The sequence below is a fragment of the Pseudomonas sp. SDO5215_S409 genome (assembly GCF_054071325.1).
This window is the reverse complement of the sequence record NZ_JBSVWN010000004.1, coordinates 57,305-172,647: the sequence shown is the minus strand read 5'-3', so window position 1 is coordinate 172,647 and position 115,343 is coordinate 57,305. Positions and strand designations below refer to the sequence as shown.

Sequence of the window (115,343 nt, the reverse complement as noted above, 5' to 3'; positions counted from 1 at the left end):
GGTGACGCCGCCGCGGCGGCGCCGTTCATGGGCGGCGACTTCGCCACTATTTATCTTTCGCCCAAGGACTACCACCGCGTGCACATGCCATTGGCTGGCACGCTGCGGGAAATGGTCTACGTGCCAGGCCGAATTTTCTCGGTCAACCAGACCACCGCCGAAAACGTGCCAGAGTTGTTCGCCCGCAACGAGCGCGTGGTGTGCCTGTTCGACACCGAGCGCGGCCCGATGGCCGTGGTGTTGGTGGGCGCGATGATCGTGGCGTCGGTTGAAACCGTGTGGGCCGGGCTGGTGACGCCGCCCAAGCGCGAGCTGAAAACCTTCCGTTACGACGAAGCGGCGCGTGCGCCGATCCACCTGGAAAAAGGTGCGGAACTGGGCCGCTTCAAGCTGGGTTCGACCGCCATCGTGCTGTTCGGGCCAGGTCAGGTGAAATGGGCTGAAGAACTGGCGGCAGGCTCGCCGGTGCAGATGGGCCAAGGCATCGGCTCACCCAACGCCTGAGGTGATGACCGTTCCCACGCAGGCGTGGGAACGGTCATTGGGTTACAGCTGACCGTCGCGGTCGCGCAAGCCCAGCAGATACAGCACCCCGTCCAGCCCCAAGGTCGAAATCGCCTGCTTGGCCGATTGTTTGACCAAAGGCTTGGCCCGAAACGCCACGCCCAGCCCGGCGATCGCCAGCATCGGCAAATCGTTGGCGCCGTCGCCCACCGCAATGGTCTGCTCCAGACGCAAACCTTCCTTGTGGGCCAGCTCCTTGAGCAAATCCGCCTTGCGCTGCGCGTCCACAATCGGCTCGACCGCCACGCCGGTCACTTTGCCATCCACCACTTCCAGCTCGTTGGCGAACACATAGTCGATGCCCAGCTTGGCCTGCAACTGTTTGGCGAAGTAGGTGAAGCCGCCCGACAGGATGGCGGTCTTGTAACCCAGACGCTTGAGTTCGGCGAACAGCGTTTCAGCGCCCTCGGTCAGGCGCAGGGACGCGCCGATAGCGTCCAGCACGCCCACATCCAGCCCTTTGAGCAACGCCAGGCGCTCCTTGAAACTGGCGCGAAAATCCAGCTCACCGGCCATGGCACGTTCGGTAATCGCCGACACCTGCTCGCCCACACCGGCCGCCTTGGCCAGCTCATCGATGACTTCGGCTTCGATCAGTGTGGAGTCCATATCGAACACCGCCAAACGGCGGTTGCGGCGAAACAGCGAATCTTCCTGGAAGGCGATATCGACGTTCAGTTCCTGGGCCACGCTCAAGAATTCTGCACGCAGGGCCTGTGGATCTGCTGGCTCACCGCGCACAGAAAACTCGATGCAGCCCTTGCCCTTGTCGACCGGGGCGTCCAGCGGCATGCGACCCGACAAACGGTCAATGTGGTCGATGTTCAACCCATACTGAGCGGTGATCGAGCTCACGCGCTGCAACTGCTCGGCCGTGACCTTGCGCGTCAGCAGCGTGACGATGTGGCGTTGTTTGCCCTGGCCCGCCACCCACTGTTGGTAGTCCTCTTCGGACACCGGGGTGAAACGCACCTGCTGGTCCAGTTTATGGGCCGTAAACAGGATGTCCTTGAGCACGGACGAGGCGTGCTCGGTGCTTGGAATGTCCACCAGGATGCCAAACGACAGCGTGTCGTGGATCACCGCCTGGCCGATGTCGAGAATATTCACACCACCCTGCGCCAGAACACCGGTAATGGCCGCGGTAAGACCCGGACGGTCTTCCCCCGTGATGTTAATCAGGACAATTTCGCGCAAAGCGCACCCCCGAGCTGGAAAAAAACCGCATTCTACCCACTTTCAGTGACCATCGGCACAGGCAGCGCTTTGCCGGTCTAGGGCCTGTCGCTATACTGCGCGTCAACTTCACGGACTAAAGAGCCGAGCGCAAGTGAACCGGCCCACGCCAGTAAAAACCGATAACTTCTTCCTGCTGATCTTCCGCGCACTGCGTCACCGCCGCGTGCCGATCGCATTACGCATCGCCAGCCATAACGTGATCCTGGTCGCCCTGGCCCTGGTGATCTACGCCTGCGTGATGGGTTTGCAGTTCAAGCAGGCCATGCACGAGCAAGCCGACGCATTGGGCGCAAGCCTGACGACGCAGACCGCCACGTCGGCGACCGAGCTGTTGGTGTCCAACGACATCCTCAGCCTCAACGTGCTGCTCAACAACCTGACCAAAAACCCGCTGGTGGCCCACGCGGCGATCTACAGCGTGGACAACCGGATCATGGCCGAAGCCGGGCAGCGCCCGAAAAACGGCCTGCTGGGCGAAGCAGAAGGCCTGTATTCGAGCAATATTACGTTTCAGGATGTGAAGGCCGGCCAACTGCGCATCAGCCTGGACATGCAGCAGTTCCAGCAACCGATGACCATCAGCCTGCAAAGCATGGGCATCTTGAGCGCGATCCTGCTGGCATTGGCACTGGCCTTGAGCCTGCGCCTGGGCAGGCATATCTCCACGCCGCTGATGCAACTGCGCATCTGGCTGCGCGATATCGATGAACACACCCCCGGCACCGACCGCCAGGACGAAATCGGCGACCTCGCCCGCCAGTTGCACGCAAGCTTCGCACCGGAGCCAACGGTGCCCGAGGTTGAACCCGAGCCCGATTACGACGACACCGACTACGAAGACGACGAGCCCGCCTTTGAAGGCAAAAGCCACGACTTCGACGAAGCCCCGGCGCCCAAGCCCGCGCTGCGCAAGCCCCTGCACGCCGAAGAGGACGAGCTGGACGAGGAAGACCCGTTCGCCGACCTGCGGGACAACTCCGCCCCCGTAGCCACCGCGCCCAAGCCTGCGCCCGTGCAAAACACCCAGCCTCAGTACAGCGCCGTACTGGCGGTTCAACTGGGTGCACAGGACCAGTTGCGCCGCTTGCCTCGCACACGCCTCACCGAGTTGCTGGAACGCTACCGTGACTGCCTCGACCAGGCCGCTTCGCTGTACCAGAGCGAACTGCACACCCTGAACGATGGCAGCACCCTGATGCTGTTCCACAGCGAAGACAGCGGCGAAGACTACCTGACCAACGCCATTTGCTGCGGCGAGTTGCTACGGGCGCTGGGCCATGCGTTGCAGATCGAAGTGGCCGACAGCGGCATTACCTTGCAGCTGCAACTGGGCCTGACGCTGGGTGACGACTTGTACGGCATCAGCCAGATCGACCTGCTGCTGACCGAAACCGCGCAGGACGCACTGGCGTTGTCGCAACACAGCCGCAACCTGCTGCTGGTGGAGCGCAAGATCAGTGATGACTCGCTGATTCGCCAACGTGCACGGATCCGCCCGATTGCCAGCCCCGAAGGCGCAAGCTGCGTGGAACGGCTGATGGAGCCGTACCCGTCGATGCTGGAACGCCAGCTGGCGCGGATGCACGAGACGCGCAACAAGAGCTGACGCGAGGCGGGCCTGCCCCGCCCCGCCATAAATCCCGGACAAACAAAAAGGCCCGCTCAACAGAGCGGGCCTTTTTGCAGGTATTCAGATCAGAACCTGAACACTTCCATATCCGTGCGAATCGGCGCGGCAACCGGCATCTTCGGCTTTTCCGGTACTGCAGGCTTGGGGGCCGGGGCCGCCTTGCGCGGGGCTTCTGCCACGGAAGGCTGGTTGGCCAAAGGCTTGAGGGCCACCGACAATTGCTGCGCCAGGTGCTGCAACAACACACCCTGGGCCTGGACCTGGGAGGCCGTGGTGCCCGCGTGTTCTTCCTGCAAGTGCACGATGCGGTTATCCCGCACCTGGCCACGGCGGTCGATCAAGCGCCACTGCGCATCCAGGATCGCGGGCTGTGTGGCGCCGGAGTCCAGGCGGGTGATGGTCAACAACACCTGCACGTCCGGGGTAAACCCGGTGGGCGCCGGGGCCAGGACGACGCGCTGGCTGTCCAGGTGACCGGCCACCTGGCGCAGCACCAATTGGTTGATATCCGCCGAAAGGCTACCTGCCCAGCGTCCATCGACGGAACCTTGCAGGCTGCCGTCGTTCTGACGTTGCAGCAGGGTTTCACGTTGCAGGTAGTCGGCGACCACCACAGGGCCCAGCAATACAGCCATGCCCGCACTTTGTGCAGGTTGAGCCGGACTTCCGCTGTCCAGCTGGTACAGCGACACCGGTTGGTGTGTGCTGCAACCCGCCAGCCCCAGGAGGCCAGCGAGCAATAAAATCAAAGGAAGGCGCGGAGCAGTCATCATCCCATCCAAGTGGCGGCCGCATGGCCTGCCACACTGTAATACGCAAATAAACGTGTATACGCGCGGCTACGCCGGCGCTGAAGAGGCCATATCATCCGTGAATATGCGCCATGACTCCAGCGCGAAAGCGTCGATCTACGGGTTAAATCGTAGATCGGGCGCTCTAAATGACCTTAAGCGGGTGTTTCCACCAGCAATGCGTCCACTCGCTGGAAGCCACGCGGCAATTTGTTACCCCGCCGGCCCCGCTCGCTACTGATGTAGTGCTCAAGATCATTGGGTTTAAGTGAGAGCGTTCGCTTGCCCGCTTGCAATACCAAGGAGGCCCCATAAGGAAGAACAGCTATATCGGTCACATATTCCTCCCGGCTCGCAACCTTTTCACCCGGAACACTGATGATCTTGTTGCCCTTGCCTTTGCCCAGCTGGGGTAACAGGGAAACCTTGAAGATCAACAGACGCCCTTCGTTAGTGACCGCCACCAACAAGTCCTGCTCCAAATCCCCAATAGGCCGAGGCGCGATGACCCGCGAACTGCTAGGCAGGCTCAACAACGCCTTGCCCGCCTTGTTCTTGGCCTGCAGGTCTTCACCCTTGACCACAAAACCGTAACCGGCGTCGGAAGCGATCACGTACAAGGCGTCGTCATCCGGCAGCAACACACACTCAAAATTCGCCCCCGGCGGTGGCGCCAGGCGCCCGGTCAGCGGCTCGCCCTGCCCGCGTGCCGACGGCAACGTGTGGGCCGGCACCGAATAACTGCGCCCGGTGGAGTCGATAAACACCGCAAACTGGTTGGAACGCCCCGCCGCAGCGGTCTTGAACCCGTCACCAGCCTTGTACGACAAGCCGGTCGCGTCGATATCATGCCCCTTGGCTGAGCGAACCCAACCCTTTTCCGACAGAACGACGGTAATTTTCTCGTTAGGCAGCAGCTCCGTTTCCGTCAACGCCTTGGCTTCCGTGCGCTCCACGATTGGCGAGCGGCGGTCGTCGCCATAGGTTTCGGCGTCTTTGATCAGCTCGCTGCGCACCAGTTTCTTCAGCTTGGCTTCGCTGCCCAGCAGGGCTTGCAGCTTGGCTTGCTCCTTGAGCAGCGCGTCCTGTTCGTCGCGCAGCTTCATCTCTTCCAGGCGCGCCAGCTGGCGCAGGCGGGTGTCGAGGATGTAATCGGCCTGGATCTCGCTGAGTTCAAAACGCGCGATCAGCTCGGCCTTTGGGTGCTCGGCGGTCCGGATGATGTGAATCACTTCATCCAGGTTGAGATAGGCAATCAGCAAACCGTCCAACAGGTGCAAGCGGCGCTCGACCTTGTCCAGGCGAAATTGCAGGCGGCGGCGCACGGTCTGTACGCGGAACTCCAGCCACTCCACCAGCAGGTTGCGCAGGTTCTTCAGCTGCGGCTTGCCGTCCAGGCCGATGATGTTGACGTTGACCCGGTAGGTGGATTCCAGCTCAGTGCTGGCAAACAGGTGCTGCATCAGTACTTCATGATCAACCTTGCTGTTGGTCGGGATGATCACGATGCGGCACGGGTTCTCGTGGTCGGACTCGTCACGCAGGTCGGCCACTTGCGGCAGTTTCGACGGCTTGGCCTGCATCAGCGCGGCGATCTGCTCCAGCACCTTGGCGCCGGACACCTGATGCGGCAGCGCGGTGACGATGATGTCGCCGTCTTCGACGTGGTACACGGCACGCATGCGCACCGAGCCCTTGCCGGTTTCGTACATTTTCAGCAGGTCGGCGCGCGGCGTGATGATCTCCGCCTCGGTCGGGTAGTCCGGGCCCTTGATGTGTTCGCACAGCTGCTCGACCGTGGCCTTGGGCTCGTCGAGCAAATGCACGCACGCACTGGCGACTTCCCGCAGGTTGTGCGGCGGCACGTCAGTGGCCATGCCCACGGCGATACCGGTGGTGCCATTGAGCAGGATATTCGGCAAACGTGCCGGCAATACCAGGGGTTCTTCCAGGGTGCCGTCAAAGTTCGGCCCCCAGTTGGCGGTGCCCTGGCCCAACTCACTCAACAGTACTTCGGAATAACGGGAAAGCCGCGCTTCGGTATACCGCATGGCAGCGAACGACTTGGGATCATCCGGCGCCCCCCAGTTACCCTGGCCGTCCACCAGCGTGTAGCGGTAGCTGAACGGCTGCGCCATCAGCACCATGGCTTCGTAGCAGGCGGAATCACCGTGGGGGTGGAATTTACCCAGCACGTCGCCGACGGTACGCGCCGACTTCTTGTGCTTGGCGTCGGCGTCCAGGCCCAACTCACTCATGGCATAGACGATGCGCCGTTGCACGGGCTTCAGGCCGTCGCCGATATGCGGCAAGGCACGGTCCATGATCACGTACATGGAGTAGTTGAGGTAGGCACTTTCTGTGAAGTCAGCCAGCGATCGGCGCTCTACGCCCTCTAAGCTGTCTGCGAGGATGTCACTCATGCGGGCCTCATCATAGGGGTCAGGTGCAGCGGCAACAGGCCACTGCACTGGTTGAATTCATAAACAGGGTGGCTCATGGCTTGGCGCTCCAGCCACCGGGCGGGGCGGCAAAACGATAGACCATCGGGCGTTTTTCACCGTCGGCGCGGGGCTTCAGATTGTTGTCGATGCCGATCCAGGCGCCGTCAGCATCCACCACCAACGCTTCAGCCAAGCCATAAGGCTGGTTATAGCGGCGGTTGGGCGCCAAGGCTTCATCGGCAAACGACCAGCACAGCTCGACCTTGGCCGTGACCGCATCCCGGCGGCACACCTGGTACGCGTTACGCTCCAGCGTAAACAGCTTGCCGTTGAACAGCGAAAGGTCGGCAAAGTCCTTGGACACTGCCTTGGCACCTGGGAATTGCGCGGGCTGCATTTCCTGGCCCGCCTCGCTCAGCAACACGCAGGCCCCGTCGCAGTCCCACAGGCTTTGCGGGCGCTTGAGCACAATCAGCCCGCGCCGTTCGCGCTCGGCTGCCAGCCATAGCTGATTGCCCTGCGGGTTGATCGCGATGCCTTCAAATAACGCATTGAAGTGCAGCAACATGCCACTGGCCCGCGCTTCGCGCACCATGCCCGGGGCGATTTTCAGCCACTCGGGCTCGCCAGCGGCTGGCACTTGCAGGACCGCGGCATGGGCTTCGCTGACGATATAAAGATTGCCCGCCGCGTCGCAGGTGATGCCTTCAAAGTCCAGGTCACCGCCACGCACCAGCGACGCGGCCTTGGTGCGCGAGCGCAGCCCCCAGGGCAACCCGGAGTCCGGCACCGGCGGCACCTCGATCGTGACCGTTTCGGCCTGCCACGTGTCGGCGCGGGTATCGAGCCGGTAGATCTGATCGTCGTCGCGGTCGGACACCGTCCACAGCTCCTTGCCGCACAAGGCCAGGCCCGACAGGTTGCCGCCGCGCATGCCCTGCACCGGGTGTTCCGACAGCATCTTGAGCTCAACCGCAGGCGCTGCCACCACCGAGGTGGCAGCCAACCCGCTCAACAGCAGCATCGCCAGGGCGAAACGGCTGAGCATCAGCCCAGCACCTCGGCCAGGTTGCCTTTGGACTCCAGCCAGCTCTTGCGGTCTGACGCGCGCTTTTTGGCCAGCAGCATGTCCATGATCTCCGAAGCCGCGGCAAAATCGTCCAGGGTCAACTGCACCAGGCGCCGGGTGTTGGGGTCCATGGTGGTTTCGCGCAGTTGCGGCGGGTTCATTTCGCCAAGGCCTTTGAATCGGGTGACTTGCGGCTTGCCGCGTTTCTTCTCGGCCACCAGGCGGTCGAGGATGCCGTCACGCTCGGCTTCGTCCAGGGCGTAGAAAATGTCCTTGCCCAGGTCGATGCGGTACAGCGGCGGCATGGCGACGTACACGTGACCTGCGTCCACCAGCGGGCGGAAATGCTGCACGAACAGCGCGCAGAGCAAGGTGGCGATGTGCAGGCCGTCGGAGTCGGCGTCGGCGAGGATGCAGATCTTGCCGTAGCGCAGCTGGCTCATGTCTTCGGCGCCCGGGTCCACCCCGATGGCCACGGCGATGTTGTGCACCTCCTGGCTGGCCAACACTTCGCTGCCGTCGACTTCCCAGGTGTTGAGGATCTTGCCGCGCAGCGGCAGGATCGCCTGGAACTCTTTGTCCCGCGCCTGCTTGGCCGAACCGCCGGCGGAATCCCCTTCCACCAGAAACAGCTCGGAGCGCATCGGGTCCTGCCCGGCGCAGTCGGCCAGTTTGCCCGGCAGGGCCGGGCCCTGGGTGATGCGCTTGCGCTCGACTTTCTTGCTGGCCTTGAGACGACGCCCGGCGTTGCTGATCGCCAGCTCCGCCAGGGCCATGCCCAATTCCGGGTGCTCGTTGAGCCACAGGCTGAAGGCGTCCTTGACCACCCCGGACACAAACGCCGCCGCCTCACGGGACGACAAGCGCTCCTTGGTCTGGCCGGAGAATTGCGGCTCCTGCATTTTCATCGACAGCACGAACGCGATGCGCTCCCACACATCTTCCGGCGCCAGCTTCACGCCGCGCGGCAGCAGGCTGCGGTATTCGCAGAACTCGCGCATGGCGTCCAGCAACCCCTGGCGCAACCCGTTCACGTGGGTGCCGCCCTGGGCGGTGGGGATCAGGTTGACGTAGCTTTCCTGCACGCTGTCGCCGCCTTCGGGCAGCCACAAAAGGGCCCAGTCGACCGCTTCTTTATTACCGGCGAGGCTGCCGCAGAACGGCTCGTTGGGCAGGCGCTCGAATTCGACCACCGAGTCTTCCAGGTACGAACGCAGGCCGTCTTCGTAGTGCCACTCGACCTTTTCGCCCGTGCCTTTGTCTTCAAAGCTGACCAAAAGCCCCGGGCACAACACGGCCTTGGCCTTGAGCACATGCTTGAGGCGGCTGATGGAAAACTTGGCGGAATCGAAGTATTTCGGGTCCGGCGAGAAGTACACGCTGGTGCCGGTGTTGCGCTTGCCAACGGTGCCGATCACCTCGAGGTCGGTGGCTTTGTAGCCATCGGCGAAGGTCATCTGGTACTCGTTGCCGTCGCGCTTGACCTTGACCCGCACCAGCGTGGACAAGGCGTTGACCACCGAAATGCCCACGCCGTGCAGGCCACCGGAGAACTGGTAGTTCTTGTTGGAGAACTTGCCACCGGCGTGCAGCTTGGTGAGGATCAGCTCGACCCCCGGCACGCCCTCTTCGGGGTGGATGTCCACGGGCATGCCGCGGCCATCGTCGGACACTTCCAGGGAGTGGTCGGCGTGCAGGATGACTTGCACGGACTTGGCATGCCCGGCCAAGGCTTCGTCGACGCTGTTGTCGATGACTTCCTGGGCAAGGTGGTTCGGCCGACTGGTGTCGGTGTACATGCCGGGGCGTTTGCGCACCGGATCGAGGCCCGAGAGGACTTCGATGGCGTCGGCGTTATAAGAGCTAGCGCTGGGAGTGGCCATGGGGTCTCGTCGTGAGTCGTTCGATTAAAAAGTAACCTGCGATTTCAAAGTGCTGCGAAATCGAAGGATTGATACTGATCGGCGCCAATGCCGGCAAAACTCAACAGCGCCGGCAATTGCCGGGCGAAGCCTTGGTAACTGTGGTCGCCACCGGCCTGGATGCGCAAGGCACAGGCCCGGTAATACTGCTGGGCGAGGCGATAATCCAGTGTTTCGTCCCCGGTCTGCAACCACACCTGATACCGCCCGGCGTCCCGCGGCGCTGCCACCTCAAGCGCCGCCAGCGCCGTGACGTGGTCGTGAGTCAGCTCCCAGGTTTCGTCGGTGTAGTGGTTTTTCTGGGTGCCGAGGTAGCCGTCGAACATCGTGTGCGGGCTGACCGCCGGGTTGACCAACAGGGCCTTGAGGCCGTGGCGCTCGGCAAGATGGGTTGCATAGTAGCCGCCCAACGAGCTACCCACCAGCAGCGGGCGCCCCAGTTCGCCGATCGCCTGCTCCAGCTGGGCCATGGCCTGGCGCGGGTGATGATGCAGGGCCGGTACACGCAGGTGGTCGGCCAGGCCGAGGCTGCCCATCACAGTGATCAACTGGCTGGCCTTGGTGGAGGCCGGGGCGCTGTTGAAACCGTGGATGTAAAGGATGGAAGCGGGCATACCGAGCTCTCCGTGCACAGACAAAGAGGCGCAGTTTACAGGGAACTCAAGGGGTGTGAGTACCGGCGCGGGTCAGTAGCCGCTGGCGTCGTAATCCACCGTGAATTCGAAGTTTTCCAGGCGCTCGACGCCGGTGTCCAACCGTCCGTCGGCGTGCAGGCGCAGCCAGCGGTAACCGGGCGCTTCTTCGCTGACCTGGAAGTCTTCGCTGCCGGGGGCGAACTGGATGCAGGTGGACGGCGACGCCAACAGGCGCACGCCCTTGCGCTCGCGGTCGATCGGTTGATGCACATGGCCCCACAGCACCGCGCGCACCTGCGGGAAGCGGTCCAGCACGGCAAACAGCGCGTCGGGGTTGCGCAGGCCGATGGGCGCCATCCACGCGCATCCGATAGGCACCGGGTGGTGATGCAGGCACACCAGATGATGACGCTGGGGCGCCTCGCTCAAGGCTTGCGCCAGCAGTTGCAGCTGCTGATCCGCCAGATAACCCGGCACCGAGCCCGGCACGGCCGAGTCCAGCAGGGTGACGCGCCAGTTGCCCACGTCCACCACCGGCTCCAGCAATGCGCTGTGGACGGCGGCTTGCGCCATGACTTGAGGTTCGTCGTGATTACCCGGGATCCAGCGCGCTGGCGCCGGGATCTGCCCGCTCAGGTCGCGAAACACCTGGTAGGAGGCGAGCGTCCCATCCTGGGACAAGTCCCCCGTGGCCAGCACCAGGTCGATATCGGCCTGTTGAGCCCGCACCAGGTCGATGACTTTTTGCAGGCTGTCGCGCGTGTTCATGCCCAGCAGCCCGCCGTCCGCCTGGGCAAACAGGTGGCTGTCGGACAACTGCACCAGCAACGCGGTGTCAGGGTTCAAGGTGGATACGCTCGACAAGGCGGCCTCCCGGGGCATGGGCATATGCCGCGATTATGCTGGGGCAGGACACAAAGAGGAAACCCGTGAAGCAGACGAAGTTCACATCTAGCGAACCGCTTCAAACTCATGGCCAAGCGCCAGACAGTGGCTGAGCCATTCGCCGAGGAACACATTGAGCTGTGCTTTCTCATCCGGCTGGTGCATGAACACGTTGGGGTACGGGTAGATGCTGCGAAAGCGCCGCGCGTGTTCGGCGCTGATCACTTCGGCCATGCGTGCGTCGTGGTACACCTGCACTTCCAGCTGCGGCACCGGCAGCCAGGGCAGGCTGTGTTCCTGGCGCACGCGCAGGGTGGTGGTGTACGGGCAGTTCACCGCCACCTCCAGGGTGAGTACGCCGAGCATCTGGTCGCCATGGCTCACACCGATGCGCCGCGCCTCAAGGCTGTGGCGCATGTCGGGCAACAGGCGCATCAGCCGTGCATAGTTGGCCTCGCAGGCGGCTTGCAGCCCCACCAGGTCAACCCGATATCGTTCCCGTGCCTTTACTGCCATAACCCCCTCACTTCTGCGCGATTAAGCGCCAGCCATTGCAGGGCGATGATGCTGGCTGCATTGGAAATTTTACCGTCGCGCACCGCTTGCAGGGCGTCTTCAAAGGCCCAGGCGGTGACGCGGATGTCTTCGGCTTCTTCTTCCAATCCATGGACGCCACCGGCGCCGGAGCTGTCGCAACGCCCCAGGTACAAGTGGACAAACTCGGTACTGCCCCCCGGCGACGGGAAATATTGAGTGATGGGCCAGAGCGCGGAGAACGTCAGGCCAGCTTCCTCTTCGCCTTCGCGGTGTGCAACTTCCTCCGGTTGCTCATCCTTGTCAATCAGCCCGGCGACCATCTCCACCAGCCACGGGTTGTCGGTACGGCCCAGGGCGCCGACGCGAAACTGTTCGATCAGCACCACTTCATCGCGCTGCGGGTCGTAGGGCAGCACGCACACCGCGTCGTGTCGCACGAAGACTTCGCGGTTCAGCTCGCGGCTCATGCCGCCCTCAAACAGCTCATGGCGCAGCGTCAGCCGGTCGAGCTTGTAAAAACCCTTGTAGGCGTTGTCGCGCTGAACGATCTCGACCTTGGCCGGCTTCGATTTTGCGGTGTCCGTCATATCAACCTCGTTTAGTGCGGGACTCGACATCGCGCCATCCTAACGCGCCGACGCGCTACGATGCAGCCCCTTTCCGGTTGCCGGTCGGGACGGCGCAGGTCAAACTCCCCTCCATCAGCTTAGTGGCGAACTGACTGCTGCGTCGGTAGTCCAAGCGGCACACTCTTCGCTTTCTCTCGATTCATGAAGGACGCACATGTCGTTTTTGAAAATCGCCTCCGTGGCCTGTATCGCCCTGACCCTCGGCGCCTGCCAGAGCCTGTTCCAGCCCAGCGCCCAGAAACCCCTGGACACCACCGCCGACGCCTCCGAACAGATCAAACCCGGCTGCACCAGCCCCGACTGCCCGCTGGTGAACATCGACACCGTGCACTTCCCGAGCGAGCCGCAGTTGGACCAGCTCATCGAACAGCGCCTGCTGCAGATGGCCCGCACCTCGCCCGGCCAGAGCATGCCGAGCACCCTAAGCGCCTACCGCGAACAGTTTTTGCGCGAGTCACCCGACCGCCACAGCCTGTACCTGCAAGCCAAGGTACGCGAGCAACATGACGCGCTGGTGATCATCGAAGTGTCGAGCTACCTGGACACCGGCGGCGCCCATGGCGACCCGGGCCGGGGTTTCATCAATTATTCGCGCCTGCTGCACAAGGAGCTGAGCCTGGCCGACATGCTGCGGCCCGGCCAGGAGGACGCGTTCTGGAAAACCGCGAAAGTGGCCCACAACAACTGGCTGATCAACTCGCAGATGGACCGCGACCCTGCGTTCGTGAAGAACTGGCCGTTCCAGAAAACCCCCAACGTAGCCCTGACCACCAACGGCGTGGTGCTCAAGTACAACGTGACCACCATCGCGCCGTATGCACTGGGGCTGATCGAAATGACCATCCCCTATGCCCGCCTCACCGGCGTGATCAAGCCTGAGCTGGTGCCTGCGACCCGCTGAAGGCCCGCCCGAGAAGCCAGTGCATCACCCCTGCCAGCACCAGCGCAGGCAGGGTCGCGCCGACGTCCGGGTAGGCGTTGGCCAACAGGTGGTAGGTGCTGATGCCGCCGAGCCAGGCCAGCAGCGCCGGCCAGTGCAAGGCCTTGACCGCCACTGGGGCGCGGCGGCGCAAGATGAAGTGGTCCACCAGCACCACGCCAAACAGCGGCGCGAACACCGAGCCGATCAACAGCAAGAAGTTCTGGTATTGGGCCAACGGTGCAAGGCACGCGATCAGCGTGCACAGCACACCAATCGCCAATGCCAGGTGCTCAACGTTCAGGCGCGACAGCACCGCGCTGGACACGGCTGCCGAGTGAATATCGGCAAAGGCGTTTTCTGACTCGTCCAGCAGAATCAGCAACAGCGGGATCCCAAGGCCGGCACCGGCCAACGCCAACAGCAGCGCATTCACTTCCCCGCTCGGCGCGAACGCCAGCGTGTAGGCCACCCCCAGGCTCATCAGCCAGATATTGCCGATAAAAAAGCCTAGCGCGGTGCCGCCAAACACACTCCTGGCACGCTTGCCAAAGCGTGAGTAGTCGGCGATCAGCGGCAACCAGGACAGCGGCATCGCGATCGCAATATCAAAACCTGCGGCAAACGGCATAGATCCGTCACCGGCCTGCGTCCACAGGGCGGCCAGGTCGGCCTTGGCGAACAGGTTCCAGGTGAGCCACAGGCACGCGGCCAGCAGCAGCCAGATGCCCCATTTGCGCAAAACCTTACGCACAAAGGTCAGCGGGCCACTCACCGCCAGCAGGGTGGCAAGTGCGCCAAAAACCAAGGTCCAGAGCAGCGGGTTGGCCAACAGGCTGCCCTCGCTGAAGGCCCGCGTGCCCAACAGGCTCGCGGCGTCGCGCATCACAATCAGCTCAAACGAGCCCCAGCCAGCCAGTTGCAACAGGTTGAGCAGCGCCGGCAGGCTGGCGCCTTTTGCGCCCAGGCTGAGTTTGAGGGCGGCCATGGCGGACAGGCCGGTGTCACTACCGATCACGCCCACAGCGGCCAATAACAGCACGCCGACCAGCGTGCCGAGGAAAATAGCCAGCAACGACCCCGACAGGCCCAGGCCCGGCGCCAGGAGCGCACCGGTTTGCAGCACCATCAGGCCAATGCCCAGGGAGAACCATAGGGAAAAGAGGTCACGGGCGCCAAAGACGCGCTTGTCGCCGGGCACGGCCGTGTCGGGGGAATAGGTGCTGGGTTGATTGTTCAAGGAGGGTTATCTCGCAGGGATAGGTGTTGGTTGCCAGAGCGCTACGCGGGCAAGCCCGCCCCCCCTTGTTGCGGTGTGAACCGCGTCAAAAAAGAGGGGGCCGGGCGTGCCCGCGAGGGCGGATCAGACTTTTTTGTACAGCTGGCTGCCTTCCTGCTTGAACCGCTGCGCCTGCTCGGCCAAGCCCTGCGCCACGTCGATGTCCACTGCCTCGATGCGCTGGTTCGCTGCGTATTCGCGCACTTCCTGGGTGATCTTCATCGAGCAGAACTTGGGCCCGCACATCGAGCAAAAATGCGCGACCTTGGCCGAATCCTTGGGCAGCGTTTCATCGTGGTACGAACGCGCGGTGTCCGGGTCCAGGCCCAGGTTGAACTGGTCTTCCCAGCGGAACTCGAAGCGCGCCTTGCTCAATGCGTTGTCGCGGATCTGCGCCCCCGGGTGCCCCTTGGCCAGGTCCGCCGCATGGGCGGCGATCTTGTAGGTGATGATCCCGGTCTTCACGTCATCCTTGTTGGGCAAGCCCAGGTGTTCCTTGGGCGTGACGTAGCAGAGCATGGCGCAGCCGAACCAGCCGATCATCGCCGCACCGATGCCGGAGGTGATGTGGTCGTAGCCCGGCGCGATGTCGGTGGTCAACGGGCCCAGGGTGTAGAACGGCGCCTCGTCGCAGCATTCGAGCTGCTTGTCCATGTTCTCTTTGATCAACTGCATGGGCACGTGGCCCGGGCCTTCGATCATGGTTTGCACGTCGTGCTTCCAGGCGGTCTTGGTCAGCTCGCCGAGGGTTTCCAGCTCGCCGAACTGCGCGGCGTCGTTGGCGTCGGCAATCGAGCCCGGGCGCAGGCCGTCGCCGAGGGAGAAGCTGACGTCGTAGGCCTTCATGATTTCGCAGATTTCGTCGAAATGCGTGTAGGTGAAGTTCTCTTTGTGGTGCGCCAGGCACCACTTGGCCATGATCGAACCGCCACGGGACACGATGCCGGTGACGCGCTTGGCGGTCAGCGGCACGTAGCGCAGCAACACGCCCGCGTGGATGGTGAAGTAGTCGACGCCCTGCTCGGCCTGTTCGATCAGCGTGTCGCGAAACAGCTCCCAGGTCAGGTCTTCGGCGGCGCCGCCGACTTTTTCCAGGGCCTGGTAGATCGGCACGGTGCCGATCGGTACGGGCGAGTTGCGGATGATCCACTCGCGGGTTTCATGGATGTGCTTGCCGGTGGACAAGTCCATCACGGTGTCCGAGCCCCAACGGATGCCCCAGGTCAGTTTCGCCACTTCTTCTTCAATGGACGAACCCAGGGCACTGTTGCCGATGTTGCCGTTGATCTTCACCAGGAAGTTACGGCCAATGATCATCGGCTCCAGTTCGGTGTGGTTGATGTTGGCCGGGATGATCGCGCGGCCACGGGCGATTTCTTCGCGCACAAACTCGGGCGTGATGATTTTCGGCACGCTGGCGCCAAAGCTGTGACCGGCGTGTTGCTGGGTCAAAAGACCGGCATCGCGGGCTTCTTCCAGCTTCATGTTTTCGCGGATGGCCACGTATTCCATCTCGGCAGTGATGATGCCTTTGCGCGCGTAGTGCATCTGCGTGACATTGGCCCCGGCCTTGGCGCGGCGCGGGTTTTTCACGTGGGCAAACCGCAGGGCGGTGAGCTCGGCGTCGCTCAGGCGCTGCTGGCCGAAGTGCGAGCTCAGGCCCGCCAGGCGCTCGGTGTCGGCGCGGGACTCGATCCACGGCGAGCGCACGTCGGCCAGGCCTTGGCGCACGTCGATGATCACGTTGGGGTCGGTGTAGGGGCCGGAGGTGTCGTACACCGTGACCGGGGCATTGATTTCACCGCCGAAGTCGGTGGGGGTCACGTCCAGGCTGATCTCGCGCATCGGCACGCGAATGTCCGGCCGGGTGCCTTGTACGTAGACTTTCTGCGAACGGGTAAACGGCTGGACCGACTGCTCGTCGACCTTGGCCGACTCACTCAAATGCACGGTGTTTTTTAGTTTTGTACTCATCACGGGCTCTCCAACTCTCCAGGCGGTGGATGTTTGTCGGAGCGAACCTGTGACGGACGGACGCACTGAAACCAGTGCTGTGCTTGCTGCACGAGGGCTGTTCGATACACGAACAACGATCCCGGACGAAGCACAAGAGGACTCGCCGGGTGACGAGAAATCTTGTTCCCTACGCAGGCGCTAACCTGATCAGGTTCAACGGGATCCGGCATCAACCGATCTCAGCCTCGTAGCAAGGCACCCCGACAAGAACGCGGCCAGTCTAGACCAACCGACCGGCCAATTGCCAATGACGATGCAGTTGGCAGGATGAATGGCGTCATCACAGGATTGTTGCACCTTGATGGGGCCACTACACTCGACGACTGCCCGGGCGCTTGACGCACCGCCTGACTCGTCATAGCCTTGGGCGCAAAATTACAGCCATAATATTTTAATAGGGATCGCCTCATGCTGCGCAAACTCTCACTGGCGCTTGCCGTGTCTTGTGCGACCAACGGACTGGCCTGGGCAGCAGAAGCGCCCTTATCGACCAAAACCGACCTGGTCAGCGTCTACCAGGAAGCGGTCGACAACAACGCCGACCTGGCCGCCGCCCGCGCCCAATACGGCGCGCAAAAGGAAGTGGTGCCCCAGGCCCGCGCAGGCCTGTTGCCTAACCTCTCGGCCGGGGCCGATACCAACAACGTGCGCACACAGATCGCTCAACCGGCCGCCACGGCCAACCGCGACGCCCACTCCTGGCGGGCCACCTTGAGCCAGCCGCTGTTTCGCGCCGACCGCTGGTTCCACTTGCAAGCCGCCGAAGCGGTCAACGAACAAGCCGCGCTGCAGCTCTCGGCCACCGAGCAGAACCTGATCTTGCAAAGCGCCGAAAACTACTTCGCCGTGCTGCGCGCCCAAGACAACCTGGCCTCGACCAAGGCCGAAGAAGCGGCGTTCAAGCGCCAACTGGACCAGTCCAACGAGCGCTTTGACGTGGGCCTGTCGGACAAGACCGACGTGCTGCAATCCCAGGCCAGCTACGACACTGCCCGCGCCAACCGGATCGTGGCCCAGCGCCAGGTCGAGGACGCGTTTGAAGCGTTGATCACCCTGACCAACCGCCAATACAACTCGATCCAGGGCATCGTCCACACCCTGCCGGTGCTGGCCCCGCTGCCCAACGATGCCAAGGCCTGGGTGGAAACTGCCGGGCGTCAGAACCTGAACCTTTTGGCCAGCAACTACGCGGTGACCGCTGCCGAAGAAACCCTGAAACAACGCAAGGCCGGCCACGCACCGACCCTGGACGCGGTAGCGCAATACGAAAGAGGTGACAACGACGCGCTGGGCTTCAGCAACCCGAACGCGTTTGGCACGCCGTACCGGGGCGATGTGGAACAACGCACCATCGGCCTGCGCCTGAACATCCCGATCTACAGCGGCGGCCTCACCAGCTCGCAGGTGCGCGAGTCCTATTCACGCCTCGACCAAACCGAACAACAACGTGAAGGCCTGCGCCGCCAGGTCGTGGAAAACACCCGCAACCTGTACCGTGCGGTCAACACCGACGTGGAGCAGGTACAGGCCCGCCGCCAGTCGATCATCTCGAACCAGAGCGCGGTGGACGCCACGGAAATCGGCTATCAGGTGGGCACGCGCAACATCGTCGATGTGCTGGACGCCCAGCGCCAGCTGTATTCGTCGGTGCGCAACTACAACAACAGCCGGTACGACTACATCCTCGACAACCTGCGGTTGAAGCAGGCAGCGGGAACGCTGAACCCGGGAGACTTGCAGGCCCTGACGCAGTATTTGAAGGCCGACTACAACCCGGACAAAGACTTCTTGCCGCCGGACCTGGCCAAGGCCGCAGCGGACCAGCTCAAGGCCCGCCCGCAATAACCTGGCGTTTGCGGGCGCTGGCCAGTCAGCGGTTGATCAGCCGGCCCAGGCCGTCCAGCAACCGCTGCAACGCGCCCTGATTGGCCCGCATCACCGACAGCCCCGCTTCACCCATCTTTTGCGCGTCGCGCGGCAACTCGAACAGCCGCTGCACGGCCACCGCCAACCCTTGGGCGTCGTCGACTTCTTGCAACGCCTTGGCCTCGCGCATCATCGCGCTGATTTCCAGGAAGTTGAACACGTGCGGCCCGGTGATCACAGGCTTGGCCAGCGCCGCCGGTTCCAGCGGGTTGTGCCCGCCGGTCGGCACCAGGCTGCCGCCGACAAACGCGCTGTCGGCCAGCGCATACAAAAACAGCAGCTCGCCCATGGTGTCACCCAGCAACACCGACGTTTGCGCGGTGACAGGCTCGCTGCTGGAACGGCGCACCGTGGCAAAACCCTGCTGCTGGCACAGATCGAACATGGGGCCGAAGCGTTCTTGATGACGGGGCACCAGAATCAGCAGCGCATTGGGGTAACTGGCGAGCAATTGACGATGGGCGGCAAGCACCACTTCGTCCTCACCTTCGTGGGTACTGGCGGCGATCCACACGGGGCGCTCACTGGCGTGCCACTGCTGGCGCAGGGCTGACGCACGCGCCAGCAGCTGTGGGTCGACGGTCAAGTCGAACTTGATCGAGCCGGTGACCTGCACGGTTTCAGGCCGCGCGCCCAGGCTGCGAAAACGCTCGGCCTCGGTTTCGGTCTGTACGGCAAACAGGCTCATCTGCGCCAGCATGGGCGCGGTCAGCTTGGCAAACCGGGCGTACCCCTTGGCCGAGCGGGCCGACAACCGGGCGTTGGCCAAGGCCACCGGAATGCCACGCTGGGCGCAGGCGTGAATATGGTTGGGCCACAGCTCGGTTTCCATGATCACCGCCAGCTTGGGCTGGACACGGTCCAGAAAACGCCGCGCCGCGCAGGGCAAATCGTACGGCAGGTAGCAGTGCTGGATACGCGGCTCACCGGCGAACAGTGCCTGGATACGCTCGGAACCGGTGGGGGTCATGCACGTGACCGTGATCGGCAGCGCCGGATACCGCGCCAGCAAGCCGCGAATCATCGGCGCGGCGGCGATGCTTTCGCCCACCGACACCGCATGCACCCAGATACCACCGGGTTGCATCGCGGGCAGGTTCAAGGAAAACCGCTCGCCGATGCGCTGGGCATACGCCGGCGCCTTGCGCGCGCGCAGCCACAGACGTAAAGCCACCAACGGCAGCGCCAGGTAAAACAGACAGCTGTAGAGAGTTCTATTCATGGCGACGGAGTTTATCGGCTTTTTCAGTCGATCGCCTGCAAGCACTCCGCAAAACGTTCGGCCAAAAACCGCGCCGCCGGGCCCAGCGGTTCGTCGCGCCGCCAGACCATCTCCACCACCAGCGCGGGCGGCGTCCATTCGCTGTCCAGTTCCACCATGTGGCTCTGGTAGGTCGGGTACTGCACCACATGCCGGGGCAACCAGGCCCAGCCCAGGCCTCGCGCCAGCCATTCGGCGAGCACGTAAAAGCTGTCGGCACGCCACACCTGCGGGCTGGCGGCTTCGCTGCCGGGGTAGACGCTGGTCTGGGTGGACATGAGCAACTGACGAAACTGCGCCAGGCGCTGGCAATCCACATAACCCTCCTTGGCCAGTGGGTGCGTGACGCCGCACACGGTGACCATTTCCACACGGCCCACCACCCGCCGCTCCAAGGCCTCGGGGATCTGGTCGTGGTAGAACAACAGCCCGAGGTCGGCTTTGCGCTCCACCAGTTTGCGTGCGACATCGCCTTGGGCAACGCTGGAAAGCTGCACCTCCAGGTTGGGAAATTTCCCGGCCAGGGCCTCAAGGCTGTCGAGTACCGGCTGGTAGAGCATGGCTTCATCCTGGGCCAGGCGCAGGCTGGCTTCTTCGCCACGCATCAACGACAGCGCCCGGCCACTGAGGCGCTCGCACTGGCGCACGACTTCCTTCGCTTCTTCCAGCAAGACCGCACCGGCCTCGGTCAGGCGGGGCTGGCGGCCGCTGCTGCGGTCAAACAGGCTCACACCCAGGTCAGCCTCAAGCATGGCGATGCCGTTGCTCACCGCCGACTGCGCCTTGCGCTGATCGCGGGCCACCGCCGAAAACGAGCGATGCTCGGCAACGCGGACAAACAGGCGTAGCTGCTCCAGATTCCATTGCACGCTCATGGCTCAACCCATCTCAAATACGGATAGGTAATGACTTTACCCTATCTGGATGCCCGCTAGAATACCGACCTCATCCAGTACGTCACACCAAGGATTGCCCCCATGAACGCCGCCTACCTCTACCTGGCCATTGCCATTTGCTCGGAAGTGATCGCCACCGTCTCGCTCAAAGCGGTCAAGGGCCTGAGCACGCCGTTCCCACTGTTGCTGGTGGTGGTCGGCTACGGCGTAGGCTTCTGGATGCTGACGCTGGTGGTGCGTACGGTGCCGGTGGGCGTGGCGTATGCAGTGTGGGCCGGGCTGGGGATCGTGCTGGTCAGCATCGCCGCGTTGTTTATCTATGGGCAGAAACTCGATATCCCGGCCGTGCTGGGCATGGCCCTGATCGTATTGGGCGTGGCGGTGATACAGCTGTTCTCCAAAACGGCGGGGCACTGAGCCGGGGGCGAATCGGCCGTTAAGAGGGCTCAGCCTGCGACTTGAGGTTTTACGCTGCGAATTCAAACGGGCCCCTGCGCGCTATACTACCGGCCCTTTTCCAGCGTCGAGGTCCCGTGCGCATGCCATCCGTTATTTCCACCGACGTCCTGATTGTCGGCGCCGGGGTTGCTGGCCTCTGGCTCAATGCGCGCTTGCGTGCGCGGGGGTTTTCCACGGTGCTGGTGGAAAGCGCCACTTTGGGCGGCGGGCAGAGCGTGAAGTCTCAGGGGATCATTCACGGCGGTGCGAAATACGCCCTGCACGGCGCGCTGACCGGCGCGTCCGAAGCCATCGCCGACATGCCTCGGCGCTGGCGCGATGCCCTGGCGGGCAACGGCGAGCTGGACCTGTCCGGCGTGCGCCTGTTGTCCGAGGCGCATTACCTGTGGTCGCCGGGCACCCTGGCGGGCAACCTCACCAGTTTTTTTGCGAGCAAGGCGGTGCGCGGCCGGGTTGACCAGGTCAAGGGCGACGAACTGCCGCCAGCCCTGCAAGACCGCCGCTTCAAGGGCAAGGTGTACCGCCTGGCCGAGTTGGTGATCGATATTCCCAGCCTGATCGACCGCCTGGCACAGCTGGCCGGTGACGGCCTGCTCGCCGGGCAACACATCGAACCGCTGCGCGAAGACGGCGCGCTGGTCGGCCTGAAGGTCGATGGCCGCGAGATCCGCGCCCAGCGCATCGTGTTGAGCGCAGGCGGCGGCACCGCCGAGCTGTTGAAGGCCCTGGGCTTGAGCCAGCCGGCCATGCAGACCCGGCCGCTGCACATGATCATCGCCAAGGGCCCGGGCCTCAAACCGCTGTACGCCCACTGCCTGGGCGGCGGCACCAAGCCGCGCATCACCGTCACCACCCACCCGGCCGCCGACGGCAATTGGGTGTGGTACATGGGCGGCGACATCGCCGAAGCCGAAGGCGTGGCCCGCACGCCGGAGCAGCAGATCGCCACGGCACAAAAAGAAATCAGCCAGTTGCTGCCCTGGATCGACATGCACCAGACACGCTGGGCCACCCTGCGCGTGGACCGTGCCGAGCCGCTGCAATCGGGCCTCACCCGGCCAGACAACGCCTTTTTGGCCGAGCAGGACCGCCTGCTGGTGGGCTGGCCGACCAAACTGGCGCTGGCGCCAGACTTTTCCGACCGCGTAATCCACGCGCTGGAGCGTGACGGCATCCAGCCTGGCGCCGCCGACGCCCTGCCTGAGCTGCCCAAACCGGCCTTGGGCCAACCTGCCTGGGAGCAACTGTTGCCATGAGCCTGCCGACCCTGCACGACCTGCACCGCCCACTGGGCAGCACCGGCCTGCTGGTGTCGCCCCTGGGCCTTGGCACGGTCAAACTGGGCCGCGACCAGGGCGTGAAATACCCCAGCGGTTTTCAGATCCCCGGTGACGACGACGCCCGCCTGCTGCTGCGTCAGGCACGCGAATTGGGGATCAACCTGATCGACACAGCCCCCGCCTACGGGCGCAGCGAGGAACGCCTGGGCCCGTTGCTGCGCGGCCAGCGCAAGGACTGGGTGATTGTGAGCAAGGTCGGCGAAGAGTTCGAAGGCGGCGTGTCCCGTCACGATTTCAGCGCGGCCCACACCCGCCAGTCGGTGGAACGCAGCCTGCAACGCCTGGAAACCGATTTTATCGACCTGGTGCTGGTGCACTCCGACGGCAACGACCTGCACATCCTCAACGACTGCGAGGTGTACCAGACCCTGGCGGACCTCAAGCGCGAAGGCAAGCTGCGCGGTTTCGGGTTTTCCGGCAAGACCGTCGAAGGCGGTGTGAAGGCTCTGGAACAAGGCGATTGCGCGATGGTCACCTACAATCTGAACGAACAGAACGAGCAGGCCGTGATTGATTACGCCGCAGCCCACGGCAAAGGCATCCTGGTCAAAAAGGCGCTTGCCAGCGGGCACGTCTGCCTTGAGCCAGGAATGGATCCAATTCACGCCAGTTTCACGTTGTTGTTTGCGCAAACGGGAGTGGCCAGTGCTATTGTCGGGACCATCAACCCGCTGCACCTGGCCCATAACGTGGCCACCGCTGCCAAGGTCATTCGTCAACTCTGATGCCGCCCACGCGGCCGACCCCGACGCAAGAAGGAGCCGACATGCCGCGCACGCTGATAAGAAAAAACCCCAGCAACTTTAAAACACTGCCGCTCCACGTCGAAGCCACCCCCGAAGGCCTGAGCTATCAGAGCGTCGGCATGCCGCTCAATTTCGCCCAGACCCTGCAACGGCGCAAACCGGTGGAGGTGGCGGACGCCGAGCGCTTCGTGCTCGAACTGGCCAACCTGGGCGTGTCGGTACGCCTCACGCTGCACTGGCAGAACCGCGACTATTGGGTGCTGGTGCGTCAACGCCGCCAGGACCGGGGCGACGTGGTGCTCAAGCTGATCTCCGGCTACGTCCCGGCCCACGAACTGAACCTGCCGCTGCACACCGCCATCCAGGAAATCGCCGAGGAATGCCTGCTGGAAACCCCGGAAGGCTGGCTGGGCGGGCGCTTCAACGACACCTGGCTACCGGCGCCCTACTCCGCCGCCCTGCACTACCGCGAGGCGCTGCCGTTTCGCTTGTCGCCGCTGTCCGGCGCGGCCCGCCCGGTGCGCTGCGCCACCATGCAGTTGATCGAGCGGCCACGGGCCTATGTGCACCTGCCCACCGCGTCGCTGCAGCTGATTTATGACTTGCGCCTGGAAGTGCCCAAGGAAGCCAAGTCCCTGAGCCTGTTTCATGTGGATGAACGCCTGGAAGGCGACGAACTGGTGGCCCGCCTGGACCGTCAGCGGCCAGACCTGTACCTGATGCCGCTCAAGGACGGCCAGCCGTGCCCCGAGCTGTACACGGTGAAAAAAGACCAGTTGATCCCGGCCAGTACCCGGGGCCTGTACCTGGCGGAAAGCTTCGCGCAGCAGGAAGGCTGGCTGGTACGCGACGAGCGGATTCGCTGGAAGGACTGGCTGCGTCAGCAGGGCCTGAGCGAACCCGAGAAAGAATCCAAGTTCAAACGCCTGACCGGCAAGGCGCGGCAGATCCTGCGCAAGATCGTGCCCAAGAAAAAAGCGAGCCGTTGACGGCTCGCCTTCATTCACCCCTTGATCAGCCGCGCCAGGCCCACTTCCAGCGGCGTCGGCTCTGGCAGCGTGAAGCTGGCCAGCAGCCGCTGGTTATTGGCCCGCGAGTGACGAATGTCCCCCGAACGCGCTGGCCCGTAGGTGACGGCGGGCAGCTCGCCCACCACGTCGGCCAACGCCTGCAGCACGTGCTTGAGCGTGGTGGTGCGGTTCCAGCCGACGTTGATCGCACCTGACGGCGCCTGTGGCGCTTCGATGGCCTGCACCAGCACGTCCACCAGGTCTTGCACATACATGAAATCGCGGGTTTGCTCGCCGTCGCCAAACACGCTGATGGGCAGGCCTTTTTGCACGCGCTCGCTGAAGATGCTGATCACCCCGGAATAGGGCGAGGACGGGTCCTGGCGCGGCCCGAAGATGTTGAAGAAGCGGAAGATCACCGGCTCCAGACCATGCTGGCGGCGGTAGAAATCAAAGTATTGCTCCCCCGCCAGCTTGTCCGATGCATAAGGCGTGAGCGGCTGCTTGGAGGTCTGCTCGTCGATAGAGTCGCCCTCGCCGTTGTTGCCGTACACCGCCGCACTGGAGGCAAATACCACCCGCTTGACCCCGGCCTGACGCGTGGCCTCGCACACGTTCAGGGTGCCGATGAAGTTGCTCTGGTGCGTGCTCACCGGGTCATCCACCGACGCCTGCACCGAGGCCACCGCCGCCAGGTGCACGACCGCGCTGGCACCCACCGCTGCGCGGGCCACCAGTGCCGCGTCGGCCACATCGCCTTCGATCAGCGCCAGCCGTGGGTTGCCCATCGGCAGGTTGCTGCGCTTGCCGGTGGACAGGTCATCCAGCACCCGCACCGCATAGCCCTTGGCGAGCAACGCATCCACCAGGTGCGAGCCGATAAAGCCCGCGCCGCCGGTGATCAGAACGACAGAATCAGCCATGTCAGCTCGCTTCATTGCTGCGGATTTTTTCGACGATCGCCGTGGTCGAGCTGTTTTCTACCAGCCCCAGCACTTTGACGGTGCCACCGTAGCCCTTGACGATATCGGCGCCGACCACCTGGTCGACGGAGTAGTCGCCGCCCTTGACCAGCACGTCCGGCTTGACCTGCGCCAGCAGGTTTTCCGGGGTGCCCTCGGAGAAACTGATCACCCAGTCCACCGCGCCCAAACCGGCCAGCACCGCCATGCGGCGGTCGACGCTGTTGATCGGCCGGCCCGGCCCCTTGAGGCGGCTGACCGAGGCATCGTCGTTGACCGCGACAATCAGGCGATCGCCCTGGGCCCGCGCCTGCTCCAGGTACGTCACGTGACCGGCGTGCAGGATGTCGAAGCAGCCGTTGGTGAACACAATGCTTTCGTTGTGGGCGCGCGCGTCGTCGATCGCCAGCAACAGTTGCTCGATACCCAAGACGCCGCGCTCCGACCCTTCGGAGCGCTGGATGGCCCGGCGCAGTTCCGGGGCGCTGATGGCCGCCGTGCCCAGCTTGCCGACCACAATGCCCGCCGCCAGGTTGGCCAGGGCCACGGCGTGGGGCAGCTCTTCGCCAGCCGCGATGGCTGCGGCCAGGGTGGAGATCACGGTGTCACCGGCGCCGGTCACATCAAAGACTTCACGGGCACGTGCCGGCAGGTGCATGGCCGGGTGCCCCGGACGCAGCAGGGTCATGCCGTGCTCGCCACGGGTCACCAGCAGGGCGCCCAGGTCGAGGTCGGCCATGAGCGTGGCGCCCTTGGTCACCAGCTCGTGCTCGTCGGCGCAGCCGCCGACAATGGCTTCGAACTCGCTGAGGTTGGGCGTGATCAGGCTGGCGCCCCGATAAATCGAGAAGTCCTTGCCCTTGGGATCGGCCAACACGGGAATGCCGCGGGCCTTGGCGGCCTGGATCAGCATCTGGTGATTCTTCAGCGCGCCTTTGCCGTAGTCGGACAGCACCAGCACCTTGATGCCGTCGAGCAGGGCGTCCACCTGGCCGCTGAGGGCCAGCGCGTCGGTGGCGAAGGGTTCTTCAAAGTCGATACGCAGCAACTGCTGGTGACGGCTCATGACCCGCAGCTTGACGATGGTCGGCTGATGGGCAATGCGCTGGAACAGCGCCCGCACCCCCGCGCCACGCAGGCTGTTGGCCAGGCTGTCGGCGGCTTCATCGTCTCCGGTCACCCCGACCAGAGAGGCCGGCGCGCCGAGGGCGGCAATATTGAGGGCAACGTTGGCAGCGCCGCCTGGGCGGTCTTCGATTTGCTCGACCTTGACGACCGGCACCGGTGCCTCAGGGGAAATCCGTGAGGTACCGCCATGCCAGTAGCGGTCGAGCATGACATCGCCGACCACCAAGACAGGGGCTTGATCGAATCGCGGCATGGACAACTTCATGGAGCAACCCACATACAAAATGAACAGGGGCGCGATATTAGCACAGGGTGAGCGCTGGCTCGTTCCAGAGCGTTATACGGAATGCATCTGCCCGGCAGTCGCTCATTTTTTGAACAAGCACGCCAATATGTGCTGGACCGCGTCGGCCAACTCCACTTCATCGGTGTTGACTTCACAGTCGGCCGCCAGCGGCGCCTCGTAGGGGCTGTCCAGCCCGGTGAAGTCCTTGATACGCCCGGCCAGCGCGGCCTGGTACAGGCCTTTGGGGTCGCGGCGGGCACAGACATCGAACGGCGTACTCACGTAGACCTCAAAGAACTGCCGGGCCCCGAACAGCGCCTTGGCAGTGGCGCGATCAGCCCTAAAGGGCGAGATCGCCGACACAATCACGACCAGCCCCGCCTCGACCATCAGCCGCGCGACCTCTCCGATACGCCGGATATTTTCCTTGCGCGCCGCATCGCCCATGCCCAGGTCATTGCACAGGCCGGCGCGCAAGTTGTCGCCGTCGAGCACAAAGGTATGGCACCCCTGCTCGTGGAGCTGCATTTCCAGGGCGTTGGCCAGGGTCGACTTGCCAGCACCCGACAACCCGGTCAACCACAGGCAGCACGGTTGCTGGTGCTTGAGTGCCGCACGGGCGGCGGCGGGCAACGACAACGCGAAAGGGCGAATCGCCAGCGGGGCGATGGAGGCAGACGACTTATTCATAACCCAGTACCTCGTAGTCACGTTGATAGGCACGCCTGACCAAGCGGCGCGTACGCACGGAGCAAAACTCTCTGGCGGGCGCATTACGCCGCGTCAGGGAGCCGTTCAAGTGAGGCAGTGATGCGTTGATACCCAAGCGTTCGCACACGTGCTGGAAGTCCTGGAGCAGGTGTTCCTGGCGACCGAGAAAATCCATGGACATACGGCCCATGCCATCCACCAGAAAATCAGCCTGGGGCGCGAAGTGCAGTTGCCGGCAGAGGTTGTCCGGATGCAGCCAGCGCCGCACGAAATCATCAAAGTCCCGATAACCGCTGACCAATGCCTGGGCCTCGCGATCACGGGCATTGAGGTGATTACCGCGCAAAAAGGCGTAGGCCGAATAGGCACGCTCCAGCGGGTCACGGACAAAGGCAAACTTGAAGCTGTTCGCGCAGTGTTCGGGGAACTGTTGCTGGTACCAGTAGTACGGCAGGTGCCCCGCGCCCTTGTCGTCGAAAAGCGCCGAGCACAGGCTGCTACCGGCGCATTTGGGCACGTGGATAAAGACGCACGAATGACGAACGAAGGCCGGCGGGAGCGCAATGACTGCCGAGAGGGATTTGTTTACCGCCTGGCGGTCAACCACGGATAAGCGGCCCAGCAAAAAAGCCCGCTGGTCTTTGGGAAGCAGCTTCCAGAACAGACGTTGCAACATTCCATTACCCACGCGAGAAGGTTAACCCCCTCGTTCACGACTGAATCGGAGGGGGTCAACATAACAAACGCGGTGCGTGGAATTATTTGGTGATGGTCAAGTTTGTAAAGCCCTTGATACAAAGCGCGGGGCGCGTTGCACGCCCCGTCTCATCAGGCGATCCCGGCTGTCTCGGACTCGTCCAGCCCCATCGCGTGCAGGCGCGAGTAGTAGCCGCCCATGGCCAGCAATTCGACATGCGTCCCACGCTCGACAATCTCGCCGTGGTCCATTACCAGAATCAGGTCCGCCTTTTCGATGGTCGACAGCCGATGGGCGATGACCAGCGTGGTACGGCCCTTCATGACCTTGTCCAACGCCGCCTGGATATACCGCTCGGACTCAGTGTCGAGGGCCGAAGTCGCCTCGTCCAGAATCAGCAGCGGTGAGTTTTTCAACAGGGCACGCGCAATCGCCAGACGCTGGCGCTGGCCGCCCGAGAGGAGCACGCCGTTTTCACCCACCTCGGTGTCGAGGCCTTGGGGCAGCTCGGCAATGAAGTCCATGGCGTAAGCGTCCCGCGCCGCTTTTTCGATGTCCTCACGGGGAGCACCGGCCAGGTCGCCGTAAGCGATGTTGTTGGCCACCGTGTCGTTGAACAACGTCACGTGCTGGGTAACTTGGGCGACATGTCGGCGCAGGTTGCGCAGGCGGTAGTCTTCGATTTCGACGTCGTCGAGAAGAATTTCGCCGGTATCGTGGTGATAGAAGCGGGGGATGAGGTTGGCCAGCGTCGACTTGCCGCTGCCCGAACGCCCTACCAGGGCAATCATTTGGCCGGGGGAGGCGCTGAAGGTGATGTTTTTCAGCACTTCACGATCGGCGCCCGGGTATTTGAAGCTCAGGTTGCGCACATCGAGGCGCCCGCTGAGCTGTTCGCGCTCCACGGTGCCGGTGTCCACTTCAGGCGGGACGTCCAGCTGTTCAAAAATGCTTTCTGCACCGGCCACGCCCTTCTGGATGGTCGAGCTGACTTCCGACAGCTGGCGGATCGGCTTGGGCAGCAGGCCCGCTGCCGTGATATACGCCACCAGGTCACCCGCCGTCGAATCACCCCGCAGGTACAGCACCAGAAACATCAAGGCGGCCATGGCGGTGTAGATAACCAGTTGCAGCATGGGGGTGTAGACCGCGCCGGTCTTGTTCATGCGTAACTGTTTTTCGGTGTTGCCCTGGCTCGCGGCGGCAAAACGCCGTTCTTCATAGCTTTCGCCACCAAAGCTGCGGACCACGCGGTAACCCTGGATGGTTTCAGAGGCGACATGGGTCACATCGCCCATCGCAACCTGGATCTTCTTGCTCTGCTTGCGGAATTTCTTGCTGGTGCTGCTGACCATCAAGGCGATCACCGGCATGATCGCCAGCATGACCAAGGTCAGTGTCCAGTTCATCCACAAGAGGTAACCAAACAGAAAGACCACGGTCAGGCCTTCCCGGATCACGACCTTGATCGCATCCGTCGCCGCGCCAGTGACCATCGTCACGTTGAAGGTGATACGGGAAATGAGGTGACCGGAGTTGTGGGTATCGAAATAACGGTTGGGCAGTACCAACAACTTGTTGAACAGTTCGACCCGCAGGTCATGGACCAGGCCCAGGGAAACCTTGGCCAGATAATAATTGCCCAGAAACGACCCCAAGCCCTGCCAAGCGGCGATCAGGATGATCAGCAGCGGCACGGCCATCAACAATTTGAGGTCTTTCAAGTACGCGATATGGGGAAAGAGCACCGCATCGGGGTTGCTCAAACCGTCTACGAAGTACTTGAGGATCCCGGCGAGCATCGGCTGGGTGGAAGCGAAGATCACAAAACCCACGATACTGAGCAGGAACATGCCGATATACGGCTTCACATACCCCAACAGCCGGAAATAAATTTTCAGGCTGGATTCCTGTTCCGCTTTGGGCGGTGCGTCACTCATCGTAGAGCTCACTGATTAGGTAGGAAGGCGAACTTTATCACAAGCGCTCTGCCCCATCCGTGCCCAGACCAAAACGCTGGCCAACGCCACCGGCAGCCAGGTGATGAACCACTCGGCCCGTGGCGTGCCGGTGAGGTTCGCGGCATCTAGCTGCATGGCCAGGAACGAAAACACCCACATGCCCAGAACCCCTCTGCCGTACTGCGTGTCCCGGGCCTTCCAGGCTTGCCACAACACGCCGAACCACACGCCACACCACAACAACAGCCCTGGGATGCCCAACTCGATGGTGATATGCGTGAACAAATTATGGGAGTGGTCAAAGTAAAGGTTATCGGCAAATACCTTGTAATCACCGCCCAGTCCCAGGCCGGTCCAGGGGTGCTCGGCAATCATCTGCAGGCTGGCCATGAAAATCTGCGGCCGGAACGACATGCCGCGAGCCAGCATCAATGACTCCATGGACGCAAACACCGCCGCGGCCACAAGGATCGCCGTACCGGCAAGCACCACGCTGAGCCGATCACGGCACCACAGCGGCATGCCCACGACACTCACAAACAGCGCGGCGGCTGCGCCTCGGCTCTGGCTCATCACCACAAAAAGCCCAAGCAAGCCCAACGCCAACAACCAGACGCCCTGCATCGCCCGACCGCGTGGTATCCAATGCAGCATCCATACGGCGGCAACACCGATGACGTAGGCGCCAAGAATCGGGTGAGACAGTTGCCCCAACCCCTCAAGACGGCCAATCCAGGGGTTACCCTCAATGCCGTAAAACTTGATGATTGCAATTAATGAAGACAGCGCCAGGCCCAACCCGCCCCACTGCATGAAACGGATGACGCGCTCGGGCCGCGCGTCGGCAAACACCGGAAAAAACAGCAGGAACACCGCGATGTACAGCATGCGCTTGGCTTCGCGGGAAGGGTCTTGAACGTTGGTCCATGACAGGCTGATGCTACCCCACACCGCCAGCAACAGAATCATCAGGCAAATGAACCATTGCGCCCGCCACACTTGCTTGAGCCGCTCGCGGGCCGACCAGGCAAAGACCATTGCCGGCACCCATAGAAAAACAGTCAATCCCTGTTGATAGATCTTGTTGGTGGGCGCAAAGGCTATCGCCAATAAAAACCAGAGCAATCCAATCATCATCCAGACCTGCGCCCAACGTCTTGCCTGCATCCATCTGCTCCTTAAACGGGCCACCTGCCAAACCGGCATGGTTAAAACCCAAAACTTTCGGCATGATTGCCGACCACTGCGCCCGCGACTCCTACAAGGCTTTACGACGATGCGATGTTCAAGGCTTCCCCAAGCCACATTAACCACGATGACTGAAGGCGCCAGAATTCTGGAAGCCGACAGCTATGGCCCCAAAGTCTACCTGCTGGCGGATGGCAATATCCTCAAACTCTTCCGCCGCAAGCGCCTTTTTTCTTCCGCTTTGTTTCGCCCGTACTCCAGGCGCTTCATTGACAACGCGGCAGAGCTGCAAAAGCGTGGCATCCCGACACTCACCGTGCTTGAGTTTTTCCGGTTACCCACCCCAGGCATGACGGCGGTGCTCTACCAGCCGCTCGCGGGTGAAACGTTGCGCAAAATTGCGGACCAGGAAGGATTCGACTGGCACCAGAACCTGGGGCCGCTGGTTGCACTGATTCGTCGGCTACACCGTGCAGGCATCTACTTTCGCTCGCTGCACCTGGGCAACATCGTCGTGACGCCCGATAACGAAATGGGCCTGATTGACGTGGCCGATATGCGTTTTTTGCGGGCACCCTTGAGCCCCGCGATGGTCAAGCGCAACGTGCAACATTTCGCGCGGTATATCGCCCGGGAAAACCTCAACGAAGACTTTCCCTTGCAGGCCTTGCAACAGGCGCTACTGGCGAGCTGACAACAGCGCCTGCGCCGTGTCGGTAAAGTCTGCCCAGGCCTGCTCCGGCGCCAGCGCCTGCAACTGGCGGGCAGCGATGGCATCGGGAGAAGAGGCCAGGGCCTGCTCGATCACCTGGCTCCAGGCACAGGCATCGTCGGCAGGTGCATAGCACCCCGCCTCGGCCAACTGCTCGCGAAACACCGCCAGTTCGCTGGTCAACACAGGCACACCCGCCATCACGGCCTCTTGCAGAATCAAGCCCAAGCCCTCTTCGGACGATGGCACTGCCACCCAGTCAAAGGCGCGATAAAGCGTCGGCGCCTCCGTCAGGTGCCCGGTAAGCACGACTTTTGTGTGTAAACCAAGGTCTGCGATACGCGCTTCAAGGCGCTCTCGAGCCGTGCCCTCACCAATGATCACCAACCGTGCGTCGGGCCAGCGCGGCGAGATGTCAGCAAATGCATCCAGCAAGCAGAGAAACCCCTTGCTGTGCACCAATCGCCCCACGGCGCCCAATACCTGCACGCCCTCCACTGGCAGGCCGAGGCGACTGCGCGCCTGCTCTCGGCTCTGCATCGAGGTGCGGAAAGCGGCCGGGTCGAAAGCACTGCGCAACACCGTGACCGGTCGCTGCAGGTTATCTTCCAGGGATTGGGCCAGGGTCTGCGACACCGCCGCCACCGTGAGGCGGGCATAGGAAAACCGGTCGAACAGTTTGCGGTCCTTGCAGCGCAGGTTCGAGGCCCCGTGAAAGAGCACCACGGCCCGCACCTGCGGCAAATCCTTGAGTAGTGGCAAAATGACTCGCGCCACCCCCAGGCCGTCCAGCAGCACCACCTCAAGATCCGCCGGTAGCGCTTTTTTGAAGCGGGCGCGCATGCAGAAGGCCATTAGCTTCCACAGATACCGCCCCTTGAGCCGCTCGGACGACAAATTCCACTCAACGGCCTGGTCATCGACATGCTCGCCCTCGACACCCCCGCCGCGCAGCAGCCAGGTATGAAGTGGCATCCGGGCATCAGCCTGCAGCAGGATCTGATGATGAACCTTGTGCACCGAGGAGAACGCAGAACCACCGGCCCACATGATGTTGAGGATGCTCATTGAGGAATCATGACCTTCTACGCCGTTAGGGAGACTTGATGTAAATGACTCAGTGAACCCACCACCCGATGCAAACCCCCAGCACCAACATCAGGGCCAGCTTGACCCGCTCGCGCCGCTTGCGTCGCTGCTTGTTGAGGCGCTCAGCCGCCGTGTGCACATGCAGGCCAAAACCGGTATGCAACACAGCATCGCCTTCAAGCGTGACGGCCGTCAGGTTCAATTCGGCATAACGCCGCGACAGTCCTTTTTCTCCATCAAACCCTGCGTAGGGCGAGCACAACCGGTACTCCTTGATGCGGCGCAGCCCGGGGTTGAGCGAGAAGGCCTGCCACTCCGGTTTGTCGGATATCAGTGGGTAGCATGGCACTGTACCGATCAACTCCCGCGACCCCAAATGAATATAGGGACTGTGCACCTGTAAATCGTAAACAAAATTGCGCAACCAGACTTGAAGGATGTCGGGACGCAGCTCCAGAACCTGCCGGGAGTCTTCGACAAAGCCTGGGCGATAAAACTCCCAATCGTCTTCGCAGTGAAAGATATAGGGGGTCTTCACTGACTCGTAGGCCAGGTCGATCGACGCCAACTGCCCCAGTTTCGGACGGTTGACCATAAAGGTGCAGTGCTCTTTCCAATGTTCTGGAACAACGCTGCGCACGGCATCATCACCGGAGTCTTCCGTAATGAAGACCTCGCGAATGGGCGCGGTATTGAAACGGTCAAAGCTTTCCAGCGTACGTTTGAGCAAGTCAAAACGGCCGCAGCTCGTCACCACCAATGTAATGTCACTTTGATTAGAGAACTGCACTTGGCTCACTTCATCTTATGTAGCCATCATTGATGGCCGGTAAAAGGACGTCAAACACCCAGTTTTAAGCGCAACCGCGCCAACAGGCTCAACGGTGCGCGGGGCCGCAAGGGCGGCTGGAGTGCTTCGACAATGCGTTGGCCGATACGGGCAAAACTGAACTGGCTGACCGCCAGCTCCCGACCGTTCCGAGCGATATCTGCTGCTTTTTGTGGGTTGGCCCGAAGTTCAGCCAACTTCTTCTGCAACTGCGCAACATCTTGGTAAAGCACCACGTTGACCATGTCCCTGAAACCCAGAGCTTCGTTTTCCGCAGCCCCCTGGTCAAACGCCAACAACACACAACCACAGGCCATGGCCTCGAAGTTTTTAATCATGTACTCGCCCATGCCCACATCGGCACTGACGAAAAAGCGGATCCGGTTGAGTGTCGCACAATACTCCTCACCGGACTTGGTGCGCGTGACCACCAACGGTTCGACCTGCGCCAGCTCGTCCAGCAACGCCTTGCGCCCGCTGTAGGCCACGCTGTTGGTGCTGCCGACAAAGGCCAGCTCGATATCGCGCGGGCGCTCCTGCGCTTGCAGCAGTGTCTGATCGTAGCCCTTGGGCACAAACACCGCATCAAAGCCTTCCTGACGCAAGCGTTGCGCCACCATGTGGCCAGAGCTGATGACACGCGCCCAAGGCAGGCGGCGGTAATGCGCGCTGAACTTGCCGGTGTATTTGCACACGATGTAATTCTGGTAGGCATCGTGCTCAAGAATCACAAGGTTGGGAAGGGTACGAATAAATCCGACCTGGCGGATTTCCTGCTTGAAGCGCAGAAAAAAGACGATCCGGTCATAACGGCTCACGTCCACTTCACGCCGGAAATAACGACGCAGGTTGCGCTGCTCGTCACTGCTCAGCCAGCGCGTGTCACATTCGCAATGTTCGGCGATGCCGTCATACAAACGATCCAGAATGGCCCGCTGTTCCTTTTGCACCAGAAACAAAACTTTCATCATCTTCCTTTACACGCTGACCCGTGCGACAAAACCTGAATGCCCCCCGGTGGACACAAGGCCGTGGCCCCGCTTCACAACCGCCAGAACAGCTCATGACGCCGCACTGCCTTGCGGAAAAATTCGTTTTCGCCATAGGGCGAGCCAACGCGACCGGCGAACCAGCGCTGCAAAAAGCGCCGTACACGCCGCTTGAACGGGGCTGGCGGCTGCAGGTCATGCATCATCCCCAGCGCCATGGCCTTGTCATGCTGTTGCGCGCGCGACAGTGTCAGACAGTAGGGGTGCAGGGGCTGAGCATCATCGAACAACGGCGGCAGGGCAATCCCCGCGCCTGAATCGCCCATGGGCCAGCGGTCGTTGTCATGTAAATGGTTGGCGTAACCCAGCAAGGTCGTCGGCTGCCACTCCAGGCCCTGCAACGCCTCCATGACCGCCTGCTGCGCGCAGATATGGTCTGGGTGAGGATCCAGCACCGGATGCGGCAGCACAATAATCTGCGGCCGCGCCAGCAACAAAAGCTGACGCAGGTCGGCCAGCAAGTTGTTCCACGTCGCAAGGCCGTCAACGTCCGCCGGCAAGGCAAAGGGATTGAGTTGCCGAAACAGGCGCACATCCGAGAGGTCGGCCTCACGGGACGCGACCGGCTGGTCGGGTGCAGCCTTCATCGCCGCCAGTTGCAGGCAGAAATAGCCCAACTGAACGATGTGTTCCTGCGCCACCCCGGCCCAGCGCGGCACGGCAATGCTGTCCCAGGCCCGCAGGCGCCCTTTCAGGCGCGAGGCCTCGTCCTGATTCAACCCCATGTGCCGGTAATGCTCGGCTTCGATTTCGCCCGCCGTCAGCGTCACGATCCATGGCTGCTGCGCCCGGCTGTAAAGACCGAAGGCTGCAAGCTCCGCATCGTCGGCATGCGGAGCAATCACCATCACCCGCTGCGCGTCAGCGTCAGGCTCAGCCCAGGCCCACAGCCTCGGAACACCCTTTAACCGGCAAAAACGCCCGCTCACACGTAGCTCACCTGCGCACAGCGCGGGCGCCAGGCCACTGAGGTTGAGGTAACGTACACCGTTTATCCCACGCTCAAACGCCTGCCGGTCGACCTGCTCGCCACCCGACAGCACCACCGCCGGGTCCAGGAAGCGCCCGAGCCAGGCGCTTTTGACCTCGATCGCCAGCACCAGCGTCGCCTGTGCATCCAGTGCCTGGGGGCCATCAAGCAACAGCCGCCCGCCCTCCAAGCGCACACCTGCCACCTCGGCCTGCGGCGCAAAACCGTAGCGGTAATCTTCATTGGCGCGGTAAAACAAATGGTCGGCAAACCATGCCTCATGGGCGACCCACGCCAGCACCACCAGCAGTAACGGCCACCACCAGGCGCCCCACACACCGATCAGCACCAGCAACACCAAACCTGCCAGCAACGCAACACGCTTGTTACGCCGATGCCGCTTGAGCAGCACCTGCTTACGACTCGGGGACTGATTCATACCTTGAACACCGGCACAGGGTTACACCAACGGTCTTTATACTCGCGGTCCGCACGCCCAAACGAAAACCTGAGCGGCTTGCCCAGCGCGCGCGCGTGTTCCCAGGCGCTTTGGGTATTGAGAAAGCTCAATACGCTGCCCGGGCTGAACTCGCGGGTTTGCGGGTCTACACCGCCATTGACGTACTCGACGCTGATCCATTCGGGCGCCTCCACGCGATAAACCAACTGCACCGCGATGGGTGCGTCGTTGAGGAAGATCACCGAGCCGATCAAGAATTCGCGCAACAGCTCGATCACCTCGGCCATCCGTTGCGCGCCGGTCGCGGCAAAGCCCCAGCGGCGCTGGAACAGGTCGCAGTAGATAGCCGCCAGTTCCTGGCTGGACAACTCAGCCACCGCCCGTACCACGCCGCCCGCTTCTTCGAGCAGGCGCAATTCGCGGCGCTGGTTGTAGCGAAATTTTTTCGACAGTTCTTCAGGCGTACGCGCCATCGCCAGTTGTTCGGCTTGTGGCGCAAGGCCCGCAAAGCGGCCTTCGTTCAGGGCCGACAGGTAGCGTGCACGGTGGCGCAAGGGGGCTTGAACATCCGCTGCGGCGGGCAGGATCAGTTCGGCGTTGCCCAGGTCAAACAGGCCTTTTTTGCCGTGCCGCTTGAGCACGTCCTTGGACAAGGCCAGGTCACGGCCCCAGGTGGCAATCGACGCCTTGAGCTCTCCGCCTTGCTCCCAAGCCAGGTAACGCACGGGAATATCGGCCAACTGCGCCAGGCGTTCGACCACCTGAGGGTGGGTCGCGACGCTGCCGCCAAAACGCTGCCAGGCCTCGCTGTACGCACGCGCGTCCACAACGGACCAGCCACGTTCCCGCCAGCCTTGGAATCGGTTGAGCATCAGGACCTCGCGGCCAGTTCGGTAACCTGAGGCAGGCCCCAGAACGTCTCGTGCACGGCCTGATCCGAAAAGCGCAGACGCAGGCGCTCCAGCATCAGTTCGCTGCATTGCTGGCGCTGGCCACGGTCCATGGCAGCCAGGTGCAGCAGGCCTTGGGCCAGAGGCTCGGCGTCGCCGAAGGGAAACATAATGCCCACCCCCTCGACCACTTCACGCGCACCGCCACAGCCGGTGGCCAGCAGCGGTACACCGGCGGCCATGGCCTCCAGCAACACCATGCCAAAAGGCTCGTGATCGGAGCTCAGGGCAAAGGCATCGAAGGCGCGGAAATAACGCCGGGCGTCCGGCACCTGGCCTAAAAACAGCACGCGATCGGCAATCCCCAGCTCATGCGCCAGCGCCTTGAGGTCGTGCTCTAGCCGCCCCTTGCCCAGGATGGCCAGGCGGCTCTCGGCGGGCAAGCGCGGCAAGGCCAGCGCAAAGCCCTTGATCAGCGTGGCCTGGTCCTTGTCCGGGTGCAGGCGGCCGACATTGCCGACCACCCATTCGTCCGGCGACAGGCCCAGCACGTCGCGGGCTTCTTCGGCCGGCACCTGGATCGCCTGCAACGCGTCTACGTCAATGCGGTTGTACAGGGTCTGGATACGCGCCGCTGGCCAGGCTGGCAGGCAGCTGCGCATTTCATCGCGGACCGCATCCGACACCGCCAGCAAGCTCAGGCGCTTACGGAAAATAGTCGCAAACAACCGGCGGCCACGGCGCTGGTAATCACCAAAGGCGTGGTGCACGCCAATCACCGGCAGCCGCGTGCCCAACAGGGCGATGTAGATCGGCTTGAAGCGGTGGGCAATACACAAACTGAAGTTGCGCGACGCGGCGATCTTGCGCAGTTCCCGGATGGCCCCCAGCTTGAGGCCACGAATGGCCTTGGAGCTGAATTCCATGAACAGCACCTCGTCGGAGGCACAACCGGCCGCCACGTCAGGGTCGGCAACCCCGGTGAGAAACACCGTGGTCACCTTGTAGCCGGAGCCTGCGAACAGGCTGGCGTATTGCCGCGCACAGTCGAGGAACGGCCCGTCATAGCCGTGGCAGAACTGCAGGACGTGGCGATCAGCCGACCGTGTCATAAGGGTCCACGCCGTCCTTGACCACCAGAATGTCTTCCATGATCAGATACTGCAGGTCGGAGCCAAAGAACATGTTCAGCGCGTCGGTCGGCGAGCAGATCATCGCCTCACCGCGACGGTTGAGCGAGGTGTTGAGCGACACGCCGTTGCCGGTCAGCACTTCCAACTCTTTCATCATGTCGTAGTAGCGCGGGTTGTATTCGCGCTTGAGCACCTGGGCGCGGGACGTGCCGTCTTCGTGGACCACTTCCGGCACGCGGGTTTTCCACTCTTCAGCCACTTCAAACGTGAAGGTCATGAACGGCGCCGGGTGGTCGACCTTGATCATCTGCGGGGCCACGGTGTCGAGCATCGACGGGCAGAAAGGCCTCCAGCGCTCACGGAACTTGATCTGGTGGTTGATGCGGTCCGCCACGCCCGTGGCGCTCGGGCAGCCGATGATCGAACGACCACCCAATGCACGCGGACCGAACTCCATACGGCCCTGGAACCAGGCCACCGGGTTGCCGTCGACCATGATCTTGGCGATGCGCTGCGGCATGTTCTCGATCTTGCGCCAGTTCGGCTTGCTCGCGTGACGGGCGCAGGCGGCGATCACGTCTTCGTTGCTGTAGGACGGGCCGAGGTAGACGTGTTCCATCTTCTCCACCGGCACGCCGCGCGCGTGAGACACGTAGGCCGCGGCCCCGACGGCCGTCCCCGCATCGCCCGACGCAGGCTGCACGAACAGCTCCTTGACGTCGTCACGCGCGATGATCTTCTGGTTCAGCTTGACGTTCAGCGCGCAGCCGCCCGCAAAGGCCAGCTTGCCGGTGTCCTTGAGGATGTCGCCCAGGTAGTGGTCGATCATCTGCAAGGCCAGCTTCTCGAACAACGCCTGCATGCTGGCCGCGTAGTGGATGTACGGCTCGTCGGCGATGTCGCCTTCGCGCTTAGGCCCCAGCCACTCGATCAGTTTTGGCGAGAAGTAAAAGCCCTTGCCCTTCTCTTTATAACGACGCAGGCCGATGACGTTGGCGTATTCGGTGTTGATCACCAGCTCGCCGTTTTCAAACGAGGCCAGGCGCGAGAAGTCGTACTTGCTCGCATCGCCATACGGCGCCATGCCCATGACCTTGAATTCGCCGTCGAGCATCTCGAAGCCCAGGAACTCGGTGATTGCGCCGTACAGGCCGCCCAGGGAGTCCGGGTCGTAGAACTCCTTGAGCTTGTGGATCTTGCCGTTTTCGCCATAGCCAAAAAAGGTAGTGGCGTATTCGCCCTTGCCGTCGATGCCCAGGATCGCGGTTTTTTCCTGGAAGCCCGAGCAGTGGTAGGCGCTGGAGGCGTGGGCCAGGTGGTGTTCCACCGGCTCGATCTTGATTTTCTTCGGGTCGAAGCCCAGTTGCTCCAGGCACCAGACGATCTTGTTGCGGTAGCGTTTATAGCGACGGTTGCCCATCAGGATCGCGTCCAGGGCGCGGTCCGGGGCGTACCAGTAACGCTTGGCGTAGTGCCAGCGGGCCTCGCCGAACAAGCTGATCGGGGCGAACGGGATCGCGACCACGTCAACGTCGGAAGGCTTGATGCCGGCTTGTTCCAGGCAGAACTTCGCCGATTCGTAGGGCATGCGGTTCTTTGCATGCTTGTCGCGTACAAAACGCTCTTCTTCAGCGGCCGCGATCAGCTTGCCGTCGATGTACAGGGCAGCGGAGGGATCATGGCTAAGGGCGCCGGACAGGCCAAGAATCGTCAATGCCACAGGGGTCTAGCCTCTTTTAGTCTGCATGCAGGCGGGTAAATGCCTGAAAAAAGTGTGCCTCCCGCCTGGGCGAGAAACAGCTAAAGGGCGGGATTATAGCGTAAAAGCGCGGGGAAGCTTCTAGCGGCACGCGGCAAGGGGGTTAACGGTAGATTTCGATGCTGCCGTCCTTGTTCTGGCGGTAGACGGTGTAAGGCAGCACCAGGGTGTCGAGCACGCCAGAGGCCACGAACTCGGCGGCGAAGAACGGCCAGCCGCCGGTAACATCACGGGTTTGGGTCTTGTCGCTGTCGGGTTCACCGTTGAGCGTGCAAAAACCGTAGATCACGCCGCTGTAGATACGCGGAATGTTTTCACAGTGGCTGCGGGTTTCCTTGAGGTTCTGGCTGGCGACGGCGTCGGGGCGCAAGACGGTATTGATGGTCCCACACCCGGACATGCCCAGCAGGGCGATTAACACTGCACATTCAAACCCACGGTTCACGAACGACTCCTTGTTATGAACGGCCAGGCCGCCAGTAAATGCCGATATTACCCTCGGCGTTCTGCCGGTAAAGCGTGTACGGCAGCACTACCGTATCAACAATTCCGGACGCGGTGATATCCACCAGGACCAGCGGCACCAGTACCCCGGTGTAGTCGGGCGCGGCATTGAGCAGGCAAAAATCGAAGGCCACACCGCTGTAGACGCGCGGGATGGACTGGCAATAGGTCTTGTGCCGGCGCAGCTCCCGTGTCGCGGCCACATCATCACGCAACACCGTGTTCAACGAGCCGCAGCCGCTCAGGGCGACGCACACAGCGCTCATTCCAGCAGTCATTTTCAGGGTCATGGGCAAGCCTCCAGAGGGCCTGCCACGCTAGCACCGGCCACGGCGAGGCCCCAGCCCCGGCGCACCGACACACCGCGTCAGAAACTTCCGAAAGGGCGCAAGCGGTGCGCTAGTCCACCAACGCCTGCGCCAGAAAATCCAGCAGCACCCGCACCCGTGGCGGCAAATGCCGACGGCTGGGAAACACCGCGCTCAAACACAGATAGTCATTGGCGTAAGGCCGCAGCAACTCGACCAGCCGGCCTTCGCGCAAATCCTCCTGGATGTCCCACAACGCCTTGAGCACCACGCCGCGGCCAATCACCGCCCAGTCGTGGATCACCTCGGCGTTGTTGCTCAGCAACGTGCCATTGACCTGCACCTCACGCGCCACGCCGTTTTCCTGAAACGTCCAGCGGTCGAAAATCCGCCGCCCGCGCACCAGGCGCAGGCAGTCGTGCTTGAGCAAGTCTTCCGGGACTTGGGGCGTGCCGTGCTGCGCCAGGTAGTCGGGCGAGGCGCACACCACCCGCTGGCTGGAGAGCAGCCGACGGCTGATCATGCTGGTGTCGCTGGGGCCATCGGTGAGCAGGCCCACGTCCAGGTCATCACCGGAAATGTCCGCGGGCGAATCGGACAACACCAGTTCCACGGTGATGCGCGGATAGCGCCGGGAAAATTCGGCGATCAACGGCGCGATGCGACGGCGCCCGATCTCCAGGGGCGCCCCCACGCGGACATGCCCGTGCGGCGTCTCCAGGCGCGTACCCACCGCCGCTTCGGCCGCATCCAGTTCGTCCAGGATGAACAACCCGCGCTCATGCAGCACCGCGCCCTCCTCGGTCAGGCTGAAGTGCCGCGAGCCCCGATTGATCAAACGCACGCCCAGGCGGCTTTCCAGTGCCGCCAGCCGCCGACTCACCGCTGGCAATGAGCTGTGAATGCGCCGCGCCGCCTCCGACAGGCTGCCCGCCGCCACGATCCGTACAAACAGCCGCAGGTCACTTATCTCGTCTGCCATCGCCTTCCTTCCTTTTTTCGCAAGGATACCTTCCCACTTCTACGGCTACTCAATCGTTGAGCTGCTCATCAAACTGCCCCGAAACCCGCTTTATCCAAAGGATACAGCCCTAGTCTATCTTTTCAGCGAGCATCGCCGTGAGCCAGTTCAGCCCTCACCCAGAAGCACCCTCTACTTCCGCAGGGAGCAACCAACCCCGGTTATCACCTCGTCGATACGTGACCCGGGCCGCCCCGCTCCTGATCGCCACCGCCGTGCTCGTTCTGGTCCTGGTGCAAGGCCTGCACTACTGGACCACCGGGCGTTTTATCGAAAGCACCGACGACGCCTACATCAAGGCCGACTCCACCCTGGTGTCGCCCAAGGTCGGCGGCTACATCCAAACACTGCTGGTGGCGGACAACCAGACGGTCAAGGCCGGGCAACTGCTGGCCACGATCGACGAGCGCGACCTGCGCTTTGCCTTTGACGACGCCAGCGCCGCCGTGGTCGCCGCCACGGCGGGCGTCGCGCAGTTAGACGCGCAATTGGTGGCGCAAGCCTCGATGATTCGCCAGGCCGATGCCAGTGTAGCCGCCACCAGTGCCACCCTGGACCTGTCCCAGCGCAACGAGGCCCGCCGCCGCGCCATGGCGCAGGTCGGCTACAGCTCACAGGAGTTGGCCGACAACGCCGTCACCGACGCCAAGACCCAGACCGCCAACCTTGCGCGCCTGCAAGCCGCCGCCCTGAGCGCCCGCCAACAGGTGGACATCCTCACCCACCAACACGAACTCGCCGTGGCGCGCCTGGCCAGTGCCCAGACCCTGCGCGGCCAGGCCGAGCTGAATCTGAGCCACACCCGGATCATCGCGCCCATCGACGGCACCGTCACCGCCCGCACCGTGCGCCTGGGGCAGTTCGTGCAGCCGGGTACGCAATTGATGGCCCTGGTGCCGCTGGACCAGGTGTACGTGCTCGCCAACTTCAAGGAAACCCAACTGCTCAACGTGCACCCGGGGCAACTGGCGCGGGTCAGCATCGACACCTTTCCCGGCCACGACCTGACCGGCCACATCGACACGCTGGCCCCCGCCAGCGGTGCGGAGTTCAGCCTGCTGCCGCCGGACAACGCCACCGGCAACTTCACCAAGATTGTGCAGCGCATCCCGGTGAAGATCGTGTTTTCAAGCGCCGGTGAACTGGCCGGGCGCCTGCGCCCTGGCATGTCGGTCACCGCCGCCGTCGACACCCGCACCCAAGGTGAGCGCCATGACGAATAACACCGACCACGTCTCGGTACGCACCTGGGTCGCCGTCGTCGGCGCCGCGCTGGGGGCGTTTCTGGCGATCCTCAACATCCAGATCGTCAGCTCCTCCCTGAGCGACATCCAGGGCGCCATCGGCGCAGGCTCCGACGAGGGCGGCTGGATCACCACCGCCTACCTGGTGGCCGAAATCATCGTGATCCCCATGAGCGCCTGGCTGGCGCGGGTGTTTTCCACGCGCACCTACCTGCTGACCAATACCGTGCTGTTCTTGGTGTTCACCGTGGCCTGTGCCTTCACCCAAAACCTGGGCCAGATGATCGTGGTGCGCGCCATGCAGGGCTTTGCCGGCGGTGTACTGATCCCGCTGGCGTTCTCGATCATCATGACCCGCCTGCCGCCGTCCAAGCACGCCATCGGGCTGTCGATTTACTCGGTGTCGGCGATCTTCGCCCCGTCCATCGGGCCGGTGATTGGCGGCTACTTCAACCAGACGTTCGGCTGGCAGGCGATCTTTTTCGTCAACCTGCTGCCCGGCTCGATCATGCTCGCCCTGCTGTGGTTTTCGCTGGACGCCGAACCGCGCCAGTTGCACCTGCTGCGCCAGGGCGACTGGTGGGGCATCCTCAGCATCGCCATCGGCCTGGGTTGCCTGGAAACCGTGCTCGAAGAAGGCGAAAAAGATGACTGGTTCGGCTCGCCTTTCATCGTGCGCCTGAGCGTGATCGCAGCCGTGGCCCTGAGCGTGTTCGTGTGCGTGCAACTGCGGCGCAAAGCCCCGCTGTTGCAACTGCGCCTGCTGGCCCGGCGCAATTTCGGCCTGGGCACCCTGGCCAACTTTTTCTTTGGCCTGTCGATGTACACCTGGGTCTATATCCTCCCGCTGTACCTGGCGCGCATCCACGGCTACAACTCCGAGCAGGTCGGCTATGTGCTGATCTGGATCGGCATTCCGCAACTGCTGATGCTGCCGCTGGTGCCCGCGCTGATGCGCCGCTTCGACCCGCGCAAGCTGGTGACCGCAGGCTATCTGATCCTGATTGTCGGCAGCCTGCTGGCCACTGACCTGTCGATGAGTTTCGCCGGCCCCCAGTTCATCGCCTCCAGCCTGATTCGCGCACTGGGCCAGGTATTGGTCATGACGCCGCTGTCGGCCATCGCCGTCGCAGGCATCGAACGTGAACACGCAGGTTCTGCCGCCGCGCTGTTCAACATGACGCGCAACCTGGGCGGCGCCATCGGCATCGCCGTGTTGCAGACCTTCATGAGCCACAGCGGCAAATACCATTCCGATGTGATCACCCCAAACGTCTCGCTGCTCAATGAACCCACCCGCCAGCGGCTCGACCAACTGACGCAATGGTTCCTGTCCAAGGGCGTGAGCGACCCCGAATTCGCCCGGCACCAGGCCCTGGTGGACATCGGCCGGCTGATTCGACGCGAGGCGTCGATCCTGGCCTTCAGCGACACCATCATTTTTCAGAGTGCGCTGCTGGGGCTTGCCTTTATCGCCGTACTCCTCCTGAAAAAAACCAGAACCGGCAACACCGGTGAGGCGCACTGACCATGAACACCGCTTACAAACTCACCCTTATCGCCCTGCTGCTGGGCACCGCCCTTACTGGCTGCATGGTCGGCCCCGAGTACTCGGCGCCCGCCGCGCCCCAGGATCAGGGCTATCTTTCGCGCACCGACAAGGGCCCACGCCTCGACGACGGCCAAGCCGTGCGCAAGGACTGGTGGAAAAGCCTGAACGCCCCGGACATCGACCGCACCGTGGCGCTTGCCCTGGCGCAGAACCCGTCGCTGGCCATCGCCCGCGCCAACCTGGCCAAAGCCCAGGAAGGCATCGCCATGGCCAACGGCGGCCTGCTGCCGCAAGTCGATGCGCAAGCCAGCGCCGGGCGCACCAAAGTCGGCGCCACCGGCTTTGGCCCTGAGGCCAGCACGTTCCCGCTGTTTTCCGCCTACGGGGGCGGGCTGCGGGCGACCTATGACCTGGACGTGTTCGGCGGCGCGCAGCGGCAAGTGCAATGGGCGTCTGCCAACGCGCAGGTCGAGCAACAAGCCCTGCACGCCGCACACCTGGAAGTGACCGGCGGCGCCGTGCGCCAAGCACTGCGCATGGCCGTGCTGCGCGGGCAGATCCAGGCGCTCCAGGCGGTGATCGAAAACGATGAACACAACCTGCAACTGGTACACAGTGCGGTCAACGCAGGCGTCGCCGCCCCACTGGACCTGACCCTGGCGCAAAGCCAACTGGACCGTGACCGCGCCAGCCTGCCGCCGCTGGCCCAGGCCCTGGCCGTGGCAAGCGGCGCACTGACCACCCTGGTGGGCACCACGCAAGCCCGCTGGCAGGCCCCGGACTTTGACCTGTCCGGCCTGCACTTGCCGTCAGACGTACCCGTGGCGGTGCCGTCCGCCCTCGTGCACCTTCGCCCCGACATCCTGGCGGCCGAAGCCCGGTTGCAGGCGGCCAATGCCGAGGTCGGCCTGGCCACGGCAGACCTCTACCCGCACCTGACCCTGAGCGCCAGCCTGAGCGGTGAGTCGCTGTTCTCGGGGCCTGCCGACACCGCATGGAGCCTGATCGGTGGGCTCGCCGGGCCGGTATTTCACGGCGGTACGTTGTCGGCGCGCAAACGTGCCACCGAAGACGCCTATCAGGCCACCTTTGCCGCGTACCAGCAAACCGTGCTCAAGGCCTTCGAACAAGTGAGCGCAAGCCTGCACGGCCTGGAAAACGCCGCCGCCCAAGTGCGCGCCGAACAACAGGCCCTCGACTCGGCAGACACCGCGCTGCGCATGACGCGTGAAGCCTATCGGGTGGGCAATGCGGGCATCGTGCAAGTGGTGCAAACCCAGCGCCTGCAGCAATTGGCCGAGCTGCAACTGGTGCAGGCACGCGGCGAGCAGTACCTGCAAACGGTGGACCTGTTCCTCGCCATGGGCGGCGGCGTGCAGCACCCACCCCTCAATAACGCTCCAGCACCCGCCGGCTGACAAAACTGAACACCAGCACCACAAAGATCAACACGCCCGTGGCCACCTGCTGCCAGTAGAAGTTCCAGCCGATCAGCAACAGGCCATTGGCGATGACATTGATAAACAACACCCCCAGCAACGTCCCCGCAATGTTTGCCCGGCCCTGGCGGCTCAAGGTGGTGCCGATGAACACCGCGCCAATGGCGTTGAGCAAAAACGCGTTGCCCGACAACGGCACATACGCGCTCACCGTCGAGCTGAGCAACACCCCGGCCACGGCGCACGCCAGGGCGCTGGCCAGCACCACCGCGGTGATGATGCGGCGCACCGACAACCCCGAGTAATACGCCAGCAAGGGTTGAGTGCCCTGGGCCAGCAGTTCACGGCCCAGGCGGCCACGCGCCAGGACCAGGCCGTAGACCAGCGCCAACCCGAGCACCACCAGCAATGGCAGGGGCAGGCCCAGCGCGCTCAGGCCGGTGAACCCGGGCTTGAGCCCCTGCGCGATGTAGATCGGCTGCCCGCCGTCCGACAGCAACTGCTGGGCGCTGGTGCCGATAAACAGGGTGCCCAACGTGGCCAGGAACGGGCTGATCCGCAGCCCCGCAATCAGCCCGGCATTGAACAGCCCCACCAACAAGCCTGCGCCCAGGGCGCCCGCCACGGCCACGCTGAGCCCGTGCCCGGCGTTGAGCAGCACCACAAAACTGAAGCTGGCAAAATCCAGCGCCGTGCCCACCGACAAATCAATGCCGCCCGCCGCCACCGCGTAGGTCATGCCGATGGCCACAATCGCCAGCAGCACAAAGTTGTTCAGCACCAGGCTTTTCAGGTTCCCGCCGCTGAGAAACCCCGGCGCCTGCCAGGCGAACACCAGCACAATCGCCACAAACAGCAGCGGTAACGTCAGCGGCAACACCCGGCGCCACACCGCACCGGGCGCTGCCCGGGTGGAGACCTGGCTCATGGGTGCACGCCCCGGCTCAAGGCGCTGGAGGCGGCGACCACCAGCAAAATCAGCACGCCCTGCACGCCGTTGACCCAAAAGCTCGACACGTTCAGCAACTGGAACCCGTTGACCAGAAAGCCGATCAGCAAGGTCGCGAGCAAGGTGCCGGGAATGCTCGCCACCAGTCGCCGGGAAAACACCACGCCCAAAAAGGCGATCGCCACCACCGACAACAACAGGTCGCCGGAGCCCGTGGTGCTGCCGCTGAACAACGCCGCCGAACACAACGCGGCCACGCCCGCGCAGGCGCCCGCCAACACATAACTGGAAAACACATACGCCGCCGTGCGGATACCCGCCGCACTGGCGGCCTGCGGGTAATCGCCCACCGCCTGCAAGCGCAGGCCGTAGGGCGAATGCTGGACCAGCAGCGTCAGCGCCGCCGCGCTCACCAGCAACACCCACGCCAGGGCCGGCACCGCCAGCCAGGTGCCGCCGCTGAGCACGTCCAACAGCGGCGAGTCGGTGGGCACCACGGTGTTTTCGGTGAGCACCAGCTCAAGCCCGGCCAGCACGTTCATGCTGGCCAGCGTCGCCAACAGCGGCGGCAGGCGCAGCACCACCACGGCCAGCCCGTTCACCGCGCCCACCGCCAGGCCGCAGCCCAGGGTCAGCAGCAGGCTGAGCCCGAGTTCCACGCCCGCATTGTTCAAGCGGCTGAACACCGCGGCGCACAAGCCCAGGTTGGCCGCCAGTGACAGGTCCAGCCCGCCCGCCACCACATTGGAGCCGCCGCCGATGATCACGCAGGTCAACCCAAAGGCCAGCACCCCCAACACCGCCGACTGGCTGAACACATTGGCCAGGTTGCCCGCAGACAAAAAGTTCGGCGCCGTCAACGCAAAGCCCAGCAAAATGGCAATAAACACACCCACCGAGCCGCGCCGCAGCAACAACACCCCCCACTGCCGGGACACGCCCGGGACCGCCTCAAGCTGGGACATGCACCACCTCCCGCACCGGAGCGATACCCACCGGCGCAGGCACCGCACCCGTGGCGCACGCCAGCAACTGGTCGCTGCTGGCCTCGCCCGCGCGAAACTCTGCGGCAATCGCCCCCCGGTGCATCACCACAATCCGGTCGCTGATGCCCAGCAACTCCGGCAAATCCGAACTCAACACCAACACCGCCGCGCCCTCTTGCACCAATCGCCCGATCAACCGGTAAATCTCCACCTTGGCCCCCACGTCCACGCCGACGCAGGGCTCGTCCAGCAGGTACACCGCCGAACGGCGGCTGAGCCATTTGCCCAGCGCGACCTTTTGCTGATTGCCCCCGCTGAGCTGGCTGACCGCCGCGTGCGGGCCCGGTGTCTTGATCGCCAGTTCTTCGATCAGTTGCAGGCTTTGCGCCTGCTCCCGACGACGGTTCAAAAAGCCCCAGCGGCTGAACTGCCCAAGCCCGGCCAGGGTCAGGTTTTCCAGCACCGACAGCACCGGCGCAATGCCGTGGCTGCGCCGTTCCTCTGGCACCAGCGCGATGCCCTCGGCAATCGCCTGGCCGGGCGAACGCAGGGACAGCAGGCGCCCGTCCAGGTGCACGCTGCCGCTGTCGGCGCGCTCCAGCCCGAACAGGGTCTTGAACAATTCTTTAGCGCCCGAGCCCACCAGCCCGGTGAGGCCGACGATTTCGCCGCGCCGCACGTGCAGGTCGATGTGCCGATAGCGCCGGGCCAGGCTCAGCCCGCGCACCTGCAGCAACGGCGCGCCCGGCTCGACCACCGCCTTGGGGTACATCTCCTGCACCTCGCGGTTGACCATCAGCCGGGCGATCTGCGCGCTGGAAGTGTGCCGGGGTTCCACCACCGCCACGTCGCGCCCGTTGCGCAGCACCGTGACCTCATCACACAGGCTGTCGATTTCCTGCAAGTAATGGGAGATGTACAGCACCGATAACCCCTGCTCGCGCAGACGCCGGACGATGCGCAGCAGTTGGTCGACCTCACGCTTGACCAACGCCACGCTGGGCTCGTCGAACACCAGGATCTTGGGCTGGCGAATCAGCGCCCGGGTGATTTGCAGCACCTGGCGCTCGGCGCTGTTCAACTCGGCGACCAGGGCCCCGGCCGGCAGTTGCAACTCAAAATATTCCGCCAGCAGGCGTTCGGCCTCGCGCTGCTGTCGGCGTCGGTCCACAAACGGACCCCGGCGCAGCTCATGCCCGAAAAACAGCGCCTCGCCCACGGTAAACCGCGTGGGCAGCAGACGCTCCTGATGAATGAACTGCACACCCAACGCCTCAACCTGGCGCGGCGAAAGCGCAGCGGGCACCTGGCCGTCGATGCTCACGTGCCCGGCGTCGGCCTTGTGGATACCCGCCAGAATCTTGATCAGGGTGGACTTGCCCGCGCCGTTTTCGCCGACCAGGCCATGCACGGTGCCGCGTCTCACCTGAAGGCTCGCGTCATCCAGCGCCAGCGTGGCGCCAAAGCGTTTGTGCAAGTGCTGCAAGTGCAACGCCGGGACCGCCGCCATCAGTCACCCCGCAACTGCTGGACCTGCGCCAGGTTGCTGGCGGTGGTCAGCAGCGTAGGCACGTGGGTTTCCTTGGGCAGGTCACGCTGGCCCGCCAGGTAGCGCGCCACGTTTTGCACAGCGGTCTTGCCGATCAGCGCGGGCTGTTGCGCCACCACCGCGCCAACGGGCGAGCCGGGCTGGCCGAGCAGTTCCAGCACTTCGGGGGTGCCGTCCACACCGTAGGTCTTGATCTCGGTGCGCTTGCCATCGATCAACGCCTTGCTGGCGCCCAGTTGTGGGATGTCCCACGCGGCCCAGATCGCCGAGATGCTGCCCGCCGGGTACTTGTTGAGCAGTGCCGAGACTTGGGAGTAAGCGTCCTGCACGTTGTTGGGGATCACGTCACGCAGTTCTGGCTGGATGATTTCCAGTTGCGGGTGGTCCTTGAGCGCCAGCTTCAACTGGTCGTAGCGGATCGCGCACACCGGCACGCCGTAAAAGCCATTGAACACCAGGATCTTGCCTTTGCCGCCGGTGTCCTTGATCAGCTGGTCGGCCAGCGCCCGTCCGGTGGCGACGTTGTCGGAGGTGGTGTTGTTGAGGCTGTACTGCGAGGGCGCGTCGATGGTGAACAGCGGGATACCCGCCTTGCTGATGCGCTTGAGCCACGGGTCGATGACGCTGAGGGTGCCCAGGGTCTGGATGACCGCGTCGGGTTTCTGGGTGACCACGGTCTGCAATTGGGTCACCAGGTTTTTGTCATTGCGCCCCGCGTCCAGGGTGATGGGCGTGCCGCCCAGGCGCTTGATCTCGTCGACCTGCGCCTGGAACGCCTTGATGTCGAAGTAATGACTGGTGCCGGTCATGCTCACGGCGATGCGTTTGCCCGCCAGGGACGGCACGGCCTCATCGCCCTCGCTGGCCTGGGAGACGGCGGCATGGCCCAGCAGCAACGCTGCGCCCAGCCAGATGAAACGCGAAAGCGAGAAACGGGTGCACGGCATACAAGGCTCCGCTGAACGAGGGGTGAAGGGGGTTCACCCGGTGTTATTGCAGAGCCCGTGCCATAAATTTTAGTGAGTCAAATCAGCCAGATAGCACCGCAAGACGCGACCTGGCTGTGTTGTGAACCGCATAACTGTCCAACCGCTGTTGCCCGGGCAACAGTTTAGCCGGGCGCCCCCGGGTGTTTGGGCAGACGCTGGTCGATCACCCGGTGCAGCGCGCTGCTGTCGGGCCAGTTGCGCATGAACCGCGCGCGGTCCTTGGCGTAGGCCGGGGCGAAGCTGGCGAGGCTGGTGTGTTGGCACATCGAGTCCAGGTCGATCAGCGCCCAGCGGTCGTCATGCCAGAACAGGTTGTGGCCCTTGAAATCACCGTGGCTGATGCGCTCGCGGATCAGCTCGGCAAACAGCTCGTCGAGGGCCAGCAGCTCGGCTTCGGGCGCATCGCCCCGTTCCACGTAGGGGGCAAAACGCTCGATGATGTCCGGCCCCGGCAGGTACTCGGTGATCAGGTAGGCGCGGCGGCGCAGCCAGAAAAAGCGCTTTTCCAGCAGGGCCAGCGGCGCGGGCGTGGCGATGCCCAGAAACGCCAGGCGGTTGCCTTCGCGCCAGGAGTGCCACGCCCGGCTGGGGCGCCAGAAGCGCTTGAGCCAATGGGTGAAGCCTTTGATGTTGTAGCGCTTGATCACCAGCGGGCGGCCGGCGACGTCGACTTTGGCGACACTGGCCGCGCCGCCGGTCTTGTACAGGTGGCCCTGGTCGAGCAAGGCGTCGGCCTGCGCCAGTACCGGCAGCATCGCCGCTTCTTCGTTGCGGCGCGCAGCGCGCAGGGCGAACGGCCCGCGCACCACACTGAACAAGGTGCACTCGCGGCCTACCTTGCCCAGGAAGTCTTTGAGGCGCCAGGCGCTGACTTTGTCCACCTGCTTTTGCAGGGCCTCCAGCGGCAACGCGTGTTCGCCGTTGCTCAGCAGGTAATGCACCAGCAGTTCTTCGGTGAACGGTTCGAGGTTTTTCGGCAACTGGGCAAAAAACACCCCAAGGTTGTCCAGCACGCGCTGGCGAGACAGCGGCTTGCCCGCCTCTTCGACGCAAATCCCGGCGCCGTCGATCAGGTAGAGCTGGCCGTCGTGGCGCAGCAGGTTGTCCAGGTGCAGGTCTTGTTGCCACAGGCCTTTGGCGTGCATCCGGGCAATCGCCTCCAAGGCCTCGCCGAGCACCACTTGCTGCGCGTCGGCCAGCGGTGGCAAGGCTTGCACGGCTTGCCAGGCCTGGGCCAGGCTCTGGGCGTTTTCCAGGTAGTCGAACAACAGCCAGCCGCCCTCGCCGTCTTGCAAACCGTCGGCGAGCAAGGTGGGGGTGGTCAGGCCTTGCCCGGCCAATTGCCGCACACCGTCGCGCTCACGCTGAAAATGCCGCGCCGCCTTGGCGCCCACCAGCAACTTGGCCAGCACCGGGCGACCGCGCCACACCGCCGCGCCCACGTAGCGCTCGCCGGGCAGCACTCGCAGCAGCGTCAGCAGTTGCAGTTGCCCCGGGCCTGCGGCGTCCGCCAGCTCGATACTCAACGGCAGGCTTGGCGTGCGGCCGGCGTTTTTCAGCTCGGACAAACGCATCAGCGGTTCTCCTTGTGGCTGCGGCGGGCCGTGAGGCGGTGCAACCAGTCGGTCACCGGGGCGCTGCCTTCGGGTTGTTCCAGGTAGGCGGCCAACAGCTGCCGCACCTGCGCATCCAACCATTGCGGGGCGCGGCGCAGCAGCGGTTCCAGGTCCTTGACCCGGTCACGTCGGCCAAACAGCAGCGGGCGGGTTTTCTCCAGGTCGATCAACTGCGCGGCATAAATATCGCCACGCGGTTGCAGGAAAATATGCTTGGGGTAAAAGCAGCCATGCACCTGGCCAACGCGGTGCAGGTGCCGCGCCAGTTGGCCGCAGGCCACAAGGATCGCCTGTTGTTGGCTAGCGCTCAGTTGCGCCCAATGCTCGAGCAGTGAGTCCAGGTCATTCCAGCCATCCAGCGCGCGGGTCAGCAGGATGGCCCGGCGCTCGCCGTTCACTTTGCGTTCGCCAAAAAACGCGGCCTGCAACGCGGGAATGCCCAGCGTGCGATACCGGCTGATGTTGCGAAACTCGCGGGCAAAACTCGGCTCGCCCAACGGGCTGTGCAAGGTGCGGGTCAGGTAGTTGCTCTGGCGCTTGAGGTAGTACGCAGTGCCTTCAAGCTCCAGGCGAAACACGCTGCTCCAGCCGCCACGGCTGGTGTTGGGTTCGTCCACCGCGTCCAGTTGCTTGGCCCACAACGCGTCGAAAGAGCCCAGGCCATTACGCTCCAACAGGGCACGGTCATCGGCCGCCAGGAAGTCACTCATTCGCGTCCCTCGAAAAACTTCACCACGTGGCGAATTCGCTGTTTGTCCGACGCACTCAGGTGTTTGCGCTGCCGGTATTGCATGTAGAAACGCAGGCGCTGGGTGGCCGACAAGTGATACTTGGCCACTTTGTCCAGGCAGGCCAGGTCCTTGGTGATGCGGTACTTGAGCCAGAAACCGCGCCAGAAATCCCCGTTGGGGCAATCGATCAGGTACAGGGTCTGCTGGTCATCGACCAGCAGGTTGCGCCACTTCAAGTCGTTGTGGGTAAACCTGTGCTCGTGCAGGGTTCGGGTGTATTCAGCCAGCTGGCGGCTGATGGCATTGACCCACGCAGGGTCGGACAAACGCGGGTCGTTGCGGTCGGCCAGCGCCGACAGGTCTTCGGTCCGGGGCAGCTCGCGGGTGATCATTGCCCCGCGCTCATAAGCCAGGCCGTTGCGCTCCAGCCCCCAGGCCACCACATCGGCCGTGGGAATGCCCCACTTGGCAAAACGCTTGAGGTTCTGCCATTCGGACTTGACCCGCGGCTTGCCCAGGTAACGGCGCAGGCCCTTGCCAGCGCCGTTGTAGCGTTTGACGTAGTACTGGACCCCGCCGCGCTGCACCCGGATCACTTCGGACAGCGGGTCTTTGGTCAGGCGCTCGCCCTCGAGGGCAAACACCGCTTCAAGGCTGCCAAAGTCATCCGCCAGTGCCGCGTAGGCAGGTTCCAGGTTCCAACCCGCCATCAGAGCGCATCCCCGTAACGTTGTTTGCGCGCATAGAGCTTGGCCGCCTTGCGCTCAAGGCCGCTGAGCAGGTGCGCCTGCTCACTCAGGATCTGGCGCAGCGGTTGCTGGAAGTAGGTTTTGAGAAACCGCAGTTTGTCGCGTTGGGTCAGGCCGATCTCCAGCGCCGAGTAATACAGCGCCGCCAGGTCCTTGTTGCGCCAGCGCGTGGGGAGCACGGCGTGCAATTGGGCGCGGTGCAGGTCGATGACCGACAGTTTGAGCGTGTCGACAGCCAGGGGCCGGTCGGTGTGCAGCAAAAAATGGCACAGGTAGCAATCGCGGTGGTTCACGCCGCCCCGGTGCATCGCGCCGACCATGCGGGCGAGTTCTGCGGTCAGTGCATGCTTGATGGCAGGCTCGGGCGGTTGCTTGACCCAGTCCACCGTCACGTCTTCAAGGCTCAGGGTGGGCGCCAGTTCTTCGGTGACGATGAACGAGTGTTGGTCGGCAGGGTTGCGGCCCTTTTCACCAAACGCCACGCCGGTCATGGTCGGCACGCCAAGGGCCTGCAGGCGCTCAATCGCCTGCCATTCAAGGCCCGCGCCGAGCACCGGCAGCTTGGCGGTGACCAGGTTCTTGAAGATTTCGCCCCAGCCGATGCCCCGGTGGATCTTGACGAAATACGCGCGGCCATCCACTTCGGTGCGCAACGTACGGCGCGCCGCCAGTTCACGGAACACCTGGCCTTGCAGCTTCTCGACTTCGACAAAGGCGTCACGCCCCGCCCAGAGCGTCTTGAAGGGTTCGGCAAGCATCAACTTCATCACTTTGGCTCCGCCAGAATCACGTCCGCCGCGTGCTGCGGCATGCTGTAGAGGTCGGCCGCCTGGGCAAACGCCAACCCGTTGCGGCCCCAGGTCGCGCGCTGCGCGGTGCCGGTGAGCATGCGCTCCAGGTATTGGTTGAGCTGCGTTTGTTCAAACGGTTCGTCCAGTACCAGGCCGCTGTCGGCTTCGGCGATGTAATGGGCGTACCCGCACACGGCCGAAACAAGCACCGGCAACCCGGCCACCAAGGCTTCGAGCAACACGGTGCCGGTGTTTTCGTTGTACGCCGGGTGGACCAACACATCGGCGCCCAGCAGAAAACGCGGGATATCGCTGCGGCCCTTGAGGAACTGCACGTTGTCGCCCAGCCCCAAGGTGGCACTCTGCAATTGGAATACTTTGGGGTCGTCCTGGCCGATTACAAACAGACGGGTGCGTTTTTTCAGCTCGGCTGGCAAGGCGGCCAGCGCTTTGAGGCTGCGGTCCACGCCCTTGGTCTTGAAGCCGGAGCCGATCTGCACCAGCAGCAAATCGTCATCGCCCAGCTTGAATTCGGCGCGAAACTGCGCGCGGATCTCGGCCGCGTCCGGCGGCGCGCGGCGGTCCAGGGCGATGCCCGGCGGCAGCAGGTGGAAGCGCTCAAGCGGGGTGTCGTAGTGCTTGATGAACAGCGGCTGCTGCACTTCGGAGATCATCAGCACCTGGGTCTTGGCGTCCTTGGCAAACACCGCACGCTCGTACTCGGCAAAGTGCCGGTAGCGGCCAAAGCTGCGGTACAGCGAATGGCGCAGGTTTTGCGCCTTGTCTTCAAAGCAGCCGTCGGCGGCGTAGTACACGTCCAGGCCGGGCATTTTGTTAAAGCCAATCAGGCGGTCCACCGGGCGCTTGGCCAGGTCAGCGGCCATCCAGGCGCTGAGCTTTTCGTTGCGCCGATGGTTGAAGAACGCCTTGACCGGCGCCACCAGCACTTCAAAGCCCGGCGGCACGTCGCCTTCCCAGATCAGCGTGTACACGCGAATCTGGTGGCCGCGCTGCTGGCACTCCAAGGCGATGCGCATGAAGTCACGCTGCAGGCCGCCAAAGGGGAAGTATTTGTATAGGACAAAAGCCAGTTGCATCAGTGTTCCTCAGCCAGTAACAACGTGCTCAGCCGGCTTGCGACACGCTCGGGGTTCAGGCGAGTGAAACACAGTGGCCACTCGCGCTTGATGTCATACCGACGCTGATCTTCGGCCGTCGGTTGATAGGTGCAGTGTTTTTGCAGGCACGGCGCGCAGGGGAAGTCGCTGCCCAGGTGGATCTGTGCCTTGCCATAGGCGCCGGTCAGGCCCGGGTTGGTAGGGCCGAACAGGGAAATGGTCGGCACGTCCAGCGCGGCGGCCAGGTGGCCAAGGCCGGTGTCGACCGCCACACAGGCCTTGGCGCCCGCCAACACACGGGCCACGCCCGCCAGGTTGAGCTTGGGCAGCACTTCGGCGTTTTTAAGGCCCTGGGCCAGGCGCTGGGCCCGCGCTTTCTCGGCCGCGTTGCCCCACGGCAGTTTGACGTCCACGCCCAGGCTGCCCATGCGCTCGGCCAGTTCGCGCCAGTAGGCTTCGGGCCAGTGCTTGGTGTCCCAGGTGGTGCCGTGCAGCAGCAGTACAAACGGCTTTTTCGGCGGCAGGCCTACCAGTGTGTCGACGTTCAGGCCGTAGTCACCCAGGCGCTGCGGCAAATCGTAGCCCAGCGCCACGGCGAACAACTGGCGCAGGCGTTCCACCGCATGCTGCCCACGGGCCACCGCCAGGCGACGCGAATAAAACCGCGCCGCCAGCGGCTCACGCGCCGACTGCTTGTCGAAACCCGCCACCGGCGCACGCACGTAGCGGGTCAGCCAGGCACTTTTGAGCAGGCCCTGGGCGTCGATCACCAGGTCGTATTTGGTCGCCTGCACGCGCTGTTTGAAGCGCCGCCATTCGCCGCTCTTGAAGGTTTGCCAGAGGTTTTTGCGCCAGCGGCGGATGGCCACCGGGATCACCTTGTCGACCGCCGGGTGCCAGGTGGGGATCTCGGCGAAACCTTCTTCCACCACCCAGTCAAAGCGGATGCCCGGGATCGCTCGCGCGGCGTCGGTCAGGGCGGGCAACGCATGAATCACGTCGCCCAACGAGGAGGTCTTGATCAGCAGTACGCGCAACTCAGCGCACCTCGACCGCGTCGCCGCTCAACCGCTGCAACGCGTCGTTGACCGGCGGGGGCAGCAATTGGCGCAGGCAGTTGTAATGGCCGAACCGGCACGTGCGTTCAAAGCACGGGCTGCATTCCAGGCCCAGGCGCACCACTTCGACCTGGTCGGCCAGCGGCGGGGTAAAGCCCGGCGAGGTGGAGCCGTACACCGCCACCAGCGGGCGATTGAGCGCCGCAGCCACGTGCATCAGGCCCGAGTCGTTGGACACCACCGCGTCGGCACAGGACAGCAGGTCGATGGCCTCGGCCAGGGAGGTGTCGCCGCTCAGGTTGACGGCTTCTTCGCGCAGGCCCGGGATCAGGCGCTGGCGGATGTCCTCGCCCACCGCGTGATCGTTCTTGGAGCCAAACAGCCACACCTGCCAGCCTTCGCGGATCTTCGCTTCGGCCACCTTGGCGTAATGGTCCGACGGCCAGCGCTTGGACTCGCCAAACTCCGCCCCTGGGCACAGCGCCAGCACCGGGCGGTCGAGCTCCAGGCCAAACTTGGCCAGGGCGGCGTCGCGGGTGACCGGGTCGATTTGCAGGCTCGGGCGCGGGTACGGCGTGGGCAACGCGGCGCCCGGCGCGTAGGCCAGGGCCATGAAGCGCTCGATCATCAGCGGGTAGCGGTCTTTGTCGAGCTTGCGCACATCATTGAGCAAGCCGTAGCGGAACTCGCCCCGCCAGCCGGTGCGTTTGGGGATGCCGGCAAAAAACGGCACCAGGGCCGACTTCATCGAGTTGGGCAACAAGATGGCCTGATCGTACTGGCCGGCCAGGGATTTACCGATGCGCCGGCGGGTCGCCAGCTCCAGCGCGCCGTGGCCGAGCGGAAAGCTCAAGGCCGTGCGCACCTCGGGCATGCGCTCCAGGATCGGCCGGCTCCACTCGGGGGCAAGCACGTCGATTGCACAGTCGGGATGACGTTGTTTCAAACACTGGAACAGTGTCTGCGCCATCACCATGTCACCGACCCAACTGGGCCCAACGATCAGAATATTCATGTAGTTTCCACAAACGATACGGGGAGGCTCATGCCTCCCCGCCTTAATAGTGTTTCAGCTTAACCCCAGCTCATGCCAGATTCGCTGCACCTGGCGCCGCTCGTCCGCGAACTGGTCCCCGGCCACGGTGCCCGCCTCGTTTTGCAAGGCCTGGCGGTGCGCGGCGGAACGGTAGGCCTTATACACCTCGCGCAGCAGTTGGGCATCGGCGGCGGGCATCAGCCCCACCTGTTCCAGGCCCTCCAGGATGCGAATATTGTCGGTGTAGCGCAGCAACGACGGGTGTTCTGCTGACCACGCCAAAGCCGCGTATTGCACCATAAATTCAATATCGACGATACCTCCGGCGTCCTGCTTGAGGTCGAACGGTACTGAAGGCTCGAAGGCATTACTCGCCATTCCGGCCCCGGTGGACTTGGTGCCCAGGTTGTCGCGCATCTTGGCGCGCATCTCGCTGACGGCCTGGCGCAAGGTGTCCAGGTCTTGCGTGCGGCCCAGCACGCGGGCGCGCACGGCTTCAAAGTCGCGGCCCACTTGCTGGCAGCCCACCAGCACCCGGGCGCGCACCAGCGCCTGGTGCTCCCAGGTCCAGGCTTCGTTTTCCTGGTAGCGGGCAAACGCCCCCAGCGAGCTGACCAACAGCCCCGACGCGCCGGACGGGCGCAGGCGCATGTCCACTTCGTACAACTGGCCGGAGTTGGTCTGGGTGGTCAACAGGTGGATGATCCGCTGGCCCAGCCGGGTAAAGAACTGCGCACCGTCGATGGGTTTGGCGCCGTCCGTTTCGGCTTGCGGGTCGCCGTCGTGGATAAACACCAGGTCCAGGTCCGAGCCGTGCCCCAGCTCGATCCCGCCGACTTTGCCGTAGCCCACAATGATAAAGCCCGGGTCGCACAAGCTGCCGTCCGCCCGTTGCGGCGAGCCGTAGCGGGCGACGGTCTGGCGCCAGGCCAGGGCCAGCACTTGTTCCAGGATGGCTTCGGCGAGCCAGGTCAGGTAGTCGCTGACTTTCATCAACGGCAGGCTGCCGGAGATCTCCGACGCAGCGACGCGCAGGCGGTGAGCGAGCTTGAAGTGGCGCAGGGCCTCCATCTGCTGCTCCAGGTCGTCTTCGGGAATGCGGGTCAGGCGCTCGCGCAGTTCGCCCGCCAGCTCCGGGGCGAGCGGCGGCTTGAACAGGCGGCCTTCATTGAGCAACTCGTCAAGCAGCAACGGGAAGCGGGCGATCTGTTCGGCGATCCAGGGGCTGGCGGCGCACAGGGTCAGCAGGCGGCGCAGGGCGTCGGGGTTTTCGGTGAGCAGCACCAGATAGGCGGAACGCCGGGCGACGGCTTCGACCAGCGGCAACACGCGCTCCAGCACCAGGTCCGGGTTGGCGTGCTCCACCGCCTGGGCCAACAGGCGCGGGATGAACGCGTCGAGCCGCTCGCGGCCCAGGCGCTGCATCGAGCGCAGCTGGGAGCTGTTGCGCAGGCCGGTCAGGGCGTTCAGGGCCTTGGGGGCATCGGTGAAGCCCGCGTCCTGCAACTGACGGCAGGCGGCGTCTTCATCCTGGGAGTCTTCCCACAGCGGCAACCATTCACCGCCCACGACCAGTTCGCTCTCTGCGCCCTCTTCTTCGTCCGGGTCGGCGATGACCTGGCGAAAGTGCCAGTCCACTCGGCTACGCCAATGCATCAGGCGCTCATGAAACGCCGCCCAGTCGGCAAAACCCAGCATGAACGCGATGCGCGCCTGGTCTTCGGGGCCGTCGGGCAGCATTTGGGTCTGGCGGTCGGCGATCGCCTGGATCGCGTGTTCGGTGTAGCGCAGAAATTCGTAGCCTTCGCGCAATTCGGCGATCACCGCAGGCGGCAAGTAACCCTGGCCCTCAAGGGTGCCGAGCACTTTAAGCAGCGGGCGCTGTTGCAGGCTCAGATCGCGACCGCCGTGGATCAGCTGGAACGCCTGGGCGATGAACTCCACCTCGCGGATGCCGCCCGAGCCCAGCTTGATGTTGTCGGCCATGCCTTTGCGCCGCACTTCCTGCTGGATCAGCTGCTTCATGGTGCGCAGCGCTTCGATGGCGGAAAAGTCCAGGTAACGCCGGTACACGAACGGGCGCAGCATCTCGAGCAACTGCCCACCGGCCACCTGGTCACCCGCCACCACGCGGGCCTTGATCATGGCGTAGCGTTCCCAGTCGCGGCCCTGGTCCTGGTAGTACTGCTCCAGCGCATTGAAGCTGAGCACCAGCGCACCGGCCGACCCGTAGGGGCGCAGGCGCATGTCGACGCGAAACACAAAGCCGTCGACGGTGATCGGGTCCAGGGCCTTGATCAGCTTTTGTCCCAGTCGGATGAAAAATTCCTGGTTGTCCAGAGCGCGTTTGACGCCCACGGTTTCGCCGCCTTCGGGGTAGGCGAAGATCAGGTCGATGTCCGACGACAGGTTAAGCTCCACCGCGCCCAGCTTGCCCATGCCCAGGATGACCATGTGCTGTGGCTCGCCGCTGCGTCGCCCGGTGGGGGTGCCAAATTGCACGCAGTGGCGCGGGTAAAGCCATTGGTAGGCCTGGTCGATGCTGGCGTCGGCCATGTCCGACAGGTCGCGGCAGGTTTGCACCAGGTCGGCCTGGCGGGTCAGGTCGCGCCAGATGATGCGCACTTGCTGGCGGGTGCGCTGGCGACGCAGGGCGCGGCCCAGTTCGTCTTCGGTCTGGGCCTGCTGCACGGCGCTGGCGATCTGCCCGCACAGTTCGGCGGGGGCGAAGGCGCGGTCCAGTTCGCCCCAGGCCACCAGTTCGAGCAGCATGAGCGGGTCACGCACACTTTGTTCAAGCACAAAATCGCTGGCGGCGCACACCCGGGCGAAGTCGGCCCAGCGCTGTGCGGTCCAGCTGGAAAGGCCCTGGTCGCTGTCCAACTGAGCGACGGCGGCGCGAAAGGATTGCTCGGCGCGACTGACGAACGGCAGCAGTTCTACCGGCATTTTCGCCAGCGTTGGAAGGCTCATGGTCTATCCTTGATCGGCGCGTAAATGGCCGGTGGTCGTGAACCGAAGGTCCACGCTTGGTGAAGGACTGTCGAACAAAAGTTAGAAATAGCTGAAAAATTATTAATTTTGGCAGTCAACATTAAATTTCTACCTTTTCTTATTCGCAAAAGATCAACAATAACGATTATGCTCACCCGCCAGATGGAGCAATCCGCTCGATCTTGTGTAGTTTTACTACTCGTATATACATTCGAAAGGCTGAAATGGCCGACGATTTGTAGTAAAACTACAGGCCGCCGGAGCAACCTCCGACCATCCAAGAATTTATGTCGTCTGCCCACAAGGCCAGTCGCAAACTTCAGGCAACCGATTCTGGTAGCCTTTCCGCCCTGGAGCAAGCCATGCAAGACCTCGATCCCGTCGAAACCCAGGAATGGCTGGACGCCCTGGAATCGGTTCTCGACAAAGAAGGCGAAGACCGTGCTCACTACCTGATGACCCGTATGGGCGAACTTGCAACCCGCAGCGGTTCGCAACTGCCTTACGCCATCACTACGCCGTACCGCAACACCATTCCTGTGACCCACGAAGCACGCATGCCTGGCGACCTGTTCATGGAACGCCGCATTCGCTCGCTGGTACGCTGGAACGCCATGGCGATGGTCATGCGCACGAACTTGAAAGACTCTGACCTGGGCGGTCACATCTCAAGCTTTGCGTCCAGCGCCACCCTGTATGACATCGGCTTCAACTACTTCTTCCAGGCCCCGACCGACGAACACGGCGGCGACCTGATCTACTTCCAGGGCCACACCTCGCCAGGCGTCTACGCCCGCGCGTTCATGGAAGGTCGCATCACCGAAGACCACATGAACAACTTCCGCCAGGAAGTGGACGGTAACGGCCTGTCGTCGTACCCGCACCCGTGGCTGATGCCTGATTTCTGGCAGTTCCCGACCGTTTCCATGGGCCTGGGCCCGATCCAGGCGATCTACCAGGCGCGCTTCATGAAGTACCTGGAAGCCCGTGGCTTCATCCCCGAAGGCAAGCAGAAAGTCTGGTGCTTCCTGGGCGACGGCGAGTGCGACGAGCCAGAATCCCTGGGCGCCATCTCCCTGGCCGGCCGCGAGAAGCTGGACAACCTGATCTTCGTCATCAACTGCAACCTGCAGCGCCTCGACGGCCCGGTTCGCGGCAACGGCAAGATCATCCAGGAACTCGAAGGCGTGTTCCGCGGTGCTCAGTGGAACGTGACCAAGGTCATCTGGGGCCGTTTCTGGGACCCACTGCTGGCCAAAGACGTCGACGGTATCCTGCAACGCCGCATGGACGAAGTCATCGACGGCGAGTACCAGAACTACAAGGCCAAAGACGGCGCGTTCGTGCGTGAACACTTCTTCAACACGCCAGAACTCAAGGCGATGGTTGCCGACCTGTCCGACGACGAGATCTGGAAACTCAACCGTGGCGGCCACGACCCGTACAAGGTCTACGCGGCGTACCACGAAGCGGTCAACCACAAAGAACAACCGACCGTCATCCTGGCCAAGACCATCAAGGGTTATGGCACCGGTGCGGGCGAAGCGAAGAACACCGCGCACAACACCAAGAAAGTCGATGTCGACAGTCTGAAGTTGTTCCGCGACCGCTTCGACATCCCGGTCAAGGACGAAGAACTGGAAAACCTGCCGTTCTTCAAGCCTGAGCCAAACAGCGCCGAAGCCCGTTACCTGGCCGAACGCCGCGCTGCACTGGGCGGTTTCGTGCCACAGCGCCGTGCCCAGAGCTTCAGCGTGCCGACCCCGTCGCTGGACACCCTCAAGGCGATCCTGGACGGCTCGGGCGACCGTGAAATCTCCACCACCATGGCTTTCGTGCGCATCCTCGCGCAGTTGGTCAAGGACAAGGACATCGGCCCGCGCATCGTACCGATCATCCCGGACGAAGCCCGTACCTTCGGTATGGAAGGCATGTTCCGTCAGTTGGGCATCTACTCCTCCGTCGGCCAGCTCTACGAGCCAGTCGATAAAGACCAGGTGATGTTCTACAAGGAAGACAAGAAGGGCCAGATCCTCGAAGAAGGCATCAACGAAGCGGGCGCCATGAGCTCCTTCATCGCAGCCGGTACTTCGTACTCCAGCCACAACCAGCCGATGCTGCCGTTCTACATCTTCTACTCGATGTTCGGCTTCCAGCGTATCGGCGACCTGGCCTGGGCCGCTGGCGACAGCCGCACCCGTGGCTTCCTGATCGGCGGCACCGCCGGGCGCACCACGCTCAACGGCGAAGGCCTGCAACACGAAGATGGTCACAGCCACATCCTGGCGGCCACCATCCCGAACTGCCGCACCTTTGATCCTACCTACGGCTACGAGCTGGCGGTGATCATCCAGGACGGCATGAAGAAGATGACCGAAGAGCAGCAGGACGTTTTCTACTACATCACCGTGATGAACGAGTCCTACCAGCAACCTGCCATGCCGGCCGGTGTCGAGGAAGGCATCATCAAGGGCATGTACCTGCTCGAAGAAGACACCAAGGAAGCTGCGCACCACGTACAGCTGATGGGCTCCGGCACCATCCTGCGCGAAGTGCGTGAAGCGGCGAAGATCCTGCGTGAGGAGTTCAACGTCGGCGCCGACGTGTGGAGCGTTACCAGCTTCAACGAACTGCGTCGCGACGGCCTGGCCGTAGAGCGTCACAACCGCCTGCACCCAGGTCAGAAACCACAGACCACGTATGTCGAGGAATGCCTGAACGGCCGTAAGGGCCCGGTGATCGCATCCACCGACTACATGAAACTGTTTGCTGAACAAATTCGTCAGTGGGTACCGTCCAAGGAATTCAAAGTCCTGGGCACCGACGGTTTCGGCCGCAGTGACAGCCGCAAGAAGCTGCGTCACTTCTTCGAAGTCGACCGTCATTTCGTGGTGTTGGCAGCCCTGGAAGCCTTGGCTGACCGTGGCGAGATCGAACCCAAGGTGGTGGCTGACGCCATCGTCAAGTTCGGCATCAACCCGGAAAAACGCAACCCACTGGACTGCTGAGGAGACTTTTTGTGAGCGAACTCATTCGCGTACCTGACATCGGCAGCGGTGAAGGTGAAGTAATCGAGCTGTTTGTGAAGGTCGGCGACACCGTCGAAGCCGACCAGAGCATCCTGACCCTGGAGTCGGACAAGGCGAGCATGGAAATCCCTGCGCCCAAAGCCGGTGTGGTCAAGAGCCTGAAAGTGAAGCTGGGCGACCGCCTGAAAGAAGGCGACGAACTGCTGGAGCTGGAAATCGAAGGCGCCGCGACCGCGGCCCCGGCGGCGGCGGCACCTGCTGCTGCCCCCGCAGCTGAAAAGCCTGCACCGGCTGCCGAGGCCCCCGCGGCCCCGGCCGCTGCACCGGCGGCAGCCTCGGTCCAGGACATTCATGTCCCGGACATCGGCTCGTCGGGCAAGGCCAAGATCATCGAGCTGCTGGTGAAGGTCGGCGACACCGTCGAAGCCGACCAGTCGCTGATCACCCTGGAGTCCGACAAGGCCTCCATGGAGATCCCGTCGCCAGCGGCGGGCGTGGTGGAAAGCATTGCGGTCAAGCTCGAAGACGAAGTCGGCACTGGCGACTTCATCCTCAAGCTCAAAGTACAAGGCGCTGCACCTGCAGCAGCTCCAGCTCCGGCTCCGGCCGCAGCGGCTCCAGCAGCCAAGGCTGAGGCGGCTCCGGCTGCTGCACCTGCGCCTGCTGCAAAAGCTGAAGCGGCGCCCGCTCCCGTGGCGGCGCCAAGCGGTGCCAAGGTTCACGCCGGCCCTGCCGTGCGTCAGCTGGCCCGCGAGTTCGGCGTAGAGCTGAGCGCGGTAGCGGCCAGCGGCCCTCATGGTCGCGTGCTGAAGGAAGACGTGCAGGCTTACGTCAAAGCCATGATGCAAAAGGCCAAGGAAGCCCCGGCTGCCGGCGCTGCGACCGGCGGCTCGGGCATTCCGCCGATCCGTACCGTGGACTTCAGCCGCTTCGGCGAAACCGAAGAAGTGCCGATGACCCGCCTGATGCAAATCGGCGCGGCCGGCCTGCACGCCAGCTGGCTGAACATTCCGCACGTGACGCAGTTCGACCAGGCCGACATCACGGAGCTTGAAGCTTTCCGCGTTGCGCAAAAAGCCGTGGCCGAGAAGGCGGGCGTGAAACTGACCGTGTTGCCGCTACTGCTCAAGGCCTGCGCGCACCTGCTCAAGGAACTGCCGGACTTCAACAGCTCGCTGGCGCCAAGCGGCAAGGCGATCATTCGCAAGAAGTACGTGCACGTAGGTTTTGCCGTCGACACCCCAGATGGCCTGCTGGTGCCGGTCATCAAGAACGTCGACCAGAAGAGCCTGCTGCAACTGGCCGCCGAAGCCGCTGCCCTGGCTGCCAAGGCCCGCGACAAGAAGCTCACGCCGGACGACATGCAAGGCGCCTGCTTCACCATCTCCAGCCTGGGTCACATTGGCGGGACGGGCTTCACGCCAATCGTCAACGCGCCGGAAGTGGCGATCCTGGGTGTTTCCAAGGCCACCATCCAGCCTGTGTGGGACGGTAAAGCGTTCCAGCCCAAGCTGATGCTGCCACTGTCGCTGTCCTACGATCACCGTGTGATCAACGGCGCCGCCGCTGCCCGCTTCACGCAGCGCCTGAGCCAACTGCTGGGCGACATCCGCACCATCCTGCTTTAAGCCTCAACAGGCCTTCCCCCCGGGGAAGGCCTGGTTTCAGCGTTTTCCGAGCGCCACGCTCGTACCTCAACCCCGCCAATTGGCGGGGCTTTTTTTGCCTGTTTCCAGGCCACGCACACCCGGTTTTTCACCACCCGTCAGCCGCATTGCAGAAAACCACTCTGTGGCCGATAACACACTTATAGCACTTAGCCTTCATCCTCTCTTGTCAGCCCGTGCCGCATGATGCAACCTTGCCGCACGCAACAGTAAAGAGGGCGTGAGCCCGGGCGCCAAGCGCATTTTTTCAAGCGAGTTTCCCCATGAAAAGCCAACCCGATGTCGCCCGCCTGGCGACCGAGGTCGTGACGCAACTACCGGTGCCCTCGCGCCTCGGTATGCTGCGTTTCGAGCGGCTTAATGAGGCTAGCTGGGCCCTGCTCTACCTGGACCCCAATTGCGAGCGCCAATTCGGCCTGCCGGCCATGGAACTGTGCGCCCTGATCGGCTCGCCCTACGCCAGCCTGATGGAGCCGCAGGCGCGCTATCAGTTGCATGACACCATCCAGCAGCAACTGGCCCTGAGCCCCCACTATCAGGTGCGCTACACGTTGCACACCAGCGACGGCCCGTTGAGCGTGCTGGAGCTGGGCGAGGCCTACAAACAACACCATCGCCACCTGCTGCGTGGCTACCTGATGGTGGTGGATGGGCAGGCAGCCACCAGCGCCCCGGCCGCCGACCTGGAAAGCCAGAACAGCCGCCTGCAAATCGCCCTGGAACTCAACCAACGCGCCCAGCAAGAACAACTGCAACACCTGGAACGGGTGCGCGCCCAGCAGGCCTTGATCCTGCTGCTGGCCCGCCAGCGCTACAGCACCAGCAACTCCCTGCAAGAAGCCGCCGAACTGATCACCCGCAGCGCGTGCGATATCTATCAGATCGACTGCGCCAGCCTCTGGAACCTGGAAGACCAGCACCTGGTGCCGATCTCGGCCTACCAGCGTGCCGACCAGCAGTACCACCTGCCGCAACCGATCGACGTCAGCGGTTTCCCCAATTACCTGGAAGCCCTGCACAGCAGCCGCGCGATTGATGCCGACAACGCCCTGCGCGACCCCCGCACCCGGGAAATGGCCGAAAGCCTGCGCGACAAGAACGTGCACGCCATGCTCGACGCCAGCATTCGCGTGGACGGCCAAGTGGTGGGCGTGCTGTGCCTTGAGCAAAACGGCAGCACGCGGGCCTGGCAGTCTGACGAAATCGCCTTTGCCGGTGAGCTGGCCGACCAGTTCGCCCAGGTCATCAACAACCACAACCGACGCACCGCCACCAGCGCGCTGCACCTGTTCCAGCGGGCCGTGGAGCAAAGCGCCAACGCCTTTTTGCTGGTCAATTGCGACGGTGTGGTCGAGTACGTCAACCCCAGTTTCACCGCGATCACCCAGTACACCCCCGAGGAGGTCCACGGCCACCGCCTGGCGCAGTTGCCGGCCCTGGAAAACCTGAGCGAATTGTTGTTCGACGCGCCCTCAAGCCTGGCCAAGAGCAACAGCTGGCAAGGCGAATTCAAGAGCCGGCGCAAAAACCTGGAGCCCTACTGGGGGCAGCTGTCGATCTCCAAGGTGTATGGCGACAACCGCGAGTTGACCCACTACATCGGCATCTACGAAGACATCACCCAGAGCAAGCTGGCCCAGCAGCGCATCGAACGCCTGGCCTACACCGACAACCTGACCAACCTGGGCAACCGCCCCGCGTTTATCCGCAACCTGGACGAACGCTTCGCACGCGACAGCGACAGCCCGATCAGCCTGCTGCTGGTGGACATCGACAACTTCAAGCGGATCAACGACAGCCTCGGCCACCAGACCGGCGACAAATTGTTGATCAGCCTGGCCCGGCGCCTGCGCAACAGCCTGAATGCCAGCGGCAGCCTGGCGCGCTTTGCCAGTAACGAATTTGCCGTGCTGCTGGACGACACCGACCTGGAAAACGGCCAGCACGTCGCCAGCCAGTTGCTGGCGACCCTCGACAAGCCGATGTTTGTCGACAACCAGTTGATCAGCGTCACTGGCTCCGTGGGCCTGGCCTGCGCGCCCCTGCACGGCCGCGACCCACAGACCCTGATGCGCAACGCGGGCCTGGCGCTGCACAAGGCCAAGGCCAACGGCAAACACCAGGTGCAGGTGTTCACCGAGGCGCTGAATGCCGAGGCCAGCTACAAGTTGTTTGTGGAAAACAACCTGCGCCGCGCCCTCACCCAAAACGAACTGGAAGTGTTTTACCAGCCCAAGCTGTGCCTGCGCAGCGGGCGCCTTTTGGGCATGGAGGCGCTGTTGCGCTGGAACCACCCGGAAAAAGGCATGATCCGCCCCGACCAGTTCATCAGCGTGGCCGAAGAAACCGGGCTGATCATCCCGATCGGCAAATGGGTGGCCCGCCAGGCCTGCCGCATGAGCAAACAGCTGAGCGCGGCGGGCAAAGGGGACTTGCAGGTGGCGATCAACTTGTCGCCCAAGCAGTTTTCCGACCCGGACCTGGTGGCCTCCATCGCCACGATCCTGCGCGAGGAACAACTGCCGGCCAACCTGCTGGAACTGGAGCTGACCGAAGGGTTGCTGCTGGAAGCTACCGAAGACACCCGCCAGCAACTGGACCAGCTGAAAAGTTTTGGCCTGACCCTGGCCATGGACGACTTCGGCACCGGCTATTCGTCGCTCAGTTACTTGAAAAAATTCCCCATCGACATCATCAAGATCGATCGCAGCTTTATCCACGAGATCCCGGACAACCAGGACGACATGGAAATCACCTCGGCGGTGATCGCCATGGCCCACAACCTCAAGCTCAAGGTGGTGGCCGAAGGCATCGAGACAGCCGAACAGCTGGCGTTCCTGCGCCGCCACCGTTGCGACGTCGGCCAGGGCTACCTGTTCGACCGGCCGATCCCCGGTTCTGCGCTGATGGACAAGCTTGCGCGCTACCCGCGCGGACCAATCGCCTGACAGCGCTGTAACACTCAGGCACACTGGCTGTCTGATTATTTACCGCTAACCCAACCTGACGAGAGGACTGATCATGGTCTTGCGCTCGGAAATCCTGGTGAACAAAAACGTGCTCCCTACCGCAGAACAAGCATTGCCCGGCCGTGAAACCCCGATGGCACTGCCCGAAAAGCATTTCGTCAATGACGTTCCGTTGCTGGGCCCGTTCTTTGAGGACGTGGGCTTTGCGATCTTTGGCCTGGGGTGCTTCTGGGGGGCCGAACGGCGCTTCTGGCAGCGTGATGGCGTGGTCAGCACGGTCGTGGGCTACGCCGGTGGCTTCACGCCCAACCCGACTTACGAAGAAGTGTGCTCGGGCCTGACCGGCCACAGCGAAGTGGTGCTGGTGGTGTATGACCAGGACAAACTCAAGTACGAAGACCTGCTGAAAATGTTCTGGGAACTGCACAACCCGACGCAGGGCATGCGCCAGGGCAATGACATCGGCAGCCAGTACCGCTCGGTGATCTACGCCACCACACCTGAGCAACTGGCGGCAGCGCAGGCCAGCGCGCAGGCGTATCAGGCCGAGCTGACCAAGGCCGGGCTGGGCACCATCACCACCGAAATCGAAGAATCGCCGACGGTGTACTTTGCCGAGGGCTATCACCAGCAATACCTGGCGAAAAACCCGCAGGGCTATTGCGGGATCGGCGGCACAGGCGTGACGTGCCCGATCTAGGAACCGCACGTTTCAAGCGGCACGTCAGAGCGAGTGTGGGCACCCGCTTGTAGCGTGCCGCTGGACGCTCACGCTTATTCAGCGATCAGCCAATCCATCTGCCAGCCGCCCTGGGTCTGGCCCAGCTGCTTGGACAGCCACGGCAGCAACTCACGCAATTGCTCCTCCAGGCCCCACGGCGGGTTGGCAATCGCCAGGCCCGAGCCGGTCAGGGTGTTGGGCGTGTCCAGGGGATGCACGAGCAATTCCACCCGCAACAACTTAGGCGCGCCGGTGCCCGCCAGGTCCTGATAGAACCGGCGCAGCAGGCGCTGGTCTTTCACCGGATACCAGATCGCGGCCACGGTCTGACGCATACGGCCCACCGCTTCCTTCAAGGACGCGGCGCAGCGCTGCATTTCGTCGAGCTTCTCGAACGGCGGGTCGATCAGCATCAATGCGCGTTTTTCCGGCACTGGCAGCAACGCTCGCGGCACGTGCCAGCCTTCGCCCAGGTGCACCTTCACCCGGCGGTCGCCCTTCATGTTGTCCTTGAGCAGCAGGCCGTCTTCGGGGTGTTTCTCGTTGAGCAGCACGCGGTCCTGCGGCCGGGTGAGGCGGCGCGCCAGCTCGGGCGAGCCTGGGTAGTAGCGCAATTGGCCATCCGGATTCATCTCGTGCAGCACACGCATGTAGTCGGCGGTGAGCGGCGGCAGGTCGGCCAGGCCCCACAGGCGCGCGATGCCTTCCAGGTATTCACCGGTGCGGTTGGCCTGGTCGCCCTGCAGGTCATACAGACCGATACCGGCGTGGGTGTCGAGATAGGCAAACGGCTGCTCCTTGCGCGACATCAGGGCGATGAGGCAGGTCAAGGTCAGGTGTTTGAAGACATCGGCATGGTTGCCGGCGTGAAAGGCGTGACGATAGTTCATGGTTGCTCCTGCGCAGGGGGCGAAGTTTACCTTCTACGCGGGCAAAGGTGCAGGGGCGCACGCCGGGTGGCGTATATGCAACGGTCGCTCAGGCCCGCTAGGCGGCCAGATACGCCGCCAAATCCGGCGGGCCGTTTAGTTCAACCAATCATTTTTCAATGAATGTGGCCATGTAACTCAAACCTATGCCCACTGGATACAACAGCACCAATGCCGAGCGCATCGTGACAGCAATCCAAAGCCGTAATGACCGTGGAAAATTCCTGAAGTCTTCCGCATCAAGCTCGCCCTTTTTTATTGATTTTTTTGGAAAAATAAAAAGTGCAGAAACCACACTCAACACACAAAACCTTCCAAACACCCCGAGTTCTAAAACAGCGCTCCACTTTTGAATAGCCAATGAATTACCCAAGCCCTCCACCACCTCGGTTATTTTAAAAAAGACGATATAAATCCACACACCCACAATAAAAAAGCAACCCGAAAACATGATTAGCGTCATTATAAAAAATGTCATTTCAAAAGGACTCATCACCGCACGCCCTCATAAATAAGTTCGCCAAAACCTTCTCCCGCTGATGAAAGTGCGTTCCCGGCCACTGCACTTCCTAAACCGGTGAGCACAACGACACACACTAGCCCGCCCACCCCAGCCGTACCCAGCCCAATTCCGGCACACAAGCCAACGCTGCCCATACCGCCGATAACGCCGCCCAGTGCCATGCCTGTAAAAGCGCCACTTTCAGTGTATTTAACCCGTTTGCAGGCCTCCTCGCTTTCAACCCTGCACACCTCTTTAACTTTAAACGCCGACGCTGCCGCTCACAGCCCCATTCCAACATAGCCACCCGCTTTCATATAGTTGCTCGCCCGTACAACACCCCTGATATGCGTTGCATACCCAGGAATCCCTCCTGAGACTCCCGCTTTACTCCAATGATGAACAAGGCTGCGACTGGAAATACCCAACGCACGCTTTAGTTTAGGATGTTCGGCAACTCCAATTCCTTTGCGCACCAACGGCCCGAGACTATTATCCAACCGCACCAACAACTGCTGCCTTTTAGTAAAGAACTCGACACCTTGTAGGTTACCGTACGTTTTGAATGTCTTCACATGCAAAGCCTCAAGTTCCTGCAAAGCCGCTTTGGTCTGCGTCAGATAACTTGCAACCATACTCGACCCCACCCCCACCGCAGTTGAACTCTGCGCCAAAAACGCCCCGATCACCTCTTGGTGCTCGACCATGAACGCCGCTTCGTCATCACTCAGCGGCGCCAGCGCAGCGTTCACGGCTCTGGCGGCTTCCATCAGCAAGGCGTCCTCACGGGTGCACTGGCTGTTTTGCGGATCGCTGAGTACCACCAATTGCCCAGGCCGGACCTGTTGCGTCAGCTGCGGGTTGAGGCTGCGAAAGCGCTCCAGCACCGCTGTTGCGGGCGACTCGAACAGTGAGGCTTCCAGCGCATCCCGCGACATCGCGTGTTGCACGATGTGAAACCCCGGCTCGACGCTGGAGGGTTGTGCGGCGGCCGTGCGAGGCGGGTTGCCCGCAGGCGGTAACGCGCACGGGCCCTCCTCACATGGCTCGCACACTTCGCAAAACGGCGCATTACGTTTGAGGCTGTACAGTTGCGCGCCGCTCAGCGCAACGGGCGGGGGCGTTTGAAGCGCCTGCGATGCACCGGGCATCAACGGCGTAGCCGCAGCAGCGGGTGCGCCGCCGACCTGGATCGGCGTGCTGCTGAAAATGCCGCCTGCCGAGAGGGTGATCCATTGGCCGCCCGCTTGAATGGTCACGTTGTCGTCCGCATCGATGATGATGTTTTGCCCGGCGCCCATCTGAAGGGTGCGCCCGGCAAGGGTCTGTTGCGATCCGGCGACGGTGAGGTGGTCATCCTGGTTGAGCACGGTGAGCCGGTTGCCATGGGTGGTGCGCTGTTCCTCACCGTGCAGCTCGTGGCGGGACTCCCCGCCCACGCTCACCCGTCGCAGGTTGTCCACCTGCACGTGCTGGTCGTTGAGGATGTGCTGGGTCCAGTCGCGCTGGGCACGCAGGTAGATTTCTTCCGCGCCTTTGCGGTCTTCGATACGCAGCTCGTTGTACCCCCCGCCGCCGGGGCTGCTTTGGCTGCGAAAGACGCTGCGGGTCTTGTCTGCTGGCAGGTCCAGCGGCACCGGCGTTGCCGCATTGGCCAGACAACCGAGCACCACGGGGGTATCGATGTCGCCGTTGACGAAACCCACCAGCACTTCCATGCCCACTCGCGGGATCAGCACCGCGCCGTAACGCTCATGGGCCCACCCACTGGCCACCCGCAGCCAGCAACTGGAGTGCTCGTTGTAGTCGCCATCGCGGTCCCAGGGCAGTTGCACCTTGACCCGGCCGTACTCGTCGCAATGAATTTCGCTGTCCACGGGCCCGGTCACGACGGCGTTCTGCAAGCCCGGTATCGGTTTGCGAGGCTCCGGCAAGTCCGGGCGGAAGATCACGTCCCAGGGTGTTGCGACAAACTCATGGTGATAGCCCTGGGCAACGTCGTCGCTCACCGTTGCATCGGCAGACTCTTCCAGCACCTGGGGCTGCCAGCCTGTGTGCGTAACCGCTGTCACCAGCCACAGGTCATTCCATTCCTGGCGCGGGTGCCCAGCCAGGTGCAGGAAGCGGCCACTGGCCAGCCCCGGCTGATCGCCACTGCCCCGGGCTTGACGAGAGTCGCGGCGATGCCGCTCCAGCGCCCGTTGCGCCAGGCGCTTGCCGTGCGTGCGGTCGGTGAAATGGCCGGGATAGCCCTGGTCTTCCAGGACCGGCCTCAGCGTGTGAGCCGCCGCGCTTTCAAGCGTGAGGCGTGGCTTGCGAAAGTTGTAGTCCCGCAGGTTCACTTGCGTCGTACGGGTGTCCAGTTGCACGACGAATTGCTGGATGCCCGGCATCTCGGCGGCCAGCCCGGCGTCGGGCGCGTAGCGCATGGGCTGCTCTGCTCGGACGAAGAAGGTCTGGTCGTCGCCAAACACCAAGAGGTGGCCATCCGGCGCGTGCTGGAAGTGATAGTGAATGCCCAACTCAGCGCACAACCGCTGGACGAAGGCCAGGTCGGTTTCACCAAACTGCACGCAGTACTCGCGCGCGGGATACGCACCGCTGAGTCGAAACACATAGGCATCTGCGCCAATCCCGTGCCCCTCCAGGACCCGCGCGATAATCTGCGGCACGCTTTTGTGCTGGAAAATGCGTTGGTGCCGGCTGTGTTCAAGGTAGGCCAGACGAGGCACCAGGCCGACCGTGTAGCGGGTCAGGCGCTTGCCGCAAGCGCCCTGGGCGATGCGCAATATATGGCCATGCACGCCATGCCCCTGCGTATCGAAAGCCAGGAAGGCCGGGCGATGCAGCAGGCGCTCCAGGTCCAGGTCGGCGCGCTCCCCCACCAGTTCAAGCTCAAAAAGATAGGGCTTGCTGATGGCCTCATCCCCTTTGAACCCGAGCACATTGAGGTCGCTGGGCTGGCCGTCGAGGGTCAGGGTAAAGGCACTGTGATGGGCGGGCGCGAGCATCCGGTGCGTCTCTGCGAGTGTCGGAGGCGCCGATTCTGCATCAGCGTTTTACCGCTCAGACTACGCAGCGAGAAATTCAGAAAGCACCTACATCATTCGGTACGCATTCTTCATGTATCGCCTGTCGAAGCCGCCTCAACGGCGTGCTAGCGTTGTCGCCCCTCCTGGCACGACAACGGATAAACAATGGCCACCCGCTACGCAAAAATCGTCCTGACCCTCGCCCTGGCAGCGTTTGCCACGCTCGTCACCTTTAGCAACATCAGCGACTACGGCTCCAACTTCGCCTTCGTCAAGCACGTGCTGAGCATGGACACCACGTTTCCCGGCAACGCCGCCCTGTACCGTGCCATCACCACGCCCTGGCTGTGGCACGCCGGGTACTGGCTGATCATCGCCGGTGAAGGGCTGACCGCCGTGTTGCTGGCCCGTGGCGCACTGGCCTTGTGGCGCACGCGAAACGCCAGCAGCGCCGAGTTCAACCGCGCCAAAAAAAGCGCGATCGTCGGCCTGACCGCAGGTTTTGTGGTGTGGTTTTTCGGCTTTATGGTGATTGGCGGCGAGTGGTTCCTGATGTGGCAGTCTCATCAGTGGAATGGCCAGGACGCCGCGTTCAAGTTTTATATGGCGATCCTGGGCGTGCTGATTTTTCTCAATCAGCCAGACGCTGAACGCGCCTGATCACCGCGCAAAAAAAGGCCCGCGATCCTCTCGGACGCGGGCCGTTTTCAACTCGACTCAGCGAGCCAGCCGCTTACTTGTTGAGGTGGTAGTCCTGCTCTGCCGCATCGAAGCGCTTGACCATCCCCGCCGTCGGCGCGCCCAGCTTGCTCACCCCATAAATCGCCAGGCTGGCGAAGAGGAAGCCCGGGATGATTTCGTACAGGCCCAGCAGGCTGAGCTGTTTCCACACGATCACGGTGACCGCGCCCACCACAATCCCGGCGAGAGCGCCGTTGCGGGTCATGCCTTTCCACAGCACAGAAATCAGCACCACCGGCCCGAACGCCGCACCAAAACCCGCCCAGGCGTAGCTCACCAGGCCCAATACGCGGTTTTCCGGGTTGGCGGCCATGACGATGGCGATCAACGCCACCAGCAGCACCATCAAGCGGCCGACCCACACCAGTTCACGCTGGGAAGCGTTTTTGCGCAGGAAGGTTTTGTAGAAGTCTTCGGTCAGGGCGCTGGAGCACACCAGCAACTGGCAGCTCAGGGTGCTCATCACGGCCGCCAGGATGGCCGACAGCAACACCCCTGCGATCCACGGGTTGAACAGCAACTTGGCCAGTTCGATGAACACGCGCTCGTGGTTCTCGGTCACGGGGCCGGCAACGTCCGGGTGCGCCGAGAAGTAGGCGATGCCAAAGAAGCCCACCGCCACCGTGCCGCCCAGGCACAGGATCATCCAGGTCATGGAGATGCGCCGGGCGTTGGCGATCGACTTCACCGAGTCCGCCGCCATGAAGCGCGCCAGGATGTGCGGTTGGCCAAAGTAGCCCAGGCCCCAGCCCATCAGCGAAATGATGCCGATGAAGGTGGTGTTTTTGAGCATGTTGAAGTTGTCGGGGTTCTGCGCTTCGATCGCCAGAAAGGTGGTGTCGACGCCGCCGGTGGCTAGCAGCACGATGATCGGGGTCAGCAGCAGGGCAAAGATCATCAGCGTGGCTTGTACGGTGTCTGTCCAGCTCACCGCCAGGAAACCGCCCACAAACGTGTAGGCAATGGTCGCCGCAGCACCGGCCCACAGCGCCGTCTCGTAGGACATGCCAAAGGTACTTTCAAACAGACGGGCCCCGGCCACGATGCCCGAGGCGCAGTAGATGGTGAAGAACACCAGGATCACCACCGCCGAGATAATCCGCAGCAGGCCGCTCTTGTCTTCAAAACGGCTGGAGAAGTAGTCCGGCAAGGTCAGCGCGTCGCCGTTGTGCTCGGTCTGCACCCGCAGGCGGCCGGCCACGAACAGCCAGTTCAGGTAGGCACCGGCGATCAGGCCGATGGCGATCCAGCTTTCCGACAGGCCCGACATATAGATGGCGCCGGGCAAGCCCATCAACAACCAGCCGCTCATGTCCGACGCGCCGGCCGACAGTGCAGTGACCACGCTGCCCAGGCTGCGACCGCCCAGGATGTAGTCGGAGAGGTTGTTGGTGGCGCGATAGGCCATAAAGCCGATCAGCACCATGGCAGCGATGTAGATCACAAACGTGACCGTGATGGGGTTACTTATGCTCATTGTTGCGTCCTGGCGTTGTTTTTATGAAGGTTGCACCTAGGCCGCGAATGCTATTCAACAAACTAAACAAGGTGCAACCGTTTATTGAGAATAAGTTGCACCTGAAACATTTTTTCGGATAAACGCCTGTTTTTGCGCCTTTTCGGAGCAAGCACGGCAAAAGTCAGAAGCAAATGCGCGGATAAACGGCCGAGACGATCGCGATCGATTAAACACGCTCGCCGCCGCGGAAATTTCATGCAGAAAACGGGTTGCACCCGGTTGCACCTCCTGTGGCGCACAGATAATCTTGGCGCCAGCAGATGCCACTCGGTAGTGGCACCCATGAGGATAAAAAATGGCTACCACCACCCTTGGGGTCAAACTCGACGACCCGACCCGCGAGCGCCTGAAAGCCGCCGCGGCCTCCATTGATCGCACGCCGCACTGGTTGATCAAACAGGCGATTTTCAATTACCTGGAGAAACTGGAGGGGGGTGCAACCCTCAACGAACTCAACGGCTTGAGCACCAAGGACGCCGACGATGCGGGCGAGGTGCCCGCCGACCACGTCCACCAGTGCTTCCTGGAGTTCGCCGAAAGCATCCTGCCGCAATCGGTGCTGCGCGCTGCCATCACCGCCGCGTACCGTCGCCCGGAGCCCGAAGTGGTGCCGATGCTGATCGAGCAGGCCCGCCTGCCCGCGCCGATGGCCGAGGCCACCCACAAGCTGGCCGCGTCGATCGCCGAAAAACTGCGTAACCAGAAGAGCGCTGGGGGCCGTGCGGGCATCGTTCAGGGCCTGTTGCAGGAGTTTTCGCTGTCGTCCCAGGAAGGCGTCGCACTGATGTGCCTGGCCGAAGCGTTGCTGCGTATTCCGGACAAGGGCACCCGTGACGCGTTGATCCGCGACAAGATCAGCACCGGCAACTGGCACCCGCACCTGGGCAACAGCCCGTCGCTGTTCGTCAACGCCGCCACCTGGGGCCTGTTGCTGACCGGCAAACTGGTCGCCACCCACAACGAAGCCGGGCTGACGTCGTCCCTGAGCCGCATCATTGGCAAAAGCGGCGAGCCGATGATCCGCAAGGGCGTCGACATGGCCATGCGCCTGATGGGCGAGCAGTTCGTCACCGGCGAAACCATCGCCGAGGCCCTGGCCAACGCCAGCAAGTTCGAAGCCAAGGGCTTCCGCTATTCCTACGACATGCTGGGCGAAGCGGCCCTGACCGAACACGACGCGCAGAAGTACCTGGCCTCGTACGAACAAGCCATCCACTCCATCGGCAAAGCGTCCCATGGTCGTGGGATTTATGAAGGCCCGGGCATTTCCATCAAGCTCTCGGCCTTGCACCCGCGCTACAGCCGCGCCCAGTACGAGCGCGTGATGGACGAGTTGTACCCGCGCCTGCTGTCGCTGACCCTCCTGGCCAAGCAATACGACATCGGCCTGAACATCGATGCCGAAGAAGCCGACCGCCTGGAGCTGTCTCTGGACCTGCTCGAGCGCCTGTGCTTTGAACCGGGCCTGGCCGGCTGGAACGGCATTGGGTTTGTGATCCAGGCGTACCAGAAGCGTTGCCCGTATGTGATCGACTATGTCATCGACCTGGCCCGCCGCAGCCGCCACCGCCTGATGATCCGCCTGGTGAAAGGCGCGTACTGGGACAGCGAAATCAAGCGCGCCCAGGTCGAAGGCCTGGAAGGCTACCCGGTGTACACGCGCAAGGTGTACACCGACGTTTCCTACCTCGCCTGCGCACGCAAACTGCTCTCGGTGCCAGAAGTCATCTATCCGCAGTTCGCCACGCACAACGCCCACACCCTGTCGGCCATTTATCACATTGCCGGTCAGAACTATTACCCCGGCCAGTACGAGTTCCAGTGCCTGCACGGCATGGGCGAGCCGCTCTATGAGCAAGTGGTGGGCAAAGTCGCCGACGGCAAGCTGAACCGACCGTGCCGCGTGTATGCCCCGGTGGGCACCCACGAAACCCTGCTGGCGTACCTGGTGCGTCGCCTGCTGGAAAACGGCGCGAATACATCGTTCGTCAACCGTATCGCCGACCAGTCGATTTCCATTCAGGAACTGGTGGCCGACCCGGTGGCCAGTATCGAGCAGATGGCCACGGTAGAGGGCGGCTTCGGCCTGCCGCACCCGCGCATCCCCCTGCCGCGTGACCTGTATGGCAGCGACCGCGCCAACTCCGCAGGCATTGACCTGGCCAACGAACACCGCCTGGCGTCGCTGTCCAGCGCCTTGCTGGCCACCGCGAACACCCCCTGGAAAGCCGCGCCGATGCTCGGCTGCGCTGCGGGCGACGCAACCCCGGTGCCGGTGCTGAACCCGTCCGACCTGCGCGACGTGGTGGGCCATGTACAGGAAGCCACTGTCGAAGACGTCGACAACGCCATCCACTGCGCCCTCAAGGCCGCGCCGATCTGGCAGGCCACCCCGCCCGCCGAACGTGCCGCGATCCTGGAACGCGCCGCCGACCTGATGGAAGGCGAGATCCAGCCGCTGATGGGCCTGCTGGCTCGCGAAGCGGGCAAGACCTTTGCCAACGCCATCGCCGAAGTGCGTGAAGCCGTGGACTTTTTGCGCTACTACGCGGTGCAGGCACGTCACGATTTCACCAACGACGCCCACCGCCCACTGGGCCCGGTGGTGTGCATCAGCCCGTGGAACTTCCCGCTGGCGATCTTCAGCGGCCAGGTCGCCGCAGCGTTGGCCGCCGGTAACCCGGTGCTGGCCAAACCCGCCGAACAAACCCCGCTGGTGGCGGCTCAGGCCGTGCGCCTGCTGCTGGAAGCCGGCATTCCCGAAGGCGTGCTGCAATTGCTGCCGGGCCAAGGCGAAAGCGTGGGTGCCCGCCTGGTTGGCGACGAGCGCGTCAAAGGCGTGATGTTCACCGGCTCCACCGACGTGGCCCGCCTGCTGCAGCGCAACATCGCCGGGCGCCTGGATACCCAGGGCCGCCCGATCCCGCTGATCGCCGAAACCGGCGGCCAGAACGCGATGATCGTCGACTCGTCGGCCCTCACCGAACAGGTGGTGATCGACGTGGTGTCCTCGGCCTTCGACAGCGCTGGCCAGCGTTGCTCGGCCCTGCGCGTGCTGTGCTTGCAGGAAGATTCGGCAGACCGCGTCATCGAAATGCTCAAGGGCGCGATGGCCGAATGCCGCCTCGGCAACCCGGAACGCCTGTCGGTGGACATCGGCCCGGTGATCGACGCCGAAGCCAAGGCCGGTATCGACACACACATCCAGGCCATGCGCGACAAAGGGCGCAGCGTGTACCAGGTGGCGATTGCCGACAGCGACGAGGTCAAGCGCGGCACCTTCGTGATGCCGACCCTGATCGAGCTGGAAAGCTTCGACGAACTGCAACGGGAGATTTTCGGCCCGGTGCTGCACGTGGTGCGCTACAAGCGCAAGGAACTGGACTCGCTCATCGCGCAAATCAACGGCTCGGGCTACGGCCTGACCCTGGGCGTGCACACCCGTATCGACGAAACCATCGCCAAGGTGGTGGACAACGTCAATGCCGGTAACGTCTACGTGAACCGCAACATCGTCGGCGCTGTGGTGGGCGTGCAGCCGTTTGGCGGCGAAGGCCTGTCGGGCACTGGCCCCAAGGCCGGTGGGCCGTTGTACCTGTACCGCCTGCTGTCCACTCGTCCTACGGACGCGATCGAACAGTCCTTCGTCCGCGGCGACAAACTGGCAGCACCGGACGTGCGCCTGCGCGAGGCCATGAGCCAACCGCTGAGCGCCCTCAAAGCCTGGGCAGACAGCAGCAAACTGGCTGACCTGAGCACCTTGTGCGCCCAGTTCGCCGCCCAGTCGCAAAGCGGCGTGACCCGTGCCCTGGCCGGCCCGACCGGCGAGCGCAACAGTTACGCGATCCTGCCCCGCGAACACGTACTGTGCCTGGCCGACGCGCAAGCCGACCTGCTGGTGCAACTGGCCGCCGTACTGGCCGTCGGCAGCTCGGCGGTGTGGCCGGAAACAGACGTGAGCAAGGCCGTGTTCACACGCCTGCCCAAGGACATTCAGGCGAAAATCCAGCGCGTGGCCGACTGGACCCGCGACGAGGTGGTCTTCGACGCCGTCCTGCACCACGGCGACTCCGATCAACTGCGTGGGGTGTGCCAGCAAGTGGCCAAGCGCAGCGGCGCGATTGTCGGGGTGCAAGGCTTGTCAGCGGGCGAAACGGCGATTGCGCTGGAACGCCTGGTGATCGAGCGGGCGCTGAGCGTCAACACCGCCGCGGCGGGCGGTAACGCCAGCCTGATGACGATCGGCTAGGGGTTGGCGCACGCTTCAAGCAGCCAGTAAGAGCCACGGGGCTTTTGCGGGTCGCTTGAAGCGTGCCGCTCTCTTCTACCCCTCCATAAGGTTCATCAATCTTCCTACCCCTGCTCTATAAGCTCACTTAGACTCAGGCCTATTCCCACACAGGTAGGCCGCCATGTCCGAGACGCTGCTCAGTTCCCGCAATCTGGCTTTCGAGCTGTACGAAGTTCTCGATGCCGAGGGCCTGACCCAGCGCGAGCGGTTTGCCGAACACAATCGGGAAACCTTCGACGCTGCCCTGGGCACCGCGCGCAGCCTTGCCGAAAAGTTCTTTGCCCCGCACAACCGCAAGCACGACGAAAACGAGCCACGCTACGAGAACGGCCAGGCCGTGCTGATTCCCGAGGTGAAACCGGCCGTGGACGCGTTTTTGCAAGCGGGTTTTCTTAACGCCGCCCGCAGCTTTGAAGCCGGTGGCATGCAGTTGCCCACGCTACTGTCGCAAGCCTGTTTTGCCCACTTCCAGTCGGCCAACGCGGCCACCGCCTCCTACCCGTTCCTGACCATGGGCGCGGCCAACCTGATCGAAAGTTTTGGCACCGAGGCGCAAAAGCAAGACTTCCTGCAGCCGATGATCGAAGGCCGTTTTTTCGGCACCATGGCGTTGACCGAACCGCATGCGGGCTCGTCCCTGGCGGATATTCGGACCCGCGCAGAACCGGCGCCAGACGGCACCTATCGGCTCAAGGGCAACAAGATTTTCATCTCGGGCGGCGACCACTCGCTGTCGGAAAACATCGTGCACATGGTGCTGGCCAAGCTTCCCGGCGCACCTGCCGGGGTGAGGGGCATTTCGCTGTTTATCGTGCCCAAATTCCTGGTCAACCCAGACGGCAGCCTCGGCGAGCGCAATGACGTGTTGCTGGCCGGGCTGTTCCACAAGATGGGTTGGCGCGGCACCACGTCCACGGCGCTGAATTTCGGCGATAACGGCAACTGCGTGGGGTATCTGGTGGGCAAGCCGCACCAGGGCTTGAGCTGCATGTTCCAGATGATGAACGAGGCGCGCATCGGCGTGGGCATGGGCGCGGTCATGCTCGGCTATGCCGGTTATCTGTACTCGCTGGCCTACGCACGCGAACGCCCGCAAGGCCGGCTGCCAGACAACAAGGACCCGGCCACCGCCCCCGTGGCGATCATCGAGCACGCAGACGTCAAACGCATGTTGCTCACGCAAAAGGCCTACGTGGAAGGCGCCTTCGACCTGGGCCTGTACGCCGCGCGGTTGTTTGACGACACCACCACCCTTGAACACGAGGAAGCGCGCGAACACGCCCAGGAGTTGCTGGACCTGCTCACGCCGGTGGTCAAGTCCTGGCCCTCGCAGTTTTGTTTAAAGGCTAACGAACTGGCGATCCAGATCCTCGGCGGCCACGGCTACACCCGCGAATACCCGGTGGAGCAGTACTACCGCGACAACCGCCTGAACCCGATCCACGAAGGCACTCACGGCATTCAGTCGCTGGACTTGCTGGGGCGCAAACTGGCGCAAAACGGCGGCGCGGGCCTCAAGCAGTTGATCCGCCTGATCGCCATGACGGGCGCACGGGCACAGGCCCACAGCTCACTGGATAGCTTGCGCGAACCCCTGGAAAAACTGCTGGCCCGCCTGCAATCCGTCACCCTCGGTCTGTTGACGGACCTGGCCCACGGCAACGTCAGCAGCAGCCTGGCGAACTCGGCGCTGTACCTGAAGGTGTTCGGGCACACGGTGATTGGCTGGCGCTGGCTGGAGCAGGCGATTCGCGCCGAGGAAGGGCTGGCACGCGGTGATGCGGCGGACGCGGCCTTCTATAAAGGCAAGCTGCAGGCCGCCCGGTACTTCCTGACCTGGGAAATTCCGGGCTGCCATCATGACCTGTCCCTGCTGGAGACACGCGATGATACGTGCCTGGGCATGCAGGACGAGTGGTTCTAACCCCTCGATCAGGGCTGGCCGATCGCCTTGGAGATGACATCGACCGTGGCGCTGACTTGCTCTTGGTAACGGTCGAGTTCCTGCTGGTGACGCTGCTGCATTTCAATCTGTTCGGCGCACAGGTTCAGCGCCGCCAGCACCAACAGCTTGTCACCGATCAGGGTCGGGTACTTTTTCTTGGTGGTGGCCAGGGAGGCCTTGAGCAGGTTCACCGCGCTCATCAGCGTGTTGTCTTCGCCAGCTGGCGCCTTGATCGAGTAATCCTCTCCGAGAATCGAAACGACCTTTATCCCCTCGTTCATGCGCCGACAGGACCTGCGCTCACGCGCTCAACCAACGCCTGGATACGCGCCGCCGTGGCGCCGTTCTTTTCTTCCTGTTCCATCAGGGTCAGTTGCAGGCTGTCGTTTTCATCCTTGGCGCGGGCCAGTTCGGCCTTGAGGGATTCCTGGATGCCCAGCAGGTCCTGGTTTTGCTGCACCAGGTCGCTGACCAGTTGTTCCAGCTGGCTGAGAGATGTTTCTAACATTTTGATTTCTCGGGCTTTTTCAAAGGGCGGTGACGATAAAGAAAATTCACCTCGGATGCCAGGGTTATCCTGGCGCGCGGCCCTGATTTTACGGGTCAGGCCACACTTTGGAGCCTTAGTGACTGCAATATCGCGATCTGGTTCCTGAAACCGCCAAACCCGCCTGTTGATGCGACAAAAGCGCGCAGCCGCTTAAGACTTTAGTCGTATGACCGATAAGTCATGTACACCCCCTCTGAACCCCGCATGGATCGCGCTTCTCCCTGGATTCACGACATGTCCCTTCGTCATATGAACATCGCGCCACGGGCCTCCCTGGGCTTTGCGCTGATTGGTGCGCTGATGTTGTTTCTCGGTGTGTTCGCCTTGCACCAGATGAGCAAAATTCGCGCCGCCACCGAAGACGTCACCCTGAGCAGCGTGCCCGCCATCCGCGCCCTGGACGAGTTCACCCAACTGACCCTGCGCCTGCGCGTGTTGTCTTACCGCTTGCTGACCAACCGCGAACCCGATGTGCAGCAAAAGACCCTGGATGCCTTTGACCTGCGCAACCAACAGATACGCGCAGCCCAAGCCACGTATGAAAAGTTGATCGACGGCAGCGAAGAACGCGCAGCCTACGATGAATACGTGCGCCTGCTGGGCCAATACCATCAGATTGAAGCCCGCATGAAGAGCCTGTCGCAGGCAGGCCAGGTGGAGGCGCTGCGCACGTTGCTCAACACCGAGCTGCTCAACAACTCCGAGCAGGTCAACACGGTGCTCAACCGCTTGCTGGAGATCAATAACCGGGTGGCCACCACCACTAACCAGCAGGCTGAAGCCCAGTACGACCTGGCGTTCAAGATGGTGGTCGCGCTGTTGTCGATCGCCACGGCACTGACGGTGCTGTTCGCCTGGTTGCTGACCCGCAGCATCACCCAGCCCATCGCACGGGCGCTGGAGGCGGCCGAGGACATTGCCGGGGGCGACCTGACCCGCCCGATCCAGGTCGACGGCAGCGACGAAGCCGGTCGCCTGCTGCAGGCCATGGTCAACATGCAGGAAAAACTGCGTGACACCCTGCAACGCATCGCTGGCTCAGCCACCCAATTGGCCTCGGCCGCCGAAGAACTGAACGCCGTCACCGACGAGAGCGCACGCGGCCTTACCCAACAAAACAACGAAATCGAGCAGGCCGCCACCGCCGTCAACCAGATGACCAGCGCCGTGGAAGAAGTGGCCCGCAATGCGGTCAGCACCTCTGAGGCCTCGCACAACGCCGCCGCGTCGGCGGGCGACGGGCGCGACCTGGTGCAGGAAACCGTCAGCGCCATCGAACGCATGAGCAGTGATGTGCAGGCCACGGCTACGCTGATCGGCAACCTGGCTGACGAGTCCCGGGACATCGGCAAGGTGCTGGACGTGATTCGTGGCCTGGCCGACCAGACCAACCTGCTGGCCTTGAACGCCGCCATCGAAGCGGCTCGCGCCGGGGAAGCCGGGCGAGGGTTTGCCGTGGTGGCCGACGAAGTGCGCGCACTGGCCCATCGCACGCAGCAGTCGACCCGCGAGATCGAACGGATGATCGCCAGCATCCAGGAGGGCACCGAACACGCGGTGGACTCGATGCGCAACAGCACCGAACGGGCGGAATCGACGCTGAACATCGCCAAGGGTGCGGGCTTGTCGCTGGAGACTATCAATACAGCGGTGGTCGAGATCAACGAGCTCAACCTGGTGATCGCCAGCGCAGCGGAAGAACAGGCCCAGGTCGCGCGGGAAGTGGACCGCAACCTGGTGAACATCCGCGACCTGTCGGTGCAATCGGCCACGGGCGCGAGCCAGACCAGCTCGGCGAGCAACGAGCTGTCACGCCTGGCGGTGGACCTGAACGGGATGGTGGGCCGCTTTCGCCTCTAACCCGTGGCAACAGCGCGCAGGGAGCGGGCGGGTTCGCTCGCCCCTGGCGCCTTGCGTGCCCCAATCCACACAGGGCATCGGCACACGCCGACGCGCAAAATCCTTTTTGACAGCACCACAATTCAACAGGTTAGAATCGCTGGCACGCAGACTGCATGGTCACTCTGCGCCTCGTCTTCCCTGCTCATGGAGTACTGCCTTTGAATGCGACGACCATCAACAGCCTGTTCTTGATCGGCGCGTTGCTGGTAGGTGCAAGCATTCTGGTGAGCTCCCTGTCGTCCCGCCTGGGCATCCCCATCCTGGTGATTATCCTGGCCGTGGGCATGGTGGCGGGCGTCGATGGCGGCGGCATTATCTTTGACAACTACCCCACGGCTTACCTGGTAGGCAACCTTGCACTGGCGGTGATTCTGCTCGACGGCGGCCTGCGCACGCGGGTGGCGAGTTTCCGCGTGGCACTCTGGCCCGCGTTGTCGCTGGCCACGGTGGGGGTGCTGATCACCACGGGCCTCACCGGCATGGCGGCGGCGTGGCTGTTTGACCTGAACATCATTCAAGGCCTGCTGATCGGCGCCATTGTCGGCTCCACGGACGCGGCCGCGGTGTTCTCGCTGCTGGGCGGCAAGGGCCTGAACGAACGGGTCAGCGCCAGCCTTGAAATCGAGTCCGGCAGCAACGACCCGATGGCGGTGTTTCTCACCGTGACCCTGATCGACATGCTCGCCAGCGGCCAGACCGGCCTGCACTGGAGCCTGTTGACGCACCTGATCCGCGAGTTCGGCATTGGTGGCTTCATCGGCCTGGGCGGCGGCTGGCTGATGTTGCAGATGGTCAACCGTATCAACCTGGCCAACGGCCTGTACCCGATCCTGGTGATCGCCGGTGGCCTGGTGGTATTTGCGCTGACCAACGCCCTGCACGGCAGCGGCTTTTTGGCGGTGTATTTGTGTGGCCTGGTGGTGGGCAACCGCCCGGTGCGCAGCCGCCACGGCATCCTGCACATGCTCGACGGCATGGCGTGGCTGGCGCAGATCGGCATGTTCCTAGTGCTGGGCCTGCTGGTCACCCCGCATGACTTGCTGCCCATCGCCCTGCCCGCCCTGGGCCTGGCGCTGTGGATGATTCTGGTGGCGCGGCCGCTGTCGGTGGCCGCCGGGCTGTTGCCGTTCAAGGCGTTCCACGGGCGCGAAAAAGCCTTTATCGCCTGGGTGGGCCTGCGCGGCGCGGTGCCGATCATTCTGGCGGTGTTCCCGCTGATGGCCGGGCTGCCCCATGCGCAGCTGTACTTCAACCTCGCGTTTTTTATCGTGCTGGTCTCACTGCTGGTGCAAGGCACAAGCCTGCCGTGGGTCGCCAAGCTGCTCAAAGTGACGGTGCCGCCGGAGCCTGCGCCCATTTCCCGGGCGGCCCTGGAAGTGCACGTCACCAGTGAGTGGGAGCTGTTCGTCTACCGCCTGGGCGCGGAAAAATGGTGCATCGGCGCCGCCCTGCGCGAACTGAAAATGCCCGAAGGCACGCGGATCGCGGCGCTGTTTCGTGGCCAGCAACTGCTCCATCCGTCGGGTAGTACGGTGCTGGAGGTCGACGACCTGCTGTGCGTGATCGGCCATGAACACAACCTGCCGGCCCTGGGCAAACTGTTCAGCCAGGCGCCGCAGCGGGGCCTGGACCTGCGCTTCTTCGGCGACTTTGTACTCGAAGGCGACGCGCAACTGGGTGCGGTGTCGGCGTTGTACGGCCTCAAGCTTGAAGGCGTGGACGCGGATCTGCCGCTGAGCACCTTCATCGCCCAGAAAGTCGGCGGCGCCCCGATCGTCGGCGACCAGGTGGAATGGAACAACACCATCTGGACCGTCGCGGTCATGGACGGGAACAAGATCGGCAAAGTCGGCGTCAGATTCCCCGAAGGAAGTCGCCCGGGCCCCGGGCTCTTCCTCTAAACTGCGGGGCGACGGCGCATTCGACGCCAGGCGCCCCCACCTTCTACATTTTGTTCGACCGGTCTCTATGACAATCCTGCGCACTTTTTTAGCCACTGCCCTGCTGGGCCTGAGTCTCTGTGTCGGCACCGTACAGGCCGCCGACCCGCCGAGCGCCGAGTCTGTCCAGCAAACCCTGGACAAACTGCCCGACCGTAAACTGGCCGATGTCGACATGAAGGCGCTGCAAACCCTCTTGCAGCAGACCCTGACGTACCTGGGCAACCAACAGGATTACCAGCAGCGCCTGGTCGACCTCAAGCGCCAACTGGACGACGCGCCCCGCCAGACAGCGGAAAACCAGCGCGAGCTGGTGCGGCTCAAGGCCACCAAGGTGGTCCCGGTGGAGCAACGCTACGCCAACCTGCCGGTGCCGCAACTCGAACAACTGCTGGTGCAGCGCACCACCCAGCAGGGCGACCTGCAAAAGGAACTGGCCGACGCCAACAGCCTGACCATCGCCGCCCAGACCCGCCCCGAGCGCGCCCAGACCGAAATCAGCAACAGCCAGACCCGCATCCAGCAGATCAACGCCACCCTCAAGACGGGTAAAGACAACGGCAAGACCCTGGGCGGCGACCAGCGCAACCAGCTCAACGCCGAGCTTGCCGCCCTGAACGCCTTGATCCCGCTGCGCCGCCAGGAGCTGGCCGGCAACAGCCAGTTGCAAGACCTGGGCAACAGCCAGCACGACCTGGTCCTGGAAAAAACCACGCGCCTGGAGCAGGAAATCCAGGACCTGCAAACCCTGATCAACCAGAAACGCCTGGCCCAGTCCCAGGAAACCGTGACCCAGCAGTCCATCGAAGCCCAAAAAGCCGGGGGCAGCAGCCTGTTGGCCACGGAAAGCGCGGCCAACCTGAAGCTCTCCGACTATTTGCTTAAAAGCACCGACCGGCTCAACGAGCTGACCCAGAAAAACCTGCAGACCAAGCAACAGCTCGACAGCGTGACCCAAAGCGACTCGGCCCTGGACGAGCAGATCAACGTGCTGCGCGGCAGCCTGTTGCTGTCCAAGATCCTCTACAAGCAGAAACAGGCTCTGCCCCGCCTGATCGTGGACCGCGACCTGGCGGACGACATCGCCAACATTCGCCTGTACCAGTTTGAGGTCAACCAGCAGCGCGAACTGATCAGCACCCCCGGCACCTACGTCGACAACCTGCTGGCCACCCAGCCCGCCGACCAGGTCACGCCACCGCTGCGGCGCACCCTGCTGGAACTGGCGATCACCCGCAGCGACCTGCTCGAGCGCCTGAGCCGGGAGCTGAGCGCGCTGCTTAACGAGTCCATCACCCTGCAACTGAACCAGAAGCAACTGCTCAGCACCGCGACGGCCCTGCGCGCCACGCTGGACGAGCAGATGTTCTGGATTCCCAGCAACAAACCGCTGGACACCGAGTGGCTGGAAACCGTCCCGGCGCACCTGAGCAAGCAGGTCACCACGCTGCCGTGGGTGTCCAGCGTCAGCGAGCTGTATGACGGCCTCACCCAGCGCCCGCTGCTGTTTTTGCCACTGCTGTTGCTGATCGGCGCCTTGCTGTGGCGGCGCAACGCGCTGTACGAGCGACTGAAAAAAATCCACCTGGACATCGGCCACTTCAAGCGCGACAGCCAATGGCACACGCCAGTGGCGATCCTGGTGAACATCCTGCTGGCAATGCCGGTGGCGCTGGGCCTGGCCTTGTGCGGCTATGCGCTGCAGATCGACGCCCGCGGGCAAAACGCCAACCTCGGCGCGGCCCTGCTGCAAATCGCCCAGGCGTGGATGGTGTTCTACACCGCCTACCGGATCCTGGCGCCCGGCGGCGTGGCCGAGCTGCATTTTCGCTGGGAAAAACCCCAGGTCGAATTTCTCCAGGGCTGGGTGCGCAAGCTCGGGCTGGTGGTGCTGGCCCTGGTGGCCGTGGTGGCGATTGCCGAGCATCAACCGGCGGCGCTGTCAGACGATGTGCTCGGCATCGGCGTGGTGCTGACCTGCTACGCCTTGATGGCCTGGCTGCTGGGGCGTTTGCTGCTCAACAGCCCGACCCATGAAAAAGCCTCGCTGTTTCGCAAGGCCGTGGGCCTGGTGTTCACCGCGTTGCCCATCGCGCTGTTTATCGCCGTGTGTTTTGGCTACTACTACACCGCGCTCAAGCTCAGCGACCGGCTGATCAACACCTTGTACCTGCTGATGTTCTGGCTGGTGATCGAGGCCACCTTTGTTCGCGGCCTGAGCGTGGCGGCGCGGCGCCTGGCTTATTCGCGCGCCCTGGCCAAGCGCCAGGCCGCCAAGGAAGCCGGTGACGGCGAAGCGGTGATCGAAGAGCCGACCCTGGACATCGAAAAGGTCAACGAACAGTCCCTGCGCCTGATCCGCCTGGCCCTGCTCGGTGGCTTTATCGCGGCGCTGTACTGGGTGTGGAAAGACCTGATCACGGTGTTCTCGTACCTGGACAACGTGACCCTCTACGAATACACCAGCGGCACCGGCGCCAACATCAGCATGGTGCCGATCAGCATCGGCGACTTGCTGGGCGCCTCGATCATTGTCGGCATCACCTTTGCCCTGGCGCGCAACTTGCCGGGCCTGCTGGAAGTGCTGGTGCTGTCCAAACTCGACCTGGCGCAGGGCAGCGCCTATGCCACGACCACGTTGCTGTCCTACGTGATCGCCGGGGTCGGTTTTGTGTCCACGCTGTCTACCCTGGGCGTGAGCTGGGACAAGTTGCAGTGGCTGGTGGCGGCGCTGTCAGTGGGGTTGGGCTTCGGGATGCAGGAGATCTTCGCCAACTTTATCTCCGGCATCATGATCCTGTTCGAGCGCCCGGTGCGCATCGGCGACACCATCACCATCGGCAACCTGTCGGGCACGGTGAGCAAGATTCGCATCCGCGCCACCACCATCACCGACTTCGATCGCAAGGACATCATTGTCCCGAACAAGACGTTTATCACCGGGCAGCTCATCAACTGGTCGCTGACCGACACCATCACGCGGGTCACCCTCAAACTCGGCGTGGACTACGGCTCCGACCTGGACCTAGTGAAGGAATTGTTACTCAAGGCCGCCCGAGAAAACCCGCGCGTGTTGAAAGAACCGGAACCCCACGTGTACTTCCTCAACTTCGGTGAGAGCACCCTGGACCACGAACTGCGCATGCACGTGCGTGACCTGGGCGACCGCAACCCGGTGATCGACGAGGTCAACCGCTTCATCAACCGCGAGTTCAAGAACCATCACATCAACATCTCGTTCCGGCAGATGGAGGTGTACCTCAAGAACCTGCACGGCCAGGAATACAAGCTGGTGGAAGTGGACGGCCCGCCCAAGCCGGCCAACGATGCCCCCGGCAAACTCGACTAAACGCGCTATCCCCAGCAGAATGCTCGGACATTCTGCTGGAGATGGCCGTTGAAAGCCCTCGACGAACTGACCTTCGACAACCGCTTCGCCCGCCTGGGCGACGGTTTCTCAACCCACGTCCTGCCCGAGCCCATCGACGAGCCGCGCCTGGTGGTGGCAAGCCCTGCGGCCATGGCGCTGCTGGACCTGGACCCGGCGGTGGCCGAAACGCCCGTGTTCGCCGAGCTGTTCAGCGGGCACAAGCTGTGGGCAGAGGCCGAGCCCCGGGCGATGGTGTATTCAGGGCATCAATTTGGTTCCTACAACCCGCAACTCGGCGATGGCCGGGGCTTGTTGCTGGGCGAGGTGTACAACGCCGCCGGTGAGCATTGGGACCTGCACCTCAAGGGCGCCGGGCAAACCCCGTATTCACGCATGGGCGACGGGCGGGCGGTGTTGCGGTCCTCGATTCGTGAGTTCCTGGCGTCCGAGGCGCTGCATGCACTGGGCATTCCCAGCAGCCGCGCCGCCTGCGTGATCGGCTCGAGCACACAGGTATGGCGTGAAAAACAGGAACGGGCCGCCATGGTGCTGCGGCTGGCCCAGAGCCATGTCCGCTTTGGCCATTTCGAATATTTTTACTACACCAAAAAGCCCGAGCTGCAAAAGCAACTGGCCGAGCATGTGCTGTCACTGCACTTTGCCGAATGCCTGGAACAGCCCGAACCGTACCTGGCGATGTTTCGCGAAATCGTGGAGCGCAATGCCGAGCTGATCGCCAAATGGCAGGCCTACGGGTTTTGTCACGGGGTGATGAACACTGACAACCTGTCGATATTGGGCATCACCTTCGACTTCGGGCCGTTTGCGTTTCTGGATGATTTCGACGCGCATTTCATCTGCAACCATTCGGACCACGAAGGCCGTTATTCCTTCAGCAACTAGGTGCCGATCGGCCAATGGAACCTCAGCGCGCTGGCCCAGGCCCTCACGCCGTTTATCAGCGTCGAGGCCCTGCGCGAAACCCTCGGCCTGTACCTGCCGCTGTTCCAGGCCCATTACCTGGACCTGATGCGCCGCCGCCTGGGCTTCACCACCGCCGAAGACGACGACCAGGCGCTGGTCGAGCAACTGCTCAAGTTGATGCAGAACAGCGCCGTCGACTACACGCTGTTTTTCCGAACGCTGGGGGACGAACCCGCTGCGCAGGCCGTGGCGCGTTTGCGCGATGACTTTGTCGACCTCCAAGGCTTCGATGCCTGGGCCCAGCAGTACACCGCCCGTACCGAGCGCGATGGCACCGCCACCCAAACACACCGCCGCGCGCGCATGCACGCGGTGAATCCGCTCTACATCCTGCGCAACTATTTGGCGCAGAACGCCATCACCGCGGCCGAATCAGGCGACTACAGCGAAGTACGCCGGTTGCATGAAGTGCTGAGCAAACCGTTCGAGGAACAACCCGGGATGGAACGCTACGCGCAGCGGCCGCCGGATTGGGGCAAGCATCTGGAGATCAGTTGTTCGTCGTAGGGGCTGCTAGATAAAGGTTTCCACGCTAAGCCCGAAACGCTCCGCCAGCCAGCGAATTTGCCGCACGTTGAGCTGGCGTTTACCGCTCAAGATCTCTGACACCACCGACTGGGTCCCCACGCCGGGCAGGTCGCTTTGCGTCAAACCGTGCTCACGCAGCAAGGCGCGTAGCACCTCTACACCACTGACGACCGGCATTGGCCGATGCTCGCGGTCGTAGGCCTCGATCCAGTCACTGAGAATATCCACCAGACTCATGAGAGGGCTGGACTCGTCTTCGCCGATCAGTTCCAGAAGCTCGTCAAGGGCGTTGACCAGCTCATCGTAGTCCGCCTCGCTTTTAGGTTTACGCAGCAGCGCGGATACAAATTGCCAGTGTTCAGCGGCCTGCCTGATGAGTGCGCTCATCTGTGGGTTTCCTTCCATTTACCTTGCTCATATTCACGATGATCCAGCAGGTACTTGATATAAATTCGCTGCGCCTGATAGTGCACCACGGCGATCAGCCTCAGCTTGTTGCCCCCGATATCGAACACATGGAAAGGTCCCACCTTATCTGTCGCGGGAAACATGCCCTTCATCGAAGCGAAATCGTCGGGGCTGTTGCGCTTCACCCGGCGATACCACTCATCCAACGCCGTTGACGCACGGGGCCATTTCTCCTTGGCTTGCCAAATCCTTTTTTCGCTGATGACTCGCATGCAACATCCTTATCGCATCGTACTGTGAAGGTTAATCCCGAAACCCGAGCATCGCAAATTGCGATATTTGCGCACTGACCAACGGCGTCTTTTAAAACGGGCCTCAACAGCCTAGGCACTCAAGGCAAGATCGGCTCCTGCCAGACTGTGAGCGCATGAGTCACCCGGTGAGGCCTTGATAAATCAACGCCCCAACGCCAAATAGAAGCTATTGGCCACCCGAAGGATCCTTTCCCATGTCCACCCCCCTTGTTATCCCCTGCCCCCATTGCAACGGGCTAAACCGCATCCCCGGCGAACGCCTGGGGGATGCGCCCAAGTGTGGGCGGTGCAAGCAGCCGGTGCTGCTGAGCACGTCCTTTGACTTGAAACAGGGTGACTACGCCAGCCAGATCAAGGGCGACTTGCCGCTGCTGGTGGATGTATGGGCCGACTGGTGCGGGCCGTGCAAGTCGTTTGCACCGGTGTTTGAACAGGCGGCCGGGCAGTTGGCGGGCCGGTGCCGGTTGGCCAAGCTGGACAGCGAGGCCAATCAGTCGTTGTCGGCGCAGTTGCGGATTCGTTCGATTCCCAGCCTGATTCTGTTCAAGAACGGCCGTGAAGTGGCGCGCCAGAGCGGCGCGTTTGCGTTGCCGCAATTGATGGGCTGGCTGCGCAGCCAAGGGATTTGACCCGATGAGCGGGCGCTGATTCGCCCGCTCCCGTAAAGGTCAGGCGTTTTCCAGCAGGTTATGCAGCTCCACAAACTGCAAGGTCAGCTTGTGCTTGGGGTCCAGGTGAATTAGCGGTTTGCTCGCCTGGTGCGACTCGCGCATGCGCACCGAGCTGCCCAGGTACACCGGCAGCACCGGCAAACCTTCGGCGATCAACTCGTCGAGCATTTGCTGCGGCAGGCTGGCCCGGGCCTGGAACTGGTTGACCACGATCCCTTCCACTTCCAGGCCTTCGTTGTGGTCATCTTTCAACTCGTCGATCTCGGCCATCAGGCCATACAGCGCCTGGCGCGAGAAGCTGTCGCAATCGAAGGGGATCAACACACGGTCTGCCGCGATCAACGCCGAAACCGCATAAAAGTTCAGGGCGGGCGGGGTGTCCAGGTAGATCCGGTCGTAATCCTCACTCAACTCATCCAGCAGCTTTCGCAGCTTGTTGATCTTGTGCTTGGCTTCAAGCTTGGGCTGCAGGTCTGCCAGCTCAGGCGTGGCCGTGATGACGTGCAAGTTGTCGAACGGGGTTTCGTAGATATCCACCTGGTTTTTCTTCGAGAACGGCCCGGACGACAGGGTCTGCTTGAAGAAATCGGCAATGCCCATGGGGATATCGCTGCCGGTCAGCCCGGTGAGGTACTGAGTCGAGTTGGCCTGAGCGTCAAGGTCGACCAACAGGGTTCGATAGCCTTCGCTGGCGCTGACCGCCGCCAGGTTGCAGGCAATGCTGGACTTGCCGACACCGCCTTTTTGGTTGAACACCACGCGCCGCATGGAAAAACCTCCGTGTGTCTATGAGTCATCGAGTGTAGAGGGCAAAAGCGCTCATTCGCTACCTTGTTCGTCGCTGTCCTGCGTCTTGATAAGCGCAATCCTACATACGCACTCAAAAAATCAACGCTTCAGGCGACCACCTTACGCGTCAACAACTCGACAAAGGCCCGCGCCATGGGCGATTGCCGCCCCTTGCGCTGCACCAGCCAGACCGCCGTCATCGCCTCTTCATCCAGCAGCGTGCGGTAAACCACGCCATCGATCCGGATGCGCTGGTACGACGCGGGCAGCACCGACACGCCCAACCCTGCCGCTACCAGGCCGATGATGGTCATCGCCTCCCCCGCCTCCTGCGCGAAGCGCGGGCTAAACCCCGCATCCCGGGCCAGGTTCAGCAATTGCGCATACAAACCACTGCCGTAAGTGCGCGGGAAAAACACGAAGGGTTCTTCGGCCAATTGCGCCATGAATAAACCGCGCTCGCTGCCTTCCACCAACGGGTGGCCCGCACTGAGCACGGCGACCAACGGCTCGCGCATCAGCTCCACCACGTTCAATGAATCGGGCAAGGGCAACGGGCGCATCAGGCCCACCTGGATCGACTCGTCCACCAAGGACTCGGCGACACCGGTACTGCTCATTTCTTCCAGGTTCAAATGCACCGCCGGGAACGCCTGGCGAAACGCGAAGATCGCCTGTGGGATGCTGGCGTTGAACGGCGCCGAAGAGGTGAAGCCGATCTTCAGTTCCCCCAGCTCTCCCAACTGCGCCCGGCGTGCCACGTCTGCCGCCTTGTCCACCTGCGCCAGCACCAGCCGCGCCTCTTGCAGGAACAGCCTTCCCGCCTCGCTCAGCTCGACCCGACGGTTGGTGCGCTCGAACAACCGCGCGCCCAACTGGTGTTCCAGCGCCTGAATCTGCTGGCTCAGCGGCGGTTGCGAGATGCCCAGCACCTGGGCGGCGCGGCCAAAGTGCAGCTCTTCAGCCACGGCGATGAAGTAACGCAGATGGCGCAATTCCATGCACACCTCATTAGGTCGTAAAAGCTATCAAATAGGTCGAATAATATATTGGAAAGAATCGTTAGCCAGCTATATTCTTTTTTCATTGCCTGTCCTGGCAGCCTTTCCTCCCCGAGGTCCCCCGTGAAATCTGCTGTCGCTGCACCCGCGCAACACGTCCCGCCCACCGCTTTGGATGAGGTGGTGGCACAACTCAACGCGCCGTACATCGAAAAAGGCACGCCGATGTTCATGCGCACGGTGCTGGCGCTGTTTTCCGGGGGGTTCGCCACGTTTGCGTTGCTGTATTGCGTGCAACCGATGATGCCGGCGCTGTCTCACGAATACGCGATCAATGCGGCGCAGAGCAGCTTGATCCTGTCGGTGGCCACGGCGATGCTCGCCTGCGGCCTACTGATCACCGGGCCGATTTCCGACACGCTGGGGCGCAAGCCGGTCATGGTCACCGCGCTGTTCAGCGCCGCACTCTGCACCATTGCCAGCGGCCTGATGCCGAGCTGGGAAGGGATCCTGCTGATGCGGGCGCTGGTGGGCTTGTCCTTGAGCGGCCTAGCGGCCGTGGCGATGACGTACCTGAGCGAAGAGATCCACCCGCAGCACATCGGCCTGGCCATGGGCCTGTACATCGGCGGCAATGCCATCGGTGGCATGAGCGGTCGGTTGATCATCGGCGTGCTGATCGACTTCGTGAGCTGGCACACCGCAATGCTGATCATCGGTGCCCTGGCGCTGGTGGCGGCGACAGTGTTCTGGAAAATCCTCCCCGAATCGCGCAACTTTCGCGCCAGCAGCCTCAAGCCACGCACCCTGCTGGACGGCTTCACCGTGCACTTTAAAGACGCGGGCCTGCCGTGGCTGTTTCTGGAAGGCTTTTTGCTGATGGGCAGCTTTGTCACGCTGTTCAACTACATCGGCTACCGCTTGCTGGCCGCCCCGTACGACCTGAGCCAGACGGTGGTGGGCCTCTTGTCGCTGGTGTACCTCTCGGGCATCTACAGCTCGGCGAAAATCGGCTCGCTGGCCGACCGCCTCGGCCGCCGCCGCGTGCTGTGGGGCACCATTGTGCTGATGCTCGTCGGGGTCACCCTGACCCTGTTCACCCCACTGTGGCTGGTGGCCCCCGGCATGCTGATCTTTACCTTCGGCTTTTTCGGCGCGCACTCGGTGGCCAGCAGCTGGATCGGGCGGCGCGCGGTGAAGGCCAAGGGGCAGGCGTCGTCGCTGTACCTGTTCACCTATTACGTGGGGTCGAGTATTGCCGGTACAGCGGGCGGGTTCTTTTGGCATTTCGCCGGGTGGAACGGGATTGGCGGGTTTATCGTGGCGCTGCTGATTGGGGCGCTGCTGGTGGCGTTGAGGCTGGCGAAGCTGGCGCCGTTGCAGGAGGCGAAGGCCTGAGTGCCCTCATGACGGCCTCGGCATAACGGGGCATGTCTCTGGTTGAAATGAATTAAAAACGCCCGGCATTGACCGGGCGTTTTTTTAACGGGCTGCACTCACTCGTGATACTGCGCCGACAACTCATGCACCGCCCGCAGGAACGCGCCCGCGTGCTCCGGGTCGACTTCCGGCGTAATGCCGTGACCCAGGTTGAACACGTGCCCGCTGCCCTTGCCGTAGCTGGCGAGGATACGGCCGACTTCGGCGCGGATGGCCTCCGGCTTGGCGTACAGCACGGTCGGGTCCATGTTGCCTTGCAGCGCCACCTGGTTGCCGACACGGCGGCGGGCGTCGCCCAGGTCGCAGGTCCAGTCCAGGCCGAGTGCATCGGCGCCGACATCGGCAATGCTTTCCAGCCACAGGCCGCCGTTTTTGGTGAACAGGATCACCGGCACCTTGCGGCCTTCGTGCTCGCGGATCAGGCCGCTGACGATTTTGCGCATGTAGGCCAGGGAAAATTCCTGGTAGGCCGCCGCCGACAGGCTACCGCCCCAGGTGTCGAAGATCTGCACGGCTTGCGCGCCGGCCTGGATCTGGCCGTTAAGGTAGGACGTCACCGACTGCGCCAGCTTGTCCAACAACAGGTGCATGGCCTGCGGGTTGTCGTAGAGCATGGCCTTGGTCTTGCGAAAGTCCTTGGACGAGCCGCCTTCGACCATGTAGGTGGCCAGGGTCCAGGGGCTGCCGGAGAAACCGATCAGCGGCACGCGGCCGTTGAGTTCGCGGCGGATGGTGCTGACCGCGTTCATGACGTAGCCCAGGTCCTTGTGCGGATCGGGAATCGGCAAGGCTTCGATGTCGGCCAGGGTGCTGACGACTTTCTTGAAACGCGGGCCTTCGCCGGTTTCAAAGTACAGGCCTTGGCCCATCGCATCGGGGATGGTCAGGATGTCGGAAAACAGGATGGCCGCGTCCAGTTGCGGGTAGCGGTCCAACGGTTGCAGCGTGACTTCGCAAGCGAATTCCGGGTTCATGCACAGGCTCATGAAGTCGCCTGCATGGGCGCGGCTGGCGCGGTATTCCGGCAGGTAGCGACCGGCTTGACGCATCATCCACACGGGCGTGACGTCTACGGGTTGCTTGAGCAGGGCACGAAGGAAACGGTCGTTCTTGAGGGCAGTCATGTCGGCATCCGCAAAAAAAGTGCGGGCATTTTCTCAGAGCGCGACGTAAAAGGCACGGGATGAGCCGTGCCTTTTATCTATCGGGTCGATTTGTCGCAGCAGGCCGTCATACTCCAGCCGCGACCACTGATCGCCTTTCAGAGTGAAAGGTGATCAGACCTGCAGGTAGTCCAGGATGCCTTCGGCGGCGTTGCGGCCTTCGAAGATGGCGGTTACCACCAGGTCAGACCCGCGCACCATGTCGCCACCGGCGAAGATTTTCGGGTTGCTGGTCTGGTGCTTGTATTGGCCCTGCTCCGGGGCGACTACACGGCCCTGGCTGTCGGTCTGGATGTCGAACTGCTCGAACCACGGCGCCGGGCTTGGGCGGAAGCCGAAAGCGATGACCACGGCGTCGGCCGGGATGATCTCTTCGGAACCCGGGATCGGCTCGGGGCTGCGACGGCCACGGGCGTCGGGCTCGCCAAGGCGCGTCTCGACCACTTTCACGCCTTCGACCTTGTCCTCACCCACGATGGCGATTGGCTGGCGGTTGTAGAGGAATTTCACGCCCTCTTCCTTGGCGTTCTTCACCTCTTTGCGCGAGCCCGGCATGTTCGCTTCGTCACGGCGATAAGCACAGGTCACGGCCTTGGCGCCCTGGCGAATCGAGGTGCGGTTGCAGTCCATCGCGGTGTCGCCACCGCCCAGCACCACAACCTTTTTGCCTTTCATGTCGACGAAATCTTCCGGCGACTTTTCAAAGCCCAGGTTGCGGTTGACGTTGGCGATCAGGAAGTCCAGCGCGTCATGCACGCCCGGCAGGTCCTCACCGGCAAAGCCGCCTTTCATGTAGGTGTAGGTGCCCATGCCCATGAACACGGCGTCGTATTCGGCAAGCAGTTGCTCCATGGTCACGTCCTTGCCCACTTCGGTATTGAGACGGAACTCGATACCCATGCCGGTGAACACTTCGCGACGGTTGCTCAGGACGGTCTTTTCCAGCTTGAACTCGGGAATACCGAAGGTCAGCAGGCCGCCGATTTCCGGGTTCTTGTCGAACACCACCGGGGTCACGCCGCCCCGCACCAGCACGTCGGCACAGCCCAGGCCCGCCGGGCCCGCGCCGATGATGGCGACGCGCTTGCCGGTCGGCTTGACCTTGGACATGTCCGGGCGCCAGCCCATGGCGAACGCGGTGTCGGTGATGTACTTCTCCACCGAGCCGATAGTGACCGCGCCGAAGCCGTCGTTAAGGGTGCAGGCCCCCTCGCACAGACGGTCTTGCGGGCACACCCGGCCGCACACTTCCGGCAGGGTGTTGGTCTGGTGCGACAGCTCGGCGGCGGCGAGGATGTTGCCCTCGGCCACCAACTTGAGCCAGTTGGGAATGAAGTTGTGCACCGGGCACTTCCACTCGCAATACGGGTTGCCACACCCCAGGCAGCGGTGGGCCTGGTCGGCCGAGTGCTGGGGTTTGAAGGGTTCGTAGATTTCCACGAACTCTTTCTTGCGTTGACGCAACAGTTTCTTCTTCGGATCTTTGCGCCCGACATCGATGAACTGGAAGTCGTTATTCAGACGTTCAGCCATGTTAAAACCTCATCAAACTCTTCAGGCGCATATCACTGCGGGTTGGCACGGATGCTGGAAAGCAACGATTTCAGGTTGGCCGCCTTGGGCTTGACCAGCCAGAAACGGCGCAGGTAATCGTCAAGGTTTTCGGCGAGGTTACGCCCCCATTCGCTGCCGGTTTCCTCGACGTACTCGTCCAGCACGTGCTGCAAGTGGTTACGGTAGGATTCCATCGCTTCGCCGCTGATCCGCTGGATCTCGACCAACTCGTGGTTGACCTTGTCGACAAAGGTGTTGTCCTGGTCGAGCACGTAGGCGAAACCGCCGGTCATGCCCGAACCGAAGTTGTAACCGGTCTTGCCCAGAACGGCGACGAAACCGCCGGTCATGTACTCGCAGCAGTGATCGCCCGTGCCTTCCACCACGGTGTGGGCCCCGGAGTTACGCACCGCAAAACGCTCGCCCGCCGTACCGGCTGCGAACAGTTTGCCGCCAGTGGCACCGTACAGGCAGGTGTTGCCGATGATCGCGCTTTCCTGGGTCTTGTAGACGCTGCCTACCGGCGGAACGATCACCAGCTTGCCGCCGGTCATGCCTTTGCCTACGTAGTCGTTGGCGTCGCCTTCCAGGTACATGTGCAGGCCGCCGGCGTTCCACACGCCAAAGCTCTGACCCGCCGTGCCTTTGAAGCGGAAGGTGATTGGCGCCTTGGCCATGCCTTGGTTGCCGTGCTTACGCGCGATTTCGCCGGAGATGCGTGCGCCGATCGAACGGTCGCAGTTGCAGATATCCAGCGCGAACTCACCACCGCTGGCGTCGTTGATCGACGAGGCGGCGATGTCGACCATCTGCTCGGCGAGCAGGCCCTTGTCGAACGGCGGGTTACGCTCCACGCCGCAGAACTGAGGCTTGTCGGCCGGGATGTGGTCGCTGCCCAGCAGCGGGGTCAGGTCCAGGTGGTGCTGCTTGGCGGTCTGGCCTTGCAGGACTTCCAGCAGGTCGGTCCGCCCGATCAGCTCTTGCAGCGAGCGCACGCCCAGCTTGGCCAGCCACTCACGCGTTTCTTCGGCGACGTAGGTGAAGAAGTTCACCACCATGTCGACGGTGCCGATGTAGTGATCCTTGCGCAGCTTCTCGTTCTGGGTCGCCACGCCGGTGGCGCAGTTGTTCAGGTGGCAGATGCGCAGGTATTTGCAGCCCAGCGCGATCATGGGCGCGGTGCCGAAGCCAAAGCTTTCGGCGCCGAGGATCGCGGCCTTGATCACGTCGAGGCCGGTTTTCAGGCCGCCGTCGGTCTGTACCCGCACTTTGCCGCGCAGGTCGTTGCCGCGCAGGGTCTGGTGGGTTTCGGCCAGGCCCAGTTCCCACGGTGCACCAGCGTATTTGATGGAGGTCAGGGGCGATGCGCCCGTGCCGCCGTCGTAGCCGGAGATGGTGATCAGGTCCGCATAAGCCTTGGCCACGCCAGCAGCGATGGTGCCCACGCCCGCTTCGGCCACCAGTTTCACGGAAACCAGGGCCTGGGGGTTGACTTGTTTCAAGTCGAAAATCAGCTGCGACAAGTCTTCAATCGAATAGATGTCGTGGTGCGGCGGCGGCGAAATCAGGGTCACGCCCGGTACGGCATAACGCAGTTTGGCGATCAGGCCGTTGACCTTGCCGCCCGGCAGTTGGCCGCCCTCACCGGGCTTGGCGCCCTGGGCCACTTTGATCTGCAGCACTTCGGCGTTGACCAGGTATTCGGGGGTCACACCAAAACGGCCGGTGGCCACTTGCTTGATTTTCGAGCTTTTGATGGTGCCGTAACGCGCCGGGTCTTCACCGCCTTCGCCGGAGTTGGAACGCGCACCCAGGCGGTTCATGGCTTCGGCCAGGGCTTCGTGGGCTTCCGGCGACAGGGCGCCCAGGGAAATACCGGCGGAATCGAAGCGCTTGAGGATCGCGTCCAGCGGCTCGACTTCGCTGATGTCCAGCGCGGTGTCCAGGGTTTTCACCTTGAACAGGTCGCGGATCATCGACACCGGGCGGTTGTCCACCAGCGCGGTGTATTCCTTGAACTTGGCGTAGTCGCCCTGCTGCACGGCGGCTTGCAGGGTGTTGACCACGTCCGGGTTGTAGGCGTGGTACTCGCCACCGTGTACGAACTTGAGCAGGCCGCCTTGCTGGATCGGCTTGCGCGCGCTCCAGGCTTCGGCTGCCAAGGCTTTTTGTTCGGCTTCGATGTCGACGAAACGTGCACCCTTGATGCGGCTTGGCACGCCACGGAAGCTCAAGTCGCAGACTTCTTCAGACAGGCCGATGGCCTCGAACAGTTGCGCGCCCCGATACGAGGTGATGGTGGAAATACCCATCTTCGACAGGATCTTGAGCAGGCCCTTGGTGATGCCTTTACGGTAGTTTTTGAACACTTCGTAAAGGTCGCCCAGCACTTCGCCGGTACGGATCAAATCGCCCAGCACTTCGTAGGCCAGGAACGGGTACACCGCCGAGGCGCCGAAACCGATCAGCACCGCAAAATGATGCGGGTCGCGGGCGGTGGCGGTTTCGACGAGGATGTTGGAGTCGCAGCGCAGGCCTTTTTCGGTCAGGCGGTGGTGCACCGCGCCGGTGGCGAGCGATGCGTGGATCGGCAGTTTGCCCGGGGCGATATGGCGGTCGCTCAGGACGATCTGGGTACGCCCGGCACGCACGGCTTCTTCGGCCTGGTCGGCGACGTTACGCACGGCGGCTTCAAGGCCCACGCTCTCGTCGTAGTTCAGGTCGATGATCTGGCGGTCGAAGCCCGGGCGGTCCAGGGTCATCAGCGAGCGCCACTTGGCCGGGGAAATGACCGGCGAGCTGAGGATCACGCGCGAGGCGTGTTCCGGCGACTCTTCAAAGATGTTGCGTTCGGCGCCCAGGCACACTTCCAGCGACATCACGATGGCTTCGCGCAGCGGGTCGATCGGCGGGTTGGTGACCTGCGCGAACTGCTGGCGGAAGTAGTCGTACGGCGTGCGCACGCGCTGGGACAGCACGGCCATCGGCGTGTCATCGCCCATGGAGCCGACCGCTTCGTAGCCTTGCTCGCCGAGCGGGCGCAGCACCTGGTCGCGCTCTTCAAACGTGACCTGGTACATCTTCATGTACTGCTTGAGCTGGTCAACGTCGTAAAAGGCCGAACCGTGGTCGTTGTCTTCCATGGTCGCCTGGATGCGCAGGGCGTTCTTGCGCAGCCATTGCTTGTACGGGTGACGCGACTTCAAGCGGTTGTCGATGGCGTCGGTGTCGAGGATCTGCCCGGTTTCGGTGTCCACGGCCAGGATCTGGCCAGGGCCCACGCGGCCTTTGGCGATGACGTCTTCGGGCTTGTAGTTCCACACGCCGATTTCCGACGCGAGGGTGATGAAGCCGTTGGTGGTGGTCACCCAACGCGCCGGGCGCAGGCCGTTACGGTCGAGCAGGCACACGGCGTAGCGACCGTCGGTCATTACCACGCCGGCCGGGCCGTCCCACGGTTCCATGTGCATGGAGTTGTACTCATAGAACGCCCGCAGGTCGGGGTCCATGGTTTCAACGTTCTGCCACGCGGGCGGAATGATCATGCGCACGCCACGGAACAGGTCGATGCCGCCGGTCACCATCAGCTCGAGCATGTTGTCCATGCTGGAGGAGTCCGAACCCACGCGGTTGACCAGCGGGCCGAGCTCTTCCAGGTCCATCAGGTCGTTGGTGAACTTGGTGCGACGGGCCTGGGCCCAGTTGCGGTTACCGGTGATGGTGTTGATCTCGCCGTTGTGGGCGAGGAAGCGGAATGGCTGGGCCAGCGGCCATTTCGGCAAGGTGTTGGTGGAGAAGCGCTGGTGGAACACGCAGATGGCGGTTTGCAGGCGCTCGTCGCTCAGGTCTGGATAGAAGGCGGTGAGGTCCGCCGGCATCATCAGGCCTTTGTAAATGATGGTCTTGTGGGAAAAGCTGCAGATGTAGTGATCGGCATCGGCGGCGTTGGCCACGGACGAACGACGACGGGCGCTGAACAGCTTGATCGCCATGTCCTGGTCGCTCAGGCCGTCGGCGGCGATGAACACCTGCTCGATCTGCGGCAGACGCTCCAGGGCCAGGCGGCCGAGTACGCGGGTGTCGATCGGCACTTTGCGCCAGCCGACCAGTTGCAGGCCTTCGGCCAGGATCTCGCGGTTCATGTTCTCGCGAGCAGCCTCGGCTTTTACCGGGTCCTGGTTGAAGAACACCATGCCCACGGCGTATTGCTTGGGCAGGTCGGTGCCAAATTGCTCTTTGGCAATGGCGCGCAGGAACAGGTCGGGCTTTTGAATCAGCAAGCCGCAACCGTCACCGGTCTTGCCGTCGGCGTTGATCCCACCGCGGTGGGTCATGCAGGTCAGGGCCTCGATGGCCGTTTGCAAAAGGGTATGACTGGGCTCGCCCTGCATGTGGGCTATCAGGCCGAAACCGCAGTTATCCTTGAATTCATCGGGTTGGTACAGACCTGCTTTCATAGACACTTTCTCACCAGGCTGCCTCTGTTACCGAGGCAAATTTCTTTTCAATTCATCCAGTTACCTTTCCACGCTGAACGTACGCCAGCTTTGCGGGGGCAAAAGGGAGGTCATTGTACACACCGACACAGACGCCCACAAATTTAGCGACGAAATGTCGCAAATTCGTGTCGCATTTATGAAAGGTTTAAAGCGATATGCTGTGCTAGTCAAAACTTTTTTAGTTCAGACCGCTACGACTCAAAAGCCACTGTGACGCAGACACCACAAAGCGCGCGGCCTTGAGGGCAGCACGCACTTGCGGTTTTTTTTGAGGTGCCGGGAGGGCGGCCTGGGTAAGGCCGCCGGATCTTCAGCGAGTTGTGGCCAGTTCCTGTTGGACGCTGGCGACAGTGCGAGGCCAAGGTTTACCAGCCTGAACCTTCGCTGGCAAGGCCTTGATAGCGGTATCGGCAGCGGCGCGGCTCGGGAAGCTGCCGTAAGTGATCACGTAGAGAGGCTTGCCGTTGAGCACTTTCTTGAAGTAACGGTACTCGCCGCCCTGTTCCTTGACGAAACTCTGCGCGTTGGCTTCAGAGCTGGTGCCCAGGATTTGTACCACAAAGTGGCCCGCTGGTTGGCTGGTGTACCAGCTGCTGCCCGCACCGCCGGTTGCGCCAGCCTTGGCCACGGTGGCGGCCGGTTTTTCAGCCGGTTTGGCCGCAGGTGCAGGTTTGGCCGCCGGGGCCGCAGCAACAGGCTTGGTGACAGGCGCCGGTGCTGGTTTGGCGGTGGCCACGGTCGGTGCTGGCGTCGGCTTGGCCGTAGGCGTGGGTGCCGGGCCTGCCGGTACGCCTGCAGGTGGCGCTGTAGTGGTCACGGTCGGCGGCGTGGCGCTAGAGCCTTCCACCGGCACACCGTCATCGCCTTCGGAAATACCACCGGCCTCTTGGGCCAACGGGCCACGCATCACCGGCTGGCCGACCATCGGTAAGTTGGTGGGCTGGCCGGAATTGGCGAACTCGACGTTTGGCGTAGGCTTGCCCAGCGGCAGTTGCGCCTGCTCGGTGGGTGCGCCAGCGGTGGTCGGCGCCTTGTTGCGCCCCGGAATCAGCCAGGCGGCGGCAACGGCGACCACAACAACGGCAGAAATTGCCAATACGTGTTTCTTCGGCATGGTGAACCCCATCTTTGGACGCTTCACCGCAGAGCGGCTGGCAATCATTGCTTCGATCATGGCATCCCGGGCGACCTGGTTGATAGTGCCAGGCCAGCCGTCGGAGCTTTCGTGAATATCAGAGATCTGCGCAGCGGAAAAAAGTTCGATGCCGGCCCCTGCCCCTTCAAGACGTTGGGCCAGGTATTCGCGGGTTTCTTCTTCTTCGTAAGGCTGCAATTCGATGACGTGAAACAGCTCCTGCTCGCCGCTCAACTGGTCCAGCTGGGCGATCAGCGACGACTCGCCAAACAGGAACACATGCGGGCGGCCTTCCGGCGTACCGGCGGCCAGCGCCAGCAGCGCCTCCAGGGCGGATTCGTCCAGTTGCTCGGCATCGTCCACCAGCAAGTAGACTTCCTGGCCGGTCAGGCCCAGTTGCACCACTTGCTTGAGGATCGCGTTCGGCTCGGCCTGGGCCACGTCGAGGGCCTGCGCCACCTGGCGCAACACGCCAGCCGCATCCCCGGCGCCACGGGCGGACACCACCACGCTCTGTACCGATTGCTTGTTGGTGCTGGCCACCAGCGCCTGGCGCAGCAGGGTCTTGCCGCTGCCCAGCGGGCCTGTGACCACCAGCAGCAGCTGGCTGTAGCGGGCCAGGTGGTGCAGTTGCCCCAGCACCGGCTTGCGTTGCGCAGGGAAAAACTTGAAGCCGGGCACCCGTGGCGCAAAGGGGTCGTGGCTTAACTGGTAGTGACCGAGGAACGCCTCGTCGGCATGCAAACTAGTCATCAGGATCTGGTTAACCTTTGAGCTGGGCCAGGGCGCGGTAATCCGCTCCCAGCGTGGCCTGTAAAATCTCTTTCGGGTAGTCGTCGGTCACGACCGCTTCGCCCATGCGGCGCAGCAGGACCAGACGCAGACGACCGTCGAGCACTTTCTTGTCTACCGCCATGTGTTCAAGGAAATTCGCCTCGCTCATCTCCTCGGGAGGAATGACCGGCAACCCGGCGCGCTGGAACAGACGGATACCGCGATCGCGCTCCTGGGCGCTGATCCAGCCCAGGCGCTGGGACATTTCCAGCGCCATCACCGTGCCAGCCGCTACGGCCTCCCCGTGCAACCAGACACCATAGCCCATGTGTGTCTCGATCGCATGGCCAAAGGTATGGCCCAGGTTCAAGGTGGCGCGCACGCCAGACTCGCGCTCGTCCGCATTCACCACCAGGGCCTTGGCCGCGCAGGAGCGTGAAATGGCTTCGGTCAGCGCCACCTGGTCCAGGCTGCGCAGGGCGTCTACGTGTTCTTCCAGCCAGGTGAGGAACGGCTCATCGCAGATCAGCCCGTACTTGATGACTTCCGCCAGCCCCGCCGACAGCTCGCGCGGCGGCAGGGTGTTGAGCGTGGCGGTGTCGATCAGCACCACGTTGGGCTGATAGAACGCACCGACCATGTTCTTGCCCAACGGGTGGTTGATACCGGTCTTGCCGCCCACCGACGAGTCGACCTGGGACAGCAGCGTGGTCGGCACCTGGATGAAATCCACGCCGCGCTGGTAACACGCGGCCGCAAAACCGGCCATGTCGCCAATCACACCGCCGCCCAGGGCGATCACCGTGGTACGACGGTCATGACGGGCCGTCAGCAGGCCGTCGAAGATCAGTTGCAGGGTTTCCCAGTTTTTGTGCGCCTCGCCATCGGGCAGCACCACCGAGATCACCGAATACGCCGCGAGGCTGCGGCTCAGACGCTCAAGATAAAGCGGCGCGACTGTTTCGTTGGAGATAATCGCCACTTGCCGCCCGGCAATATGCGGTGCGAGCAACTCGGGCTGGTCCAACAAACCTTCGCCAATATGGATCGGGTAGCTGCGCTCGCCAAGATCGACCTTAAGTGTCTGCATGTGTCCCCGCGATAGAGATGGAAGCAGGTGTCCTGCCCTACATTAACGTTGTCGGCAGCGTCGGGATCTGACGCCGCCTGATAGCTTTTCGCCACAATTTTGCACGCGCGTGGCGCGACGCCGAGAATAGCGCATTTCGAGTGAGGCTTTAACGGGGCGGCAACTGCTGCAAGCGCTCGAGAATATCGAGGACCACCATGCGCGGTGGCCGCTCATCGGTTTCCACCACCAGATCGGCGATTTCCCGATAAAGCGGGTCACGCAGCGTCAGCAGGTCCCGCAGGGTTTTTGCAGGGTCGGCCGTGCGCAGCAACGGGCGGTTGCGATCGCGTGCGGTGCGGCCCACCTGCTGCTCGACCGAGGCATGCAGGTAAACCACGCGGCCGCCTGCGTGCAACGCCCGGCGGTTTTCGTCACGCATCACCGCGCCGCCGCCGGTGGCCAATACCACGCCGTCGCATTCGCACAGCTCGGCAATCATCGCCTGCTCGCGGTCGCGAAAGCCCAGTTCGCCTTCCTTATCGAAGATCCACGGGATATTGGCACCGGTGCGCAATTCAATTTCCTTGTCGGAATCCTTGAATGGCAGGCGCAGCTCTTTGGCCAGTAAACGGCCGATGGTGCTTTTTCCAGCGCCCATCGGCCCAACAAGAATCAAATTTCGCACAGAATCAACGACTCACAGCAATCGCCTGGTTGTTCATAATACGCGGAGTCAGAAATACCAACAGCTCGGATTTCTTCTGCGCGACCCTGTCCCGTCGGAAAAGGCGGCCAAGATACGGCACATCGCCCAAAAATGGCACCTTATCTACCACTTTGCTTTGGGTGTCAGAGAAAACCCCGCCAATCACGATGGTTTCGCCATCCTTGACCAGCACCTTGGCATTGACCTCGTTTTTCTTGATCGGCGGCACGTCATTGAGCTTGTTCAGGTAATCGGGCTCATCCTTGGTCACTTTCACGTCCATGATCACCCGGTCGTCCGGGGTGATCTGCGGCGTCACCTCCAGTGACAGCGAGGCCTCCTTGAACGACACCGAGGTGGCGCCACTGGCGCTGGATTCCTGATAGGGAATTTCAGTGCCTTTGAGGATGCGTGCGGTTTCCTTGTCAGACGTGACCACCTTGGGCTGCGAGACGATTTCCCCGTTGCCCGTTTTCTCCATGGCCGTCAGCTCCAGGTCCAGCAACACGTTATCCGAGATAAAGGCCAGCCCCAGGCCAGAGGTTCCGCCCGTTGCGCCCAAGTCCACAAACGGCGCGCTCGGGGCGTTTTGCGGCGGCTCAGCACCTTCCGCCGGCGCCTTGTTGATTCCGCCTGCGCTCCACTGGCCCCGGCTGGCCAACCCACCCCAGCGCACGCCCAGGCTTTTGTCGTAATCGACATTGGCCTCGACGATCCGCGCCTCGATCATCACCTGCCGCACCGGGATATCCAGCTGCGCGACGATACGGCGCAACTCTTCCAGGCGCTCGCGGGTCTGGTAGGCAATGATGTTGTTGGTGCGATCGTCCACCGCCACCGAACCGCGCTCATCGGTGGTGCCCTCGGGCCCGGTCACCGACTGGAACAGCCTGGCCAGGTCTGCCGCCTTGGCGTAATTGACCTGCAGCAGCTCACGGCGCAGTGGCGCAAGGTCGGTCATTTGTTTGCGCGCCTCAAGGGTGAGCAATTCCCTGGCGGCGAGTTCCTCTGCCGGGGCCACCAGCAGCACATTTGCCGTCACGCGCTTATCCAGGCCCTTGGTTTGCAGCACAAGGTCCAGCGCCTGGTCCCACGGCACGTCCTTGAGGCGCAGCGTGATAGAGCCTTGCACGTCATCACTCGCCACCAGGTTCAGCCCGGCAATGTCGGCGATTTGTTGCAGGACGGTACGAATTTCGATGTCCTGGAAGTTGAGGGTCAGCTTCTCGCCGCTGAACCCGCGATTGGGCGGGGTGCTGACGGGCGGGGGCAGGCTGATCAGATCGATTCGGGCAGGCACAGCCATGACCATCGGTGCTGTGAACGCTATCCATAGCGCCACACCGAAGGACGAAAAAGTCCTTTTCATTTGTTTGCTTCCGTTATGAATTCACAGTGAGAAACAGGGTTCGCGAGCGCTCCAGCCAAGCCCCCTCGCCATCGGGAAATAACTCGGCCAACTCGACATGGTCATCGTCAATGGCCGTTACCCGGCCATAATCCGGGCCCAGGTAATCGCCGACACCCAGGCGGTGTACCGCCGAGGCGCCCCGCAACAAGGCAAAGGTGTGGCCGCCACGGGACACTGTGCCGACCATGTCGAACTGCTCCACCGCAAAACCTTCCAGAAACCCGCGCGGCCGCCGCACATCAGGCGCCGCAGCCGGGCGGCCCGAGGGACGAGCCAGCTGGACAGCCGCTGGCTGGAACGGGTCGCGCAGGGAGGCAGGGTCATAGGTAAAACGCGGCGCAGGCGGAGTTTCTCCGCTTGCCAGCGAGCGCAGGTCTGCGTCGCCTTGCGGGTTGTAGCGGTAGGTCTTGGCCAACACGTCCAGGCGCAGCACAGCTTCGTTTGCGCTGATCTTCATGTCATGCACGGTGACGATGCGCGACAACCCGCCCAAACCACTGATAAAACCCGCCAGGTCGTGATACTGCCCCGCCACACTCATCTGCAAGGGCAGTTCGACATACAGCGGCTGCGGCTGTTCATCCAGCAGCGTGATGGCCGAAAGCACCAGGCCATTGGTGCTGCCCAGCCGGGTGATGTCCTCAAGCAGGCCGGGCACCTCGGTGTCGATGGGCAGTTGTCGCAGCTGCCGGGCAAACGCGGCCCGACTGGCCTCGAGCTCACCGGTCACCGCCACCAAGCGCGCGGCCTGCACGGTTTTAAGGCTCAGTTGCTCGCTCAACACCACTTCCTGTGCCTGGTGCCGATTCAACACGTCCCGCGCCGTGCTCAGGTACAGCACATCCCCCAGCCCGACGAGCAGGCAGAACACACCGACGCCCAGCAGCGCCTTGCAGGGCACTGGCCAGTCGGCGGTCATTCGGTAGAGTGTGGCAAGGTCGAGGGACGTCAGTCTTTTAAAGCCTGACGCGAGGCTCATCGTGCAGCCTCGCTGGGCTCCACTTGCCGAACCCTCATCTGGAAGCGGTTGTCATCGCCCTGCGCACCCTGGACTTGTTGCAGCTTGGGCGCCTGCAAACCGTCAGTTTGCTCCAGGCCGCGCATGAGCCGGGCAATATCGTGATTCGATTCAGCGCTGCCGCTGATCTCGACCACACCATCCTGCACATTCACTTGCCGCAACTGCACGCCTGGCGGCACCGCGCGGGCGAGCTGGTCAAGCAACTCGCCGCCGGTCGAGCGGTCTTGCTGCAGGTCCTGGACAACCTTCATGCGCTCCATCACCTGCTGACGCTGCTCGTGCAGCTCGTCGATGGTCTTGATTCGCGAGTCCAGCACCGTGACGTTCTTGCTCAAATGATTGTTACGCGCCACCTGGCGGTCAATCGCCTGGTCGATCACCTGATCGGCCAGCCACACGGCCGCCAAGGCCACACAGCTGATCGCCAGTAAAAACATCAGGAAATATTTGCGTCGTCGTACGCCCCGCTCTTCACGCCACGGCAACAAGTTGATTCGTGTCATCAATCGAAACTCCTCAGGGCCAACCCGCAGGCAACTCCCATTCCCTGGGCATCTACAGCCCATTGCGCATCATTGACCCCATGGCCTGACGCAACGCAGGTCAAAGACTGACCGTTGGCGCGAGCCAATGCAAATGCTTCAACATCCACCACCCGCGTCGTCAGCCCCGCCAGGGCCAAGACCGCCTCACGCGCCTCGACCTGCTCCTTGAGACACGCGACAACCAACACCTCGACCCGCCCCGCATCATGGGCCGAAATGCCCCGTATCTGAAAGTCGAGCGCCATGTCGTCCAGCGGATAAGGAATGTATTGGTCGGCTTCCAGGTGGATTCGCCGCATCATTTCATCGTCATCAAGCCCTGTTTCCAGCTCGACGAGCCGCGTAATGACCGAAGGCCCCGCCACGGCGACGGCGGCATTTCGAAGCGAAGTGCGCAGTTGAGACAGCGCCTGGCCCAGTGCCTGGGCCACGGCGTCGAGGTCCAGCAGGTTGCCGTCGACCACCGCCTGCGCGGGCAGCGGCTGTGTGGCCCAGGCCCTGACTGCGCAGGCATTGGCTCCTCCGGCCAGTTCCACCAGCCTGATGCAGGTGTCGTTGATGTCCACGCCAATGACGGCGTCGGTTTTTCGCCCGAAAAATCCCTTTTTCATAAAACTCCCTAAAACTTTGCCGGTCTTACGGCCTGATTGCGGCCATAGTGAATGCATTCGGTCGACTTGTTTAAGCCGCACGAATGACGTCCCAAGCCGAAAAATGCTTTAATGCGCAGCGTTTTTTCTAGCGTTTATCCGCATGCCGGGCCGATCCATTGCTTGTCGTGCAGGCCCGACGCCTAACCCATTCTTTTCTCTGGAAATCCAAAAGCCTTGATTCGTCTGCTGAAGTTTTTCGGGTACTCCATTGTCGCTATCGTTTGCGGGCTTGTGCTCGTCCTGAGCGGTGCGTATCTCTACCTTAGTCCGGGTTTACCCTCCGTAGAGGCCCTGAGAAGTATCCAGTTGCAGATTCCTTTGCGGGTCTACAGCAGCGATGAAAAACTGATCGCGGAGTTCGGCGAAATGCGCCGCGCCCCGATCCGTTTCGCCGAAATTCCGCCCAATTTCATCAACGCCCTGCTGTCGGCTGAAGACGACAACTTCGCCAACCACTACGGCGTGGACCCCAGCAGCCTGGTGCGCGCCGCGACCCAACTGCTCAAGAGCGGGCATATCCAGTCGGGCGGCAGCACCATCACCATGCAGGTGGCCAAGAACTTCTTCCTGACCAGCGAGCGCAGTTTTTCCCGCAAGGCCACGGAAATTCTCCTGGCGCTACAGATCGAACGCCAGCTGACCAAGGACGAGATCCTTGAGCTGTACGTCAACAAGATCTACCTGGGCAACCGTGCCTACGGGATCGAGGCGGCTTCGCAGGTGTACTACGGCAAGTCGATCCGCGACGCCAGCCTGGCGCAGATGGCGATGATCGCCGGCCTGCCCAAGGCCCCTTCGCGCTTCAACCCGCTGGCCAACCCGGCGCGCAGCAAAGAGCGGCGCGACTGGATCCTGGGGCGCATGTACAAACTGGGCAAGATCGACCAGGCCGCTTACGAAAGCGCCGTGGCCGAGCCGCTCAATGCCAGCTATCACGTGCCGACGCCGGAAGTGAACGCGCCGTACATCGCCGAGATGGCCCGCGCCGAAATGGTCGGCCGTTATGGCAGCGAGGCCTACACCGAAGGTTTCCGCGTGACCACGACCGTTCCGAGCGACTTGCAGGAAATGGCCAACAAGTCGGTGCACGAAGGCCTGATCACGTATGACCAGCGTCATGGCTACCGGGGCCCCGAGTCGCGCTTGCCAGGCAAGACTGACAGCGCCTGGGCCACCGAACTGGGCAAGCAGCGCCCGATCAGTGGCCTGGAGCCCGCCATCGTCACCCAAGTGAAGAAAGATGGCGTGCAGGTGCTGACGCGCTCCGGCGAAGAGCATGTGTCGTGGGACAGCATGAAGTGGGCCCGCCCGTTCCTGAACACCAACAGCATGGGCGCCGCGCCCAAGCAGCCGTCGGACGTCGCACAGGTCGGCGACCTGATCCGCGTTCAACGCCAGAAAGACAACAGCCTTAAATTCAGCCAAGTGCCGCTGGCACAGGGTGCCCTGGTATCGCTTGACCCGCAGAACGGCGGCATCCGGGCGCTGGTCGGTGGCTTTGCCTTTGAACAGAGCAACTACAACCGCGCCACCCAGGCCAAGCGCCAGCCGGGCTCGAGCTTCAAGCCGTTCATCTACAGCGCCGCGCTGGATAACGGCTACACCGCCGCCAGCCTGGTCAACGACGCACCGATCGTGTTTGTCGACGAGTACCTGGACAAGGTCTGGCGCCCGAAAAACGACACCAACACCTTCCTGGGGCCGATCCGCATCCGCGAGGCGCTGTACAAGTCGCGCAACCTGGTGTCTATCCGCCTGCTGCAAGCGATGGGCGTAGGCAAGACCATCGACTACATCACCCGCTTTGGCTTCAACAAGCAGGACCTGCCGCAAAACCTGTCGCTGGCCCTGGGTACTGCAACGCTGACGCCGATGGAAATCGCCACCGGCTGGAGCACGTTTGCCAACGGCGGTTACAAGATCACCCCGTACCTGATCGACAAGATCGAAAGCCGCAGCGGCGAAACCCTCTACACCGCCAACCCCGCGCGCGTACCGGGTGACGTGGTCAACGGCGTGGCCGCCACCGATGGCCTGGCCGCACCGAGCAATGGCGGCATCACCATCGAGCCGACGCCCGGCCAAGCCCCCGCGGCGGCCGCACAGGCTCCGCAAGAACCTCAGGCACCGGCCGTGGCCGAGCGCGTGGTGGACGGTCGCACCACGTACATCCTCAACAGCATCCTGGAAGACGTCATCAAAAAGGGCACCGGCCGCCGCGCCCTGGCGCTGAACCGCCCGGACATCGCGGGCAAGACCGGTACGACCAACGACTCCAAGGACGCCTGGTTCTCCGGCTACAACGCCGACTACGTGACCACCGTGTGGACCGGTTACGACCAACCGGAAAGCCTGGGGCGCCGCGAGTTTGGCGGCACCGTCGCACTGCCGATCTGGATGAGCTACATGGGCGCCGCCCTCAAGGACAAGCCGCCGCACACCCAGGCCGAACCTGAAGGCATCCTCAGCCTGCGGATCGACCCCGTGAGCGGCCGCGCCGCCGCGCCGAGCACGCCGAACGCCTACTTCGAGCTGTTCAAGAGCGAAGACACGCCGCCGTCGGTCAATGAGCTGGGTAACGGCACGGCCCCGGGCAGCCCGCTGCCGGCGGACGAATCGGCGCCAATCGATCTGTTTTAACGGGGGCAGCGGCAAGCCGTTCGCTTGCCGCCCGCCCATAAAAAAACCGGCTCGAAGGCCGGTTTTTTTATGGGGCGACTAATCAGCCGTTAAACACGTCATCCACGCTTTTGAGCGGATAGTGCTTTGGATACGGCAGGGTGGCCACACCGGTCTCGATGGCGGCTTTTGCCACGGCATCGGAGATCAGGGTGATCAGGCGCTTGTCCATTGGTTTTGGGATGATGTAGTCACGGCCAAATTCCAGCTTGATGCCGCCGTAGGCGTCGCACACTTCCTGCGGCACCGGCAGCTTGGCCAGTTCGCGCAGGGCGTTGGCGGCGGCCACTTTCATCTCTTCGTTGATGCGCTTGGCGCGAACGTCCAGGGCACCACGGAAGATGAACGGGAAGCCCAGTACGTTGTTGACCTGGTTAGGGTAGTCCGAACGACCGGTGGCCATGATCACGTCGCTACGGGTGGCGTGAGCCAGCTCCGGGGAGATCTCAGGGTCCGGGTTGGAGCACGCGAACACGATCGGGTTGGCGGCCATGGACTTCAGGCCTTCAGCGCTCAGCAGGTTCGGGCCAGACAGACCGACGAACACGTCGGCGCCGTCCAGTGCGTCTGCCAGGGTGCGCTTGGAGGACGGATGAGCAAACATCGCCTTGTACTGGTTCAGGTCGGTACGCTCGGACTGGACCACGCCCTTGCTGTCGACCATGTAGATGTTTTCCAGCTTGGCGCCCATGCTCACCAGCAATTTCATGCAGGAGATAGCAGCGGCGCCCGCGCCCAGGCAGACGATTTTGGCGTCGGCGAGGGTCTTGCCAGCGATTTCCAGGGCATTGATCATGCCCGCAGCGGTCACGATCGCGGTGCCGTGCTGGTCATCGTGGAATACCGGGATGTCGCATTGTTCGATCAAAGCCTTTTCGATCTCGAAGCACTCAGGTGCCTTGATGTCTTCCAGGTTGATGCCACCAAAGGTGATGGAAATGCGCTTTACGGTGTCGATGAAAGCCTGTGGGCTCTCGGAATCGACTTCGATGTCAAATACGTCGATGCCGGCAAAGCGCTTGAACAGCACGCCTTTACCTTCCATGACTGGCTTGGAAGCCAATGGGCCCAGGTTACCCAGGCCAAGAATCGCGGTGCCATCGGAAATCACTGCAACCAGGTTGCCCTTGCCGGTGTATTTGTACGCCAGCTCCGGATCGCGAGCGATTTCGCGCACGGGCTCGGCGACGCCAGGGCTGTAGGCCAGCGACAGGTCACGTGCGGTGGCGGTGGCTTTGGTGAGCTCTACACTCAGCTTTCCTGGACGAGGATTGGCGTGATATTCGAGAGCGGCAGTTTTCAAATCAGACATATCGGATTCCGCTTTTACTGTTGGTCGACGGACCGCCGAGGATACGCGTGTCGTAAAGTCCTCACAAGACTGGGCAGTCACAGGTGTCAAGGGCCCAACTGTACGACTTTTGGCCAAGAGCCACGGGATACAAGGGCTCAACTGTTCACAATATATTTAAAAAATGTCTACAATTTTTTCATCCATCAAATCGCAGGCACAAAAAAGGCGTCCACGAGGGACGCCTTTTTCATCAGCCTGAAAAAACCGTAGCGGTTTTTCGGGTTGATCGGCCTTAGGCCTTTTTGGCACCGAAAGCACCGAAACGGTCGGCGAACTTCTGAACGCGGCCGCCGGTGTCCAGAGTCTTCTGCTTACCGGTGTAGAACGGGTGGCACTCGTTGCACACGTCGATCGACAGAGGCTTACCAAAGGTCGAACGGGTTTCGAACTTGTTGCCACAGCTGCAAGTAACAGGAATGGCTGGGTATTCTGGATGGATATCGGCTTTCATGGTGTTTCCTCGGGCTAGCGTGCCGCCACTCAACACTATTGTCGAATACCGCACGTAATTAGGCCGCGGATTCTACCAGACCTTTTTAAACACGCAAGCGGGCCACTGAACCCTTTCATCCGAAACCCGCATACCCAACACCCCCCTCCTCTGCTAGGCTCCCGCCCTTGTTTATCGCCCGCCTCGATGAGAACCCCGCGTGCCCGACGCCATTTTGCGCCTTGCCTTGCCTTCGCCCCTGCGCCGCCTGTTCGATTACCGGGCGCCCGCCGGAGCATCGCGGGCGCAGTTACAGCCGGGCATGCGGGTACGGGTGCCGTTTGGTCGACGCGAGATGATCGGCATTCTGGTGGAAGTGGCCGAGCACAGCGAAGTGCCTGCCGACAAGCTCAAGCCGGCCCTGGCCCTGCTCGACACCACACCGCCGCT

Annotated in this window: 87 protein-coding genes, 4 pseudogenes and 1 riboswitch (2 of these 92 running past the window's edge); of the genes and pseudogenes, 28 read left to right on the top strand and 63 right to left on the bottom strand. The window is 62.8% G+C overall.

Annotated features, from left to right (window positions below; genetic code table 11):
• Nucleotides 1–504, top strand: the 3' portion of a protein-coding gene (asd, locus tag ACW9H9_RS03570) for an archaetidylserine decarboxylase (RefSeq protein ID WP_457341635.1). It extends 357 nt beyond the left edge of the window; only the last 504 of its 861 coding nucleotides appear in the window; its start codon lies beyond the left edge, outside the window; the stop codon is at nucleotides 502–504.
• Nucleotides 505–546: 42 nt separating this feature from the next.
• On the opposite strand, the gene serB is transcribed toward asd, so the two are convergent.
• The gene (gene serB / locus ACW9H9_RS03565) at nucleotides 547–1,761 is read right to left on the bottom strand and encodes a phosphoserine phosphatase SerB (RefSeq protein ID WP_457341634.1); all 1,215 of its coding nucleotides are present in this window, start codon (nucleotides 1,759–1,761) and stop codon (nucleotides 547–549) included.
• A 133-nt stretch (nucleotides 1,762–1,894) separates the two neighbouring features.
• Between serB and ACW9H9_RS03560 the strand changes: the two genes are divergently transcribed.
• Entirely contained in the window at nucleotides 1,895–3,409 is a 1,515-nt protein-coding gene (locus tag ACW9H9_RS03560; RefSeq protein ID WP_457341633.1) for a histidine kinase, read from the top strand.
• Nucleotides 3,410–3,498: 89 nt separating this feature from the next.
• Here the strand turns inward: ACW9H9_RS03560 and ACW9H9_RS03555 are convergent, their stop codons facing one another.
• The 8 genes from ACW9H9_RS03555 to ACW9H9_RS03520 form a co-directional block, all read right to left on the bottom strand.
• Nucleotides 3,499–4,206, bottom strand: coding sequence for a PqiC family protein (locus ACW9H9_RS03555; protein WP_457341632.1), 708 nt, complete (start codon nucleotides 4,204–4,206; stop codon nucleotides 3,499–3,501).
• 173 nt (nucleotides 4,207–4,379) lie between these two features.
• The gene (parC, locus tag ACW9H9_RS03550; RefSeq protein WP_457341631.1) at nucleotides 4,380–6,647 is read right to left on the bottom strand and encodes a DNA topoisomerase IV subunit A; all 2,268 of its coding nucleotides are present in this window, start codon (nucleotides 6,645–6,647) and stop codon (nucleotides 4,380–4,382) included.
• Between the two features lie 73 nt (nucleotides 6,648–6,720).
• Complete coding sequence (locus tag ACW9H9_RS03545) at nucleotides 6,721–7,716, bottom strand: esterase-like activity of phytase family protein (RefSeq protein ID WP_457341630.1); 996 nt, start codon at nucleotides 7,714–7,716, stop codon at nucleotides 6,721–6,723.
• Nucleotides 7,716–9,620, bottom strand: coding sequence for a DNA topoisomerase IV subunit B (gene parE / locus ACW9H9_RS03540; RefSeq protein WP_457341629.1), 1,905 nt, complete (start codon nucleotides 9,618–9,620; stop codon nucleotides 7,716–7,718). The genes ACW9H9_RS03545 and parE overlap by 1 nt, the downstream gene beginning before the upstream one ends.
• A gap of 44 nt (nucleotides 9,621–9,664) precedes the next feature.
• Entirely contained in the window at nucleotides 9,665–10,273 is a 609-nt protein-coding gene (locus ACW9H9_RS03535) for a YqiA/YcfP family alpha/beta fold hydrolase (protein ID WP_457341628.1), read from the bottom strand.
• 72 nt (nucleotides 10,274–10,345) lie between these two features.
• The gene (gene cpdA, locus ACW9H9_RS03530) at nucleotides 10,346–11,158 is read right to left on the bottom strand and encodes a 3',5'-cyclic-AMP phosphodiesterase (RefSeq protein WP_457341627.1); all 813 of its coding nucleotides are present in this window, start codon (nucleotides 11,156–11,158) and stop codon (nucleotides 10,346–10,348) included.
• 87 nt (nucleotides 11,159–11,245) lie between these two features.
• Nucleotides 11,246–11,695, bottom strand: coding sequence for a DUF1249 domain-containing protein (locus ACW9H9_RS03525; RefSeq protein WP_457341626.1), 450 nt, complete (start codon nucleotides 11,693–11,695; stop codon nucleotides 11,246–11,248).
• A complete protein-coding gene (locus ACW9H9_RS03520) occupies nucleotides 11,686–12,303 on the bottom strand; it encodes an NUDIX domain-containing protein (RefSeq protein ID WP_457341625.1) in 618 nt (205 codons plus the stop codon). Before ACW9H9_RS03520 ends, ACW9H9_RS03525 begins: the two co-directional genes overlap by 10 nt.
• Before the next feature lie 196 nt (nucleotides 12,304–12,499).
• Here ACW9H9_RS03520 and ACW9H9_RS03515 point away from each other — a divergent pair, with 196 nt between their 5' ends.
• Nucleotides 12,500–13,246 carry an RsiV family protein gene (locus ACW9H9_RS03515; protein ID WP_457341624.1) on the top strand — a complete coding sequence of 249 codons (747 nt, stop codon included), beginning with the start codon at nucleotides 12,500–12,502 and terminating at the stop codon, nucleotides 13,244–13,246.
• On the opposite strand, the gene cytX is transcribed toward ACW9H9_RS03515, so the two are convergent.
• Nucleotides 13,215–14,504 (bottom strand): putative hydroxymethylpyrimidine transporter CytX, encoded by a 1,290-nt coding sequence (cytX, locus tag ACW9H9_RS03510; RefSeq protein ID WP_457341623.1) that lies wholly within the window; start codon nucleotides 14,502–14,504, stop codon nucleotides 13,215–13,217. The genes ACW9H9_RS03515 and cytX overlap by 32 nt on opposite strands.
• 123 nt (nucleotides 14,505–14,627) lie before the next feature.
• Nucleotides 14,628–16,517 carry a phosphomethylpyrimidine synthase ThiC gene (thiC, locus tag ACW9H9_RS03505; RefSeq protein ID WP_457341622.1) on the bottom strand — a complete coding sequence of 630 codons (1,890 nt, stop codon included), beginning with the start codon at nucleotides 16,515–16,517 and terminating at the stop codon, nucleotides 14,628–14,630.
• 149 nt (nucleotides 16,518–16,666) lie between these two features.
• Nucleotides 16,667–16,772: riboswitch (TPP riboswitch) on the bottom strand.
• A 195-nt stretch (nucleotides 16,773–16,967) separates the two neighbouring features.
• On the opposite strand from thiC, the gene ACW9H9_RS03500 reads away from it, so the two are divergent.
• Entirely contained in the window at nucleotides 16,968–18,404 is a 1,437-nt protein-coding gene (locus ACW9H9_RS03500; RefSeq protein ID WP_457341621.1) for a TolC family outer membrane protein, read from the top strand.
• Between the two features lie 25 nt (nucleotides 18,405–18,429).
• On the opposite strand, the gene waaA is transcribed toward ACW9H9_RS03500, so the two are convergent.
• Both waaA and ACW9H9_RS03490 read right to left on the bottom strand, forming a co-directional pair.
• On the bottom strand, nucleotides 18,430–19,707 hold the full coding sequence (gene waaA / locus ACW9H9_RS03495; protein WP_457341620.1) for a lipid IV(A) 3-deoxy-D-manno-octulosonic acid transferase: 1,278 nt from the start codon (nucleotides 19,705–19,707) through the stop codon (nucleotides 18,430–18,432).
• Between the two features lie 23 nt (nucleotides 19,708–19,730).
• The gene (locus tag ACW9H9_RS03490) at nucleotides 19,731–20,621 is read right to left on the bottom strand and encodes a LysR family transcriptional regulator (protein ID WP_457341619.1); all 891 of its coding nucleotides are present in this window, start codon (nucleotides 20,619–20,621) and stop codon (nucleotides 19,731–19,733) included.
• Between the two features lie 102 nt (nucleotides 20,622–20,723).
• Here ACW9H9_RS03490 and ACW9H9_RS03485 point away from each other — a divergent pair, with 102 nt between their 5' ends.
• From ACW9H9_RS03485 to ACW9H9_RS03470, 4 genes are all read left to right on the top strand, one after another.
• Nucleotides 20,724–21,059, top strand: coding sequence for a DMT family transporter (locus ACW9H9_RS03485; RefSeq protein ID WP_457341618.1), 336 nt, complete (start codon nucleotides 20,724–20,726; stop codon nucleotides 21,057–21,059).
• 122 nt (nucleotides 21,060–21,181) lie between these two features.
• Complete coding sequence (locus ACW9H9_RS03480) at nucleotides 21,182–22,357, top strand: NAD(P)/FAD-dependent oxidoreductase (protein WP_457341617.1); 1,176 nt, start codon at nucleotides 21,182–21,184, stop codon at nucleotides 22,355–22,357.
• The gene (locus ACW9H9_RS03475; protein WP_457341616.1) at nucleotides 22,354–23,166 is read left to right on the top strand and encodes an aldo/keto reductase; all 813 of its coding nucleotides are present in this window, start codon (nucleotides 22,354–22,356) and stop codon (nucleotides 23,164–23,166) included. Before ACW9H9_RS03480 ends, ACW9H9_RS03475 begins: the two co-directional genes overlap by 4 nt.
• Nucleotides 23,167–23,207: 41 nt before the next feature.
• Entirely contained in the window at nucleotides 23,208–24,176 is a 969-nt protein-coding gene (locus ACW9H9_RS03470) for a metal ABC transporter ATPase (RefSeq protein ID WP_457341615.1), read from the top strand.
• A gap of 14 nt (nucleotides 24,177–24,190) precedes the next feature.
• On the opposite strand, the gene ACW9H9_RS03465 is transcribed toward ACW9H9_RS03470, so the two are convergent.
• From ACW9H9_RS03465 to ACW9H9_RS03440, 6 genes are all read right to left on the bottom strand, one after another.
• On the bottom strand, nucleotides 24,191–25,120 hold the full coding sequence (locus ACW9H9_RS03465) for an NAD-dependent epimerase/dehydratase family protein (protein ID WP_457341614.1): 930 nt from the start codon (nucleotides 25,118–25,120) through the stop codon (nucleotides 24,191–24,193).
• Nucleotide 25,121: 1 nt separating this feature from the next.
• A complete protein-coding gene (gene hldE, locus ACW9H9_RS03460) occupies nucleotides 25,122–26,552 on the bottom strand; it encodes a bifunctional D-glycero-beta-D-manno-heptose-7-phosphate kinase/D-glycero-beta-D-manno-heptose 1-phosphate adenylyltransferase HldE (protein ID WP_457341613.1) in 1,431 nt (476 codons plus the stop codon).
• Between the two features lie 102 nt (nucleotides 26,553–26,654).
• Nucleotides 26,655–27,263: an adenylyl-sulfate kinase gene (gene cysC, locus ACW9H9_RS03455; protein ID WP_457341612.1), complete on the bottom strand. Its 609-nt coding sequence runs from the start codon at nucleotides 27,261–27,263 to the stop codon at nucleotides 26,655–26,657.
• The gene (locus ACW9H9_RS03450) at nucleotides 27,256–27,960 is read right to left on the bottom strand and encodes a sulfotransferase family 2 domain-containing protein (protein ID WP_457341611.1); all 705 of its coding nucleotides are present in this window, start codon (nucleotides 27,958–27,960) and stop codon (nucleotides 27,256–27,258) included. Before ACW9H9_RS03450 ends, cysC begins: the two co-directional genes overlap by 8 nt.
• Nucleotides 27,961–28,112: 152 nt before the next feature.
• Nucleotides 28,113–29,921: a lipid A export permease/ATP-binding protein MsbA gene (gene msbA / locus ACW9H9_RS03445; protein ID WP_457341610.1), complete on the bottom strand. Its 1,809-nt coding sequence runs from the start codon at nucleotides 29,919–29,921 to the stop codon at nucleotides 28,113–28,115.
• A gap of 15 nt (nucleotides 29,922–29,936) precedes the next feature.
• Entirely contained in the window at nucleotides 29,937–31,109 is a 1,173-nt protein-coding gene (locus ACW9H9_RS03440) for an O-antigen ligase family protein (RefSeq protein ID WP_457341609.1), read from the bottom strand.
• Nucleotides 31,110–31,257: 148 nt separating this feature from the next.
• Here ACW9H9_RS03440 and ACW9H9_RS03435 point away from each other — a divergent pair, with 148 nt between their 5' ends.
• Nucleotides 31,258–31,824 (top strand): toluene tolerance protein, encoded by a 567-nt coding sequence (locus ACW9H9_RS03435; protein WP_457341608.1) that lies wholly within the window; start codon nucleotides 31,258–31,260, stop codon nucleotides 31,822–31,824.
• Here the strand turns inward: ACW9H9_RS03435 and ACW9H9_RS03430 are convergent.
• From ACW9H9_RS03430 to ACW9H9_RS03385, 10 genes are all read right to left on the bottom strand, one after another.
• The gene (locus ACW9H9_RS03430) at nucleotides 31,810–32,910 is read right to left on the bottom strand and encodes a glycosyltransferase (RefSeq protein WP_457341607.1); all 1,101 of its coding nucleotides are present in this window, start codon (nucleotides 32,908–32,910) and stop codon (nucleotides 31,810–31,812) included. The two genes, ACW9H9_RS03435 and ACW9H9_RS03430, sit on opposite strands and share 15 nt — an antisense overlap.
• Before the next feature lie 49 nt (nucleotides 32,911–32,959).
• On the bottom strand, nucleotides 32,960–33,721 hold the full coding sequence (locus tag ACW9H9_RS03425; protein ID WP_457341606.1) for a glycosyltransferase family 2 protein: 762 nt from the start codon (nucleotides 33,719–33,721) through the stop codon (nucleotides 32,960–32,962).
• A gap of 50 nt (nucleotides 33,722–33,771) precedes the next feature.
• Nucleotides 33,772–34,728: a glycosyltransferase family protein gene (locus ACW9H9_RS03420; RefSeq protein WP_457341605.1), complete on the bottom strand. Its 957-nt coding sequence runs from the start codon at nucleotides 34,726–34,728 to the stop codon at nucleotides 33,772–33,774.
• Between the two features lie 74 nt (nucleotides 34,729–34,802).
• The gene (locus ACW9H9_RS03415; RefSeq protein WP_457341604.1) at nucleotides 34,803–36,218 is read right to left on the bottom strand and encodes a PIG-L deacetylase family protein; all 1,416 of its coding nucleotides are present in this window, start codon (nucleotides 36,216–36,218) and stop codon (nucleotides 34,803–34,805) included.
• Complete coding sequence (locus ACW9H9_RS03410) at nucleotides 36,215–37,111, bottom strand: antimicrobial resistance protein Mig-14 (RefSeq protein ID WP_457341603.1); 897 nt, start codon at nucleotides 37,109–37,111, stop codon at nucleotides 36,215–36,217. The genes ACW9H9_RS03415 and ACW9H9_RS03410 overlap by 4 nt, the downstream gene beginning before the upstream one ends.
• Nucleotides 37,111–38,241 carry a glycosyltransferase gene (locus ACW9H9_RS03405; protein WP_457341602.1) on the bottom strand — a complete coding sequence of 377 codons (1,131 nt, stop codon included), beginning with the start codon at nucleotides 38,239–38,241 and terminating at the stop codon, nucleotides 37,111–37,113. The genes ACW9H9_RS03410 and ACW9H9_RS03405 overlap by 1 nt, the downstream gene beginning before the upstream one ends.
• Nucleotides 38,225–39,982 carry a carbamoyltransferase family protein gene (locus ACW9H9_RS03400; RefSeq protein ID WP_457341601.1) on the bottom strand — a complete coding sequence of 586 codons (1,758 nt, stop codon included), beginning with the start codon at nucleotides 39,980–39,982 and terminating at the stop codon, nucleotides 38,225–38,227. The genes ACW9H9_RS03405 and ACW9H9_RS03400 overlap by 17 nt, the downstream gene beginning before the upstream one ends.
• 142 nt (nucleotides 39,983–40,124) lie before the next feature.
• Nucleotides 40,125–40,421: a YceK/YidQ family lipoprotein gene (locus ACW9H9_RS03395; protein ID WP_457341683.1), complete on the bottom strand. Its 297-nt coding sequence runs from the start codon at nucleotides 40,419–40,421 to the stop codon at nucleotides 40,125–40,127.
• Between the two features lie 58 nt (nucleotides 40,422–40,479).
• Nucleotides 40,480–40,815: a YceK/YidQ family lipoprotein gene (locus ACW9H9_RS03390; protein WP_457341600.1), complete on the bottom strand. Its 336-nt coding sequence runs from the start codon at nucleotides 40,813–40,815 to the stop codon at nucleotides 40,480–40,482.
• Between the two features lie 109 nt (nucleotides 40,816–40,924).
• Nucleotides 40,925–41,815, bottom strand: coding sequence for a LysR family transcriptional regulator (locus ACW9H9_RS03385; RefSeq protein ID WP_457341599.1), 891 nt, complete (start codon nucleotides 41,813–41,815; stop codon nucleotides 40,925–40,927).
• 218 nt (nucleotides 41,816–42,033) lie between these two features.
• Between ACW9H9_RS03385 and ACW9H9_RS03380 the strand changes: the two genes are divergently transcribed.
• Genes ACW9H9_RS03380 through ACW9H9_RS03370 form a run of 3 tightly spaced genes read left to right on the top strand, consistent with a single transcriptional unit; the run spans nucleotide 42,034 to nucleotide 46,068 of the window.
• Nucleotides 42,034–43,077, top strand: coding sequence for an HlyD family secretion protein (locus ACW9H9_RS03380; protein ID WP_457370417.1), 1,044 nt, complete (start codon nucleotides 42,034–42,036; stop codon nucleotides 43,075–43,077).
• Nucleotides 43,067–44,626 carry an MDR family MFS transporter gene (locus ACW9H9_RS03375; RefSeq protein ID WP_457341597.1) on the top strand — a complete coding sequence of 520 codons (1,560 nt, stop codon included), beginning with the start codon at nucleotides 43,067–43,069 and terminating at the stop codon, nucleotides 44,624–44,626. The genes ACW9H9_RS03380 and ACW9H9_RS03375 overlap by 11 nt, the downstream gene beginning before the upstream one ends.
• A gap of 2 nt (nucleotides 44,627–44,628) precedes the next feature.
• Nucleotides 44,629–46,068 carry an efflux transporter outer membrane subunit gene (locus ACW9H9_RS03370; protein WP_457341596.1) on the top strand — a complete coding sequence of 480 codons (1,440 nt, stop codon included), beginning with the start codon at nucleotides 44,629–44,631 and terminating at the stop codon, nucleotides 46,066–46,068.
• Here the strand turns inward: ACW9H9_RS03370 and ACW9H9_RS03365 are convergent.
• The 12 genes from ACW9H9_RS03365 to glnE all read right to left on the bottom strand — a co-directional run bounded on the left by ACW9H9_RS03365 (nucleotide 46,040) and on the right by glnE (nucleotide 60,634).
• On the bottom strand, nucleotides 46,040–47,017 hold the full coding sequence (locus ACW9H9_RS03365; protein WP_457341595.1) for an ABC transporter permease: 978 nt from the start codon (nucleotides 47,015–47,017) through the stop codon (nucleotides 46,040–46,042). The genes ACW9H9_RS03370 and ACW9H9_RS03365 overlap by 29 nt on opposite strands.
• The gene (locus tag ACW9H9_RS03360; protein WP_457341594.1) at nucleotides 47,014–48,003 is read right to left on the bottom strand and encodes an ABC transporter permease; all 990 of its coding nucleotides are present in this window, start codon (nucleotides 48,001–48,003) and stop codon (nucleotides 47,014–47,016) included. The genes ACW9H9_RS03365 and ACW9H9_RS03360 overlap by 4 nt, the downstream gene beginning before the upstream one ends.
• On the bottom strand, nucleotides 47,990–49,534 hold the full coding sequence (locus ACW9H9_RS03355; RefSeq protein ID WP_457341593.1) for a sugar ABC transporter ATP-binding protein: 1,545 nt from the start codon (nucleotides 49,532–49,534) through the stop codon (nucleotides 47,990–47,992). Before ACW9H9_RS03355 ends, ACW9H9_RS03360 begins: the two co-directional genes overlap by 14 nt.
• A complete protein-coding gene (locus tag ACW9H9_RS03350; protein WP_457341592.1) occupies nucleotides 49,534–50,520 on the bottom strand; it encodes a sugar ABC transporter substrate-binding protein in 987 nt (328 codons plus the stop codon). The genes ACW9H9_RS03355 and ACW9H9_RS03350 overlap by 1 nt, the downstream gene beginning before the upstream one ends.
• A 164-nt stretch (nucleotides 50,521–50,684) precedes the next feature.
• Entirely contained in the window at nucleotides 50,685–52,136 is a 1,452-nt protein-coding gene (locus tag ACW9H9_RS03345; RefSeq protein ID WP_457341591.1) for a lipopolysaccharide kinase InaA family protein, read from the bottom strand.
• Nucleotides 52,136–52,888: a lipopolysaccharide kinase InaA family protein gene (locus ACW9H9_RS03340; protein ID WP_457341590.1), complete on the bottom strand. Its 753-nt coding sequence runs from the start codon at nucleotides 52,886–52,888 to the stop codon at nucleotides 52,136–52,138. Before ACW9H9_RS03340 ends, ACW9H9_RS03345 begins: the two co-directional genes overlap by 1 nt.
• Nucleotides 52,885–53,619, bottom strand: a complete 735-nt coding sequence (locus tag ACW9H9_RS03335; protein ID WP_457341589.1) for a lipopolysaccharide kinase InaA family protein — start codon at nucleotides 53,617–53,619, stop codon at nucleotides 52,885–52,887. The genes ACW9H9_RS03340 and ACW9H9_RS03335 overlap by 4 nt, the downstream gene beginning before the upstream one ends.
• Nucleotides 53,619–54,425: a lipopolysaccharide core heptose(I) kinase RfaP gene (rfaP, locus tag ACW9H9_RS03330; RefSeq protein WP_457341588.1), complete on the bottom strand. Its 807-nt coding sequence runs from the start codon at nucleotides 54,423–54,425 to the stop codon at nucleotides 53,619–53,621. Before rfaP ends, ACW9H9_RS03335 begins: the two co-directional genes overlap by 1 nt.
• The gene (locus ACW9H9_RS03325) at nucleotides 54,425–55,546 is read right to left on the bottom strand and encodes a glycosyltransferase family 4 protein (protein WP_457341587.1); all 1,122 of its coding nucleotides are present in this window, start codon (nucleotides 55,544–55,546) and stop codon (nucleotides 54,425–54,427) included. Before ACW9H9_RS03325 ends, rfaP begins: the two co-directional genes overlap by 1 nt.
• Nucleotides 55,546–56,604, bottom strand: coding sequence for a lipopolysaccharide heptosyltransferase I (waaC, locus tag ACW9H9_RS03320; protein WP_457341586.1), 1,059 nt, complete (start codon nucleotides 56,602–56,604; stop codon nucleotides 55,546–55,548). Before waaC ends, ACW9H9_RS03325 begins: the two co-directional genes overlap by 1 nt.
• Nucleotide 56,605: 1 nt before the next feature.
• The gene (gene waaF, locus ACW9H9_RS03315; protein WP_457341585.1) at nucleotides 56,606–57,640 is read right to left on the bottom strand and encodes a lipopolysaccharide heptosyltransferase II; all 1,035 of its coding nucleotides are present in this window, start codon (nucleotides 57,638–57,640) and stop codon (nucleotides 56,606–56,608) included.
• 54 nt (nucleotides 57,641–57,694) lie between these two features.
• Nucleotides 57,695–60,634 (bottom strand): bifunctional [glutamate--ammonia ligase]-adenylyl-L-tyrosine phosphorylase/[glutamate--ammonia-ligase] adenylyltransferase, encoded by a 2,940-nt coding sequence (glnE, locus tag ACW9H9_RS03310; RefSeq protein ID WP_457341584.1) that lies wholly within the window; start codon nucleotides 60,632–60,634, stop codon nucleotides 57,695–57,697.
• A gap of 383 nt (nucleotides 60,635–61,017) precedes the next feature.
• Here glnE and aceE point away from each other — a divergent pair, with 383 nt between their 5' ends.
• The 4 genes from aceE (at nucleotide 61,018) to msrA (ending at nucleotide 69,020) form a co-directional block, all read left to right on the top strand.
• Nucleotides 61,018–63,663: a pyruvate dehydrogenase (acetyl-transferring), homodimeric type gene (gene aceE, locus ACW9H9_RS03305; protein WP_457341583.1), complete on the top strand. Its 2,646-nt coding sequence runs from the start codon at nucleotides 61,018–61,020 to the stop codon at nucleotides 63,661–63,663.
• Nucleotides 63,664–63,674: 11 nt separating this feature from the next.
• Entirely contained in the window at nucleotides 63,675–65,312 is a 1,638-nt protein-coding gene (gene aceF / locus ACW9H9_RS03300) for a dihydrolipoyllysine-residue acetyltransferase (protein ID WP_457341582.1), read from the top strand.
• A gap of 302 nt (nucleotides 65,313–65,614) precedes the next feature.
• Nucleotides 65,615–68,299: a putative bifunctional diguanylate cyclase/phosphodiesterase gene (locus ACW9H9_RS03295; protein WP_457341581.1), complete on the top strand. Its 2,685-nt coding sequence runs from the start codon at nucleotides 65,615–65,617 to the stop codon at nucleotides 68,297–68,299.
• A gap of 73 nt (nucleotides 68,300–68,372) precedes the next feature.
• A complete protein-coding gene (gene msrA, locus ACW9H9_RS03290) occupies nucleotides 68,373–69,020 on the top strand; it encodes a peptide-methionine (S)-S-oxide reductase MsrA (RefSeq protein ID WP_457341580.1) in 648 nt (215 codons plus the stop codon).
• A gap of 74 nt (nucleotides 69,021–69,094) precedes the next feature.
• Here msrA and ACW9H9_RS03285 read toward each other — a convergent pair whose 3' ends face one another.
• The 3 genes and pseudogenes from ACW9H9_RS03285 to ACW9H9_RS03275 form a co-directional block, all read right to left on the bottom strand.
• On the bottom strand, nucleotides 69,095–69,931 hold the full coding sequence (locus tag ACW9H9_RS03285) for a 23S rRNA (adenine(2030)-N(6))-methyltransferase RlmJ (RefSeq protein WP_457341579.1): 837 nt from the start codon (nucleotides 69,929–69,931) through the stop codon (nucleotides 69,095–69,097).
• 148 nt (nucleotides 69,932–70,079) lie between these two features.
• The gene (locus tag ACW9H9_RS03280) at nucleotides 70,080–70,463 is read right to left on the bottom strand and encodes a hypothetical protein (protein WP_457341578.1); all 384 of its coding nucleotides are present in this window, start codon (nucleotides 70,461–70,463) and stop codon (nucleotides 70,080–70,082) included.
• 1,034 nt (nucleotides 70,464–71,497) lie between these two features.
• A pseudogene (locus ACW9H9_RS03275) lies at nucleotides 71,498–73,483 on the bottom strand (type VI secretion system Vgr family protein); the annotation flags it as partial.
• A gap of 186 nt (nucleotides 73,484–73,669) precedes the next feature.
• Here ACW9H9_RS03275 and ACW9H9_RS03270 point away from each other — a divergent pair.
• Nucleotides 73,670–74,164 carry a DUF2165 family protein gene (locus tag ACW9H9_RS03270; protein ID WP_457341577.1) on the top strand — a complete coding sequence of 165 codons (495 nt, stop codon included), beginning with the start codon at nucleotides 73,670–73,672 and terminating at the stop codon, nucleotides 74,162–74,164.
• A 73-nt stretch (nucleotides 74,165–74,237) separates the two neighbouring features.
• On the opposite strand, the gene putP is transcribed toward ACW9H9_RS03270, so the two are convergent.
• Nucleotides 74,238–75,722 (bottom strand): sodium/proline symporter PutP, encoded by a 1,485-nt coding sequence (gene putP, locus ACW9H9_RS03265; RefSeq protein WP_457341576.1) that lies wholly within the window; start codon nucleotides 75,720–75,722, stop codon nucleotides 74,238–74,240.
• Nucleotides 75,723–76,059: 337 nt separating this feature from the next.
• On the opposite strand from putP, the gene putA reads away from it, so the two are divergent.
• Both putA and ACW9H9_RS03255 read left to right on the top strand, forming a co-directional pair.
• Complete coding sequence (gene putA, locus ACW9H9_RS03260) at nucleotides 76,060–80,013, top strand: trifunctional transcriptional regulator/proline dehydrogenase/L-glutamate gamma-semialdehyde dehydrogenase (RefSeq protein WP_457341575.1); 3,954 nt, start codon at nucleotides 76,060–76,062, stop codon at nucleotides 80,011–80,013.
• A 163-nt stretch (nucleotides 80,014–80,176) separates the two neighbouring features.
• Nucleotides 80,177–81,979: an acyl-CoA dehydrogenase gene (locus tag ACW9H9_RS03255; RefSeq protein WP_457341574.1), complete on the top strand. Its 1,803-nt coding sequence runs from the start codon at nucleotides 80,177–80,179 to the stop codon at nucleotides 81,977–81,979.
• An 8-nt stretch (nucleotides 81,980–81,987) separates the two neighbouring features.
• On the opposite strand, the gene ACW9H9_RS03250 is transcribed toward ACW9H9_RS03255, so the two are convergent.
• Together ACW9H9_RS03250 and ACW9H9_RS03245 are read right to left on the bottom strand one after the other, a co-directional pair.
• Complete coding sequence (locus ACW9H9_RS03250) at nucleotides 81,988–82,281, bottom strand: cell division protein ZapA (protein WP_457341573.1); 294 nt, start codon at nucleotides 82,279–82,281, stop codon at nucleotides 81,988–81,990.
• The gene (locus ACW9H9_RS03245; RefSeq protein ID WP_457341572.1) at nucleotides 82,278–82,508 is read right to left on the bottom strand and encodes a hypothetical protein; all 231 of its coding nucleotides are present in this window, start codon (nucleotides 82,506–82,508) and stop codon (nucleotides 82,278–82,280) included. The genes ACW9H9_RS03250 and ACW9H9_RS03245 overlap by 4 nt, the downstream gene beginning before the upstream one ends.
• A 222-nt stretch (nucleotides 82,509–82,730) precedes the next feature.
• Here ACW9H9_RS03245 and ACW9H9_RS03240 point away from each other — a divergent pair.
• The 5 genes and pseudogenes from ACW9H9_RS03240 to selO form a co-directional block, all read left to right on the top strand.
• Nucleotides 82,731–83,507: pseudogene (locus ACW9H9_RS03240) on the top strand (MCP four helix bundle domain-containing protein); the annotation flags it as partial.
• Nucleotides 83,508–83,537: 30 nt separating this feature from the next.
• Nucleotides 83,538–84,410, top strand: coding sequence for a methyl-accepting chemotaxis protein (locus tag ACW9H9_RS03235; RefSeq protein WP_457341682.1), 873 nt, complete (start codon nucleotides 83,538–83,540; stop codon nucleotides 84,408–84,410).
• Between the two features lie 200 nt (nucleotides 84,411–84,610).
• On the top strand, nucleotides 84,611–86,353 hold the full coding sequence (locus tag ACW9H9_RS03230) for a potassium/proton antiporter (RefSeq protein ID WP_457341571.1): 1,743 nt from the start codon (nucleotides 84,611–84,613) through the stop codon (nucleotides 86,351–86,353).
• 67 nt (nucleotides 86,354–86,420) lie between these two features.
• Complete coding sequence (gene mscK / locus ACW9H9_RS03225) at nucleotides 86,421–89,741, top strand: mechanosensitive channel MscK (protein WP_457341570.1); 3,321 nt, start codon at nucleotides 86,421–86,423, stop codon at nucleotides 89,739–89,741.
• A gap of 48 nt (nucleotides 89,742–89,789) precedes the next feature.
• Nucleotides 89,790–91,253, top strand: a pseudogene (selO, locus tag ACW9H9_RS03220) (protein adenylyltransferase SelO).
• A gap of 6 nt (nucleotides 91,254–91,259) precedes the next feature.
• Here the strand turns inward: selO and ACW9H9_RS03215 are convergent.
• Both ACW9H9_RS03215 and ACW9H9_RS03210 read right to left on the bottom strand, forming a co-directional pair.
• The gene (locus ACW9H9_RS03215; protein ID WP_457341569.1) at nucleotides 91,260–91,661 is read right to left on the bottom strand and encodes a helix-turn-helix domain-containing protein; all 402 of its coding nucleotides are present in this window, start codon (nucleotides 91,659–91,661) and stop codon (nucleotides 91,260–91,262) included.
• Complete coding sequence (locus tag ACW9H9_RS03210; protein WP_457341568.1) at nucleotides 91,658–91,954, bottom strand: type II toxin-antitoxin system HigB family toxin; 297 nt, start codon at nucleotides 91,952–91,954, stop codon at nucleotides 91,658–91,660. Before ACW9H9_RS03210 ends, ACW9H9_RS03215 begins: the two co-directional genes overlap by 4 nt.
• 236 nt (nucleotides 91,955–92,190) lie before the next feature.
• On the opposite strand from ACW9H9_RS03210, the gene trxC reads away from it, so the two are divergent.
• On the top strand, nucleotides 92,191–92,625 hold the full coding sequence (gene trxC / locus ACW9H9_RS03205; protein WP_457341567.1) for a thioredoxin TrxC: 435 nt from the start codon (nucleotides 92,191–92,193) through the stop codon (nucleotides 92,623–92,625).
• Between the two features lie 39 nt (nucleotides 92,626–92,664).
• Here the strand turns inward: trxC and ACW9H9_RS03200 are convergent, their stop codons facing one another.
• On the bottom strand, nucleotides 92,665–93,435 hold the full coding sequence (locus ACW9H9_RS03200) for a ParA family protein (protein ID WP_457341566.1): 771 nt from the start codon (nucleotides 93,433–93,435) through the stop codon (nucleotides 92,665–92,667).
• Nucleotides 93,436–93,563: 128 nt separating this feature from the next.
• Nucleotides 93,564–94,457: a LysR substrate-binding domain-containing protein gene (locus tag ACW9H9_RS03195; RefSeq protein WP_457341565.1), complete on the bottom strand. Its 894-nt coding sequence runs from the start codon at nucleotides 94,455–94,457 to the stop codon at nucleotides 93,564–93,566.
• A gap of 171 nt (nucleotides 94,458–94,628) precedes the next feature.
• Between ACW9H9_RS03195 and ACW9H9_RS03190 the strand changes: the two genes are divergently transcribed.
• Complete coding sequence (locus ACW9H9_RS03190) at nucleotides 94,629–95,855, top strand: MFS transporter (protein ID WP_457341681.1); 1,227 nt, start codon at nucleotides 94,629–94,631, stop codon at nucleotides 95,853–95,855.
• A 98-nt stretch (nucleotides 95,856–95,953) separates the two neighbouring features.
• Here ACW9H9_RS03190 and hemE read toward each other — a convergent pair whose 3' ends face one another.
• The 10 genes and pseudogenes from hemE to pilM form a co-directional block, all read right to left on the bottom strand.
• Nucleotides 95,954–97,021 (bottom strand): uroporphyrinogen decarboxylase, encoded by a 1,068-nt coding sequence (hemE, locus tag ACW9H9_RS03185; protein WP_457341564.1) that lies wholly within the window; start codon nucleotides 97,019–97,021, stop codon nucleotides 95,954–95,956.
• Nucleotides 97,022–97,174: 153 nt separating this feature from the next.
• Nucleotides 97,175–98,593: an FAD-dependent oxidoreductase gene (locus tag ACW9H9_RS03180; protein WP_457341563.1), complete on the bottom strand. Its 1,419-nt coding sequence runs from the start codon at nucleotides 98,591–98,593 to the stop codon at nucleotides 97,175–97,177.
• Nucleotides 98,594–98,625: 32 nt separating this feature from the next.
• A complete protein-coding gene (gltB, locus tag ACW9H9_RS03175) occupies nucleotides 98,626–103,071 on the bottom strand; it encodes a glutamate synthase large subunit (protein WP_457341562.1) in 4,446 nt (1,481 codons plus the stop codon).
• A gap of 352 nt (nucleotides 103,072–103,423) precedes the next feature.
• A complete protein-coding gene (locus ACW9H9_RS03170; RefSeq protein WP_457341561.1) occupies nucleotides 103,424–105,001 on the bottom strand; it encodes an AAA family ATPase in 1,578 nt (525 codons plus the stop codon).
• A 10-nt stretch (nucleotides 105,002–105,011) separates the two neighbouring features.
• Nucleotides 105,012–106,112: a 3-dehydroquinate synthase gene (gene aroB, locus ACW9H9_RS03165; RefSeq protein ID WP_457341560.1), complete on the bottom strand. Its 1,101-nt coding sequence runs from the start codon at nucleotides 106,110–106,112 to the stop codon at nucleotides 105,012–105,014.
• Nucleotides 106,113–106,260: 148 nt separating this feature from the next.
• A complete protein-coding gene (aroK, locus tag ACW9H9_RS03160) occupies nucleotides 106,261–106,779 on the bottom strand; it encodes a shikimate kinase AroK (protein WP_457341559.1) in 519 nt (172 codons plus the stop codon).
• A gap of 4 nt (nucleotides 106,780–106,783) precedes the next feature.
• Nucleotides 106,784–108,037: pseudogene (locus tag ACW9H9_RS03155) on the bottom strand (type IV pilus secretin PilQ); the annotation flags it as partial.
• A 145-nt stretch (nucleotides 108,038–108,182) separates the two neighbouring features.
• Nucleotides 108,183–109,190 carry a pilus assembly protein PilP gene (locus tag ACW9H9_RS03150; RefSeq protein WP_457341558.1) on the bottom strand — a complete coding sequence of 336 codons (1,008 nt, stop codon included), beginning with the start codon at nucleotides 109,188–109,190 and terminating at the stop codon, nucleotides 108,183–108,185.
• Nucleotides 109,187–109,735 (bottom strand): PilN domain-containing protein, encoded by a 549-nt coding sequence (locus ACW9H9_RS03145; protein WP_457341557.1) that lies wholly within the window; start codon nucleotides 109,733–109,735, stop codon nucleotides 109,187–109,189. The genes ACW9H9_RS03150 and ACW9H9_RS03145 overlap by 4 nt, the downstream gene beginning before the upstream one ends.
• Nucleotides 109,735–110,388 (bottom strand): type IV pilus biogenesis protein PilM, encoded by a 654-nt coding sequence (gene pilM / locus ACW9H9_RS03140; RefSeq protein ID WP_457341556.1) that lies wholly within the window; start codon nucleotides 110,386–110,388, stop codon nucleotides 109,735–109,737. The genes ACW9H9_RS03145 and pilM overlap by 1 nt, the downstream gene beginning before the upstream one ends.
• Nucleotides 110,389–110,607: 219 nt before the next feature.
• Here pilM and ACW9H9_RS03135 point away from each other — a divergent pair, with 219 nt between their 5' ends.
• On the top strand, nucleotides 110,608–113,070 hold the full coding sequence (locus ACW9H9_RS03135) for a penicillin-binding protein 1A (protein WP_457341680.1): 2,463 nt from the start codon (nucleotides 110,608–110,610) through the stop codon (nucleotides 113,068–113,070).
• Nucleotides 113,071–113,152: 82 nt separating this feature from the next.
• Here the strand turns inward: ACW9H9_RS03135 and ACW9H9_RS03130 are convergent, their stop codons facing one another.
• Together ACW9H9_RS03130 and rpmE are read right to left on the bottom strand one after the other, a co-directional pair.
• Nucleotides 113,153–114,421: a malic enzyme-like NAD(P)-binding protein gene (locus tag ACW9H9_RS03130; protein ID WP_457341555.1), complete on the bottom strand. Its 1,269-nt coding sequence runs from the start codon at nucleotides 114,419–114,421 to the stop codon at nucleotides 113,153–113,155.
• A 274-nt stretch (nucleotides 114,422–114,695) separates the two neighbouring features.
• On the bottom strand, nucleotides 114,696–114,914 hold the full coding sequence (gene rpmE / locus ACW9H9_RS03125; protein WP_457341554.1) for a 50S ribosomal protein L31: 219 nt from the start codon (nucleotides 114,912–114,914) through the stop codon (nucleotides 114,696–114,698).
• A gap of 199 nt (nucleotides 114,915–115,113) precedes the next feature.
• On the opposite strand from rpmE, the gene ACW9H9_RS03120 reads away from it, so the two are divergent.
• On the top strand, nucleotides 115,114–115,343 hold the 5' portion of the coding sequence (locus ACW9H9_RS03120; RefSeq protein ID WP_457341553.1) for a primosomal protein N'. It continues 1,990 nt past the right edge of the window; the window shows 230 of its 2,220 coding nt (coding positions 1–230); the start codon lies at nucleotides 115,114–115,116; the stop codon falls past the right edge of the window.

Coding starts and splice junctions, on each gene's coding strand:
- ACW9H9_RS03555 (WP_457341632.1), bottom strand. CDS start 4,206: ATGATGACTGCTCCGCGCCTTCCTTTGATTTTATTGCTCGCTGGCCTC.
- parC (WP_457341631.1), bottom strand. CDS start 6,647: ATGAGTGACATCCTCGCAGACAGCTTAGAGGGCGTAGAGCGCCGATCG.
- ACW9H9_RS03545 (WP_457341630.1), bottom strand. CDS start 7,716: ATGCTCAGCCGTTTCGCCCTGGCGATGCTGCTGTTGAGCGGGTTGGCT.
- parE (WP_457341629.1), bottom strand. CDS start 9,620: ATGGCCACTCCCAGCGCTAGCTCTTATAACGCCGACGCCATCGAAGTC.
- ACW9H9_RS03535 (WP_457341628.1), bottom strand. CDS start 10,273: ATGCCCGCTTCCATCCTTTACATCCACGGTTTCAACAGCGCCCCGGCC.
- ACW9H9_RS03525 (WP_457341626.1), bottom strand. CDS start 11,695: ATGGCAGTAAAGGCACGGGAACGATATCGGGTTGACCTGGTGGGGCTG.
- ACW9H9_RS03520 (WP_457341625.1), bottom strand. CDS start 12,303: ATGACGGACACCGCAAAATCGAAGCCGGCCAAGGTCGAGATCGTTCAG.
- ACW9H9_RS03515 (WP_457341624.1), top strand. CDS start 12,500: ATGTCGTTTTTGAAAATCGCCTCCGTGGCCTGTATCGCCCTGACCCTC.
- thiC (WP_457341622.1), bottom strand. CDS start 16,517: ATGAGTACAAAACTAAAAAACACCGTGCATTTGAGTGAGTCGGCCAAG.
- ACW9H9_RS03500 (WP_457341621.1), top strand. CDS start 16,968: ATGCTGCGCAAACTCTCACTGGCGCTTGCCGTGTCTTGTGCGACCAAC.
- waaA (WP_457341620.1), bottom strand. CDS start 19,707: ATGAATAGAACTCTCTACAGCTGTCTGTTTTACCTGGCGCTGCCGTTG.
- ACW9H9_RS03490 (WP_457341619.1), bottom strand. CDS start 20,621: ATGAGCGTGCAATGGAATCTGGAGCAGCTACGCCTGTTTGTCCGCGTT.
- ACW9H9_RS03485 (WP_457341618.1), top strand. CDS start 20,724: ATGAACGCCGCCTACCTCTACCTGGCCATTGCCATTTGCTCGGAAGTG.
- ACW9H9_RS03480 (WP_457341617.1), top strand. CDS start 21,182: ATGCCATCCGTTATTTCCACCGACGTCCTGATTGTCGGCGCCGGGGTT.
- ACW9H9_RS03475 (WP_457341616.1), top strand. CDS start 22,354: ATGAGCCTGCCGACCCTGCACGACCTGCACCGCCCACTGGGCAGCACC.
- ACW9H9_RS03470 (WP_457341615.1), top strand. CDS start 23,208: ATGCCGCGCACGCTGATAAGAAAAAACCCCAGCAACTTTAAAACACTG.
- ACW9H9_RS03465 (WP_457341614.1), bottom strand. CDS start 25,120: ATGGCTGATTCTGTCGTTCTGATCACCGGCGGCGCGGGCTTTATCGGC.
- hldE (WP_457341613.1), bottom strand. CDS start 26,552: ATGAAGTTGTCCATGCCGCGATTCGATCAAGCCCCTGTCTTGGTGGTC.
- cysC (WP_457341612.1), bottom strand. CDS start 27,263: ATGAATAAGTCGTCTGCCTCCATCGCCCCGCTGGCGATTCGCCCTTTC.
- ACW9H9_RS03450 (WP_457341611.1), bottom strand. CDS start 27,960: ATGTTGCAACGTCTGTTCTGGAAGCTGCTTCCCAAAGACCAGCGGGCT.
- msbA (WP_457341610.1), bottom strand. CDS start 29,921: ATGAGTGACGCACCGCCCAAAGCGGAACAGGAATCCAGCCTGAAAATT.
- ACW9H9_RS03440 (WP_457341609.1), bottom strand. CDS start 31,109: ATGCAGGCAAGACGTTGGGCGCAGGTCTGGATGATGATTGGATTGCTC.
- ACW9H9_RS03435 (WP_457341608.1), top strand. CDS start 31,258: ATGACTGAAGGCGCCAGAATTCTGGAAGCCGACAGCTATGGCCCCAAA.
- ACW9H9_RS03430 (WP_457341607.1), bottom strand. CDS start 32,910: ATGAGCATCCTCAACATCATGTGGGCCGGTGGTTCTGCGTTCTCCTCG.
- ACW9H9_RS03420 (WP_457341605.1), bottom strand. CDS start 34,728: ATGAAAGTTTTGTTTCTGGTGCAAAAGGAACAGCGGGCCATTCTGGAT.
- ACW9H9_RS03415 (WP_457341604.1), bottom strand. CDS start 36,218: ATGAATCAGTCCCCGAGTCGTAAGCAGGTGCTGCTCAAGCGGCATCGG.
- ACW9H9_RS03410 (WP_457341603.1), bottom strand. CDS start 37,111: ATGCTCAACCGATTCCAAGGCTGGCGGGAACGTGGCTGGTCCGTTGTG.
- ACW9H9_RS03405 (WP_457341602.1), bottom strand. CDS start 38,241: ATGACACGGTCGGCTGATCGCCACGTCCTGCAGTTCTGCCACGGCTAT.
- ACW9H9_RS03395 (WP_457341683.1), bottom strand. CDS start 40,421: ATGTCCGGGTGTGGGACCATCAATACCGTCTTGCGCCCCGACGCCGTC.
- ACW9H9_RS03390 (WP_457341600.1), bottom strand. CDS start 40,815: ATGACCCTGAAAATGACTGCTGGAATGAGCGCTGTGTGCGTCGCCCTG.
- ACW9H9_RS03385 (WP_457341599.1), bottom strand. CDS start 41,815: ATGGCAGACGAGATAAGTGACCTGCGGCTGTTTGTACGGATCGTGGCG.
- ACW9H9_RS03375 (WP_457341597.1), top strand. CDS start 43,067: ATGACGAATAACACCGACCACGTCTCGGTACGCACCTGGGTCGCCGTC.
- ACW9H9_RS03370 (WP_457341596.1), top strand. CDS start 44,629: ATGAACACCGCTTACAAACTCACCCTTATCGCCCTGCTGCTGGGCACC.
- ACW9H9_RS03365 (WP_457341595.1), bottom strand. CDS start 47,017: ATGAGCCAGGTCTCCACCCGGGCAGCGCCCGGTGCGGTGTGGCGCCGG.
- ACW9H9_RS03360 (WP_457341594.1), bottom strand. CDS start 48,003: ATGTCCCAGCTTGAGGCGGTCCCGGGCGTGTCCCGGCAGTGGGGGGTG.
- ACW9H9_RS03355 (WP_457341593.1), bottom strand. CDS start 49,534: ATGGCGGCGGTCCCGGCGTTGCACTTGCAGCACTTGCACAAACGCTTT.
- ACW9H9_RS03350 (WP_457341592.1), bottom strand. CDS start 50,520: ATGCCGTGCACCCGTTTCTCGCTTTCGCGTTTCATCTGGCTGGGCGCA.
- ACW9H9_RS03345 (WP_457341591.1), bottom strand. CDS start 52,136: ATGCGTTTGTCCGAGCTGAAAAACGCCGGCCGCACGCCAAGCCTGCCG.
- ACW9H9_RS03340 (WP_457341590.1), bottom strand. CDS start 52,888: ATGAGTGACTTCCTGGCGGCCGATGACCGTGCCCTGTTGGAGCGTAAT.
- ACW9H9_RS03335 (WP_457341589.1), bottom strand. CDS start 53,619: ATGGCGGGTTGGAACCTGGAACCTGCCTACGCGGCACTGGCGGATGAC.
- rfaP (WP_457341588.1), bottom strand. CDS start 54,425: ATGAAGTTGATGCTTGCCGAACCCTTCAAGACGCTCTGGGCGGGGCGT.
- ACW9H9_RS03325 (WP_457341587.1), bottom strand. CDS start 55,546: ATGCAACTGGCTTTTGTCCTATACAAATACTTCCCCTTTGGCGGCCTG.
- waaF (WP_457341585.1), bottom strand. CDS start 57,640: ATGAATATTCTGATCGTTGGGCCCAGTTGGGTCGGTGACATGGTGATG.
- glnE (WP_457341584.1), bottom strand. CDS start 60,634: ATGAGCCTTCCAACGCTGGCGAAAATGCCGGTAGAACTGCTGCCGTTC.
- aceE (WP_457341583.1), top strand. CDS start 61,018: ATGCAAGACCTCGATCCCGTCGAAACCCAGGAATGGCTGGACGCCCTG.
- ACW9H9_RS03295 (WP_457341581.1), top strand. CDS start 65,615: ATGAAAAGCCAACCCGATGTCGCCCGCCTGGCGACCGAGGTCGTGACG.
- msrA (WP_457341580.1), top strand. CDS start 68,373: ATGGTCTTGCGCTCGGAAATCCTGGTGAACAAAAACGTGCTCCCTACC.
- ACW9H9_RS03285 (WP_457341579.1), bottom strand. CDS start 69,931: ATGAACTATCGTCACGCCTTTCACGCCGGCAACCATGCCGATGTCTTC.
- ACW9H9_RS03280 (WP_457341578.1), bottom strand. CDS start 70,463: ATGAGTCCTTTTGAAATGACATTTTTTATAATGACGCTAATCATGTTT.
- ACW9H9_RS03270 (WP_457341577.1), top strand. CDS start 73,670: ATGGCCACCCGCTACGCAAAAATCGTCCTGACCCTCGCCCTGGCAGCG.
- putP (WP_457341576.1), bottom strand. CDS start 75,722: ATGAGCATAAGTAACCCCATCACGGTCACGTTTGTGATCTACATCGCT.
- putA (WP_457341575.1), top strand. CDS start 76,060: ATGGCTACCACCACCCTTGGGGTCAAACTCGACGACCCGACCCGCGAG.
- ACW9H9_RS03255 (WP_457341574.1), top strand. CDS start 80,177: ATGTCCGAGACGCTGCTCAGTTCCCGCAATCTGGCTTTCGAGCTGTAC.
- ACW9H9_RS03250 (WP_457341573.1), bottom strand. CDS start 82,281: ATGAACGAGGGGATAAAGGTCGTTTCGATTCTCGGAGAGGATTACTCG.
- ACW9H9_RS03245 (WP_457341572.1), bottom strand. CDS start 82,508: ATGTTAGAAACATCTCTCAGCCAGCTGGAACAACTGGTCAGCGACCTG.
- ACW9H9_RS03235 (WP_457341682.1), top strand. CDS start 83,538: ATGGTCAACATGCAGGAAAAACTGCGTGACACCCTGCAACGCATCGCT.
- mscK (WP_457341570.1), top strand. CDS start 86,421: ATGACAATCCTGCGCACTTTTTTAGCCACTGCCCTGCTGGGCCTGAGT.
- ACW9H9_RS03215 (WP_457341569.1), bottom strand. CDS start 91,661: ATGAGCGCACTCATCAGGCAGGCCGCTGAACACTGGCAATTTGTATCC.
- ACW9H9_RS03210 (WP_457341568.1), bottom strand. CDS start 91,954: ATGCGAGTCATCAGCGAAAAAAGGATTTGGCAAGCCAAGGAGAAATGG.
- trxC (WP_457341567.1), top strand. CDS start 92,191: ATGTCCACCCCCCTTGTTATCCCCTGCCCCCATTGCAACGGGCTAAAC.
- ACW9H9_RS03200 (WP_457341566.1), bottom strand. CDS start 93,435: ATGCGGCGCGTGGTGTTCAACCAAAAAGGCGGTGTCGGCAAGTCCAGC.
- ACW9H9_RS03195 (WP_457341565.1), bottom strand. CDS start 94,457: ATGGAATTGCGCCATCTGCGTTACTTCATCGCCGTGGCTGAAGAGCTG.
- hemE (WP_457341564.1), bottom strand. CDS start 97,021: ATGACTGCCCTCAAGAACGACCGTTTCCTTCGTGCCCTGCTCAAGCAA.
- ACW9H9_RS03180 (WP_457341563.1), bottom strand. CDS start 98,593: ATGGCTGAACGTCTGAATAACGACTTCCAGTTCATCGATGTCGGGCGC.
- gltB (WP_457341562.1), bottom strand. CDS start 103,071: ATGAAAGCAGGTCTGTACCAACCCGATGAATTCAAGGATAACTGCGGT.
- ACW9H9_RS03170 (WP_457341561.1), bottom strand. CDS start 105,001: ATGACTAGTTTGCATGCCGACGAGGCGTTCCTCGGTCACTACCAGTTA.
- aroB (WP_457341560.1), bottom strand. CDS start 106,112: ATGCAGACACTTAAGGTCGATCTTGGCGAGCGCAGCTACCCGATCCAT.
- ACW9H9_RS03150 (WP_457341558.1), bottom strand. CDS start 109,190: ATGAGCCTCGCGTCAGGCTTTAAAAGACTGACGTCCCTCGACCTTGCC.
- ACW9H9_RS03145 (WP_457341557.1), bottom strand. CDS start 109,735: ATGACACGAATCAACTTGTTGCCGTGGCGTGAAGAGCGGGGCGTACGA.
- pilM (WP_457341556.1), bottom strand. CDS start 110,388: ATGAAAAAGGGATTTTTCGGGCGAAAAACCGACGCCGTCATTGGCGTG.
- ACW9H9_RS03130 (WP_457341555.1), bottom strand. CDS start 114,421: ATGTCTGATTTGAAAACTGCCGCTCTCGAATATCACGCCAATCCTCGT.
- rpmE (WP_457341554.1), bottom strand. CDS start 114,914: ATGAAAGCCGATATCCATCCAGAATACCCAGCCATTCCTGTTACTTGC.